The organism is Acinetobacter sp. ANC 3832 (assembly GCF_002135415.1).
Classification (GTDB): Bacteria; Pseudomonadota; Gammaproteobacteria; order Pseudomonadales; family Moraxellaceae; genus Acinetobacter.
Genome location: NZ_NEGJ01000005.1, coordinates 1 through 115343, shown reverse-complemented (window position 1 = coordinate 115343; position 115343 = coordinate 1). Strand labels below are relative to the sequence as shown.

At 36.3% G+C, this 115343-nt stretch carries 117 protein-coding genes, 2 tRNA genes and 1 pseudogene (1 of these 120 running past the window's edge); 55 read left to right on the top strand and 65 right to left on the bottom strand.

Features of this window, described 5'->3' with window-relative positions:
- The 3 genes from B9T35_RS08715 to B9T35_RS08705 all read left to right on the top strand — a co-directional run.
- Window positions 1–276, top strand: the end of a protein-coding gene (locus B9T35_RS08715; protein ID WP_086190735.1) for an enhanced serine sensitivity protein SseB C-terminal domain-containing protein. Its footprint begins 408 nt before the window's first position; the window shows 276 of its 684 coding nt (coding positions 409–684); its start codon lies off the left edge, out of view; its stop codon occupies window positions 274–276.
- A gap of 59 nt (window positions 277–335) precedes the next feature.
- Window positions 336–1229 (top strand): site-specific tyrosine recombinase/integron integrase, encoded by an 894-nt coding sequence (xerA, locus tag B9T35_RS08710; RefSeq protein ID WP_171264250.1) that lies wholly within the window; start codon window positions 336–338, stop codon window positions 1227–1229.
- A 243-nt stretch (window positions 1230–1472) separates the two neighbouring features.
- Window positions 1473–1853: a hypothetical protein gene (locus B9T35_RS08705; RefSeq protein ID WP_086190733.1), complete on the top strand. Its 381-nt coding sequence runs from the start codon at window positions 1473–1475 to the stop codon at window positions 1851–1853.
- A 98-nt stretch (window positions 1854–1951) separates the two neighbouring features.
- Here the strand turns inward: B9T35_RS08705 and B9T35_RS08700 are convergent, their stop codons facing one another.
- Entirely contained in the window at window positions 1952–2494 is a 543-nt protein-coding gene (locus B9T35_RS08700; protein WP_086190732.1) for a GNAT family N-acetyltransferase, read from the bottom strand.
- Window positions 2495–3117: 623 nt separating this feature from the next.
- On the opposite strand from B9T35_RS08700, the gene B9T35_RS08695 reads away from it, so the two are divergent.
- The 8 genes from B9T35_RS08695 (at window position 3118) to B9T35_RS08660 (ending at window position 12973) form a co-directional block, all read left to right on the top strand.
- Window positions 3118–3870 (top strand): electron transfer flavoprotein subunit beta/FixA family protein, encoded by a 753-nt coding sequence (locus B9T35_RS08695; RefSeq protein WP_086190731.1) that lies wholly within the window; start codon window positions 3118–3120, stop codon window positions 3868–3870.
- 18 nt (window positions 3871–3888) lie between these two features.
- Window positions 3889–4821, top strand: coding sequence for an FAD-binding protein (locus B9T35_RS08690; RefSeq protein WP_086190730.1), 933 nt, complete (start codon window positions 3889–3891; stop codon window positions 4819–4821).
- Between the two features lie 203 nt (window positions 4822–5024).
- Window positions 5025–5735, top strand: a complete 711-nt coding sequence (locus B9T35_RS08685) for a zinc ribbon domain-containing protein (protein ID WP_086190729.1) — start codon at window positions 5025–5027, stop codon at window positions 5733–5735.
- 109 nt (window positions 5736–5844) lie between these two features.
- Window positions 5845–6714, top strand: coding sequence for a zinc ribbon domain-containing protein (locus tag B9T35_RS08680; RefSeq protein WP_139842015.1), 870 nt, complete (start codon window positions 5845–5847; stop codon window positions 6712–6714).
- 576 nt (window positions 6715–7290) lie between these two features.
- Window positions 7291–10302, top strand: coding sequence for a DNA gyrase subunit A (gene gyrA, locus B9T35_RS08675; RefSeq protein ID WP_086190727.1), 3012 nt, complete (start codon window positions 7291–7293; stop codon window positions 10300–10302).
- 108 nt (window positions 10303–10410) lie between these two features.
- Entirely contained in the window at window positions 10411–10848 is a 438-nt protein-coding gene (locus B9T35_RS08670; protein WP_139842014.1) for a hypothetical protein, read from the top strand.
- Window positions 10849–11144: 296 nt separating this feature from the next.
- Entirely contained in the window at window positions 11145–12062 is a 918-nt protein-coding gene (locus B9T35_RS08665; RefSeq protein WP_086190725.1) for a metal-dependent hydrolase, read from the top strand.
- A 14-nt stretch (window positions 12063–12076) separates the two neighbouring features.
- The gene (locus tag B9T35_RS08660) at window positions 12077–12973 is read left to right on the top strand and encodes an alpha/beta fold hydrolase (RefSeq protein ID WP_086190724.1); all 897 of its coding nucleotides are present in this window, start codon (window positions 12077–12079) and stop codon (window positions 12971–12973) included.
- Window positions 12974–13029: 56 nt separating this feature from the next.
- Here B9T35_RS08660 and gltP read toward each other — a convergent pair whose 3' ends face one another.
- The 5 genes from gltP to B9T35_RS08635 form a co-directional block, all read right to left on the bottom strand.
- Window positions 13030–14325: a glutamate/aspartate:proton symporter GltP gene (gene gltP, locus B9T35_RS08655; protein WP_086190723.1), complete on the bottom strand. Its 1296-nt coding sequence runs from the start codon at window positions 14323–14325 to the stop codon at window positions 13030–13032.
- A 279-nt stretch (window positions 14326–14604) separates the two neighbouring features.
- Window positions 14605–15750, bottom strand: coding sequence for an ABC transporter permease (locus tag B9T35_RS08650; protein ID WP_086190722.1), 1146 nt, complete (start codon window positions 15748–15750; stop codon window positions 14605–14607).
- Window positions 15743–16888, bottom strand: coding sequence for an ABC transporter permease (locus B9T35_RS08645; protein WP_086190721.1), 1146 nt, complete (start codon window positions 16886–16888; stop codon window positions 15743–15745). The genes B9T35_RS08650 and B9T35_RS08645 overlap by 8 nt, the downstream gene beginning before the upstream one ends.
- Window positions 16888–18123, bottom strand: a complete 1236-nt coding sequence (locus B9T35_RS08640) for an HlyD family secretion protein (protein ID WP_416202430.1) — start codon at window positions 18121–18123, stop codon at window positions 16888–16890. The genes B9T35_RS08645 and B9T35_RS08640 overlap by 1 nt, the downstream gene beginning before the upstream one ends.
- 16 nt (window positions 18124–18139) lie before the next feature.
- The gene (locus B9T35_RS08635; protein WP_086190720.1) at window positions 18140–19633 is read right to left on the bottom strand and encodes a TolC family protein; all 1494 of its coding nucleotides are present in this window, start codon (window positions 19631–19633) and stop codon (window positions 18140–18142) included.
- Between the two features lie 506 nt (window positions 19634–20139).
- Here B9T35_RS08635 and serC point away from each other — a divergent pair.
- Window positions 20140–21219 (top strand): 3-phosphoserine/phosphohydroxythreonine transaminase, encoded by a 1080-nt coding sequence (serC, locus tag B9T35_RS08630; RefSeq protein ID WP_086190719.1) that lies wholly within the window; start codon window positions 20140–20142, stop codon window positions 21217–21219.
- A gap of 1015 nt (window positions 21220–22234) precedes the next feature.
- Here the strand turns inward: serC and B9T35_RS08625 are convergent.
- The 4 genes from B9T35_RS08625 to pyrC form a co-directional block, all read right to left on the bottom strand.
- A complete protein-coding gene (locus tag B9T35_RS08625; protein WP_086190718.1) occupies window positions 22235–23167 on the bottom strand; it encodes a hypothetical protein in 933 nt (310 codons plus the stop codon).
- Between the two features lie 284 nt (window positions 23168–23451).
- A tRNA-Glu gene (locus tag B9T35_RS08620) sits at window positions 23452–23527 on the bottom strand.
- Window positions 23528–23546: 19 nt separating this feature from the next.
- On the bottom strand, window positions 23547–24206 hold the full coding sequence (gene rnt, locus B9T35_RS08615; protein WP_086190717.1) for a ribonuclease T: 660 nt from the start codon (window positions 24204–24206) through the stop codon (window positions 23547–23549).
- Entirely contained in the window at window positions 24191–25225 is a 1035-nt protein-coding gene (gene pyrC, locus B9T35_RS08610) for a dihydroorotase (RefSeq protein WP_086190716.1), read from the bottom strand. The genes rnt and pyrC overlap by 16 nt, the downstream gene beginning before the upstream one ends.
- Window positions 25226–25843: 618 nt before the next feature.
- On the opposite strand from pyrC, the gene B9T35_RS08605 reads away from it, so the two are divergent.
- The 4 genes from B9T35_RS08605 to B9T35_RS08590 all read left to right on the top strand — a co-directional run bounded on the left by B9T35_RS08605 (window position 25844) and on the right by B9T35_RS08590 (window position 29791).
- On the top strand, window positions 25844–26833 hold the full coding sequence (locus B9T35_RS08605) for a L,D-transpeptidase family protein (RefSeq protein ID WP_416202432.1): 990 nt from the start codon (window positions 25844–25846) through the stop codon (window positions 26831–26833).
- A gap of 306 nt (window positions 26834–27139) precedes the next feature.
- Complete coding sequence (locus tag B9T35_RS08600; RefSeq protein ID WP_086190714.1) at window positions 27140–28237, top strand: 4-phosphoerythronate dehydrogenase; 1098 nt, start codon at window positions 27140–27142, stop codon at window positions 28235–28237.
- A gap of 23 nt (window positions 28238–28260) precedes the next feature.
- The gene (epmA, locus tag B9T35_RS08595; RefSeq protein WP_265733440.1) at window positions 28261–29238 is read left to right on the top strand and encodes an EF-P lysine aminoacylase EpmA; all 978 of its coding nucleotides are present in this window, start codon (window positions 28261–28263) and stop codon (window positions 29236–29238) included.
- Between the two features lie 82 nt (window positions 29239–29320).
- Entirely contained in the window at window positions 29321–29791 is a 471-nt protein-coding gene (locus B9T35_RS08590) for a hypothetical protein (RefSeq protein WP_086190712.1), read from the top strand.
- Between the two features lie 238 nt (window positions 29792–30029).
- Here B9T35_RS08590 and B9T35_RS08585 read toward each other — a convergent pair whose 3' ends face one another.
- The 6 genes from B9T35_RS08585 to ahcY all read right to left on the bottom strand — a co-directional run bounded on the left by B9T35_RS08585 (window position 30030) and on the right by ahcY (window position 40002).
- Window positions 30030–31271: a multifunctional CCA addition/repair protein gene (locus B9T35_RS08585; protein WP_086190711.1), complete on the bottom strand. Its 1242-nt coding sequence runs from the start codon at window positions 31269–31271 to the stop codon at window positions 30030–30032.
- A gap of 96 nt (window positions 31272–31367) precedes the next feature.
- Window positions 31368–33647, bottom strand: coding sequence for an NADP-dependent malic enzyme (locus B9T35_RS08580; protein WP_086190710.1), 2280 nt, complete (start codon window positions 33645–33647; stop codon window positions 31368–31370).
- A gap of 139 nt (window positions 33648–33786) precedes the next feature.
- On the bottom strand, window positions 33787–36114 hold the full coding sequence (locus tag B9T35_RS08575; protein WP_228147109.1) for an EAL domain-containing protein: 2328 nt from the start codon (window positions 36112–36114) through the stop codon (window positions 33787–33789).
- A 681-nt stretch (window positions 36115–36795) separates the two neighbouring features.
- Window positions 36796–37512: a 16S rRNA (uracil(1498)-N(3))-methyltransferase gene (locus tag B9T35_RS08570; RefSeq protein WP_086190708.1), complete on the bottom strand. Its 717-nt coding sequence runs from the start codon at window positions 37510–37512 to the stop codon at window positions 36796–36798.
- A gap of 81 nt (window positions 37513–37593) precedes the next feature.
- A complete protein-coding gene (metF, locus tag B9T35_RS08565; protein WP_086190707.1) occupies window positions 37594–38430 on the bottom strand; it encodes a methylenetetrahydrofolate reductase [NAD(P)H] in 837 nt (278 codons plus the stop codon).
- Between the two features lie 189 nt (window positions 38431–38619).
- Entirely contained in the window at window positions 38620–40002 is a 1383-nt protein-coding gene (ahcY, locus tag B9T35_RS08560) for an adenosylhomocysteinase (protein WP_086190706.1), read from the bottom strand.
- A gap of 221 nt (window positions 40003–40223) precedes the next feature.
- Between ahcY and B9T35_RS08555 the strand changes: the two genes are divergently transcribed.
- Together B9T35_RS08555 and B9T35_RS08545 are read left to right on the top strand one after the other, a co-directional pair.
- On the top strand, window positions 40224–40763 hold the full coding sequence (locus tag B9T35_RS08555; RefSeq protein ID WP_086190705.1) for a cysteine peptidase family C39 domain-containing protein: 540 nt from the start codon (window positions 40224–40226) through the stop codon (window positions 40761–40763).
- Window positions 40764–41281: 518 nt separating this feature from the next.
- Window positions 41282–42217 carry a DUF4424 family protein gene (locus B9T35_RS08545; RefSeq protein ID WP_086190703.1) on the top strand — a complete coding sequence of 312 codons (936 nt, stop codon included), beginning with the start codon at window positions 41282–41284 and terminating at the stop codon, window positions 42215–42217.
- 124 nt (window positions 42218–42341) lie between these two features.
- On the opposite strand, the gene B9T35_RS08540 is transcribed toward B9T35_RS08545, so the two are convergent.
- Entirely contained in the window at window positions 42342–42854 is a 513-nt protein-coding gene (locus B9T35_RS08540; RefSeq protein ID WP_086190702.1) for a tetratricopeptide repeat protein, read from the bottom strand.
- 197 nt (window positions 42855–43051) lie between these two features.
- Here B9T35_RS08540 and B9T35_RS08535 point away from each other — a divergent pair, with 197 nt between their 5' ends.
- Window positions 43052–43876 (top strand): hypothetical protein, encoded by an 825-nt coding sequence (locus B9T35_RS08535; RefSeq protein ID WP_086190701.1) that lies wholly within the window; start codon window positions 43052–43054, stop codon window positions 43874–43876.
- Window positions 43877–44166: 290 nt separating this feature from the next.
- Complete coding sequence (locus B9T35_RS08530) at window positions 44167–44427, top strand: hypothetical protein (RefSeq protein WP_086190700.1); 261 nt, start codon at window positions 44167–44169, stop codon at window positions 44425–44427.
- 87 nt (window positions 44428–44514) lie between these two features.
- Here the strand turns inward: B9T35_RS08530 and B9T35_RS08525 are convergent, their stop codons facing one another.
- On the bottom strand, window positions 44515–44901 hold the full coding sequence (locus B9T35_RS08525; protein ID WP_086190699.1) for a carboxymuconolactone decarboxylase family protein: 387 nt from the start codon (window positions 44899–44901) through the stop codon (window positions 44515–44517).
- Between the two features lie 302 nt (window positions 44902–45203).
- Window positions 45204–47684, bottom strand: a complete 2481-nt coding sequence (locus B9T35_RS08520; protein WP_086190698.1) for an acyl-CoA dehydrogenase — start codon at window positions 47682–47684, stop codon at window positions 45204–45206.
- A 494-nt stretch (window positions 47685–48178) separates the two neighbouring features.
- On the opposite strand from B9T35_RS08520, the gene B9T35_RS08515 reads away from it, so the two are divergent.
- The gene (locus B9T35_RS08515) at window positions 48179–48589 is read left to right on the top strand and encodes a hypothetical protein (RefSeq protein ID WP_086190860.1); all 411 of its coding nucleotides are present in this window, start codon (window positions 48179–48181) and stop codon (window positions 48587–48589) included.
- 63 nt (window positions 48590–48652) lie between these two features.
- Here B9T35_RS08515 and lipA read toward each other — a convergent pair whose 3' ends face one another.
- On the bottom strand, window positions 48653–49666 hold the full coding sequence (gene lipA, locus B9T35_RS08510) for a lipoyl synthase (RefSeq protein WP_086190697.1): 1014 nt from the start codon (window positions 49664–49666) through the stop codon (window positions 48653–48655).
- 191 nt (window positions 49667–49857) lie between these two features.
- Here lipA and sthA point away from each other — a divergent pair, with 191 nt between their 5' ends.
- The 3 genes from sthA to B9T35_RS08495 all read left to right on the top strand — a co-directional run bounded on the left by sthA (window position 49858) and on the right by B9T35_RS08495 (window position 53174).
- Entirely contained in the window at window positions 49858–51273 is a 1416-nt protein-coding gene (sthA, locus tag B9T35_RS08505; protein WP_086190696.1) for a Si-specific NAD(P)(+) transhydrogenase, read from the top strand.
- Between the two features lie 171 nt (window positions 51274–51444).
- A complete protein-coding gene (locus B9T35_RS08500; RefSeq protein ID WP_086190695.1) occupies window positions 51445–52596 on the top strand; it encodes a winged helix-turn-helix domain-containing protein in 1152 nt (383 codons plus the stop codon).
- Window positions 52597–52688: 92 nt separating this feature from the next.
- Window positions 52689–53174 (top strand): hypothetical protein, encoded by a 486-nt coding sequence (locus B9T35_RS08495; protein ID WP_086190694.1) that lies wholly within the window; start codon window positions 52689–52691, stop codon window positions 53172–53174.
- A gap of 75 nt (window positions 53175–53249) precedes the next feature.
- On the opposite strand, the gene B9T35_RS08490 is transcribed toward B9T35_RS08495, so the two are convergent.
- Window positions 53250–54110 carry a pirin family protein gene (locus B9T35_RS08490; RefSeq protein WP_086190693.1) on the bottom strand — a complete coding sequence of 287 codons (861 nt, stop codon included), beginning with the start codon at window positions 54108–54110 and terminating at the stop codon, window positions 53250–53252.
- 121 nt (window positions 54111–54231) lie between these two features.
- On the opposite strand from B9T35_RS08490, the gene B9T35_RS08485 reads away from it, so the two are divergent.
- The 10 genes from B9T35_RS08485 to actP all read left to right on the top strand — a co-directional run bounded on the left by B9T35_RS08485 (window position 54232) and on the right by actP (window position 65173).
- Window positions 54232–55155 carry a LysR substrate-binding domain-containing protein gene (locus B9T35_RS08485; protein WP_086190692.1) on the top strand — a complete coding sequence of 308 codons (924 nt, stop codon included), beginning with the start codon at window positions 54232–54234 and terminating at the stop codon, window positions 55153–55155.
- Between the two features lie 326 nt (window positions 55156–55481).
- Entirely contained in the window at window positions 55482–56486 is a 1005-nt protein-coding gene (locus B9T35_RS08480) for a phosphotransferase family protein (protein WP_086190691.1), read from the top strand.
- A complete protein-coding gene (locus B9T35_RS08475; RefSeq protein ID WP_086190690.1) occupies window positions 56483–56809 on the top strand; it encodes a hypothetical protein in 327 nt (108 codons plus the stop codon). The genes B9T35_RS08480 and B9T35_RS08475 overlap by 4 nt, the downstream gene beginning before the upstream one ends.
- A gap of 6 nt (window positions 56810–56815) precedes the next feature.
- A complete protein-coding gene (locus B9T35_RS08470) occupies window positions 56816–57526 on the top strand; it encodes a histidine phosphatase family protein (protein WP_086190689.1) in 711 nt (236 codons plus the stop codon).
- An 8-nt stretch (window positions 57527–57534) separates the two neighbouring features.
- A complete protein-coding gene (locus B9T35_RS08465; protein ID WP_086190688.1) occupies window positions 57535–58698 on the top strand; it encodes an acyl-CoA dehydrogenase family protein in 1164 nt (387 codons plus the stop codon).
- Between the two features lie 44 nt (window positions 58699–58742).
- Window positions 58743–59513 carry an SDR family NAD(P)-dependent oxidoreductase gene (locus B9T35_RS08460; protein WP_086190687.1) on the top strand — a complete coding sequence of 257 codons (771 nt, stop codon included), beginning with the start codon at window positions 58743–58745 and terminating at the stop codon, window positions 59511–59513.
- 12 nt (window positions 59514–59525) lie between these two features.
- Complete coding sequence (locus B9T35_RS08455) at window positions 59526–61403, top strand: sigma 54-interacting transcriptional regulator (RefSeq protein WP_086190686.1); 1878 nt, start codon at window positions 59526–59528, stop codon at window positions 61401–61403.
- Window positions 61404–61566: 163 nt separating this feature from the next.
- A complete protein-coding gene (locus B9T35_RS08450) occupies window positions 61567–63180 on the top strand; it encodes an AMP-binding protein (protein ID WP_086190859.1) in 1614 nt (537 codons plus the stop codon).
- Window positions 63181–63213: 33 nt separating this feature from the next.
- Window positions 63214–63525 (top strand): DUF485 domain-containing protein, encoded by a 312-nt coding sequence (locus B9T35_RS08445; protein ID WP_086190685.1) that lies wholly within the window; start codon window positions 63214–63216, stop codon window positions 63523–63525.
- The gene (gene actP / locus B9T35_RS08440; RefSeq protein WP_086190684.1) at window positions 63518–65173 is read left to right on the top strand and encodes a cation/acetate symporter ActP; all 1656 of its coding nucleotides are present in this window, start codon (window positions 63518–63520) and stop codon (window positions 65171–65173) included. The genes B9T35_RS08445 and actP overlap by 8 nt, the downstream gene beginning before the upstream one ends.
- A 174-nt stretch (window positions 65174–65347) precedes the next feature.
- On the opposite strand, the gene B9T35_RS18770 is transcribed toward actP, so the two are convergent.
- Together B9T35_RS18770 and B9T35_RS08435 are read right to left on the bottom strand one after the other, a co-directional pair.
- The gene (locus tag B9T35_RS18770; protein ID WP_265733439.1) at window positions 65348–65482 is read right to left on the bottom strand and encodes a hypothetical protein; all 135 of its coding nucleotides are present in this window, start codon (window positions 65480–65482) and stop codon (window positions 65348–65350) included.
- Window positions 65475–66698, bottom strand: coding sequence for an MFS transporter (locus B9T35_RS08435; RefSeq protein ID WP_086190683.1), 1224 nt, complete (start codon window positions 66696–66698; stop codon window positions 65475–65477). The genes B9T35_RS18770 and B9T35_RS08435 overlap by 8 nt, the downstream gene beginning before the upstream one ends.
- 304 nt (window positions 66699–67002) lie before the next feature.
- Here B9T35_RS08435 and B9T35_RS08430 point away from each other — a divergent pair, with 304 nt between their 5' ends.
- A complete protein-coding gene (locus B9T35_RS08430; RefSeq protein WP_086190682.1) occupies window positions 67003–67605 on the top strand; it encodes a TetR/AcrR family transcriptional regulator in 603 nt (200 codons plus the stop codon).
- Window positions 67606–67718: 113 nt separating this feature from the next.
- Here the strand turns inward: B9T35_RS08430 and B9T35_RS08425 are convergent, their stop codons facing one another.
- Window positions 67719–68837, bottom strand: coding sequence for an OmpW/AlkL family protein (locus B9T35_RS08425; RefSeq protein ID WP_086190681.1), 1119 nt, complete (start codon window positions 68835–68837; stop codon window positions 67719–67721).
- Between the two features lie 333 nt (window positions 68838–69170).
- Window positions 69171–69998, bottom strand: a complete 828-nt coding sequence (gene map / locus B9T35_RS08420; protein WP_086190680.1) for a type I methionyl aminopeptidase — start codon at window positions 69996–69998, stop codon at window positions 69171–69173.
- A 221-nt stretch (window positions 69999–70219) separates the two neighbouring features.
- Between map and rpsB the strand changes: the two genes are divergently transcribed.
- The 6 genes from rpsB to B9T35_RS08390 all read left to right on the top strand — a co-directional run bounded on the left by rpsB (window position 70220) and on the right by B9T35_RS08390 (window position 74807).
- Entirely contained in the window at window positions 70220–70975 is a 756-nt protein-coding gene (rpsB, locus tag B9T35_RS08415; RefSeq protein WP_086190679.1) for a 30S ribosomal protein S2, read from the top strand.
- Window positions 70976–71115: 140 nt separating this feature from the next.
- Window positions 71116–71991 (top strand): translation elongation factor Ts, encoded by an 876-nt coding sequence (gene tsf / locus B9T35_RS08410; RefSeq protein ID WP_086190678.1) that lies wholly within the window; start codon window positions 71116–71118, stop codon window positions 71989–71991.
- A 245-nt stretch (window positions 71992–72236) separates the two neighbouring features.
- Window positions 72237–72749 (top strand): DUF3465 domain-containing protein, encoded by a 513-nt coding sequence (locus B9T35_RS08405; RefSeq protein ID WP_086190677.1) that lies wholly within the window; start codon window positions 72237–72239, stop codon window positions 72747–72749.
- A 117-nt stretch (window positions 72750–72866) separates the two neighbouring features.
- Complete coding sequence (locus tag B9T35_RS08400; RefSeq protein ID WP_086190676.1) at window positions 72867–73694, top strand: AraC family transcriptional regulator; 828 nt, start codon at window positions 72867–72869, stop codon at window positions 73692–73694.
- A gap of 70 nt (window positions 73695–73764) precedes the next feature.
- Complete coding sequence (locus tag B9T35_RS08395) at window positions 73765–74496, top strand: AzlC family ABC transporter permease (RefSeq protein WP_086190675.1); 732 nt, start codon at window positions 73765–73767, stop codon at window positions 74494–74496.
- Window positions 74493–74807 carry an AzlD domain-containing protein gene (locus tag B9T35_RS08390; protein ID WP_086190674.1) on the top strand — a complete coding sequence of 105 codons (315 nt, stop codon included), beginning with the start codon at window positions 74493–74495 and terminating at the stop codon, window positions 74805–74807. Before B9T35_RS08395 ends, B9T35_RS08390 begins: the two co-directional genes overlap by 4 nt.
- Before the next feature lie 50 nt (window positions 74808–74857).
- Here the strand turns inward: B9T35_RS08390 and B9T35_RS08385 are convergent, their stop codons facing one another.
- The 12 genes and pseudogenes from B9T35_RS08385 to B9T35_RS08335 all read right to left on the bottom strand — a co-directional run bounded on the left by B9T35_RS08385 (window position 74858) and on the right by B9T35_RS08335 (window position 86267).
- Entirely contained in the window at window positions 74858–75304 is a 447-nt protein-coding gene (locus B9T35_RS08385) for a DUF962 domain-containing protein (protein WP_086190673.1), read from the bottom strand.
- A gap of 174 nt (window positions 75305–75478) precedes the next feature.
- A complete protein-coding gene (locus B9T35_RS08380) occupies window positions 75479–76213 on the bottom strand; it encodes a DUF4850 domain-containing protein (protein ID WP_228147107.1) in 735 nt (244 codons plus the stop codon).
- 36 nt (window positions 76214–76249) lie between these two features.
- Complete coding sequence (locus tag B9T35_RS08375) at window positions 76250–77017, bottom strand: DUF4850 domain-containing protein (protein WP_086190672.1); 768 nt, start codon at window positions 77015–77017, stop codon at window positions 76250–76252.
- On the bottom strand, window positions 77018–78802 hold the full coding sequence (locus B9T35_RS08370) for an amidohydrolase (protein WP_086190671.1): 1785 nt from the start codon (window positions 78800–78802) through the stop codon (window positions 77018–77020).
- Between the two features lie 206 nt (window positions 78803–79008).
- Window positions 79009–79506: pseudogene (locus B9T35_RS18825) on the bottom strand (MFS transporter); the annotation flags it as partial.
- A 264-nt stretch (window positions 79507–79770) separates the two neighbouring features.
- A complete protein-coding gene (locus B9T35_RS08365) occupies window positions 79771–80382 on the bottom strand; it encodes a septal ring lytic transglycosylase RlpA family protein (protein WP_086190670.1) in 612 nt (203 codons plus the stop codon).
- 284 nt (window positions 80383–80666) lie between these two features.
- Entirely contained in the window at window positions 80667–81668 is a 1002-nt protein-coding gene (mltB, locus tag B9T35_RS08360) for a lytic murein transglycosylase B (protein WP_086190669.1), read from the bottom strand.
- 132 nt (window positions 81669–81800) lie between these two features.
- Window positions 81801–82943, bottom strand: a complete 1143-nt coding sequence (gene rodA / locus B9T35_RS08355; protein ID WP_086190668.1) for a rod shape-determining protein RodA — start codon at window positions 82941–82943, stop codon at window positions 81801–81803.
- Between the two features lie 127 nt (window positions 82944–83070).
- Window positions 83071–83721, bottom strand: coding sequence for a hypothetical protein (locus tag B9T35_RS08350; RefSeq protein WP_086190667.1), 651 nt, complete (start codon window positions 83719–83721; stop codon window positions 83071–83073).
- 16 nt (window positions 83722–83737) lie between these two features.
- Window positions 83738–84562 carry an NADPH-dependent 7-cyano-7-deazaguanine reductase QueF gene (queF, locus tag B9T35_RS08345; RefSeq protein ID WP_086190666.1) on the bottom strand — a complete coding sequence of 275 codons (825 nt, stop codon included), beginning with the start codon at window positions 84560–84562 and terminating at the stop codon, window positions 83738–83740.
- On the bottom strand, window positions 84562–85335 hold the full coding sequence (locus B9T35_RS08340; protein WP_086190665.1) for an ABC transporter permease: 774 nt from the start codon (window positions 85333–85335) through the stop codon (window positions 84562–84564). The genes queF and B9T35_RS08340 overlap by 1 nt, the downstream gene beginning before the upstream one ends.
- Window positions 85332–86267 carry an ABC transporter ATP-binding protein gene (locus B9T35_RS08335; RefSeq protein WP_086190664.1) on the bottom strand — a complete coding sequence of 312 codons (936 nt, stop codon included), beginning with the start codon at window positions 86265–86267 and terminating at the stop codon, window positions 85332–85334. Before B9T35_RS08335 ends, B9T35_RS08340 begins: the two co-directional genes overlap by 4 nt.
- 186 nt (window positions 86268–86453) lie before the next feature.
- Between B9T35_RS08335 and B9T35_RS08330 the strand changes: the two genes are divergently transcribed.
- Window positions 86454–86529, top strand: a tRNA-Arg gene (locus B9T35_RS08330).
- Window positions 86530–87061: 532 nt separating this feature from the next.
- On the opposite strand, the gene B9T35_RS08325 is transcribed toward B9T35_RS08330, so the two are convergent.
- From B9T35_RS08325 to B9T35_RS08315, 3 genes are all read right to left on the bottom strand, one after another.
- Window positions 87062–87418 carry a hypothetical protein gene (locus B9T35_RS08325; protein ID WP_086190663.1) on the bottom strand — a complete coding sequence of 119 codons (357 nt, stop codon included), beginning with the start codon at window positions 87416–87418 and terminating at the stop codon, window positions 87062–87064.
- Window positions 87419–87627: 209 nt separating this feature from the next.
- Entirely contained in the window at window positions 87628–88221 is a 594-nt protein-coding gene (locus B9T35_RS08320; protein ID WP_086190662.1) for a hypothetical protein, read from the bottom strand.
- A gap of 86 nt (window positions 88222–88307) precedes the next feature.
- Entirely contained in the window at window positions 88308–89009 is a 702-nt protein-coding gene (locus tag B9T35_RS08315; protein WP_086190661.1) for a putative quorum-sensing-regulated virulence factor, read from the bottom strand.
- A gap of 402 nt (window positions 89010–89411) precedes the next feature.
- Between B9T35_RS08315 and B9T35_RS08305 the strand changes: the two genes are divergently transcribed.
- The 3 genes from B9T35_RS08305 (at window position 89412) to rnk (ending at window position 92614) form a co-directional block, all read left to right on the top strand.
- Window positions 89412–90638, top strand: a complete 1227-nt coding sequence (locus B9T35_RS08305; RefSeq protein ID WP_086190659.1) for an alpha/beta hydrolase — start codon at window positions 89412–89414, stop codon at window positions 90636–90638.
- A 154-nt stretch (window positions 90639–90792) separates the two neighbouring features.
- Window positions 90793–92046, top strand: a complete 1254-nt coding sequence (glyA, locus tag B9T35_RS08300; protein WP_086190658.1) for a serine hydroxymethyltransferase — start codon at window positions 90793–90795, stop codon at window positions 92044–92046.
- A gap of 163 nt (window positions 92047–92209) precedes the next feature.
- Complete coding sequence (rnk, locus tag B9T35_RS08295; RefSeq protein WP_086190657.1) at window positions 92210–92614, top strand: nucleoside diphosphate kinase regulator; 405 nt, start codon at window positions 92210–92212, stop codon at window positions 92612–92614.
- A 54-nt stretch (window positions 92615–92668) separates the two neighbouring features.
- Here the strand turns inward: rnk and B9T35_RS08290 are convergent, their stop codons facing one another.
- The 6 genes from B9T35_RS08290 to B9T35_RS08260 all read right to left on the bottom strand — a co-directional run bounded on the left by B9T35_RS08290 (window position 92669) and on the right by B9T35_RS08260 (window position 97679).
- Entirely contained in the window at window positions 92669–94210 is a 1542-nt protein-coding gene (locus B9T35_RS08290) for a DUF4139 domain-containing protein (RefSeq protein ID WP_086190656.1), read from the bottom strand.
- A gap of 116 nt (window positions 94211–94326) precedes the next feature.
- A complete protein-coding gene (locus B9T35_RS08285) occupies window positions 94327–94737 on the bottom strand; it encodes a DUF3106 domain-containing protein (protein WP_086190655.1) in 411 nt (136 codons plus the stop codon).
- Window positions 94727–95050, bottom strand: coding sequence for a hypothetical protein (locus B9T35_RS08280; RefSeq protein ID WP_086190654.1), 324 nt, complete (start codon window positions 95048–95050; stop codon window positions 94727–94729). The genes B9T35_RS08285 and B9T35_RS08280 overlap by 11 nt, the downstream gene beginning before the upstream one ends.
- A complete protein-coding gene (locus B9T35_RS08275; protein WP_171264248.1) occupies window positions 95040–95660 on the bottom strand; it encodes an RNA polymerase sigma factor in 621 nt (206 codons plus the stop codon). Before B9T35_RS08275 ends, B9T35_RS08280 begins: the two co-directional genes overlap by 11 nt.
- A 161-nt stretch (window positions 95661–95821) precedes the next feature.
- Window positions 95822–96598, bottom strand: a complete 777-nt coding sequence (locus tag B9T35_RS08265; protein ID WP_086190651.1) for a TrmH family RNA methyltransferase — start codon at window positions 96596–96598, stop codon at window positions 95822–95824.
- A 106-nt stretch (window positions 96599–96704) separates the two neighbouring features.
- Window positions 96705–97679: a class 1 fructose-bisphosphatase gene (locus B9T35_RS08260; protein ID WP_086190650.1), complete on the bottom strand. Its 975-nt coding sequence runs from the start codon at window positions 97677–97679 to the stop codon at window positions 96705–96707.
- Between the two features lie 179 nt (window positions 97680–97858).
- On the opposite strand from B9T35_RS08260, the gene B9T35_RS08255 reads away from it, so the two are divergent.
- The gene (locus B9T35_RS08255) at window positions 97859–98050 is read left to right on the top strand and encodes an NF038105 family protein (RefSeq protein ID WP_086190649.1); all 192 of its coding nucleotides are present in this window, start codon (window positions 97859–97861) and stop codon (window positions 98048–98050) included.
- Window positions 98051–98328: 278 nt separating this feature from the next.
- Here B9T35_RS08255 and pal read toward each other — a convergent pair whose 3' ends face one another.
- The 7 genes from pal to ybgC all read right to left on the bottom strand — a co-directional run bounded on the left by pal (window position 98329) and on the right by ybgC (window position 103958).
- Complete coding sequence (gene pal / locus B9T35_RS08250) at window positions 98329–98898, bottom strand: peptidoglycan-associated lipoprotein Pal (RefSeq protein ID WP_086190648.1); 570 nt, start codon at window positions 98896–98898, stop codon at window positions 98329–98331.
- A gap of 39 nt (window positions 98899–98937) precedes the next feature.
- Window positions 98938–100221, bottom strand: a complete 1284-nt coding sequence (gene tolB, locus B9T35_RS08245) for a Tol-Pal system beta propeller repeat protein TolB (protein ID WP_086190647.1) — start codon at window positions 100219–100221, stop codon at window positions 98938–98940.
- Between the two features lie 102 nt (window positions 100222–100323).
- On the bottom strand, window positions 100324–100815 hold the full coding sequence (locus B9T35_RS08240; RefSeq protein WP_086190646.1) for a hypothetical protein: 492 nt from the start codon (window positions 100813–100815) through the stop codon (window positions 100324–100326).
- Window positions 100816–100898: 83 nt separating this feature from the next.
- On the bottom strand, window positions 100899–102374 hold the full coding sequence (gene tolA / locus B9T35_RS08235) for a cell envelope integrity protein TolA (protein ID WP_086190645.1): 1476 nt from the start codon (window positions 102372–102374) through the stop codon (window positions 100899–100901).
- A gap of 3 nt (window positions 102375–102377) precedes the next feature.
- Window positions 102378–102827 carry a protein TolR gene (tolR, locus tag B9T35_RS08230; RefSeq protein WP_086190644.1) on the bottom strand — a complete coding sequence of 150 codons (450 nt, stop codon included), beginning with the start codon at window positions 102825–102827 and terminating at the stop codon, window positions 102378–102380.
- Window positions 102827–103525 (bottom strand): protein TolQ, encoded by a 699-nt coding sequence (tolQ, locus tag B9T35_RS08225; RefSeq protein ID WP_086190643.1) that lies wholly within the window; start codon window positions 103523–103525, stop codon window positions 102827–102829. Before tolQ ends, tolR begins: the two co-directional genes overlap by 1 nt.
- Window positions 103526–103550: 25 nt before the next feature.
- On the bottom strand, window positions 103551–103958 hold the full coding sequence (gene ybgC / locus B9T35_RS08220) for a tol-pal system-associated acyl-CoA thioesterase (RefSeq protein WP_086190642.1): 408 nt from the start codon (window positions 103956–103958) through the stop codon (window positions 103551–103553).
- 169 nt (window positions 103959–104127) lie between these two features.
- Here ybgC and B9T35_RS08215 point away from each other — a divergent pair, with 169 nt between their 5' ends.
- Window positions 104128–105354: a tyrosine-type recombinase/integrase gene (locus B9T35_RS08215; RefSeq protein WP_086190641.1), complete on the top strand. Its 1227-nt coding sequence runs from the start codon at window positions 104128–104130 to the stop codon at window positions 105352–105354.
- A gap of 6 nt (window positions 105355–105360) precedes the next feature.
- Here the strand turns inward: B9T35_RS08215 and B9T35_RS08210 are convergent, their stop codons facing one another.
- From B9T35_RS08210 to B9T35_RS08165, 10 genes are all read right to left on the bottom strand, one after another.
- On the bottom strand, window positions 105361–105627 hold the full coding sequence (locus B9T35_RS08210) for a DNA-binding protein (protein ID WP_086190640.1): 267 nt from the start codon (window positions 105625–105627) through the stop codon (window positions 105361–105363).
- Window positions 105627–105860, bottom strand: coding sequence for a hypothetical protein (locus B9T35_RS08205; RefSeq protein WP_086190639.1), 234 nt, complete (start codon window positions 105858–105860; stop codon window positions 105627–105629). The genes B9T35_RS08210 and B9T35_RS08205 overlap by 1 nt, the downstream gene beginning before the upstream one ends.
- The gene (locus B9T35_RS18645) at window positions 105853–106278 is read right to left on the bottom strand and encodes a hypothetical protein (RefSeq protein WP_228147106.1); all 426 of its coding nucleotides are present in this window, start codon (window positions 106276–106278) and stop codon (window positions 105853–105855) included. The genes B9T35_RS08205 and B9T35_RS18645 overlap by 8 nt, the downstream gene beginning before the upstream one ends.
- A 246-nt stretch (window positions 106279–106524) precedes the next feature.
- Entirely contained in the window at window positions 106525–107292 is a 768-nt protein-coding gene (locus B9T35_RS08195; RefSeq protein ID WP_086190638.1) for an ERF family protein, read from the bottom strand.
- Window positions 107293–107303: 11 nt separating this feature from the next.
- Entirely contained in the window at window positions 107304–107846 is a 543-nt protein-coding gene (locus B9T35_RS08190) for a hypothetical protein (RefSeq protein ID WP_086190637.1), read from the bottom strand.
- On the bottom strand, window positions 107843–108046 hold the full coding sequence (locus B9T35_RS08185; protein WP_086190636.1) for a hypothetical protein: 204 nt from the start codon (window positions 108044–108046) through the stop codon (window positions 107843–107845). The genes B9T35_RS08190 and B9T35_RS08185 overlap by 4 nt, the downstream gene beginning before the upstream one ends.
- Window positions 108047–108259: 213 nt before the next feature.
- On the bottom strand, window positions 108260–108631 hold the full coding sequence (locus tag B9T35_RS08180) for an ASCH domain-containing protein (protein WP_086190635.1): 372 nt from the start codon (window positions 108629–108631) through the stop codon (window positions 108260–108262).
- Window positions 108603–109655 carry a hypothetical protein gene (locus tag B9T35_RS08175; RefSeq protein WP_086190857.1) on the bottom strand — a complete coding sequence of 351 codons (1053 nt, stop codon included), beginning with the start codon at window positions 109653–109655 and terminating at the stop codon, window positions 108603–108605. Before B9T35_RS08175 ends, B9T35_RS08180 begins: the two co-directional genes overlap by 29 nt.
- 54 nt (window positions 109656–109709) lie before the next feature.
- Window positions 109710–110012, bottom strand: a complete 303-nt coding sequence (locus tag B9T35_RS08170) for a hypothetical protein (RefSeq protein ID WP_086190634.1) — start codon at window positions 110010–110012, stop codon at window positions 109710–109712.
- A gap of 26 nt (window positions 110013–110038) precedes the next feature.
- Window positions 110039–110710 carry an XRE family transcriptional regulator gene (locus B9T35_RS08165; protein ID WP_086190633.1) on the bottom strand — a complete coding sequence of 224 codons (672 nt, stop codon included), beginning with the start codon at window positions 110708–110710 and terminating at the stop codon, window positions 110039–110041.
- A gap of 122 nt (window positions 110711–110832) precedes the next feature.
- Here B9T35_RS08165 and B9T35_RS08160 point away from each other — a divergent pair, with 122 nt between their 5' ends.
- Genes B9T35_RS08160 through B9T35_RS08125 form a run of 8 tightly spaced genes read left to right on the top strand, consistent with a single transcriptional unit; the run spans window position 110833 to window position 114122 of the window.
- Window positions 110833–111066, top strand: a complete 234-nt coding sequence (locus B9T35_RS08160) for a Cro/CI family transcriptional regulator (protein WP_086190632.1) — start codon at window positions 110833–110835, stop codon at window positions 111064–111066.
- 8 nt (window positions 111067–111074) lie between these two features.
- Window positions 111075–111398, top strand: coding sequence for a transcriptional regulator (locus B9T35_RS08155; RefSeq protein WP_086190631.1), 324 nt, complete (start codon window positions 111075–111077; stop codon window positions 111396–111398).
- Between the two features lie 58 nt (window positions 111399–111456).
- Window positions 111457–111723 carry a hypothetical protein gene (locus tag B9T35_RS08150; RefSeq protein ID WP_086190630.1) on the top strand — a complete coding sequence of 89 codons (267 nt, stop codon included), beginning with the start codon at window positions 111457–111459 and terminating at the stop codon, window positions 111721–111723.
- The gene (locus B9T35_RS08145; RefSeq protein ID WP_086190629.1) at window positions 111720–112022 is read left to right on the top strand and encodes a hypothetical protein; all 303 of its coding nucleotides are present in this window, start codon (window positions 111720–111722) and stop codon (window positions 112020–112022) included. Before B9T35_RS08150 ends, B9T35_RS08145 begins: the two co-directional genes overlap by 4 nt.
- Complete coding sequence (locus B9T35_RS08140; protein ID WP_086190628.1) at window positions 112019–112972, top strand: helix-turn-helix domain-containing protein; 954 nt, start codon at window positions 112019–112021, stop codon at window positions 112970–112972. The genes B9T35_RS08145 and B9T35_RS08140 overlap by 4 nt, the downstream gene beginning before the upstream one ends.
- Window positions 112969–113211, top strand: a complete 243-nt coding sequence (locus B9T35_RS08135; RefSeq protein ID WP_086190627.1) for a hypothetical protein — start codon at window positions 112969–112971, stop codon at window positions 113209–113211. The genes B9T35_RS08140 and B9T35_RS08135 overlap by 4 nt, the downstream gene beginning before the upstream one ends.
- A 3-nt stretch (window positions 113212–113214) precedes the next feature.
- Window positions 113215–113622, top strand: a complete 408-nt coding sequence (locus tag B9T35_RS08130) for a hypothetical protein (protein WP_086190626.1) — start codon at window positions 113215–113217, stop codon at window positions 113620–113622.
- A gap of 2 nt (window positions 113623–113624) precedes the next feature.
- Window positions 113625–114122 (top strand): hypothetical protein, encoded by a 498-nt coding sequence (locus B9T35_RS08125; RefSeq protein WP_086190625.1) that lies wholly within the window; start codon window positions 113625–113627, stop codon window positions 114120–114122.
- A gap of 32 nt (window positions 114123–114154) precedes the next feature.
- Here the strand turns inward: B9T35_RS08125 and B9T35_RS08120 are convergent, their stop codons facing one another.
- Both B9T35_RS08120 and xseB read right to left on the bottom strand, forming a co-directional pair.
- Window positions 114155–115084, bottom strand: a complete 930-nt coding sequence (locus tag B9T35_RS08120) for a hypothetical protein (RefSeq protein WP_086190624.1) — start codon at window positions 115082–115084, stop codon at window positions 114155–114157.
- A gap of 47 nt (window positions 115085–115131) precedes the next feature.
- A complete protein-coding gene (gene xseB, locus B9T35_RS08115; RefSeq protein WP_086190856.1) occupies window positions 115132–115326 on the bottom strand; it encodes an exodeoxyribonuclease VII small subunit in 195 nt (64 codons plus the stop codon).
- Between the last annotated feature and the right edge of the window lie 17 nt (window positions 115327–115343).

Genomic DNA, 115343 nt, shown 5'->3' with positions numbered 1-115343 from the left:
GCAAAAATACATGATACCCAAAGAGATCCTGAGCCAACGCTAGTCATCGGATTGTTAATTGATCAATATTTAGAAGATAAGCAATTACAAGCATTAAAAGGCAAAGTTGGAAATGTGGCTATAGACAGTCTGGAAAATAAAAAGCCAATCGATTTCTTTATTATTGATAGCAATGATAAAGAGGGGCTGAGTCATTATTTATTGATGGAAACAAAACCGTTCTATGTTCGGCAAGAAGAGAAAAAGAAAGGATTCTTTGCTAGACTGTTTTCTTGATGTTGAGTAATGAGAAATAGGAGAGTTAAATGCAATATGGTGCAATGCAATTGCTCTCAATGTGGTTAAAGGAACGCGAAATTCAAAATCAATCAGAACATACTTTAGATGCTTATTTTAGAGATGTCTCAGGTTTTATTGATTTTTGTTATGAGAAAAAAATAGAATTGAAACAAGTTGAAGCTTCCGATTTACGGGAGTATTTAGCACAAAAAGTAGAAAAAGATCAATTGGTATCCAGTAGTTTACAACGTCACCTCACGTCTATTCGACAATTTATGAAATGGGCGGAACAGGGCAATTATCTCGCAATGAATCCTGCCGATGATATGCAACTGAAAAGACAGCCTAGACCTTTACCCGGCATGATTGATATTGAAACAGTTAACCAAATTTTAGATCAAATTTCACCTGAAAAACCAAATGAAAATCAGCTTTGGTTGAGAGATAAAGCAATCTTAGAGTTACTTTATTCGAGTGGACTACGTTTAGCTGAAATTCAAGGCTTGAAGATACGTGATATTGATTTTGGTCGGCATCTTTTAAGGATTACAGGTAAAGGTAATAAAACTCGTATTGTGCCTTTTGGCTCTAAAGCAAAAGACAGTTTGATTGAATGGTTGAAAGTCTATCGAATTTGGCAAGGTGTATTGAGTGCGGAGTCTTCGGTATTTATTACCCAACGTGGCAATTCAATTACACCCCGTCAGATTGAAAATCGTGTGAAATATCAAGCTCAGCGAGCAGGGGTCAATGTGGATTTGCATCCACATCTACTTCGGCATTGTTTTGCAAGTCATATGCTGTCGAACAGTCGTGATTTACGTGCGGTACAAGAGATGTTGGGGCACAGTAATTTAACCACTACTCAAATTTATACTCATATTGATTTTGATCAACTTGCAAAAGTTTACGATCAGGCACATCCCAGAGCGGTTAAAAATAAAGATTAAGATATATCCAAAATTTATTTAGGAAATGATGGTTCTTATTATTTTGTTAATCATTTGATTCATAAATATAAATTTTAAATCGCATTATTTTTATGACATGTAGTCTTGAGAAAACCATCAAAAGGATAATTGTTTTTATATGTTGGCTACTGTATATGTTTTAAACATCAGTTAGGTCTTTAAAAATGATGGACTTGGCATCGTGATATTGAAATTTGATTGCAAATATATTGGGTAAAAGCAATGATTCCTGAACTTGAGCAGAAATATCTGCAACTTTCTGAACCACAAAAAGATATTTTCCGTGGTTATGGATTACGTCAAATTAAACATTTTGTCGAATTGAGCTTACCGAAGATTGAGGCTTCATTACCTGAAAATGCACAAGTGATTGGGGTAAATTCTGAAGGGAAAGTACAAGCAGTTCATGGCGATACACAACAAATCTATTTATGGATTTCTGACCAGCAATGGCAACCTAGTCAAAAACCATCACAGCATGTAGATTTGAAAGAGGATTTCTTTCAAATTTGGCGAATTTTTAATTTAGAACAGTATGACTTAATTGACTTGAGTCATATTCATCGTGATTTTTTAGAGCATTTAGAAAGTCATACAGATTAAATAGATCGTTTCTAAAAGCTCTTTCGTACAGTATTTTTATTGTCCCTTAGTTAGGCGAGTAAATAAAAAGGTATTAATATCCTGCGAAGATGTTTATTTTAAAAATGATGATTTTTAATGTGATACAAGATATGCCGTGCTAATGGATCGTCTTGATTTAATGCAGGATGATTAAATTCTTGCATGGCTTGCATACCTAAGCGTTGCATGACTTGAGCTGACTGTTGATTTTGTACTGCGGTGAATGATACGACTTCATCTAATTTCAATTCTTGAAAAGCAAATTTTAAACAAGCTTGTGCTGCTTCAGTGGCATAGCCTTGATGCCAAAAATCTTTGGCTAAACGCCAACCAATTTCTACACATGGTGAAAAAGTGAATTGTGAGGGTTGTGCATGAAGTCCGACAAAACCGATGAATTGGTGGGTATCCTTTAATTCTACAGCCCAAAATCCCCAACCATTTTCTGTAATGATAGTTTTAAATTTAACAGCTAAAAGATTACTTTCTGCCGTATTTAAAAGTTTTGGAAAATAACGCATCACTTCTTGATCAGCATTCATAAGCGCAAAATCAAGGTAATCACTGTCTTTCCATTGTCTTAATTTTAGGCGAGATGTTTCTAGTTCGGCATTTCGCATGTATTCAATTACCCATTTCAAAAGAAAATGTTGAGTGATTACTATATTAGAATATTGCGAATTTTTATCAATGCAAGGGTTTGCTTCTGAATATAAAGTATAGCTGTTTATAGCAAAGCAATTTTTATCATTTATATTCATTATTACGGGCAATAAATTGAATTTTTATTTAAGATGTCATATTAAATCGTTACGATACGTATCAAAAGATATTCTAAATATACAAAATAGAGCAAATACACCATCAAATTAAGTTGATTTTATCTTAATTGACAATTTTAAATATTTTTATCTCGTTAAACAATTGCTTGATTAAGAATATTCTAGTTATTTATTTTAAGTCTTAAATAAGAAGTTTTGATACACTTAATAAGTTAAAAAAATAATATAAATCAAAGCTTAAAAATTAACTAAATACTGGTTTATTTTATCTAAGACTAATGTTACATTTTTTTAATGAACTGTCCGTTCAACGATTTTTATGCTTTTTTACCACTCTTTTTTGAATTGTGACTTGACCGAAATGCCAAACACATTGCAAGATAGGGCACCTAAAAATTTTAAATGAAGCGTTATCATAATGCTTCTCAACATTTACTTTTGCTAAAACAGCCGAGGATTACATGAAGGCTCTTGTTGCTGTAAAACGTGTGGTTGATGCCAACGTTAAAGTTCGCGTTAAACCGGACAATAGTGGGGTAGACCTTACTAACGTTAAGATGTCAATTAACCCATTCGATGAAATCGCAGTGGAAGAAGCGGTTCGCTTAAAAGAAAAAGGAACTGTTTCAGAAATCGTTGTTGTTTCTATTGGTCCTAAAGAAGCCCAAGAACAAATTCGTTCTGCAATGGCGCTTGGTGCAGACCGCGGTATTTTGGTTGAAGCTGATGATAATCAACTGGGTGCTTTAGAAGTTGCTAAAATCTTAAAAGGGATTGTTGAACAAGAACAACCACAACTGATCCTTTTAGGTAAACAAGCAATTGATGATGATTCTAACCAAGTTGGTCAGATGCTCGGTGCTTTACTTGGCGCTGGTCAAGGTACATTTGCTTCTGTTGTAAATGTTACTGGTGACAAAGTTCAAGTAACTCGTGAAGTTGATGGTGGTTTGCAAACTGTTGAATTAAACACGCCTGCAATCATTACTACTGATTTACGTTTGAATGAACCACGTTATGCTGCATTGCCTAACATCATGAAAGCTCGTAAAAAACCGCTTGATACTAAAACTCCTGCAGATTTTGGTGTAACGACGACAACTAAACTGAAAACAGTGAAGGTTGAGCCACCTGCTGAACGTAAAGCTGGTGTACAAGTGAAGTCTGTTGATGAGTTAGTCGACAAACTTAAAAATGAAGCTAAAGTGATCTAATAAGCAGGAATATAAATCATGAGTATTTTAGTTCTCGCTGAGCACGACAATAAGACACTTAACGGTGCAACTTTAAACGTTGTTGCTGCAGCTCAAAAAATTGGTGGCGACATCACAATATTAGTTGCTGGTTCTGGTGCACAAGCTGTAGCTGATGCTGCTGCTAAAGTGGCTGGTGTGAGCAAAGTTTTACTTGCTGATAATGCAGTATATGCACAGCAATTGGCTGAAAATGTAGCGGGCCTTATTGCTGATTTAGCAAAAGGTTATACGCATATTCTTGGTGCTTCTACGTCAAATGGTAAAAACATTTTGCCACGTGCTGCTGCACTTTTAGACGTAAGCATGATTACTGACATTATCGCTGTTGAAGGCCCTAAAACTTTCAAACGTCCGATTTATGCAGGTAATGCAATTGCAACTGTTCAGTCTGAGGAATCAATCGTTGTTGCGACTGTTCGTGGTACTGCATTTGATCCAGTTGCTGCCGAAGGTGGCTCTGCAACTGTTGAAGCGGTTGCTGAAGTTAAAGATGCTGCTATTTCTAAGTTTATTTCTGAAGAAATCGTTAAATCTGAACGCCCTGAATTAACAGCTGCACGTATTGTTGTATCTGGTGGTCGTGGTGTAGGTTCAGGTGAAAACTACCATAAAGTACTTGATCCACTTGCTGATAAGCTTGGTGCTGCTCAAGGTGCTTCACGTGCTGCGGTAGATGCTGGTTTCGTTCCTAACGATATGCAAGTTGGTCAAACAGGTAAAATTGTTGCACCTGACCTATATATCGCTGTTGGTATTTCTGGTGCCATTCAGCATTTGGCTGGTATGAAAGATTCTAAAGTGATCGTTGCGATCAACAAAGATGAAGAAGCACCAATCAATGCTGTAGCTGACTACTGGTTAGTGGGTGATTTGAATACAGTTGTTCCAGAATTGGTTTCTAAACTTTAATTCTGTAGCAAAATTTTAAAAAATGCTCCTGTATAGGGGCATTTTTTTATGATAAAAATAATGAATATAAAAGGACAAGTACCGATATTTTGCATATTGCCTCTAAAAATTTTCTTTAAGATGAAAAATAAATAATTTGTGAATATTGATGTGAAAGAGATTTAATCACTTAGGTGTGTATTTAAAATTAAAAGATTAGAACAATGAAATGTCAAAAATGCGGAAATGAAAATATAAAAGAAGCTGTTAGCTGCTCGAATTGTGGCAGTAAGTTGAAAATACTGCCAATGCAAAAGATTCAAGCACAAAATCAGCAGAGATCAGCACAATTTGGATTCAAATCATGGCTGATTCAATTCATTCAACATCTGATTAAGCCAAAAGGTTTCAAGCTTTGGATTATTGTCGGCTCATTTGTGTGTTTTGCCCTTATTCCTTTGATTATTACATTGGGGCTTTATATTGCGATGCCTTATATCCAACAATGGCAAAGAGATAGAATAATGGCTCATCAAAAGGTTTCTCCTCAAGAACAAGTTCAGCTCAAAGTTGACCTCGATTTAGTAATGAAAACTAAAGCGAAGCTAAAGGATATTCAGGATCGGGTTCAAGTTTTTGATACAGAGACGGGGTATTACCCTAAAAGTTTAAGTGCCTTGAAAGGCATAAATTTGGACTTGTATCCCACGATCAAGATGCAAGAAAATGGATATCTGGTCACAGTAATAAACCCCTCAAGAAACATCAAAATGTATCTCGTACCTTTTGTCGTAAATCAAAAATTACATTGGGATTGTTATTTATCAGGTATTGATTTAAGTCAAATTTCTACTGGATGTATTGAGGTTTCAATCGCTAATGATATTCCACAAAACAATATTTCTATTGATCAAGGTGCAATTTTGAAAGAATAGGTACTTTTAAAAGCGATATAAAATCAGTGGTTTAAGTTTTAAAAATTAAATTGAGTATGCGAGTGTGTTATAAGCAATTCAAATGATATATAAAAAAATGAGCATTGGTATGAAATGTCAAAAATGTAATACTGAAAATATTAATGAAGCCGTTAAGTGTGGAATATGTAGTGCTCGATTAACACATAGGTCAGTGATCAATAATTCTACGAGTATTCAAAATGTAGAATCTTCTGTCAGAAGAGAGGGCGTTGTTCAAAAGCATAGTGAGCAAAATAAACATCAAAAAAGCAAACCAACAATGACCACTCAAGCGAATAGTAAAGATGGTTCTATTCAGGGCAAAGCTCATATTTTATTAAAAAATTGGCAAGATCAGGCTAAAAAAACATTTGATAAACAGCCTAAAAAGAAAAGTCTAAAATGGGTCTGGATCATTATTGCAGTATTTATATTTGGACCTACTATAATCGGTGTTTTTACACGTGCGATTATTCCAGAAATTGTTTATCAATTTAAGCAACATCAACGATCTGCCGCAGTCGCTGCAGGAGAAAATAAGGATGAAGCTGAATCGGCAGAGACAACCGCTTATGCTGAAGCGACAGCCGTGGATGCTGTAGGTTCAACAGGTTATACAAATATCGCTGAGGTTGTTCAACCACGTTATATGGATATACAGTCGTTCCAAGCCATTATTCAAAAATATTATGCTGAAAAAAAGATCATGCCTAAAACTATTCATGATGTCGAAAAATTTGAAGACAGTGTTTATAGCGACTATGTTTATGATGATATTGAAATAAAAGATGGCACTATTATTGGTAAATTTAAGTTAGATCCTGATAAAAGAATCTATTCATTTCCTCAAATAGATCGAAATAAAATGGTGAAATGGGATTGTTATAGTATTGGCGTGAAAGATCCAATATTTAAAGGATGTCAATATTTAGAGAAAGACCCCTTTACTGCAAATTAGTGGAAGGGAATTTTACTCGAGGTATCAGTCCAAAATTGTATAAGTGGAAATGACATTTGATTAATATTAAATGTCCCTTGTCTTTCTGGGGGAAGATTAGGAAGAGGGGAGATCGTAAAATAATCCTCTTCTTTAAAAGGAGAGGAGGATATTCATTATAAAATGACTGTTGATTAAAAGCTGACTGATGCAAGAGACTTGTTAATGTCAAATCAATGATTTCTTCAAGTAAATTTTTCATTAGTAAATGATCGAATATGCTAACTTTTATAAGCGATCTAAGACTAAACTTTAGGTGCTTATTTTATTCATTTCATTGCTGGATTGATGATCTTATTTAAAATGATGCGACCTAAATCATGTGTTATTTAAAATTTAAAATATGTGTGAAAAATAATCATTAAATTGTAGAAAATTAACAAGATTAAGCTGATGGATAAAACACAAAATTGAGTTGTTTTATGCTATAATTTACGGCTGTATTTTAGATTTTAGCTCAGTCATTTTGAGCTAATTTTTTTGCAAGATCGATTATATAAATCAAGCAAGCCACATTGCTTGTTATAAGGAGTATGCATGAGCGTATCGGAAATTAGACCGATTGCCATTGAGGATGAACTTAAAAGCTCATATCTCGATTATGCCATGAGTGTTATTGTATCTCGTGCATTACCAGACGTGAGAGATGGTTTAAAACCTGTTCATCGTCGTGTACTTTTTGCGATGCACGAATTGGGCAATGATTATAACAAAGCGTATAAAAAATCTGCTCGTGTTGTCGGTGACGTGATCGGTAAATATCACCCACATGGTGATTCTGCGGTATACGAAACAATTGTTCGTATGGCTCAAGATTTTAGCTTGCGTTATCAATTGGTTGATGGTCAAGGTAACTTCGGTTCTGTCGATGGTGACAGTGCCGCAGCAATGCGTTATACCGAAGTCCGTATGCGCAAATTGACTCACGAAATGCTGGCAGATCTTGAAAAAGATACAGTTGAGTGGGAAGACAACTACGATGGCTCTGAGCGTATTCCTCAGGTGATGCCAACGCGTATTCCAAACTTATTGATTAATGGTGTGACGGGTATTGCCGTTGGTATGGCGACCAATATGGCGCCACACAACATGACCGAAGTTGTCAATGCTTGTTTGGCTTATGCAAATAATCCACAGATCAGCATTGAAGGATTGATGGAGCATATTTCTGGCCCAGATTTCCCTACAGGCGGTATCATTTATGGTAAATCGGGTATTGTAGATGCTTACCGCACAGGTAAAGGTCGTTTACATATTCGTGGTAAATATCACTTCGAAGAAGATCCGAAGAATGGTCGTACCACCATCGTATTTACTGAAATTCCTTATCAAGTCAACAAAGCGAGAACAATTGAGCGTATTGCTGAATTGGTCAAAGAGAAGAAACTTGAAGGTATTTCAGAACTTCGTGATGAGTCTGATAAAGATGGGATGCGTATTGCAATTGACTTAAAGCGTGGCGAAAACGCTGAAGTGATTGTCAATAACCTATTCCAAAATACACAACTTGAAAACTCTTTCAGCATCAATATGGTTTGCCTAGACAATGGTCAGCCTAAATTAATGAATTTGAAAGATATTATTGCTGCATTTATTCGTCATCGCCAAGAAGTTGTGACACGTCGTACCATGTACGAATTACGCAAAGCGCGTGAACGTGGTCATATCTTAGAAGGTTTAACGGTTGCATTAGCGAATATTGATTCGATTATTGAAACTATCAAAACTTCTGCAAATCCTGCTGAAGCACGTGAGCGTTTACAAGCAGGCGAATGGGCTGCGGGTGGCGTTGTTGCTTTGTTGGAAAAAGCGGGTTCGGTTTCTGTACGTCCAGAAATTATTGATGGTGAAGATCTCTCTAAACCGTATGGTTTTGATGGTGGTATTTACCGTCTTTCACCTACGCAAGTAGGCGCAATTCTTGAACTTCGTTTGCATCGTTTAACAGGTCTTGAACAAGACAAGTTACATGCTGAATATTCTGAAATTTTAGGTCAAATTGCTGAACTTACAGCCATTTTAAATGACTTTACATTGTTGATGAATGTGATTCGTGAAGAGCTTGCATTGGTTCTGCAACAATATGGTGATGCACGTAAAACATCGATTGTTGAATCACGTATTGATTTTTCACGTGAAGATTTGATCCCAGAAGAACAAATGGTTCTGACGGTTTCTAAAACAGGTTATGCAAAAACTCAACCATTGTCAGATTATGCCGCACAGCGTCGTGGTGGTCGTGGTAAGTCTGCAACATCAATGAAAGAAGATGATTACATTCAACATTTGATTGTGACATCGAACCATGCAACAGTTCTTTGCTTTACCAATGTCGGTAAAGTATATCGTCTGAAAGTCTATGAAGTGCCACAAGCATCTCGTGGAGCAAAAGGTCGCCCAATGGTGAACTTACTTCCTTTAGATGCAGATGAAACGATTACAGCGATTCTTCCTGTGATTGATGCACCGAAGAAATTTAAAGATCGATTGGTAGCTTTCCAAGCATTTGTTAAAGCCAATGCTGTGAAACTTCAAGAAAATGAAGTGATTAATGCACATTTTGCTGAACTTGAAGCTGCACTAGCAGAGCTTGAAGATGGCGCTGATGATATTTCTGATGCATTACGTAAGCAATTGAAAGAATTGGGTGTAGAACTTTCTACGACTGATTTAGATGATGAAATCATCAATGAATTTGCTCAACAAGTTGAAAGTGTTCGTAAAAACTTCTATGTCTTTATGGCAACAGCTTCAGGTACGATTAAACGTGTTGAATTAGAACAATTTAGTAATGTTCGTTCAAATGGTTTACGTGCGATTGAGTTGAAAGAAGAAGATACATTAATCGGTGTAGCAATTACTGATGGCGAGCAACAAATTATGTTGTTCTCGAATGAAGGTAAAGCGATTCGTTTTGCAGAAACAGATGTACGTTCTATGGGACGTTCAGCTAAAGGTGTACGCGGTATGCGTGTTGCTTTAGCTGTTACAGCTTCTGAAGATGATGCTGAAGTTGTAGATACAGATGCTGATGATGAAGATTCTTCTGACACGAATGTTGTTAGCCGTATCGTTTCATTGGTGGTGGTACCTGAAACAGGCGAAGTGCTGTGTGCATGTGCCAATGGTTATGGTAAACGTACGCCAGTAGGTGACTTCCCAACCAAGAAACGTGGTGGTAAAGGTGTAATTGCAATTAAAACATCTGAGCGTAACGGTGAATTGGTCGGTGCTGTTTCTATTGATGAAAGCAAAGAGCTGATGCTTATTTCAGATGGTGGTACTTTAGTCCGTACTCGTGCATCTGAAGTTGCAACGACAGGTCGTAATGCACAAGGTGTTCGCTTGATTCGTTTAGGTCAAGATGAAGTCTTGGTGGGTGTTGTTGCGGTTGAAGCTGTTGAGGAAGATGAATTCGTTGAAGTGATTGATGGTGAAGAAGTAGTCACTACAGATGCTTCAATTGATTCTGAAACTTTGGTGGATGATGAAACAATTATAGATCAAACTGAAAATGAATCAGACTTAAATGAGCCTGAAGAAGATTAAGTTTTAATCTAAAGAAAAAGAGCGCTGAGGCGCTCTTTTTTTGCATTATTTATCAGTTGCGTTAGAATAAAATTAATTAAAAATTGAAATAAAAATAACGAGATTAAAATGAAAAAACTCATAATATTACTGCTATTAATTATGCCATTATCTGCATGTGAAAAAATTAAAGATACAATATTGAATAAATTGGAAGCACAAATTCCTGAAAGTAGTACCGCACAAAATGAAAAAGCGGAACAGTTATATCATGCTGTTATACAACGTGATATAGGAAATATTCATACTTTAGTTGGCCCGAATATAAGAGTTGAACTTGATCAGAAACCAGATGTATTAAAAGCAGTATTTGAAATTTTACCTAATTATGAAGCGAAAAATCCATCCATTGTAATGACAATGAAAGCAATCGAACCTCCCTTAGGGAAAGTTACAAAAATTGGATATAAATATGATTATCCTAATCAGCCTATTTTATTTTCGGTTGTATATAAGGGTCATGATGGAGGTGATGAGATTGTAGGCTTCTGGGTGCAACCACTTTAAATTGAATCTAACAGAGTATTTTACAGTCACCGCAGAGAAGCATAAGCTTCCTTTTTTACATTTTTAATGTGTCGGATAAAGCGATATCACTGTCATTTTAGGACAACATTTTCATTGTTAGACAGGATGAATTGACACGTTTCAGTCTCATGGATATCTTGTTTTTAGCGAGTTCTATTTTGGAACTAGTTGTTTAAAATAGCTTCCCAAATAAGCTTCAACCTCGCATCAATGGTTTTCTAAAATGAAAGCGTGGGCTTCACATCGCTGAAATAGAAAAAATAAGAGATGAAAATATGAATATTAATTTTAATCAAGCTTCTACTGCAAATTGGTCATTAATTCCACGAAAGGTCAAATTCGATTGGAAGACATCAGCTCTGCATTGGATTCCACAGGATCCATTTGCGAGTCATGCTGTGAATCATTTTAGTTTTACATTGGTACGCGGAGAGTATTTTTTCTGCCGTATGTTTAATAAGGCATTGCCTTATATCTACGATGAAAAGCTTTATCAGGATGTAAAAACGTTTATTCAACAAGAAGCCAATCATTCACAAGCGCATAAAGTATCGATTGAAGAATATTTGCAGAATTATGGGATAAAAGTTGAAGATCAATATCAACGCGTTGTTTATCTTTTTGATCAATTACTTGCAGATAAGCCCATGGGAATAAAGCTACCTAAATTTTTAGATAAATTATGGCTAGATGCACGTGTTGGTTTGGTTGCAGCTGCAGAGCATTTTACCGCAGGTTTAGGGCAATATACTTTAGAACGTTCCCGTTGGGGCGAGCGCGGATGTGATTCTGTAGTCAGTGATTTATTCTTATGGCATGGTGCAGAAGAGGTGGAACATCGCACAGTTGCTTATGATTTATATCAACATATCAATGGAAGTTATGCATTACGAGCTGGCGTCATGATGATTACAGCACCTGTTTTTGTCTATTTAATGGCGATTGGAACGGCTCAATTGGCAAAGACAGATTCCAGTATTCCTAAATCTAAAACCAATATTTTAAAATGGGAATTTTGGAAGGCTTGGCATCATTCAGATCAAAATGGCTATATGCCTGGTCCAGTTTGGTTTTTGAAAACATCTTTACGATTTTTTAAACCGAATTATCATCCTTATTACGAAGCATCTACGGAACTGGCTCAAGATTATCTGAATCAATCACCTGCGGTCTTAGCCGCTCAAATACATTGAGTTGGATATCAATAATGAATAGTATCAATATAGTAAAAACCACAACCTATGTGAACTCAAAAGATATTTGCCTTGCTGTATATCATTGGGGTGAAATTGATCATGAGCGAGAAACGATTGTATTGATTCATGGTTACCCTGATTCTGCTGAGGTATGGGAAGCGATTGCTCAATTCCTCAAAGATGATTTTAATGTAGTGGCTTATGATGTGAGAGGGACAGGGTTATCTGATATTCCTGTAGATAAAAAAGAGTACGCATTTAGCTATTTGGTTGAAGATTTAAGCAGTGTGATTAATTCAGTCAGTCCAAATAAAGCTGTACATCTTGTGGGTCATGATTGGGGAGCATTACAGGCTTGGGAAGCTGTGTTGGATGATCCGCTTAAAATTCAAATTAAGTCTTATACGGCAATGACACCAAGTATAGATCATGTCGGTTGGTGGTTTAAGCGCCAGTGGCAAAGTGGAACATTACAAGGTTATCGCAATGTAATTCAGCGATTAGCAGGTTCGAGTTATATGGCCATATTACAAATTCCCGTTTTACCTGAACTGACTTGGTTTGCTGGTTTATCTTATATTTGGCCGAAATTTGTGGGGAAAATGGAGAAAGTCACTGTCCAAGCCAATGCTAAGCAATTGCGTAATGCCACCGGTGGCTTAGGATTGTATCGACAGAATTTACAAAAGGGTTTACTTCATCCGAGTACCCGAAAAACAACTATTCCTGTGAATATGTTGATGATGACCAAGGATCCTTTTGTACCTGCTTATTTATGTGAAGGAATGCAGGAATGGGCAAGCGATCTTAGTTATAGTGAGGTCAAAGCAGGGCATTGGGGGATTCTAAGTCAACCGAATAAGATTGCTAAAAATATTAAGCAGTATGTTGAACAGCAAAGCAAATGAATTAAAAAAGGAAGCACTATGCTTCCTTTTTTATTCGGCTATTTTGAGATTATGTATTACAAAGCATTGTGCGCTTTAATATCATAATTTTTTTGCTTTTCAGTATCGAATTTACCTTCCCATTTACTGATCACAAGCACCGCCAAAGCATTACCAATAACATTTAATACAGTACGTGCCATATCTAAAATACGGTCAATACCAGCAATAAATGCAAGTCCTTCTAATGGAATACCCACGCTACCTAAGGTTGCTAACAAAACAACAAAAGAAACGCCAGGCACACCCGCAATCCCTTTAGAGGTAATCATTAAGGTTAAAACCAAAACAATTTGCTGCGTAATACTCAAATCAATGCCATATAACTGTGCAATGAAAATTGCAGCAATACTTTGGTACAACGTAGATCCATCAAGATTGAATGAATAACCAATTGGAATTACGAAACTGGTAATGGATTTAGGCGCGCCATAAGCTTCCATTTTTTCCATCATACGTGGTAATACAGTTTCTGAGCTTGCCGTTGAATAGGCTAAAATCAATTCATCTTTTAAGATTTTGATAATTGTCCAAATGCTGAAACCACAGAATTTGGCAACACAACCCAGTACGATAAAAATAAAGAACAGAATTGTGCCGTAAACCAATAAAGCCAGTTTAAGCAATGGAAGCAATGAACTGAATCCGAAATTTGCGACAGTTGCAGCGATTAAACCAAATACACCAAAAGGTGCAAACATCATAATCATGTGTGTCACTTTAAACATGGTTTCAGAAACAGCTTTTAACACATCAATCAGTGGCTGTTTAGTTTCTTTCGCAAGTGAACCTAAACCAACACCAAAAATTACGGCAAAGAAAATAATGGGTAACATATGCCCATCATTCATTGCAGAAAAAATATTCGATGGAATAAGTGACAGTATGGTATTCACCAAACCATGCGCTTGGTGACTGACTTCTTGCGAAGTTTGTTGGTATTGTGAAATATCAGAAGTGGTTAACTTTGACATGTCAATTCCAGCACCAGGCTGGAATACATTGGCAGCAACTAGACCAACAATAATGGCGATTGTGGTAATAATTTCAAAATAAACAATGGTTTTAAAACCAAGTTTACCGACACTTTTACTGTCACCTGCATTAGCAATACCTAAAATTAGCATTGAAAGTACAAGTGGAATCACAATCATCTTAATAAGATTGATAAAAATCTTACCGAGGGGTTGGAGGAAGTTGTGAACAATATCATCACGGAATTCAGGAGAGTTGTGTAGAAATGCTCCGACCAGAATACCTAAAAAAAGCGCAATTACAATTTGCCATGCTAGGCTAATTTTGATTTTCTTCATGCTAAGCCTTTTGAATTCAGATTTTGGCGAAATAAGGTTTTTTCAATTTTCGATACACGCTAAGTCGTAACATTCATTCAAATGTGGGAGACATGAGAATGTTACTTAATGTATTGAGGGTTTAGAACGGCGATGATTTTGCATCTATTTAAGTGAAGTCAGCTAACTTTTTTATGTAATCTATGTTTGATTGGTTAAAGTTATTTCAGTTTAAGTTAATTATTCGATGGCGATATTAAGATTAATTTATTATTTGAATAAAAGTTATAGATTTATCAACTATTTTTTATATGAGTATTTTAAACGGAAATATCCCCAAACCAATAAAATACTCGCCAAAGTGGCTAAATAAATTAATTTTGGAATAATGAGGTCTGTAGGTACACCCATTTGATTGAGCTGAATAAATAGATTAATTCCCTGTGTAGATGGGAAAATTTCAGCGAAATATTGCATCCATGTTGGCATTGCTTGAATAGGCCAAGCTGTACCTGAAAGTAAAAATAAGGGAATAGAGGTAAATACAATCAGATGTCCAGCACGTTCTGAAATATCTAAATAGCTGGCTAAGACCATCGCCATACTAATCACACAACTGATATAGATGGGAACTGCAATCAACATCCCCCAAAAGTTTCCACCCCGTGGATAATCATTCAACCAATAGGTAAAGCCAAAAAGGTAATAACAGCCTAAACAACCAATGGTTAAAGCTGCAAAAAATATTCCCCAAAATTCAGCAGTTTTAGCTCGCCAAGGTTGTCCATCATTGTGTTGTTCACGATAACCGGCAAGCAGCATGCATAAACCTAAAACAATGGTTTGATGAATAATTAAAGGTGCAATCGCAGGAAAAATATAACTGCCATATCCTGAAAGGGTATTGAATAAAGGAATTTGATGAATGGGAATCGAAGGGTGAAAATGCGAAATTTTTCCAAAACGTGCAGCTTGTTCAGCAATCGAGTTTTCAACTGAGGTTGTGATACCTAAACCGATTTGTTTGGTTTTAAGAAAATAGGCTGCACTTAAATACAAACCAATCCCGCCCGTTTCACCTCGTGCAATACTATTCGATAAGTTTTCGGGGAGGAAAAGAATGCCGTCTGCTTTTTGTTCTTGAACCATTCGCTTGGCATCTTCAAAATTGCCAGTGACTTGCTGAATTCTGACGTTGGGGCTTTTTGCGACTTGGGTAATAATGTTATTGCTGAGAAGACTTTGTTCTTCATCGACAATCACAATGGGCAAGGCTTCAGCTTGTTGTGCTTTATACGCAGTTGGATAAAAAAAACTATAGAAAAATACCGACAATACCATTGTGGTCAAAATTGAAGAATTTGATGCAATATTTTTAAAAGTTTGGAAATAGTATTTTATTAAATCTGTTAAAAATATTTTTGATCGTTTAAAAAAATCAGACATGGATGTCTCCTTGAACTGATTGCATCCATCGTTTTTTGAGTAATAAGGAAGATACGCAATAATAAAAAATACAGTACATCAATAATATGCCAAGTGGAATCAGTGAAATATAGGCAGGGCTTCCAACCACCCATTGTTCCGTTTGTAATTTAGCATAAGGTGTATAAGGAATGATATTCGCCCAAAATTTGGTAAAAATAGGCGCATTATTCAAGGGCAAAGTGACCCCTGCAAAACTTAGTGATGAACCGCCATAGACGGCAATAAAACCAAATGTTTTAGATAAATTTTGTGTGGCTAAAACAACGGTGCTACTGATAAAGGCATAAGCTGAATATAAAAAGAATTGTCCAAGTAGAATCATCCACAAACTACCGGCAACAAACCATCCACGAGTGATAATCAACCAGAACATCCAAGCCCATGTCCAAAAACAAAAGATTAAGATATAAACAAGATTTTTTGCGAGTAAGGCTTTAGAGGCAGATTCGCCATCTACCCAATTTTGTACAGAACCATATTTGATTTCTTGACCAACAGCAAAGGCGACACAGCAACAGAGTAATAAGTGCAAAATTGCAGGAATCATAAAAGGCTCTAAATAGAACTCATAACTTAAATTCGGATTATAGAGTGGCGAAATTTTGACATTTGCAGTGGATAGATCGAGATAAGGAATCGTATTTTCAAAATAGGAGTTTTTTGCAAAATCAGCAATACCTTCTAAGGTGGAAACCATCATGGCAGAAGATATACTATTGCCAATACTGAAATATGACTGATTAAAGGCAATACTGATTTGAGCATCTTTGGCTTGAACCAAGCGTTGTTCTGCACCATTTGGAATGAGTACATAACCCCAAATTTTGGTTTGATTGAGTAATTTTTCGACCTCATCCTGACTTTCAGAAACCGTGTAAATACTGACTGTTGTGTTATGGCTTAAGTATTTTTCAATATTTTGACTCAACTCGCTTTGGTCTTGATCAATAATGGCAATGGGTAAATGTTCTGCTTTACCTGAATAAAACATGCTGCTAAAAAGAACGATAATAAAGAGAGGGGCAAGTGTGACTAAGCACAAATCCCATTTATGTGTAAGTAAATATCGAAGTTCTCGTAACATGCAGGCAAGCATTATTCTTTGCTCTCTTGCAGTTTAAAAATCACACTCATACCGACTTTTAAATCTTTCAACTCGTCAGCAGGGGCGAGTTTGACTTTAAAGCTACGAATGTCATAGCCACCCGTTTGTCGAGTTGTTTTGATGGTTGCAAAATCACCTTCAGCATCAATGTTTTTAATGTTAAATGGTACTATTTTATTGAGCGCAGGAATAAATCCATCTAATGCCTTAGCTTGATAAACTTGAGCATATTGATCTTCTCGAACATTCAAACTGATCCACATTTCATCATCTTGGATTAAGCTGACAACAGGTACTCCAGTGACAACAAGTTCAGAAGGTTTCCCATATATTTTAGAAACAGTACCATTAATTGGTGAGACCAGTTTTGTTTCAGTTTCTAAAGCATTGGCTTCTGCTACGGCTGCCTTAGCAATGGTCACTTGCGCATCCGCCGTAGATTTTTGTTCTGTGGTGCTACCACGTTTGGCACGCGCATATTGTTGATAGGCAGCTTCAGTCAGTTGGCTTGCAGATTGTGCGGCTGCATGCATTTCATCACGTCTTTGTCGTGAAATAACACCCTGATTAAATAACGTAGCCCCACGTTGATAGGTTATATTGGCTAAATTTTCTTGTGCTTTCATACTTTGCCAATTTGCATAAAGCGTAGCAATATTTTCTTGTTGTGACCCTCTGTCTGCTGTGGACTGTAACGCAAGTGCCGATTGAAGCATGGCTAAAGCTTGTTGTTTTTTCGCCTCAATTTCGGGACTGCTTAAACGTACCAAAGCTTGTCCTTTTTTTACTTTCTGGCCATCTTGTACAAAGATTTCTTCAATGCGACTAGGCACTTTGGTACTGATGTGAATCGTTTCTGCTTCGACACGTCCTTGAACATCCACAGTTTTAGGTTGATAACTTTTCCATAAACCAAAAGCAATGAGCCCTAAAAGAGCAATCAAAATGATCAGCCCAATTACAATAAATGCTTTTTTCTTAGCTTTGGATTGATTGGATGATGTATCGGTAGCAGTATTTTTTTCTTGGTTTTTTAAAGAGAGTGGCTCATCAGCTTTAGGTTGCTCCGAATTTTGCATATCTACTGATGGTTGGGTTTCATTTTGATTTGCAGAAATACTGGTCTGTTTCAAGTCAGTATTATTCACAGAATTACTTTGATCATCCTGTGGACTGTCGTTTTGCTCATCCGTTTGTTGAGGCATTTGATCTTTATCTTGATTCATTTCATTTCCCCATCCATTAACGAATAAAGTCGGTATTATTTTGACTGACATAGTTTTTAAACTGATCGATAGAACCATGGCTTTGTAATAATGTTGCCAATGACATGACATATTTGTAGGCATTCATCGCCATTTCAGTTTTTAAAGCATTCATTTGATTTTGAGCATCAATCACTTGCGTTGCTGTGCCCATATCTTCTTTAAAAGAAAGTTGTTGGATTCTTAAATTTTCCTGTGCTGCTTTCTCATTTTGACGTAAAAGTTGTTGATTGTTTTGTGCAGAATGCATTTCACTATACGATTTATAGATTAAATTTTCGATTTCCTGCTGCGTTCGTGCAGTGATAAGCTCTGTTGCATAGCGCTGTAATTCAGCCGCTTGTATGTTTTTGTTTTTATCAATGCCTGAAAATAAGTTATACCGAGCAACCACCCCAACAATCCAATTTTGCTTATCATCTAAACTATATTCACCAAAGGCAAAAAGATTCGGTTTTTTTGCTGCATTTTGAATTTTGATATTTTCATCGGCTAAGCGTGTATCCATTCGCATTTTACGAATGAGGCTGGATGTTTCTGGGTAGGATGCCAATAAATCATTGATCGATTGGCTTTGTTGATTATTCACAAACAAAGGTGTTGTGAGCTGATCAACCGATTGTTTATGGAGTAGATTTTGTAGTTGAAATTGACTAGCTTGCAAATTAACTTCAGAGCTTTGAGAGGCACGTTGTGCATTATTTCGAACCACCTCAAATTGCATACGTTGTCCTTTACTGATGAATCCTTGTCGTTCCAATTTTAGGGCATTGTCATAATGTTGTTGCATTGCAGATAAGTTAAAATTACTCGCATTTAATAATTGTTTTTGCAGTTGTACATTAAAATAAGCTTGAATGATTTCAAAGCGTTGTATATCTTGTTGTTGTTTACTGTCCAATTGGCTGCGTTCAGATTTGATATTGGCCAGTTGTTTGGTTGAAGTGGTAACACCCCCTGTATAAAGTGGCATCAGAACAGAAATAGTCGGAGTGATGACTTCATCTTCCAATACCACATTGGCTGTGTCTGGAAATAAACCAATGCCACTATGAATAGTTTGAGTCAAACCTTGTTTTAAGGGATCAGCAATACCTGATGGAATATTCTGTTCAGATTGCCATTGATTGACTTTATCATTGACACCTTGTGACAGTGTCTTTTCTAAATTACCTTTAAAAGAATCCAGTGGAATATCTGTTTCACTATGAAATTTATAAGCACGGACATTGAGATCAACACGTGGTAAACCAATGCCTTTAACAGCTTCGGCTTGTAGTTTTGAGGCTTGATTTAAAGCCTGACTGGCTTGTGAGCTATATGAGTTTTGTAGAATATATTGTTCAGCTTCAGCATAACTGAGATTTTCAGCAAATATACCTTGTGTAAAGCATGACAAAAAACTCATGAAAGTGATGAGTTGGATAGAATGAGGCAATGCTTTTCGCGTGTTATTGGTTTTAAATTTCATCTGCAAAATCATCAGCATTTGTCTAAATTTAAAACCATTCTAACCTTGATTCACTAGAATAAATAATCTAATCATAAAGTTACACTGTGTGGTTTTTGTAGCTTAGTTTTTTTATTTTTTATTTTTTCTTTAGTTGTAAATACGGAATATAGAAAAGTATGGAGGAAAAACTATTAAACTGTGTGAATATTTTTCTTTGAAAATAAGGCAACATTCTTAATAGTGTAAATTCACCTGAAAGAAGGATAGCATATAAATTTTATAGCAATTTTAGTGATGAGCCAGAATCCACAGAGTTCCGTAAATGATTAAATTGCGAAAATGAGTTAAATTGTAATGAATAATCAAATAGAAAAATATTGAAACATTCAACTTTTGTTATTGAAAACTCAGCTCTAAACCTATAATCACATTGAAAGTTTGACTGACAAAGCTACTGCAAGAACCATCAAATTGTGGTTAAATGCGCCTATTTCATTCGTTTCACTTTCATAAAGGGAAAACTCATGCGCGCGTACAATTTCTGTGCTGGTCCTGCTGCATTACCTACTGCCGTTTTAGAAAAAGCTCAACAAGAGATGTTGGATTGGCATGGTAAAGGTTTATCCATTATGGAAATGAGTCATCGTAGTAAAGACTATGTGGCTGTGGCTGAAAAAGCGGAAGCAGATTTGCGTCAGTTAATGAACATTCCAGAAAACTACAAAGTACTGTTTTTACAAGGCGGTGCTTCACTTCAGTTTTCTGCAATTCCATTAAACCTTTTGGGTAAAAATAACAAAGCTGATTATATCCATACAGGAATTTGGTCAGAAAAATCGACCAAAGAAGCACAACGCTACGGTGATATTAATATCATTGAAGCAGGTACAAAAATTGATGGCAAACTTGCGATCAGTGCGCAAAGTGAATGGAATTTATCTAAAGATGCTGCTTATGTGCATTATGCAGATAACGAAACCATTGGTGGTATTCAATTTGCAGGTATTCCACAAGTTGAAGCACCTTTAGTCTCAGATTTATCATCAAGTATTTTATCTGCACCATTAGATGTATCTAAATTTGGTTTAATTTATGCAGGTGCGCAAAAAAATATTGGTCCTGCAGGGTTAACGCTAGTGATTGTTCGTGATGATTTATTAGATCAAGCGAAACCTGAAATTCCAAGTTTATTACAATATGGCTCACAAGCTAAAAATGAATCAATGGTAAATACACCAGCAACGTATGCCTGGTATTTATCAGGTCTTGTGTTTGAATGGTTACTTGAACAGGGGGGTGTAGAAGTCATGCATCAGCGTAACTTAGAAAAAGCAAAATTGCTTTATGGTTATATTGATTCAAGTGACTTTTATGCAAATCCAATATTTGAAGCAAACCGTTCGATCATGAATGTGCCATTTACTTTGGCTGATGATAATTTAGACAAATTATTCTTGAAAGAAGCTGAAGAAAATCATTTGCTTAATCTTGCAGGTCACCGTTCAGTCGGTGGTATGCGTGCAAGTATTTACAATGCTGTCCCATTAGAAGGTGTACAAGCGCTTGTAAACTTTATGGACGATTTTGCAAATAATCATGGTTAAGCCATTTATTTGAATGTAAAAAAATCCTCGAAAGAGGATTTTTTTTGGATTTAATTTTAAAATGACATGGGTTTTATTAAGACGAAATTAAACTGTTGGGAATATTCCCAAATAATGAAAAATCATAGCGGTTAGAAACATACCTAAGAAAAAAAAGCAAAACGCTCCTTTATCTAAACGTAAGCGAAAACCACGATCTTCATTTATCAGACTGGTTGATTGTTCAGGTATAATTTTCATTACTGAGCCTGGATTTTAAAATTATTGTTAAATCCTATAAGGTTTCTATTTTTAACATAATCGATTGGTTAAATAAAGCACTAATTTACATTAATATAAAATTTATCATTGAGTGAGTGATTTTACCCACTTGTATTTTTGAATTCAAAAAAGATAAATTAATATAAAGCTGTGGATAAAATATAGGCATATATAATATAATAAAAATATGATTTATTCATTCATTTTGATTATCTAAAAGAAAAACAATGAATTAGTACTTTTATTGTGCTATTTACTTTTTAAATATAAATCAATTTTTAACCTAAAGACTTATTTTGAATTTAAAAAATAAAAATGAGACGATTAAAAATGTTCATAATAATATCGAAATTAGATACAGAATAAATCTAAATGAATGAGAATTAAACTAGATAAATAGGCAATGAATCAAGTAGATCAATTTCCGTTATAAGTTTTTTTAGTTTCATTGGATAAAAAATATGCTTCAACTTATAGCGTAATAATGTTTAGTTTAAGATTAAAATCTTAAAAAAATTCTGAGATAAAACTTTTAATATGCCTATCTAAGGAAAGAGGTAATGAATTTTTTATGCGTATGTAGAACATCGAATGAAGTGAAAACTTTATAGATCAAAAAAAAGTATGATAAAAATCAAGTATTGAGTTTTTATAGCTCGTAAAATAACATCAAAAAAAGACATCTTAGATAAATGAGTTAGACTCACTCTATCTAAGATGCTGAAGGATTGAATATAAATTTAATTAAAAATAATCATTTATCTTGGCAATAAACATTGGCTTGAATCCAGATGTTGCCACGAATATATTGACCAATTTCAAAGTTTTTGAAAGCTTCATTTTTTGTGGTAATACGAATAAGTGTTGCAGGTTGATTTTCTTCTAAGATCAGTGTTACATCATAAACAGTATAATCTTGTTGCATAAACTGCATTTGAGTTTTACCTACCACCTTACCTTGGAACCATGCTTCGTCTTCTTGTCCAATGGTTTCACCATAAAGGTAAGCAACCATTTTAGAAAAATCGACAGTGACTGGCGCTTTATCATCTTCTGACTTTGGTTCCCAAGCTTCAATTAATTCTTGAAGATTGTCAGGTGTAACGCCGTTATGCTCAAAGAGAATATCGTTTAATGCGCGATGGTGTTTGATTGATGCAGGATCATCAACAATAATTTGCTCTTGATCTGAAACTTTTTCAAGTTCATAAGCCCAAGCACTAAATTGTACTTTATAAGTTTGATCTTTTTGATATTGGGTGTGATTCACCGCATAAAGGCTATCAAAAGCATAGACAGTACTGTTCGGGCTTAATTGTAGTGCTAAAACGGCTTGTGTGTTTGATTCACAGGTAATAATACGTTCAATGGTTGCATTGACTGAATAAGGACTATCAAAAATTGGAAAGGCCGTTTTTACTGCTTTAGGTTTGCCATCTTCTACAGCAATGACTTGAGCAAGTTTAATGGCTGAATTCTCAGGACCTTGAATGAGCCAAACTTTCTCATCCATATCACATTCTTGTTCGCATAAGCCCATAGGCATAACAGGAGCATCTAAAGCCTGACCTAACCATTTCGGGACTTCAGTTGTAGGATTGTCAGTCAGTAGACTCCAATGTTCTACATGGCTACCAAAGTTCTGATCATCGATGGTCATTATTTCAGGTTTATTTTGATTGTTCATATGCTCAGTTATAAATTAGGTTCATTCAATATATTAAATCGAGGATGATTGTGATATTTCAAGTCCCGAAATGTAAATTAACCATTTAAAGCAAATATTTATCATTAAATGCTCAAAGTTAGCGCCACATGATGCAGTAAAGCAGAAAATATCGGCTGATTAAGTGAGCAAATAGGAACGGTGAGTGATGATATAAATAGATAATGGGGGTATGAGTAGAGAAAAAATAATTCTAGATGAAAAATGAATATTTTTATTTTAGATTTAAACAGCAGAAAAGAATATGGCGACCCTACGGGGATTCGAACCCCGGTTACCGCCGTGAAAGGGCGATGTCCTAGGCCTCTAGACGATAGGGTCGTTAGAAGATGGCGGTATCTTATTGATCCGCCAGCAAAGTGTCAAGTAGGTGAGGTGCGAGTTTGTTCAAAATATAGCAAAACAGTTCCGCAGTCTTTTGAGTATCGTATAAAGCAGAGTGTGCTTCTTTACCATCAAACTCAATTCCAGCCTGAATACATGATTTTGCTAATACAGTTTGTCCAAACATCACAGCACTTAAAGTCACGGTATCAAACACTGAAAAGCTATGAAAAGGATTCTGATTTTTCGTGCCTGTACGTGCAATCGCTGCTTTTACAAAACCGAGATCAAAATGCGCATTATGTCCCACCAATACAGCATGTGTGCATTGTTGTTGCTTACGGACTTCATTGACAGCTTTAAACATCCGTTTTAATGCAGACTTCTCATCTTCAGCCATTGCAACACGCATCGGATTAAACGGATCGATCCCAATGAAATCTAAAGATCGTCTATCTAAATTCGCACCCGGAAAAGGATTGATATGCGCATGATGTGCTTCACCAGGAACAAATTTCCCTTCAGCATCATAGATAATTGGAATGCATGCTATTTCGAGCAAAGCATCCGTATCTGCATTAAAACCTGCTGTTTCAACATCAACAACGACGGGTAAAAAACCACGAAAGCGTTGACTGATGACAGGTTGTATTTCAGTTGTCACACTTTTCTCCAATGAATGGTTTTTCCAGCATACAGTGGGATAATTTTTTCACCATTCAAATAATCTAGACTTTCAGGAATCACCTGATCTTCTTTCACTAAAGTAATGGTATTGGTATTTCGTGGTAAACCATAGAAGTCTGCACCAAAATGGCTTGCAAAGCCTTCTAAGCGCTCAATACGATTGGCTTGATCAAATGCTTGGGCATACAGTTCAATCGCTGTAGGAGCACTATAGCAACCTGCACAGCCACATGCATTTTCTTTTGCATCTTTAGAGTGTGGCGCACTGTCTGTCCCTAAGAAAAATTTAGGGCTTCCACTGGTTGCAACTTCTAAAAGTGTCTGTTGATGCGTTTGACGTTTTAAAATAGGCAAGCAGTAAAAATGCGGCTTGATTCCACCCACCAACATGTCATTGCGATTAAACAATAAATGTTGCGGTGTAATCGTTGCTGCAACATTACGATCTTGTTCTAACACAAAATGAGCAGCTTCACTGGTGGTAATATGTTCTAAAACCAATTTAAGTTTCGGAAATTGTCTTAACAGTGGTGCAAGTACTTCATCAAGGAAGCGCTTTTCACGATCAAAAATATCAACATGATTATGTGTTACTTCACCATGTAGTAAAAGTGGAACTTGGTGTTCTTCCAATTGCTCAATCACAGCATAAACTTTACGAATGTCACTGACACCATTATCCGAGTTGGTTGTTGCACCAGCAGGATAAAGTTTAATGGCATTAACATGTTCAGAAGCTTTAATTTTACGCACTTCATCTGGTGAAGTTTGATCGGTAAAATAAAGTACCATACGTGGGTCGAAAGCAACGCCTTCAGGAACGTGCGAAAGAATGCGTTCACGGTATGCATTTGCTTCTTCAACTGTTTTAACAGGAGGAACAAGATTTGGCATACAGATTGCGCGAGCAAATTGATTTGCTAAATCTGGAACAGTACGTTGAAGTGCGAGTCCATCACGGAGATGCGCGTGCCAGTCATCAGGCTGAAGCAAAGTAATCGTATTCAAGGCAATTCTGACTAAAAAATAAAGTAGATAATAATCGATTAAGCAGAAAAATGATAACCGCTATTTTAAATAAAGAATTTTAATTAAATGAAGAAAAACAAACAATAAGTACGAATTTTCATCATTTTGTAGAGCTTCTGATGATAATACTAGATAATTCATAACCTTAATTTTTAAATATTTGTTTTATAAGAAATATATATGGCTCTATTGTTCAATAATATTTGTCTGATAAAATTTTATAGAACATTTATTCTGTTTTTAAATAAATATAATTTGAACTATTGCACATTTAGTATTAAAAATGTTAAAAGAAGCGAATTGATCATGTAGTATCTCAGACTGAATTATTTTATTGTTTTTGATGTAATTTTAGTCGGTTGGTGTTTTTAATATTAAATAAAAATTATTTTAAGATATTTAATTCATTTCAACACGGTTCAGCATTCAATTTTATTGGGTAAATGAAAATTATGACTATAAAATCAAAATGATGCTTTTAATATGCTAAAATTTTGTTTTTTATCATTAATTTTATAAAGAAAACTAAATTTAGAGATATTCAGAGAGTTTTGTATGGGTCAAGTTTTACCAAAAGCTATTTTTGCCATCTGTGTTATGTTCGCAAGTTTACAGATTCAGGCACAGTCAAATTCAGTTACTCCAGCAGAAAAAAAAGAAAATGTTGCAGCACAACCAATAAAGCAAAATTGGACGCTTGAAAGTTTAAATAAAGCCAATTGGACTGTGAATCTTGGGCGAGGGCAATTTCCTGTTTATGCTCGTGCACAAGTTATGTTGAATAATTTACATGCTTCACCTGGTCCTATCGATGCAAAAAGTGGTAAGAATTTTTTAAAAGCACTTTCTGCATATCAACAAATGCATGGTTTTGTACCAACAGGAGAGTTGACTCAGCAGACATGGAACAGTTTGCTGTCTCAACAAAAAGCAGATGCATTTGGTACATATAGTATTACAGCTCAAGATATTAAAGGACCGTATGCGAAAAGCATTCCACGTAATTATGCTTTGCAAGCCAAAATGCCTGGTTTGTATTACACGCGTATCACAGAAATGTTAGGTGAAAAATTTCATATTGATGAAGAGTTTTTACGTCAATTAAATCCGAAAGTGAATTTTCAAAAAGTCGGTGAAAAAATTATTGTACCCATTGTGCGTAATGAATTACCTGAAGATGTTGCATTGATCATTGCACATAAGAGTGCAAGACAATTATATTTATTCAATTCACAAAATCATTTAATTGCTTCTTTCCCTGCAACGATTGGTGGCTCTGATACACCTTCTCCAAAGGGCACACATAAAGTGGTTAAGGTTGCGCCAAATCCATATTATGGTTATTCGCCAAAGAACTTTGTACAAGGTGGGAATAAGAAACCGTTGGTTTTACCGCCGGGACCAAATGGCCCAGTAGGTAATATCTGGATTGCACTGAGTAAACCATCATTTGGTATTCATGGAACTCCAAATCCGTCTTTAATCTCTAAAACGGCATCACATGGTTGTATTCGTCTAACCAATTGGGATGCAAATGATTTAGGAAGAAAAGTAAAACAGGGTGTTGTAGTTAAATTTATTGAATAATCGGTGCTTTAGGTAATGCTTTTTTATTTTTAGTGTTAGTAGAGTAAAAGGGTTTTAAGTAGTCATGCAAGATGTCTGATTTTCAAATGTATTAAAAATTGGAAGCTTTATTAAATTTAAACAAAATTTTTTAAAGTTTAGAGGATGACTTCTTTTTATTTTCACTTATTTGAATCATTTTTCATTGAGCAATTGATAAATTAAATGTGTTGATTGATGCCTTTAAAATATCCAATAAATTGATCATGCATAGTTATCATTCTGGCAAAGCGTTATCATAGTTTAATCACAGTATGGGATTGAGTTATGAAAATCGTCGCAGATGAAAATCTGGCATTTACAGATTATTTCTTTTCAGCATTTGGAGAAATATATCATGCAGCAGGGCGGACATTAACTAATGCAGATGTTCAAGATGCAGAGGCATTACTGATCAGATCAGTTACTCAAATCAATGAACAACTCATTCAAAATACCTCGCTTAAATTTGTAGGCAGTGCAACCATTGGTACAGATCATTTAGATATTCCAGCTTTAGAAAAACATAATATTGCGTGGTCAAATGCGGCGGGTTGTAATGCACAGGCAGTCGCTGAATATGTGATTACTGCATTATTACATCTCAATCCAAAACTGATTAATCAAAGCTCAGATCAGCAATTCACTTTAGGTATTATTGGTTTAGGGAATGTAGGTTCTCGCTTAGCGTATATGGCAAAGCTTCTGGGCTGGAATGTGATTGGCTATGATCCATTTGTACAACGTGAAAATATTCAGCAAGTTGAATTAGAACAATTATTATCAACGGCTGATGCAATTAGCATACATGTTCCATTGACTAAAATAGATAAAGATTCAAACAGCGATTCAGCCAATCAGCCAACGTATCATCTGGTTAATGCCCAAGCTTTAGCAATGATGAAACCTGAAGCAATTTTGATTAATTCTGCGCGTGGTGCTGTGGTAGAAGAAGCTGCTTTAATTGCAGATATTCAAAAAACACACCGCAAAGTGGTCTTGGATGTCTTTGAACATGAGCCTGAGATTTCAGAAGAACTACTGAATTTAATCAGTTTAGTCACACCACATATCGCAGGCTATAGTTTGGAAGGTAAAGCACGTGGTACACAAATGATTTACGATGCTTTTTGCAAAACCTTTGATTTTGAAGCGGATAAAAAATTTGAAACACAATTACCTGTGTGCGAACAGTATTTTGAAAATAAAGCATTAAAACTGGTTTTACAGCAATATCTTACTCAGATTTATAATATTGCACAGGATGATGCCAATTTACGTGCTTGTTTAAAAGACGGAAAAGTTGATCAAAAAGCCTTTGATTACTTACGTAAAACATATCCTCTACGTCGTGAATGGGCCGCACATGGAGGTCCAAAAGCGTGAGTATAGATCAGAATATTCAGACTATTCAGACTATAAATTATCAACCTACGTGTGATATTTCAGCTTTAAAAGCACGTGCGAAAATGTATGCACAAATCCGTCAATTTTTTGCAGAGCGTGATGTTCTGGAAGTTGAAACACCTGTGCTTTCTCAGGCGGGTGTGACCGATGTACATCTGGCTTCTGTGCAAGCTTTACGGCATATGGGTGGAAAGCAACGAACACATTATTTACAAACATCGCCTGAATTTCCCATGAAGCGTTTATTGGCAAGTGGGAGTGGTGCGATTTATCAAATCTGTAAAGTTTTTCGGGATAATGAACATGGTCGTAAACACAATAGCGAATTTACCATGTTGGAATGGTATCAACCTGACCTAAGCCTGAAAGATTTAATGCTTGAAGTCACTGATTTGTTGAATATTGTTTTAGCAACAAGATTTGGTGAAGTTCGCCCAACGATTTATAGTTATAAGCAGGCTTTTCAGGATCGTCTGGATATTAATCCACTGCAAGCGACACTTAAGGAGTTGAAAGATACATCACATCGTGTTGGATTAAATATTGATCTAGGTAATGATCGTTTAGCTTATATGGATTTACTATTTTCACATATGGTTGAGCCCAGTCTAGGTTTTGATACCCCAGTGTTTTTAACAGATTTCCCACCTGAAATGGCTTCTTTGGCTAAAACTCGAATAGATGAAGATGGAGAATTAGTTGCAGCTCGTTTTGAACTTTATATAGAAGGTTTAGAGCTTGCCAATGCCTATGATGAATTGATCGATGCTGAAGTGCTTCGTGGGCGTTTTGAAGCAGATAACGCAGAGCGTGAAAAGCTTGGCTTACATGTGATGCCGATTGACGAGTATTTACTTGCTGCTATGCCAAATATGCCTGAATGTTCGGGAATTGCTTTAGGTATTGATCGTTTGTTGATGGTTGTTCAAAACCAAATGAAGTTGGAAAAAGTGCTGAGTTTTACAGCAGATGTGTCGTGATTTAATGAATGAAAACATGTCTGATTGATGAAATCGGGCATGTTTATTTAAAATAATAATGATGATGTGTAGGATAAAAAGAATGAAACCTTATTTTATTCAAGATGATGATGGAAATTACCTGAACCCGAATTATTTGTTTCATATTCAAGTTATTCGATATTGCAATTTAGGTTCATTGCTTGCATTTCATGCGATCAAAAAAGCAAAAACCTATGAAGATTTAGGAAGTACAAAATATATTGATACACCTGATGTTTATCAGTGGATGAAAAATTTTCATAAAAAAAATCCACATTTTGAAGAAGAGCACAATAGCTATGATTGTGAAAATTTAAATGTAAGAAGTTTTAAAATATCTGATCTACTGCATGCAGAAATACATACATCATTAGATATTGATAAAATTTCGCACATTAACTCTATTTATGAAAACGATATATTTCAGTATTTTGAAATTGTGTATATTGATTTCGATCAACCTGTAATAAAAGGATTTAAGTCAGAAGAGTTAGCACAGGCTTGGATTGAAGAAAACTTTACAATTATTTAAAAATGAATTTTGAATAAAAATAAGTGGTCTATATAAATTAAACATTGTAATAAACTCCCTATACTTTACATAAAGCAGGTTTTGTAAGATTTTTATTATATGTTTACTTCAATTGCAGCAGTTAGCACTGAGGGTATTTTCAAAAGTTGATATTGTTTTACTCTTTGAATCTAATGGTTTTAATTATGAAAATGGAGATTTATAGTTAGAATCCTCCCATTTCTGAGAGGAATTATAATTAAGTGATTTGCTCAGGCTGAGTATATTTCTGTTTAAAGTCAGCAATCGCTTCAATCCGTTTCTGAATTAGCATTTCACCAATATCAGGTCCAGTGATTTCAGGTGGTAAGTCAGAGGCTTTAATATTCCGAACGGTTTGCATGACATCTAAAAGATACTGTGCTTGAGGATATTCACGATCTTCCAATCCTAAACGTCCGCGAGCATCACATTCACAAGCTTGTACAAAAGCTTCAACTCGTTCAGGACGACGCAATACATCTAAGCGTTGTAGTAAACGCCATACAGTGCCTGCTTTTAAGGTAAAGGCTTGATGGCATTTTAGATGTTCTTTACATACAGCCAATGCTAGTTGCTTGGTTTGAGTTGGAACTTTTAGACGGTCACATACTTCAGTTACAGGCGCAATACCACGTTCTTCATGCATGATATGACGGGGTAATTCATCTTTCGGAGTCAGTGCCTTACCTAAGTCATGTACCAATACTGCAAAACGTACATCTAAAGAGTAATTGGCCTTACACGCTTGTTGCAATGACATTAAAGTATGAATACCACAATCAATTTCAGGATGATATTCAGGGCGTTGTGGTACACCAAAAAGCGCATCAATTTCAGGGAATAGAATTTTTAACGCATGACATTGACGTAAAACATCAAAGTAAACATCTGCACGATCTTCCATTAAAGCACGAGAAGTTTCCTTCCACACACGTTCAGGTGTGAGTGCTTGCAATTCACCTGATTCAGCTAATTTTTGCATCAAAGCAAGGGTTTCATCTGCAATTGTAAAACCATATTGATGGTAGCGTGCTGCAAAACGAGCCACGCGAAGTACACGTAAAGGATCTTCAGCAAAAGCATCTGAAACATGACGTAGTAATTTTTTTTCTAGGTCTTTTTGTCCATGGTAAGGATCATAAACTTGACCTGAATCATCCATTGCCATCGCATTAATGGTCAAGTCACGACGAATGAGATCTTCTTCTAAGCTGACATTTGGATCAGTAAAAAACTCAAAACCATGATAGCCATGTCCTGACTTACGTTCAGTACGGGCAAGTGCATATTCTTCTTTTGTTTTGGGATGCAAAAAAACAGGAAAATCTTTACCCACAGGTTGATAACCTTGAGCAAGGAGTTGTTCTGGTGTTGCACCGACAACAACATAATCTTTTTCGTGATAGGGGTGTCCGAGTAAATGATCTCTGACAGCACCGCCTACTAAATAAACTTGCATGAAAAAACCTCTATTCTTCAAGCAATCATGCTACAGAATAGAGGTTTTCTCAAGTAAAGAACTTTAGCTTTTACTAAAGATTTTTACATTTGCATATTACATTGCGTCTTGTTCATCTTGCTGAATTTCAGCAACGGTTAAAGCAGTCATATTGACCACACGACGAGTTGTTGCCGTAGGCGTTAAAATATGAACAGGTTTAGCAGCACCGAGTAAAATAGGACCAATCGTCACATTATTACCAGATGTTGATTTCAACAAGTTAAATGAAATATTAGCAGCATCCAAATTCGGCATAATCAATAGATTTGCAGAACCTTTGAAACGTGAGTTTGGGAATGCAAAATGACGAATATTTTCATCAAGTGCAGCATCACCATGCATTTCACCTTCAACTTCTAATTCAGGTGCAATTTCACTTAATATCTCAAAGACTTTGCGCATTTTTTGTGCGCTAGGATCATTTTGATCTGAACCAAAACTAGAATGTGAAAGTAATGCAACACGTGGTGTCATACCAAAACGACGAACTTCTTCAGCAGCCAAAATAGTCATTTCCGCCAATTGTTCAGCAGTTGGATTGGTATTTACATATGTGTCCGCAATAAATAAATTGCGATCTTCTAGCATTAAAGCATTCAATGTAAAGAAGTTGTTACGACCTTCTTTTAAGCCAATCACATTACGAACAAAGTCTAAATGAATGTCATAGCTTGCATAAGTACCGCATAACATACCATCTGCTTTACCGAATTTAACCAACATCGCGGCAATTAAAGTAGAACGACGGCGTGTTTCACGTTGTGCATACTCAGGTGTTACACCTTTACGCTGCATCGTATTGTAGTAATCATCTGCAAACATTTCATAATCAGGGTTATTTTCTTGATCTACGATGGTGATATTGACACCATGTTCAAGGCGTAAGCCTAATTTTTTAATGTTAGATTCAATAACTGCAGTACGACCCACCAAGATCGGAAGTGCTAAACCTTCATCAACAGCAATTTGAACACCACGAAGTACACGTAAATCTTCACCTTCAGCGTAGGCAATACGTTTAGGGTTCGATTTTGCTTGAGCAAAAATAGGCTTCATCATTAATGCCGAGTTATAAACAAACTCAGACAAGCGTTGACGATATACAGAGAAGTCTTCAATTGGACGTGTTGCTACACCTGAATCCATAGCAGCTTGTGCAACAGCAGGTGCGATTTCAAGGATTAAGCGTTGATCTAATGGACGTGGAATTAAATAGTCACGACCAAATGAGGCAGATTTTTCACCATAAGTCGCTGCATCTGCTTCAATATGTGCCATACGTGCAATTGCATGTACACAAGCAATTTTCATATCTTCATTGATTGTTGTTGCACCGACATCAAGTGCGCCACGGAAGATATAAGGGAAGCAAAGTGCATTATTCACTTGGTTTGGATAATCCGAACGACCTGTCGCCATGATGACATCAGGGCGAACTTCATGTGCATGTTCAGGTAAAATTTCAGGATCTGGATTTGCCAAAGCGAAAATAATCGGATCAGTTGCCATCACCTTAACCATTTCTTTGGTTAAAATACCTGCGGCAGAAAGACCCAAGAACATATCAGCATCTGCGATTACATCAGCAAGTTGCGAACCTTCAATATCTTGCACATAACGTTTTTTAGACTCATCTAAGCCTTCACGTTTAGTTGTTAATAAACCACGTGAGTCAGCAACGATAATATTCTCTTTTTTGGCACCAATTGCACAGAGTAAATCTAAACAAGAAAGAGCAGCCGCACCCGCACCTGAAGCGACAATTTTGATTTCATCAATTTTTTTGCCGTTTAATTGCAAAGCATTTAATAATGCTGAGCCAACAATGATCGAAGTACCATGTTGATCATCATGGAACACAGGAATATTCATGCGTTCACGAAGTTTTTGTTCAATATAAAAACATTCTGGCGCTTTGATATCTTCTAAGTTGATCCCACCAAAAGTAGGTTCAAGTGCAGCAATAATATCAACAATTTTATCTGGATCATTTTCAGCAATTTCGATGTCAAATACATCAACGCCTGCGAACTTTTTAAATAGAACGCCTTTACCTTCCATCACAGGTTTAGACGCCAATGGACCAATATTACCTAAACCTAAAACGGCTGTACCATTGGTAATGACTGCAACTAAGTTACCACGTGCAGTATAAAGCGCGGCTTTTGAAGGGTCTTTTTCTATTTCTAAACAAGGGGCTGCAACACCAGGTGAGTAAGCAAGTGCTAAATCATGTTGATTGACCAGTTGCTTACTTGGAGTAACACTGATTTTCCCTGGGGTTGGAAATTCGTGGTAGTAGAGGGCTTGCTGTTTTAAAGATTGATCATCCATCTGAATCTCGATTGTTACAATGTGCCAATGAGCTTGGCAGTTTTGGCTAAATTTTCTTGAATATATCATTTGTTGAGCAATACGGACAGTCAAAAAGTCGTTTTTTGAACAAACTTAATAGAGAAAAATGAAGCGTAGACTAAATATCGACAGGTTTATATTTATTTAAGTAAGCTGTACTTTCTAGTGCTGTAAGGGGTTTAGAAAAATAGAAACCTTGGATCAGATAACAACCACGATTTTCTAAAAAATGAATTTGCTCTAAAGTTTCTACACCTTCAGCAACCAGTGTTAGCCCAATGGCTTTACCCAGTGCAATAATGGCATGAACAATGGCTTCATCTTTTTCTTGACCAATTTTAGAGATAAATGCTTTATCAATTTTCAAAGTATCAATCGGATAACTGGTTAAATAGGCGAGAGATGAATAGCCTGTACCAAAATCATCCAATGAGATTAAAATATTACGTTGTTTAATTTGCTCTAAAAGATCAAGAACATAGTCTGTTTTATCTAGTAAAGATGATTCAGTCAATTCGAGTTCTAACATGTGTCCTGAAACATCATTCTGTGACAAGGCAGCATCAATATCCTCTAACAGTTGACCACGATAAATTTGTTGAGCAACGATATTGACAGAAACACGAATATGATTAAATCCTAACTCTTGCCAAATTTTGATTTGTTTGCAGGTTTCAAACAGTACAAATTGACCAATGTCTGTAATTAAACTGGTTTCTTCAGCCAAAGGGATAAACATATCCGGTGCAATGAGGCCAAGTTCAGGATGATTCCATCGAATCAATGCTTCAAATCCATACACTCTTCTGGCTTTTAAGCATATTTTAGGTTGGTAAAAAACTACTAACTCATTATTTTTAATTGCTTTTCTGAGATCACTTTCTAAGTTAATGCCACGATTGAGCAATTGTGTTGAATGGTCACTATAAAAGTGAAAAGTATTTCCACCTAAGTTTTTTGCTTCTGCAAGTGCAAGTTCAGCTAGACTATTTAAGCTTTCAATTTGTCTGCCATGTTCTGGAAATACGGCAATACCAATCGATATAGCAATGGTTTGCTCTTGCCCATTAATGGTAAATGGCATTTTAAATGCTTTAAGGATTTTTTTTGCATGTAAATGCGCTGTAAAACTACTATTATTTAAATTATAGATAATGGCAAAGTCATCATTATTTAAATATGAAATTAATAAAGCATCTGCGCAACTTTGACGTAATCTAAGTGAAACCTGTTTTAAAAGTTCATCACCTGCATGACTACTTAAAAATTCATTAAATGAACGAAATCTGTCTATATTAATTCTAAAAATAGCAAAATGTTTTAAGGCATGTGCTGTGTTTGTAATATAATGATGTAGTTGTAAATTAAAATAAAAACGATTTGGTAAGTCAGTAAGTGCATCATAATTTTCTAAATAAGACAAACGTTGTTCTTGTTTAATACGTTCCGTTAAATCCGTTAATATACCAACATAGTTAATAATTTTATTCTTATCATCGGTAATGGCATTAATGTGTGCCCAAAAAGTCAGTTTTTTACCTGACAAAAACTCTTCATATACTTCTCCTTCATATTCACCATTCAAAATTAACTGTTGTGCCACATTCACTTGTGTTTGATTAATTTCATTTTGATGGCTTACTGTAATATCAAATAAATGCTTACCAATGAGTTGATCCTGAGTAAAACCAATAAGCTCTTCAAAAAAAGGATTCACTTCTAAATAACATAAGTTTTTATCTAAGATAAAGACACCTTGAGCAACTTGATCAAAGACTGTTGCTGCAAGTTTAAGTTGTTCTTCATCATTTTTTTCTTTATGAATATCTCGGTGAATACCGACCATGCGGAGTGGTTTTTTGCTATGCGGATGTCGTGCAATCACTCTACCGATATCTTGAATCCAAAGCCATTCACCATCTTGTTTAATTCGATACGTTGCTTCAAAACGATCGGTGAAGCCACGAAGATGTTTACGCATCAAATCTTTGTAAATATTCAAATCATCTGGGTGAATGTAAGAGCTGAAATGGACTTCTTTTTCATCAAATTGTTTTGAATCTTGTTCTGATTGCTCATTTGAAAAAACAACTGTTCTTTTTTCAATATTCCATAACCAAGAATGTATACCTGCTGTTTCATGTGCAAAAGCTAAATTGGCTTGATGGTTTTCTAGGCGATCATTAATTTGTTTAATATCAAAAGTGCGTTCTTTGACTTTTTGTTCTAACAATTGGTTATTTAACTGTAATTCATTTCTAATCTCTTGAGTTTTTCCTATTTCTTCTTGTAGTTTTAATTGTAATGTACTTGATGCCACTAAATGTGACTGAGATTGTTGTAATAATTGTGCATTTTTAAAATTGAGTAAATCGAGATTGTTATAGATTTTATGTGAAGCATAAGCACTAAAAAATAATAAAGAAAACCAAACAATAAATAACATACTATAAATTTCATTGGTATTTTGTGGAAATAAAAATGAAATAGCAAATATAGGAAATGAAGAGGGTAAAAAAATAAAAATATAATAAGAGAATTTTTGGCTTAAATGGCTAATTGCCATGACATAACAAAAACTTAATAGAAGGCTTGAAAGTAAAAAAGAATAGAAAGGGGTTGGTATATTTTTCATTATGCTGAGTTCATAATTCAGAATATATACACCTATTGCCAATAAGCAACCAAGCGTTAAGCAAAAGAACTGAAATATTTTATTAAAATCATACGCAAGATGTTCTTTATAATGATTAATAATCCACGTAATGATAAAACAAGAGCTAATTAGAAATAAACTTGTAGCGACAAACCATAAGTTAAAAAGATGTGAGGTGGTATTAAATAAATAAAAATAAAGGATAACATCACAAAAGCATGTAAATAAAGCCCATACTAAAAACATGCGCAAATGGTATGCGACATTTTTTATTTGTAATCCGGATACGCCATGATAAAGAGGCTCTTCCTGAACATCAATCATAGAGAGTGGCACCCATACCAAATGTTATAAGTTATTAGAATAATTGATTGAAATCTACTTTAAATCGGGTGTAAAAACTATCGATTCAGCATCTTTGTAAGGTACTTTTTTTTAAAGATTAAATCAATATATGTTACACAATTATCATTATTTTTGATTAATGTGATTTAATATGGACAAGGCAACCACGGGTGCAGTTTCTGTTCTCAAAACACGATGACCAATACACCAATTAATAAAACCGACTTTGTTTGCATCATGAATTTCAGTGTCACTTAATCCACCTTCTGGACCAATCAATAGTACAAAGTCAGTACTTGCATGTTCAAATATATTCACTTGTTCTTTATTGGGCGCAAGAACCAGTTTCGTGGTCGGTAATTCGGTGGCTAACCAATCTTGTAGTGAAATGGGTGGCAGTATTTTGGGTACTTTATTCATCCCACATTGTTCACACGCCGCAATAGCAATTCCTTGCCAATGGTCAATTTTCTTTTGGTCACGATCATACTTTAAACGCATTTCACAGCGTTCTGAAGTTAAAAGTTGAATGTTGGATACACCGAGTTCCACCGCTTTTTGAATTGCATAATCCATACGGTCACCTTTACTCATTACTTGACCGAGTAATGTGCTAAAAGCAGGGGTACGGTTATCAGCATTAAAATTTTGGATGGCAACCATTGCAGACTTTTTATTGACTACTGTGAGTTTCGCTTGGTATTCACCACCTTGTCCATTAAATAAAGTTGCACTTTCCCCGACTTGAGCACGTAATACTTTCACCCAATGATGAAATACGGTTTCAGTTAATTCTACATGCGTATCAACAGCTAAATCAGCTTCAATAAAAAAACGTGGCATGTGGTATTACTCTCAAAAATCGATAAAAAGGGAAGTGTATTTGGCTCAATTATCATTAAGCCAAATAAGATATTTTTTAAATTAAGCTAAGCCTAAATCCAAGACCAATTGACGGTTTGGTTCAGTATGATTCATTGAATAGAAATGAAGGCTTGGTGCACCGCCTGCAATCAGACGTTCACACAATTTCACCACAACTTCATGACCAAAAGCTTTAATACTTGCTGAGTCATCACCGTAAGTTGCCAGTTGCTTACGAATCCAACGTGGAATTTCAGCGCCTGTACCATCAGCAAAGCGAATTAAGTTGCTTGCATTGGTAATTGGCATAATACCAGGTGCGACAGGAATATTAATCCCTTCTTTTTGCAGACGATCTACAAAGTAGAAATAGGCATCTGGATTAAAGAAAAATTGAGTAATCGCTGCATCAGCACCAGCACGCACTTTATTGATAAAGTTTTGAATATCTTTATCAAAGCTGTCTGCTTGAGGATGCATTTCAGGATAAGCCGCAACTTCAATATGGAAATGATCACCTGAATGTTGACGAATAAATGCCACAAGATCAGAAGCGTATGGGAGTTCACCTAAGCCGACTTGACCTGAAGGTAAATCACCACGCAATGCAACAATACGGTTAATGCCTTGCGATTTATATAAATCCAGTAATTCAGCAATACGTGCTTTGCTATCACCAATACAAGACAGGTGAGGTGCAACAGGTGTACCTTTGCCATTAAAATCATTGATTGCAGCAAGTGTACGTTCACGCGTTGAACCACCTGCACCATAAGTTACAGAGAAGAACTCAGGGTTTAGTAATTGTAATTCTTGATGAACAACACGTAGTTTTTCCGCACCAACATCAGTTTTGGTCGGAAAAAATTCAAACGAAATTGGGACACGTTTGGTCATTTTTCAAATCCTTTTATAAATATTTATGATTTTTATTTACCCTTACCTTGACCCCATCTGAGAGAAATAACACCCTCAGTTTGAATTAAAGAAAAGTCCTCTCTTTACGAGGGGACTTTTCTTCCATTAATCCTGAAAAGGATTTCCCTCTCTAGTTAAGAAAGGGTTAGGGAGAGGTATAGATAAAACTTAGTATTTATAAGTCTCAGATTTGAATGGACCTTCAACTGCAACGCCCAAGTAATCTGCTTGAACTTGCGTTAATTGAGTCAACACACCACCGAAACCAAGAACCATCGCTGCCGCAACTTCTTCATCCAATTTCTTAGGAATAAGTTCTACACGGATTTGAGCCGCTTTTTCAGATTCTGGAAGATCAGCAAATTTTTCAGCAAATAAATGCATTTGACCCAATACTTGGTTGGCAAATGAACCATCCATAATACGTGATGGGTGACCCGTCGCATTACCAAGGTTAACTAAACGACCTTCAGAAAGAAGGATTAAATAGTTATTTTCGTCTTCTGAACGATAGACTTGGTGTACTTGAGGTTTAACTTCAACCCATTTGTAACCACGTAAATAGTTAGTATCAATTTCGGTGTCAAAGTGACCGATATTACAAACAACTGAACCCGCTTTTAATGAATCTAACATTGCAGAATCACATACGTGATAGTTACCCGTTGTTGTTACGATCAAGTCAGTATTTTGAAGAAGGTCTAAGTTAACGTCTTCTTTTTTACCTGTTTGTACCCCATTTTTGTATGGAGATACAACTTCGTAACCATCCATACATGCTTGCATTGCACAGATTGGATCAACTTCAGTGACACGTACAATCATGCCTTCTTGACGAAGTGATTGAGCAGAACCTTTACCTACGTCACCATAACCAATGACTAGCGCACGACGACCAGATAAAAGCATATCTGTACCACGTTTGATCGCATCATTGAGTGAGTGACGGCAACCGTATTTGTTGTCGTTTTTAGATTTTGTTACAGAGTCATTTACGTTGATTGCAGGAACTTTCAACGTGCCGTCACGAAGCATTTCATACAGACGTTGAACACCCGTCGTCGTTTCTTCAGTCACACCGTGAATTTTTGCAATCACTTGTGGGTATTTTTCATGAACGAGTAATGTTAAATCACCACCATCATCCAAGATCATGTTGGCATCCCAAGGCGTACCATTTACATTCACTTGTTGGTCTAAACACCAGTTGTATTCTTCTTCAGTTTCACCTTTCCAAGCAAAAACAGGAATACCCGCAGCAGCAATTGCAGCAGCAGCATGGTCTTGAGTAGAGAAGATGTTACAAGACGTCCAACGAACTTCAGCGCCTAATTCAACGAGGGTTTCAATTAAAACCGCAGTTTGAATGGTCATATGAATACAACCAAGAATTTTTGCGCCAGCAAGTGGTTTTGCAGCCGCATAGCGTTTACGCAAACCCATAAGGGCAGGCATTTCAGCTTCAGCAAGTTTGATTTCTTTACGGCCGTAATCTGCAAGTGAAATATCGGCAACTTTATAATCTGTAAATGAAGCATTAACCGCGTTCATCAGGATCTCCTAGGAAAAAAATAGATTGGATCGTTATGTTCGCGGATGCCGTTGTTGATCAAATTGAAGATTTGATCGATGGTCGAGCCTAGCGCTTTTACATTTAGAGCCTGTAAAACGTCGCAGCATCCCTCGACTTGCGGAATATTGTACTTGGAAATGCGTGGAGTTCCAATCTTGTTTTGCTTATTATCAGTGCAATTGTATTTTGGAATGAAGTTATGACCTTAAAGATCCCTGAAACCTTGTTAGCGCTTGAGTCAAATTGTGGTGTTTTTGCGTTATGGATGCTATTTCAACATCATGGTATTGATAAAAATATAAATGAACTCATCGATATCTCTGGACATGATAGTGAAGAGGGTACATTTACCATTACTTTGGTTGTTGCATTACAAAAATTAGGTTTTGATGTGACTTTTTATACTGATGTAGATCCAAATGTTGATCCAAGAGAAGTCATTTATTACGAAAAATGCAACATATTAGGTATCTCAATTGAATCGGCTTTAAGTTACCAACAGCTTCAAGATGCTGTGAATGATGGTAAGTTTGTGATTGTGTATTACGATACTTTAGATGGTGTGGGTAATCAGTCGTTGGTATATTCAATAGATAATGACGAAATTTGTTTTTTTGATTCATTTGATCCAATGTCTAAAGTTATATTTGAACAACAACGTAAAGTTGATGGTATTTGCAGGCAAGCGATTGTGATTGATGATCTTAGTTTTGATTTATATTCAACACAATTGAATTAAGTTGATGATTTTTTTGCTGAGGATCTGTTTTATTTTGATGATAGGATTATCATCAATTACGAGACAGTCTATTTGATTCATTCAAATTGATTTTGACTCAATATCAAATTTGACATTGTTATTTGTCTAAATGAATTAAAAATTTATAAGAAGAATGATAAATGAGGTTTAATTTTACACTTGATCAGCTGTTTATTTTTACAGTGATACTTTTCTTAAGCCAAATAAGTCATGCGAGAAGAAACGATGTTGAATTATTCAAAGACCCTCAAATGCTATGTATCTTATTTTTCACGATGATTGGTGGAGTTGTTATTTGTTGGGTTTCATTGAAAGTTTCAAAATTCACTCAAAAAAAGGGAATATGGCAATCTTTGGTGATTTATTTAATCGGATTAATAGGTATTGTCACTATTCTTTATACACTCATTTCATTATTTATTTTTATTTCTGAGCATGTCAGCTCAACTTGGTGATTTTTCATAAATTATAAATTTACTTAGATTGGACCAAACAATATGCTAAAAAAAATCGGTATTCTTATGTTTATTAGTGTTCAGACACTTGCAAATGACAGTACAGGCTATGTCGGTACAGGAGGGATTCAATATTTAAAAAATTCAAATATTACAATGCAGAGTGAAGATTTATTTATTAGTAAAAAGCAAATTCGAGTAGATTATCAATTTAAAAACTTAAGCAATAAGAACATCACGGAAACAGTTTTATTTCCTTTACCAAAATTAGATAATTTTTTTGATGGAGGTGATTTTGCACATACGGATAAACTATTAAAAAGTTTTAAAATTATTGTGGATGGTCGAAGTATTCAACCTGAAATGCACGTACGCACCTTTATTCAAAAAGATGAAAAATCTCCTTCGATTGATACAACTGACTTATTCAGAAAATGTGGTTTTACTGATGCTGAAATGTTAAATCCGTGGAGTAGAAAAAGTGATGAATACGAAGCTTTTGAAACTAAATTAAAACAATGTAAAAACCCTGAATTGCAAAAGTTATTACCAAAAAGTGAGACAGATATAGTTCCATGGTCTTCGCAAGTGATTTATAGTTGGAAACAAACTTTTAAAGCCAATTCATTGACACGAGTACAACATCAGTATGTACCTTTAGTCGGTGGTTCAGTCGCTGTATATCCAGAAGAAGATATAAAAGAATATTGTATGGATCAAAGTTTTAAAGCAGGTTTGAAAAAAGCAAATTCAGAGCAAGCACCTTACTCTGCATTGGGATATATTTTAAAAACAGGAGCAAATTGGGCAAAGCCAATTCAAGATTTTAAATTGATAATTGAGCGAGATTCGAATGAATTGGTTTCATTTTGTTGGAATGGGAAAGTTAAAAAAATAAGTCCAACACAATTTCAAATTGTTGAGAAAAATTTTATACCTCAACAAGATTTAAATATTATTTTTGTAGGCAAGCGTTAGTTAAAAAGCCAATTTTTAATTGGCTTTTTTAGAGACTTCTTGCAAAAGGACTGTTTATTTTACTTTTAAAGAGAAAATTAAAGAACTTATGCAATATGTCTGATTATGAGATGAATCATTTAAATCATTCGGCTGATTTTGCTTTTTCAGACCACTCATCTGCCTTTGCTTCATCTACATCTATGCCTAAGCCATGCTCATAGATACACGCTAAATCACGCATTGCTTGAACTTCACCTAATTCCGCTGCTTGCTGAACCATTGCAATTGATTTAGCAACATCTTTTTCAACAACATCACCGCGACGGTAAAATGTAGCCAATTCTAAAATGGCAGAGGGATGTTTAAATTTACTGGCTTGTTCTAACCAACGGAAGGCATGTTCAAAATAGGTTTTTGCTTCTGTTGGATCTTCTTCACGTAAATCCTTTGCATAAACTGCATAACCTTCACCAAGCCAATACATTGCTTCAACATGACCTAGTTGAGCCGCTTTTAATGCCCATTCTTCAGCATGTTCATTATCATCCTCATCTTCGCTTTGCATATAAATTTCAGCTAAAGCAAATTGCGCATCGGCTTGACCTGCAGTAGCACGATTCAAAAGTTCGGTTGGAATTGAGAGAGGTTTTGACATACAACATCCAAAGGAAAAATTTTGTATAGCTTAAAGATTTGGTGGGAAAAAGCGAAGCTTAAATTTTAATTTAAAAATTTTATATTTTGCTTAACTCTAAAATATTACTTCACTTACATAATCATAAAATCTCTATAGAAAGAATAAAGTTATTCTTCAAAAACAATCAAACATCATTCCGTAGAAATTGAGATTTAATGGATCAAAATAATTCGAAAATAAAACAAATTTTAGGATGGATCATTGCTGTTCCAATGCTTTTGCTTGGTGTGTATCTGTGCTTATTTGAACATGAAAATCTACGTGTTATCGTGTATGCAAGCCTAAGTTACGTACTTTATTTTATTTGCATAGGGCGTAAGCAATATATAAAGTCAGATTATCTCATTCATTTTTTAGGTTTATTTATCTGCTATATCGTTTTACAAATTATTTTAAGAGCTTCACCATTTTTACAACTACATGAATTTAAATTAACATATCCAACATGGCAAAAAGCTTCGCAGGTACAAATTGTTGACCAAGAAGAACATACACATCATGTCAGCAAGGGGATTAACTATGCGTATATGAATGTGATTTATCAATATGAGTTTGATCATAAAAAATATTCTACGGAGCAAGCTGATATTGCTCGTCAGTACCACTTATGGCTTTGGGAAGACAATCAAAAATTATTAGACTTAACAAAAATGAAATTTAATCAGGCATTAAATCAGAATGAACAAGAAGTTTATGTGAATGTTCAACAGCCAAGTGAATCGATTTATTTTTATAGTCAACATTGGTTAGATATACGGGGTTCATGGATTGCTCATATCTTATTTTTACTGCAAATTTTTTCAATTTTAGCCTTAGTCGGCGTTTTAGGTATTGTTGTCAAGAAAGTGATTAATCCGAATAATACGATTCAAACATGGTCTAAGTCGAAAAAGATGATTTTTGCCATTATTTTCTTTACCGCTGCTTGGACATTTTTAATGGGATGCTGGATTTTATTGATGTATTTGACACATCCTTAATTCATACATGACAAAACTGTTTGCTGTATTTTTAAATTTTTATAGTCTAGAAATTATAGTGCTAATGTAAAGGCAGTAGCCGAAACGATAAGATAAGATGACAAAGCAATATCATTTTTACTCTTTATTTCATGCTATACCCTAAAATAAAAGTGAGCCTGATGATTAAGTTGAAAATAGCTCAATAGGGTCAAAGGTATTACAAAATAAAAACAATGCATTGAAGATGAGCGTTGTACTTTTAAATTGAATTTTGAAAATGAGTTATCTATTCAATTTGGAGAATAAAAATGACACAGTTTTTACATGCAGATCAAGCCAAAGAAATTTCTCATAATGTAAATTTGAATATCGAATTATATAAAAATCGTTTAGCTAATTTGATTGAAGAAAGTGCCAAGCAGGGAAGTACTGCTGTATTTACCGTACTACCGAAACATTTACCTCTAGAAGAGATTCGAGCTTTGTCTGCGGAGCTCACGCAATTGGGTTATCAAGTTCGTTTTGAAGTAGATGAGTTCTTTTATAGTTTGAATGTGTATTGGATTTAATTTATTTATTATTTTTTAAATAAGAGCTTAAGCCTAAAACTTAAGCTCTTTCATTATTAGGATGTCTATAAATTTAAATTCAAAAAATTATTCGCTTTTTTGATATTCATTAATCACTTCAAGTGCAGCACGAAATGCTTCTTGCGTTGCAGGTGCGCCACAATATGGAAGACTGTGTAAAAGTACTTCCTGAATTTCCTCAACGGTTGCACCATTATTTAAGGCACCACGAACATGACCTTTTAGTTCTGTTGGGCTTTTTTGTGCAGTGAGGAATGCAATGGTAATTAATGAACGATATTTACGAGGAAGAACGCCTTCACGTTGCCAAGTCGAGCCCCAAGCATGTTCATTAATCCAGTCTTGTAGCGGTTGAGTAAAAGGCACAGTATTGTCTTGTGCACGTTTTACAAATGACTCACCCATAACTTCTGTGCGAACTTTTAAACCATTTTCATAATCTTGTTGTGACATCGTTTTACCCTAAGATCAAACATTTATTTTGTAGATTCGACTTTTGCATAAAGCTTTTACATTTTTCTTTAAAGCAGAAGATAATGTGCTTTATCCTATTTGTGCAAGCTGTCTACTATACCGACTACGAATGAAAATGATTAGTAAATTGTCTTCATGGTTCACCCAACTTTTTTTCATAAAACAACGCAGAACATGAAGCAAACAGTGTTTGAATATTTTGAATTGTATTTTATAAAAGCACTCTATCTCCCTAAGTAAGGGGAAATAGAGTGCTGATAAAAAGTTAAGAAATCGATCATTTAATGCAATGGCGATAAGTGCGGATTGTCTAAAGGTAGAACCTGCTCAAGATTTTCATCAAAAATATCAGTCAACATGCTGTCATAGCGCATTGCATTATATTCAAGTAATTGCTCTGCTTCATTTTGTTGAATAAACTGAATTGCAAGCGCATCTTGAATATGCTCTTCAAAGGTTAAACCTTTAAATTGACCTTTTGATTCAGCCTTTTTAAATTTATTCCAAAGCTCTTCAACTTTAAGCAACATTTGGAAGGTGACTTCCATACGTCCTGTCGCAGAGTTTGGATCCATACTGTAATAGACATGTTGCTTTAATAGATCACGGAAAGCATTTTCTTCCATAATCAAATCACCTGCTTGTTGTTTCAATTTATCACTTGGTTGCGCAAGAGGGCGACCAAATGGGAAGCAAATAAATTTCACTAAGTTTGATGCAAGTGGAACAGGGAAATTATCAAATAAACCCATAAATGCTTCTTGTGCTTGATACAACACTTTTTCTAAAGCAAGTTTTGCATGGATCTGTTCTTGCTCAGTTTTTTGACCATGTTCATAAAATTTTAAAATCGCAGTCGCAATAAACATTGAGGCATGCATATCAGATAATCGTCCTGAAAGCATTTCTTTACGTTTAATATCACCTGCCAATAAACCTAAGCACATATCCGCGGTTAAAGCGAAATTTGCACTTAAGCGGTTGATGGTTTTGTAATATGGGCGAGTAAAATGATCTGCACTTTCAGGTGCGTGACTGGAACCGCCTGTAAAGCCGTAGGTAAATGCACGGGCAGTACGGTTAAAGGTATAACCTAAATGCTTAAACAGCATTTCATTAAATGCTTTTAAAGCGGAATCTTTATCTTCGGCTTGTAAAAGTTGTAATTCTTCAAATAAATAAGGATGACAACGCATTGAACCTTGACCGAAAATCATCAAAGAACGACTTAAAATATTGGCACCTTCCACGGTAATGGAAACAGGAATGGCTTGATACATTTGGGCTAAAAAGTTACGAGGACCTTGCTGAATTGCACGACCACCAACGACATCCATACCGTGATTGACCAATTTACGCATGGTTTCAGTGGCATAATATTTTGCCATTGCAGTCATCACAGCAGGTTTACCTCCTTGGTTTAATCCACATGTGACTAAATAACGAAAGGCTTCCAACATATAAGTTTGGCTTGCAATATCACTGGTGACTTCCTGAACGCCCTCAAATTTACCCACGGAAATTTTAAATTGCTGACGCACTTTGGCAAATGCACCGACGGTTAAATAGGTCATTTCACCTGCAGCAGTGGAAAGAGCGGGCAATGAAATTCCACGGCCAACGGCTAGGCATTCCATCAGCATGCGCCAACCTTTACCTGCATTTTTTGGACCGCCAATAATCCAGTCGATTGGAATAAAGACGTCCTTACCTTCAACTGTGCCATTCATAAAGGGTGAACCACCTGGATGATGACGTGGTCCGACATGAATGCCTTCATGTGATGATGGAATTAAGGCACAGGTAATACCATATTCTTTCTTCTGCGGATCTCCAAGCAAGTCACCGATTAGACCATCAGGGTCATACAGTTTAAATGCAAGCCCAACCACTGTTGCGACAGGGGCTAAAGTAATCCAGCGTTTGGAGAAGTTCATTTTTAAACCCAGAACTTGTTTACCTTCAAACTCACCCTGACAAACCACGCCAGTATCTGGAATAGCACCAGCATCTGAACCTGCTTCAGGACTGGTTAAGCCGAAACAAGGAATTTCAGTCCCTTTGGCTAAACCGGGTAAATAACGATCTTTTTGTTCATCTGTTCCATAATTTAATAGAAGCTCACCTGGACCAAGTGAGTTTGGCACCATACAGGTTACGGCAGCCGTTAAAGAGCGAGACGCTATTTTGCTCATGATTCTGCTTTGGGCAAAAGAACTGAATTCACGACCACCATAAGATTTTGGAATGATGAGACCAAAGAAACCATTGTCTTTAATAAATTGCCATGCTTCTGGCGGTAAATCATTATGGGTATGAATTTCCCATTCATTTAGCATTGCACAGAGTTGTTCAACTTCATGATCAATAAAAGATTGTTCTTCTTCCGATAATTCAGGGTATGGATAAGCATCAAATTTAGACCAATCAGGTGCACCCATAAATAATTCTTTTTCCCACCAACTGGTTCCTGCATCTAAGGCTTCACGCTCAGTAGTACTCATGGTTGGCATTGCATTGGCTAATGTTTTATACGCAGGTTTGGTGATGAGCGCCATTCTTAATGGATTAATCATGACAATTAAGCTGATGAGGATCAGTGGAATGCCTAGAATGAGCGACCAAGGCGTGATCAATGCACATAAAACAGCAATGATGATAATACTGATTGCCCCAGTCATCCTAGAAAATGCGAAAAAGAAAATGATCCATAGTGCAATAAATTGAATCAGCAAGCTAAGTAAAAACAATAAAAAGGTCATAAAAATTGAACTCCTATGGATGCTTCTTTTTGAGTTTTGCTGAATGTAAATAAATAGAAATCGGGCTTTATATATTGAATTAATTCTATTTGTTTACGTTGAAATTGAATTTTTTGAAATGATTAATTGAATAAAAAACATTCATGTTTATCTAGTTTTTAACTTTTTTTTGACCTGTTGTTCAAGTGTGAAAGCATTATGTTTTGTCACGAAGCGTTAACATCTCATCTGTAATTATTTAATTTATCTACAAAATGGATGCGTGATTATAAAAGTTGAATATTTTTTACAGGCTAAAATTTAACGAAGTTATGACCAGTATTAGAGCGTCCATATTTAGAAATAACTTAATTGTTGTATGTGTATTTAGCCTTAGTCTTTATTGAATAAAGCAAATTTTAAATATGACAACAATGCAGTGGAATTTAATTCAAAAGGAACTAAAAATGAAAAGCTTAATCCATGTAACTTTGCAGAAAGTTTTTAAGAAAAGCATGATTCAGAAAGTTAGTTTAGTCGCGACAGTTTTACTAAGCTCTGGAATGAGTTATGCAGCAGTCTGTAATAAAACAATCAATAACAATGCGGTTGGTAGTCTAACTATACCTTCAGGAGCAACTTGTATCCTGAATGGCACTTCTGTTGATGGCAATGTGAGTGTGCAGAAAAATGGGACATTTATTTTAAATAATTCATCGGTGAGCGGCAGTGTACAAGCGGATACAGCCAAAGCAATCAAACTGATTAATTCAAGTGTGGAAGGGGATGTCAAAGCAACTCAAGTTGCCACTTCACTGAGTTTGGATAAATCGATGATTTCAGGAAATTTGTACTGTTCATCACTGGTGAAACTTTCAGCCAATATGAGCAGTATTGAAGGTAAAACGATTGGGAAATGTAAGTAAATCAGCTTGTAGTCTTTGAATTAAAAAAGCCCTCAATCAATGAGGGCTTTTTGTATCTATGATTTAAGCTTCAATCGTTTGAACGGCAATTTTTTTCGCAGGATCCGCTTTACGACGTACAGCAGGAACAGGTTCACCATAATATTGACGGTCTGCAAAATAACTTGAACGAACCATTGGAGCTGCCCAAATATTTTTAAAACCTAATTTTTGACCATGTGCTGTGTAGCGCTCAAATTCTTCAGGCGTTACAAAACGGTCAAGCGGTGCATGTTGTTTAGACGGTTGTAGATACTGACCAATGGTAATGTAATCCACATCATGAGCACGAAGATCATCAAGCAGAGCAAGAACCTCTTCTTCAGTTTCACCCAATCCAACCATCAAACCACATTTGGTTGGAACATCTGGACAGTATTCTTTAAACATTTTTAATAAGGTTAAAGAGTGCTGATAATCTGAACCTGGACGCATCGCTTTATATAAACGAGGTACGGTTTCAATATTGTGGTTAAACACATCAGGTGGACATTCAGTCATGATGCGTAAGGCAATATCCATACGACCACGGAAATCTGGCACTAAAATTTCTAAGAGTGTTTTAGGGCTTAAAGCACGCGCTTCTTTAATGCAATCGACAAAATGCTGTGCACCACCATCCAATAAATCATCACGGTCTACAGAGGTGATCACTGCATATTTCAAACCAAGATTAGAAATAGTTTCAGCCATGTGACGCGGTTCATCAGCATCTAAAGCATTCGGACGACCATGTGCAACATCACAGAAAGGGCAACGACGGGTACAAATATCGCCCATGATCATAAAGGTTGCTGTACCACCACCGAAACATTCAGGTAGGTTAGGACAAGCGGCTTCTTCACAAACGGTATGGAGCTTTTGCGCACGTAATGTTGTTTTAATACGTTGAACTTCATCAGGCGCAGCCATTTTCACCCGAATCCAATCAGGCTTTCGAGGCGTTTCAACCGTTGGTATAACTTTTACAGGAATACGCGCAACTTTTTCTGCACCACGTAACTTCACACCCTGTTCAGGTTTACGGTTCTCTGACATATTCAACTTTTCCACTGTTTTTTGACGGGGGATATTTATCTATATTATAGCGGAATTGCAAAATGATAGGGTAAAAACACTATTCATTTACTAAATGTGGTCATCACGCAATATATGCTAGGTAAATACAGAAAAGTGGTGAAGATTAGGTCATAATAGACAGAAGATGAAACAGCATTAAGGAGCTTTGAATGCCACGTAAGAAAGAAGTCGTTAGTGGGAACTTTGCAAAATACGATGCAGTCGTACTTGGATCAGGACCTGCTGGTGAAGGCGCGGCAATGAAGCTGGCGAAATCTGGTAAGCGAGTTGCAATTGTGGATATACGTGAACAATTGGGCGGGAACTGTACCCATGTGGGTACCATTCCAAGCAAAGCATTGCGTCAGACCGTTTCAAGTATTATTCGTTATCAACGTGATCCAATGTTTAAAAAAGTGGGGGATTGGAAACAATTCACCATGAAACAAGTATTGCGCAATGCACATAAAGTAATTCAACAACAAGTAGACACGCATTCACGTTTTTATGATCGGAATAATATTGATGTATTTCATGGTCGTGCGTATATCCAAGACAAAAATACAGTTTTAATTTTTAGTGATGATGGCATTAAAGAAACGCTCAGTTTTCAGCAAATGGTGATTGCGACAGGTAGTCGGCCATATCATCCTCAAGGTTTAGATTTTAATCATTCACGTGTATTTGATTCAGACAAAATTTTAGATTTGGATTATCCAATTCATAAAATCATTATTTATGGTGCGGGTGTAATTGGTTGTGAATATGCATCTATCTTCATTGGTTTAGACCATAAAGTTGATTTGATTAATACTCAACATCAATTGCTCAGCTATTTAGATGATGAAATTGCTGATGCTTTGTCATATCACTTACGTGAACAAGGTGTATTGATTCGTCATAACGAACAAATTGATCGTTTAGAAACATTTGATGATCACGTGGTGATGCATTTACTCAGCGGTAAAAAGATTAAAGCTGATGCAATTTTATGGTGTAACGGACGTTCTGGTAATACTGATGGTCTAGGCTTAGAAAATGTTGGAATTAAGCCAAATAGCCGTGGTCAGCTTGCAGTGAATGAACAATATCAAACTGAAGTTGATAATATTTATGCGGCAGGTGATGTGATTGGTTGGCCTTCGCTTGCTTCGGCTGCTTATGACCAAGGTCGCTGTGCTGGTTCGAATATGAGTGGTGAAATCGGTGTTAAACCTGTAACTGATATTCCTACAGGTATTTATACCATTCCTGAGATTTCTTTCTTTGGTAAAACTGAAAGTCAGTTGACTGAAGAGAAAATTCCGTACGAAGTCGGTCAAGCATCTTTCCGTCATTTGGCACGTGCGCAAATTACAGGGGATACGGTTGGTGAACTTAAATTGTTATTCCATCGTGATACTTTAGAGCTATTGGGTGTGCATTGTTTTGGTAATAATGCTGCTGAAATTGTGCATATTGGACAAGCTGTGATGCAAGGTGGTAGAAATACCATTAAGTATTTTGTTGAAACAACCTTTAACTATCCAACGATGGCAGAAGCCTATCGTGTGGCAACTTTAAATGGTATGAACCGTTTGTTCTAAAATTTATAGTTGCTTTAAAGTGATATGAAGATGAAACCCGTAAATTAAGATTTGCGGGTTTTTTTATCGGTTAGATAAATGAATGATGAAGAAAGTATTCATGATGTACTAAGATTGGATTGTTTGCCCAAAGTCTATTTAAGAACATAAACAATAACAGTGAATATATGAATGACTGAATTATTAAGGTATTTGGCTTTGTTTAAACAAGGTCTAGGACAGCAAGCTATTTTTGGTGAGGGCTTGGTTGGAACACGCCGTGCGATTGAATATCTTGGCTATGTCCAGATTGATACCATATCTGTGGTAGAACGTGCACATCATCATATCTTGTGGAATCGTGTACCGAATTATCAACAAGAGCATTTAAATCATTTAGTTCGAGAAAAGCAGATTTTTGAATATTGGTATCATGCTGCATCTTATCTGCCGATGCAGGATTATCGTTATGCTTTGCCACAGATAGAAGCGATTCGAAAAGGTGAACATCGTTACTTTAAAAATGGCGATCAACATTTGATGAATGAAATTTTGGCGAAAATAAAAGCCGAAGGAAAAATACGTTTAAGAGATATTGATAAAAAAAATAAAGCAAGCTCGGGAGGTTGGTGGAATTCAAGTGCAGGGCGTCGTGCTGTAAATCAATTATTCATGCAGGGTGATGTGATGATTTGTGAGCGCAATGGCATGGAAAAAGCCTTTGATCTCACAGAAAATTGTTTACCGAATAATATTGATTTAACAGTGCCAACATTGAATGAATATGCAGAATATTTATTTCATACCACGCTTAGGGCACATGGTGCATTTACATGGAAGCAATTGTTGCATTTAAAAACAGGACAACACATGCGTGATGCGATGCGTAAAGTGGTTGATGTACAGTTAGATATGGGAATTATTCAGCAATTTAATACTGCGGATGGAGACATTATATATGCCGATATTACAGCATTAGAGCAGCTTCCAAAGCTTGAAGCTACGGTGAAGATTCTTTCGCCGTTTGATAATTTGGTGATTCACCGCGATCGTTTGAGTTCACTGTTTGAATTTGATTATCGAATGGAATGTTATGTCACACCATCCAAACGAGTATTTGGTTATTTTTGCTTACCGATTTTATATACTGATCGGCTTGTGGGTAGAATAGATTGTAAGGCACATCGTGCTGAGAAAAGATTACAAGTGTTAAGTGTACATATTGAAGATCAAATACTGGATCGAGATTTATTTTTATCCTTATTGAAAAGTGAGTTACAACGCTTTGCTGAATTTAATCAATGCCCAATCTTGGATGATGGGGTGTTGGATAAAATACACTAAACTTTATACAATACAGATATTGAATACTCATTAAATTTTGTTTGAGTATTCGAGATAATTAAACCTAATAAATAAGAGTGAAATAACGAACAATGAAATTAATTTTAAAAACTAAAATGCTGAAAATAGCACTATTGAGTTTATCTATTTTGATCTCTGTTACAGCATTGGCGGCTGTAGAAAAAATCGGTAGTTTTGACATTATCATGAGTCCTACACAGGTTTTCCAAAATAATGGTATTGCCTTGAAACCAATTCAAGATCAAGACGATTTTGTTTTTAATCATGAGAATGAAAGTTATGCAGTTGTCGCAAAACGTGCCGATGGAACAGTTGCAACTGTGGTTCGTCAGCCGAGTGATATGAATCCAGGTAAGTATTTTTATATGGGCTATTTTTTCAACTGTAAGCAAAAAACGGATATTCCGATGATTTTTGAAGATGAAAAAGAATTAACGGATATTTTAAAATCTGCTCCATCGACATTCACTGCGCAAATTAAACAAGATCAATCTGCTCAGAATTTTGATGACAGTATGGGTGTTCATGATTTATATTTATTGTCTTGTCAGAAATAAATTCCTACTTTCTGATTGACATAAAAAAACCCATCTTTCGATGGGTTTTTATTTTTCATTCTACAATCTGAATATTTAAGCAAAATGACCATTTTGAAAATCAACAAATGCTTGCTGAATTTCAGCTTCAGTGTTCATCACAAATGGACCATGTGCAACAATTGGCTCATTAATGGGTTCACCACTCATGATCAGTAGTTTCGCGTCTTCACTACATTCAATATCTAAAACAGATACGTCATGAGTTAAATACACGGTTTGCAGATTATGAAACTCTTGACCATCAATTTTAACTTTACCGCTTAAAACAAAGACAATATTGTTCCAAGTCGGGTTAAAGTCAAAACTTTCCTGTGCGCCAGCATTTAAGCGAACATCGAGTAAATTGATTGGGCTAAATGTTTTCGCTGGACCTTTAGCGATGCGATTCTCATGACGATATTGCCCTGAAAGTACACGAACAATCCCATTTTTTCCAAGATCAACTTCAGGAATATTGGTTTCAGTAAGCTCCTGATAACGTGGTTCAGTCATTTTGGTATGATTAGGTAGATTCACCCAAAGTTGAATCATATCCAAGTTACCGCCAGATTTGGCAAAAGCCTCAGAATGATGCTCTGCATGCATAATGCCGCTGCCTGCGGTCATCCATTGCACTTCATTTTTGCCAATTTTACCGTGATTGCCTTTTGAATCGCGATGCTCCAATTCTCCATCATAAACAATAGTCACTGTTTCAAAACCACGGTGTGGATGCATGCCTACACCACGTTGGTGCGATGTCGGTTCAAACGCATATTTTTCAGTATAGCCCATCACAATGAGTGGACTGGTTGCAGGACTGATTTCATGCATAGGCAACATTGAATTGGTTGGGAAGCCATCACCGACCCAAGTGCTACGGTTACTGGTATGTACTTTTTCAATGGTTTTCATTTTATATTCCTCAAATTTGTTTTTTGCTAACTGTTATTATTGAGGTATAAATTGAGTATTACAGACTGTAAAAAACAACAGTTAATTCTAAAAATAGGACAACCCTATGCATGGAACAAGAATGCAGAATCTAAACGATTATTACTTTTTTGCCCAAGTCGTAAAATATCAGGGTTTTACCAAAGCCAGTGAAACTCTAGGCATCACCAAGTCTAAATTATCCAGACGAATTACAGATCTCGAAAGTCGTTTAGGTGTGCGCTTAATTCAGCGAAATACACGTAAGTTTACAGTAACGGAAACTGGGCAACAGTTTTATGAATATTGTCAAAAAATCTTAGAAGATGTGAATGCGGCGGAATGTTTTATCCATAGTTCATTAACTGATGAGCCTTCTGGATTGATTAAAATTTCCTGTCCTGTCGCATTGATACAAATGCCTGTGGGAGAAATGATTGCAGATTTTATGCAGAAATTTTCTGAAGTTCAAGTCCATCTTATTGCCACAAACCGCCGAGTTAATTTGATTGAAGAAGGTATTGATTTAGCCATTCGAGTGCGTAATACACCTCTTGAAAATAGTGAATTGATCGTACGTGAATTGGATGCTTGGGAACATGTATTGGTCGCCGTACCTGAACTGTTTAAGCACTATCCAAAGCCAGAAAAGTTAGAAGACTTAGCTTTATTACCGAGTATTGGTTTTCAAGGTCCAAAACAAACATGGATGTTTCAACAATGCGGTGCTGATGATGTTTTTCAAGAGGTTGAGTTTCACCCTCGTTTAAAAACAGATAATTTTTCAGCAATGAAATCCGCATTGTTAAAAGGTGTTGGAATAGCTTCATTACCGAAAGTTTTTGTTCGAGAAGAATTAAAGACAGGGCAAGTCATAGAACTTGTACCTGAATGGCATTTACCTAAAGGTATGATTCATGTGGCGTATACATCTCGTTTAGGTATGCTGCCATCAGTAAGATTATTATTAGATCATTTGATTGAGCAGTTTAAAATGCTTGATTTAAAAGATTCTCATCATGATTAGATCTCTTGTAAAAGTCAAAAAGCGAATTTTTTTTTATAAATGAGTTGGGATAAAACGCTTTATCTGTTTCTACTTCAAAACTTGATCTTTTCCTCTTCCTGTTTTGCTGATGTGAAAGGCGAATGAAAGCATCCTATATTTGATCTGATGATTATGGATTTTTCTATAAGCATTCGTATTATATTTGAACTTAAGAATTAAAATTTTTCAAAATTGAAATGAAATTTCAAAAATGATAAAGATGGATATTGTTTAAATGTTTGAATTTAATTAATAAAGTTAAATGGCATGCTCTTTGCAATATTTGCATTAAAGGAGATTTGTTTATGGATAGCGTACAACAGCAAGATTTAAAAAAGTTATTGGTTGATCATTTAAATTTCAATCCAGCTTCTGATCTTCATATTAAAAAATTAAGTGGCGGCGCAATTCAAGAAAATTGGGCGATTTCAGGTCAAAGTAACGATTCAAAATGTGAAATTGTATTGCGTAAGAATGCTGCAACCGTTGTAGAAGCAAGTTCAGATCGTCAACAAGAATATGAATTATTAGATCGTCTGTATGAACTCAATATACATGTTCCTCAACCGCTTTTTTTTGCAAAAAAAGATAATTTTTTAAATAGTGATTTTTTCATTATGGATAAAATTACTGGGATTGCAGAAGGGCACAAACTTGTGCGTCTAAACAATGCCGAATTGCAAACTAAAATTTTGCAAGATATTGGTCAGCAGTTGGCAAATATTCATAAGATTGAGTCTGACCCTCAACTTGAAAAAATTATTCAAAAACCATCAAAAGAACATTATTTACAGAATCTTATCGATGATTCCTTGTTACAGCTTGATAAATTAAAACGCCATCGCCCTGTGCTTGAGTTCGCTTTAAGTTGGATGCAACACAATCAACCTGAAATTGATGATCTTGTCCTAATTCACGGTGATTTTCGCACTGGAAATATCATGATTGATCAGGATCATGTATCAGGGATTTTAGACTGGGAGTTTACTCATTGGGGAGATCGCAGAGAAGATATTGGTTGGTTTACAGCCAAATGTTGGCGCTTTGGTCAAAATCAGAATATTGCAGGTGGAATTGGTGCGTATAAAGATTTAATGCAGGCATATGCTCAAATCTCTGATGTTTATATTCCAGAATTTGAATTGAAGTTTTGGCATGTTTTATCACATGTACGTTGGGCAATTATTGCGATGCAACAATCCAATCGTAATGTCAATAATGATTTGCCATCACTCGAATTAGCTTTAACTGAATTTATGCTACCGCAACTTGAAAAAAATATTCTGGATATTTTAGGAGACAAAGAATGAATCAACAAAAAATATTAGAGCTGATTCATGCCAGTCAATCCACCTTGAAACATGAGTTGTTGGCAAAATATCCAGAGGCAAAATACGATGTTTTAATGCTGTTAAAGAGCATAAGTATTATTGAAAAATATATGGTTCAAGCGCAGTCTCAAGAGCAAGAAAAACTTGAGTTACTTAAAAACTATTTTAAATTTCCAGTAGAAAATCTCGATCAAAGTATGCAACAACTCTGTGCAGAAATACGAACAGATTTTGATTTTAATACACTAGAAGTATTGCAACAGTTGAATCAACTTGATTTAAAAATTACGCAAACAGGATGATGTGCTATGTCAGAACGTATTCGAATTTATTTAGTCAGACATGGACATGTTCAGTATTTTAATGATGATCAACAACCGATTAATCCTAAATATGCGCCTTTATCAAAAATGGGCGAAGAGCAGATAGGATTGCTTGCTGAGCAGTTAACAAGTATCAACATGGATGGTGTTTTTTCATCAACAATGCCACGTTCAATTCAAACAGCGGAAATATTGGCTAAGTTGCAAACGAAGCAACAGATTGAATCTTTTGATGAAATCTGTGAAATAAAATCAGGGCGTTTAAAAGATATTGATGCCGAAAATGCTGAAATAGTTATTAAAAAAGCATATTGCCATCGTCAATATTCACTTGGGAATTTTCTACAAGGAGAAAGCTGGCAGGCTTTTGAGCAACGTGTAGTTTCATGGATGGAGAAGATGCTTCTTCAACAAGTAGCGCTCAAGCATCAGCATATTTTAGTTTCATCACATGATGCCGTAAATCGTGTTCTTTTAAATTGGGCATATGGTCGAAAAAATGATGATGTTCAGGTGCAAGAACAGAATTATGGGTGTTTGAATATCATTGATTTTTTTATTGAAAATGATCAAGTGATTGAAGCTCGAATTCTGCTCCAGAACTTTACCGCACATAATATTTTAAAAATAAATGAAACACACAATGCTTTAGATGATGTGTATCACATGTATGTCAAAACAAATGGATTTAAGTGAGAAGTACTATGAAAACATTAAGTCAGGATCTCATTGATCTACAACAGAAAGTACGTAACTTTATTCAAAACATTATTATTCCTTACGAGAAAGACCCACGTCAGGACAGTCATGGACCAAGTGCGGAATTACGTGCGGAACTGATTGAGCAAGCGCGTCAGTATGATTTACTGACATCACATGCCAGTATCGAAATGGGTGGCAAAGCTTGGTCACATCTACAGAAAGCTGTGGCATTTGAAGAAGCTGGATATTCTCCGTTGGGTCCAATTGCAATGAATATTCACGCACCTGATGAAGGTAATATTCATTTAATGGACATCGTTGCCAGTGAAATGCAAAAACAGCGTTGGTTAAAGCCTTTGGTAAATGGTGAAATTCGCTCTTGTTTTGCAATGACTGAACCCGCGCCTGGAGCAGGTTCTGATCCTTCAATGCTCGTAACTACAGCCGTGCAAGAGGGTGATGACTATATTATTAATGGGCGTAAATGGTTAATTACAGGTGCTGATGGTGCAGGTTTCGCCATTATCATGGCAAAAATGGAAGATGGTTCTGCATCTATGTTTTTAAGTGATACTCATGTTGATGGTTTTATCCTTGAAAAGAATATGAATGCAATGGATTCTTGTTTTTCTGGTGGTCACGGCATATTGCGGTTTGAAAATTTAAGAGTGCCTAAAGAAAATGTGTTGGGAGAAATCGGCAAAGGTTTTCAATATGCACAAGTACGTCTTGCCCCTGCAAGATTGACGCATTGTATGCGTTGGCTTGGACAAGCACGTCGTGCACATGATATTGCAACTCAATATGCACGAGAGCGCCAATCTTTTGGGAAACGCTTAGGAGATCATCAAGGGGTTGGGTTTATGCTGGCAGACAATGAAATGGATATTCTTACCACGCGTCTTGCTGTGCATTATTGTGCGCAAGTTTTAGATGCCAATGAAAAAGGCAATTATGAATCGAGTCTTGTTAAAGTCATCAGCTCTGAAAATATTTGGAAAATCATTGATCGAAGCGTGCAAGTACTCGGTGGGCAGGCGATGACGGATGAAAGTTTAGTTTGCAAAATTTTCCAAGATGCCCGTGGTTTCCGAATTTATGATGGTGCAAATGAAGTGCATCGCATGAGTATTTCTAAAAAGCTTCTTAATCAAAAAAATCATTGAATTTTAAAAGCATCAAAATCAGAACAAGGATAGAAGGTATATAAATGAAATTATTTGATTTAAAAGGAAAAAATATCATCGTTACAGGTGCTTCTAGTGGACTTGGACAACACATTGCAGAATTGTATGCATCACAAGGTGCCAATGTGGTGATTTGTGCACGACGAAAAGATCGATTAGAGCAACTTCAAGAGAAAATTCAGCAACAATATAATGTAAAAACATATATTTATGTTTTAGATATTAATGATCGAAACGCTGTAAAAAATATGTTGAAAGATTTGGAACGTTTAAACGTTGCGATTGATGTTTTAGTCAACAATGCAGGCGTAAGTGGGAGCCAGCGCTTTCTAGATTATAAGGATGAGGATTGGGACGTTGTACTCAATACTAATTTAAAAGCACCATGGATGTGTACTCAGGAAGTGGTTCAACATATGATTGCACATCAAACTGTGGGGTCAATTATTAATATTACCTCTATATTGTCGGAATCTATTAATTTAGGTGTATCGCCTTATTGTGCATCGAAAGCAGGATTAAAACATTTAACAGAAGTGATGGCTGTTGAACTTGCACGGTTTAATATTAAAGTGAATGCAATTGCACCAGGGTACATGGTCACAGAAATTAATGAAGATTATTTAACAAGCGATGCAGGACAAGCTATTTTGAAAAAAGTGCCCATGCGAAGATTTGTTGAATTTTCCGATTTAAATGGAGCATTACTACTGTTAGCATCAGAAGCAGGTAAAGGAATGACTGGTGTCGAAATTAAAGTTGACTGTGGGCACAGTTGCGCATCAATTTCATAGGATGATTATTAAATGTTGAACCAAAAGCCGATTAATATTCTGGTCAGCTATATTAAAACACCGGGTATTAATGGCTTTCGGGAACTTGCCGAGCAGACGTTAGAGCAATTGAATTCCGATAAAATAGGTTATGTTGAATGTCATATTTCGGATGTACTTGACGTTGCTCAAAAACTGGTACAAAACGGCAGTGAAATTTTATTGTGCACAGGTGCAACAGCGCACTATTTACAGATGAAATTGGCGATTGAATTACATCCTATTCGTACTGGTGCTTTTGATGTTATTCAAGCAATTTCAAACCTAAAAAAACATCAAAAAATTGCTTTATTAGGTAATGCCACCAGTGTCAATTTAACCCAATACTCAGATGTATTTGCACTCGATATTCAGCAGTTTAGTTATGACTCTTATTTATCCGCAAAAAAAACAGTGGAACAGATTAAACTGCAAAAATTTGATGCAGTGATTGGTTCTCCCGTTGCAGTTGAGCTTGCTTTAAGTATGCAAATGGCAGGGCAATTGGCAATTAGTCAGAACTCTTTGCAAGATCATTTACTGAGCGCATTGCAACGTTTGGAGAAAATTCAACAAGAAAAGCATCATAATCAAAAGCTCACCGATATTTTTAATCATTTAAATGATGGTATTTGTTTTATCTCTGTACATGGAAATATTAGTTTCGCCAATCAATCGATGATTGCTTTACTGGGATTAAACATTACTCAAATATTAAATAAACCTGTTCATACCCTATTTAAGCACCTAGATTTAAATTTAGAGAATAGTCATCAGGTTTTATCATTGGGTTCGCGTAAACTTGCCATTCATTTAGCCAAAATGAAGAATGATCATATTGATGGTTTTATTCTGAGTGCTCAAGATTTAGATGCATTTGAACAAGTGAGTAGTGAATTTCGAAAGGTTGCATCTCGAAAATTTAATACACGCTATAACTTTTCAGATTTAGTTACGCAAGATCCGCATTTAAAGCAAAGTATTGAGCTTGCGAAGCAATATGCAAAAACTGAGACAACAATCTTAATTACAGGTGAGAGTGGTACAGGTAAAGAACTAATTGCTCAAAGTATTCATCATTATAGCTCTAGAGCCAAAGCACCTTTTGTTGCAATTAACTGTGCTTCATTTCCAGAAAGCATTTTAGAAAGTGAGTTGTTTGGTTATGAGGAAGGTGCATTTACAGGTGCGAAGAAAAATGGAAAAGTGGGTCTTATTGAAGCTGCACATAATGGTACTTTGTTTCTAGATGAAATTGGCGATATGCCCTTACATTTACAAACACGTTTCTTACGTGTTTTACAAGAAAGACAAATTAATCGTTTAGGTTCAATCGTGAGCCACCATGTAAATATTCGAGTGTTAGCTGCAACGCATTGTGATTTAGAAGAGCAAGTTAAAGCAGGTCAATTTAGAGCAGATTTATATTATCGTTTAAACATTCTTCGGGTTTTTGTTCCCGCATTAAAACAACGCCGTGTTGATATTTTACTATTGGCTGAATCTTTTCTAGCCAAGCATCAAATTCAAGTCAAAAATTTACCTGACTATCTAATCAAAGCATTAGAAAAATATTATTGGCCGGGTAATATTCGTGAACTTGAAAATATTATTGAGCGCATTGCCGTGATGTATCAGCTTGAAAATAACATATTCAATCAATCGTTTATTGAAATGCAAATTCCTGAACTTTTCCAAACGATGACCTCTATTGAACAATTAAGTCCATTAAAAGTGCTCAAAATAAATCAAGAATTGCAACTGATTGAGCAGACAATACAAGCAGCAGATGGAAATTTAGATATTGCAGCGCAGAATTTGAATATTAGTCGTACGACTTTATGGCGCAAGATGAAATTGCTTAAAGTCTAATCTATTCTAAAGCTTTAAATCCTATTTCAAAGTTGAAATTGGTTTCAGTTTTGGAATAGGATTTTTATTTATATCATGCTGAAATATAACAATAAAAATATTGGCACTATAGTTGCACAGCTTACATGATAACTCAAAAATGAAATTGTGTAAGGATAGAATAATCATGAATGGATTTATGATGAACTGTAATTTAAATATTACTTCCATTATGCGACATGCCTTGATGCTGCATGCAGATCAAAAAATTGTATCATTTAAATCAGATGGTCAAAGCTTACATCAATATACCTATAAACAAGCCTTTAAGCGTGTTTCACAGTTTGCACATGTACTTGATGTACTGCATGTTGAACAATTTGCCAAAGTAGGGACGCTGGCTTGGAATACTTATCAACACATGGAATTACATTATTCAATTCCATGTTCAGGGCGTATTTATCACACGATTAATCCGAAGTTACTGCCTGAACAAATTAAGCAGATTATTTGTGATGCGCGTAATGAAGTCTTGCTCATCGAACCTGAGAATATTGTATTAGTAGAAAGTTTTTATGATGAAATTTCAGCATTCGTAAAACACTTTATTATTTTAGGAGATATTCAACCTGAGCTTAAGGCAACATTTTCTTTTCAGTTTTATGAAGAACTGATTCAAGTACAACCCGATACTTATGATTGGCAAGACATTCCAGAGCAACAAGCAAGTGGACTTTGCTATACATCAGGAACGACAGGGCAGCCTAAAGGTGTGCTGTATTCACACCGTAGTACAGTCTTACATGCACTGATTATGAGTATGGTTGAAGTGGTTGGTTTGCATTCGGCAAGTGTGATGATGCCAATGGTGCCGTTATACCATATCAGCGCATGGGATATGCCATTCAATGCCATGCTCTGTGGGGCGAAATTGGTTTGGCCCAATCAGTTTGTAGGGCAAGCAGACAAAATGGTGGCTTTAATGCAATCACAGGATGTTGATATTTCTATGGCTGTACCAACCATTTGGACATCAATCAAAGATTATTTACAACAGAATCCAAATATTCAACTTAAATTAAAACGTGCGATTTCAGGTGGTTCTTCTGCTGCTTTATCTCTCATAAAAAGTATGCAAGAACTTGGAATTCAACTTGAAAATGGTTGGGGAATGACTGAAACGAGTTCTTTAGGTGCCATTAATCAAACTCAGTTAATTCAAGAAAATTTTGATGAGCAATCTATTAAATGTGGCCGTCCAGTTTTTGGGATGCAAATGCAATTACGCCATCATGATGGTTCTTTGGTTGAACATGATGGTATTCGTGAAGGTGTATTGGAGATCAGAGGTCATACCGTAGTTCAGCAATATATTAATACACCAATAGAAGATAAGCAGACTCAAAATCAATGGTTAGATACTGGAGATATCGCAACAATTGATTCAAAGGGTTATATGCATATCACAGACCGTGCGAAAGACATGATTAAGTCTGGTGGTGAGTGGATCAGTAGTGTTGAAGTTGAAAATGCTGCGATGGGGAATCAAAAAGTACAAGAAGCTGCGGTGATTGCAATTGCTCATCCCAAATGGGGTGAGCGTCCATTACTTGTCTTAGTTGCCAAAGATAATCAAATCGTGAGTCATGAAGAAATGACCGATTATTTATCAGATCATTTACATAAGTGGGCGTTGCCATCTGCAACGATGATAGTGAAGGAAATACCACATACACCTACAGGGAAAATAAGTAAGAAACAATTGCGAGAACAATATCAAAATTATTTCAGCAATTAGATACACATAAAATTATAGAAAAAGGACTTCAAAATGGATAGAAAAGCAGAAGCAACCATTATGGGTGATTTAAATTTTAGGACGATGGTTCGTGCTAGAAATCGATTTGCACTCATCTTAAGTATTCTAGTCTTGGTGATTTATTTTATTTTTATTGGTATTGCAAGTTTCAATCCGCAGTTACTTGCTCAGACCGTGGGTAATAGTGCAATCACCATCGGCATGCCGATAGCCGCTTTGGTGATTATCGTAAGTTGGCTCATCACAGGTGTATATATCTATGTGACTAACCGCCATTTTGATCAATTAAAAGAAAAAATTAAAAAGGAGCATCATTATGAATAAGTCCTTTTTAGCATTGAGTTTTTTACTCTTTAGCGGTCAAAGTTATGCTGCGCAAAATGGTACTGCAATGAATTGGACAGCAATTGCAATGTTTAGTGTGGTTGTTTTAATTACCCTATTTATTACTTGGAGAGCTGCGAGAAGAACACACTCAAAAGAAGATTTTTATACGGCTGGAAACTCAATTTCTGCTAAGCAAAATGGATTGGCAATTGCAGGGGACTATATGTCTGCATCCACTTTGCTTGGTGCTTCGAGTATGGTTTTCTTTAAAGGTTATGATGGATTTATTTATATTGCAGGATTTTTTGTTTGTTGGCCTATTTTGACTTTTTTGATGGCAGAGCGTCTGCGAAATTTAGGTAAGTTTACGTTTGCAGATATTGTATCGTATCGGCTTGAACCTGTACAAACGCGTATTCTTGCAACTTGCGGTTCACTTATTGTGGTGTGTTGTTATTTACTGCTGCAAATGGTTGGTGCAGGGCAATTGGTCAAGCTTTTATTTGGTATTGATTATAAAGTTGCAGTGATGCTTGTCGGTTGTCTAATGTTGGTTTATGTCATGTTTGGGGGAATGTTGGCAACAACATGGATCCAAATTGTGAAAGCTATTTTATTATTATTTGGTGGAACAGTATTACTCATTTTATCATTAAGATATTTTGGTTTTAACCTCGGTAATTTATTGGTATCCGCAGCAAAAAATCATCATTTAGGGCAAAAAGTACTTGAACCTGGTTCTATGTTGTCGAATCCCATTAATGCTTTATCGACATCAATTGGCTTAATTTTTGGTTTGGCGGGTTTACCTCATATCTTAATGCGCTTCTTTACTGTACCAAATGCAGCAGATGCACGCCGTTCAGTTTTTTATGCTTCAGGTTATATTGGATATTTCTTTATTATTGTCGTTGTATTTGGTTTTGCAGCAATTTCAATCATCGGAACGAATCCTAATTTCTATGTTGGCGGCAACCTCGGTGGAGATCTTATTGGTGGTTCAAATATGGTTGCGATTCACTTAGCAGGTGCACTAGGTGGAAATATATTATTAGGTTTTTTATCGGCTGTGGCTTTTGCAACTATTTTAGCCGTTGTTGCAGGTTTAACTTTGGCAGGTGCTTCTGCTATTGCACATGACTTATTTCAAAAAGTTATTAAAAAAGGTAAGGCGACCGATAAACAAGAAATGTTGGTGTCACGATTTGCAGTTGTTGGGCTTGGAATCGTAGCAATTTCCTGTGGTATTTTATTTGAAAAAATGAATATTACATTTTTAATGGGATTAACTTTTGGAATAGCCGCTTCTGCTAATTTCCCTGCCCTGTTTTTATCGATGTATTGGAAAGATCTAACCACCAAGGGTGCTGTTTGGGGTGGCTATGTTGGAATTATTTCAGCGGTACTTCTTGTTGTTTTATCACCAACGGTATGGATAGGCGTCTTTGGTTTTGAAACGGCTATTTTCCCTTATGATAATCCTGCATTATTCTCTATGCCTTTGGCATTTATTGTGAGTTGTACGGTATCTTTAATGGATCGTAGCGAACGTGCTGCAATTGATAGAGCTGGTTTTGAACAACAAGTCGTGAGATCTGAATTAGGTGCAAAACAAGAAGATTTAGAGAAAGTACCAATGCATTAAAAATATGTGCTTAGAATAAGAGACTTTTTGCATAGCTCTTTTATTGATAAAGAGCTTATCTAAGATGTCTAATAGCGAGTAATAAATTCCAGATTGTGAAATTTATTACTCGCTATATTGATTCAGTTTTTGATTGGAGATTTTGTATCAATAGAAAGGTCTTATCTCAAAGGTTTAATGCGCACAAAAAGCCATATTGAAATATTCAAATAATTCAGGCGTATTCATCCAGAGTAGAATAGAGAGTCCTAGGAAGACGATTATGCCAATCCAAATACTAAGTTTTAACCATCCTAAGGTATCAGTCATCGACCACCGCCTTCTCATTCACAAAGAAATGTACAATTACGCCAAAAAAGCTAAGCACGATCGAACATGCCCAAATCATATTGTAATTACCCGTTATATCATGGTTTAGCCCACCGAGCCATCCACCAAAAAATGAACCGACTTGATGGGTGAAAAATACAATTCCACTGAGCATTGTTAAATATTTTACACCAAACATATTGGCAACAATACCATTGGTGAGTGGAACAGTAGATAACCATAAAAGTCCCATCACCGTACCAAAAGCATAGACTGACCAAATGGTTAAAGGTAATGCTAAGAAAGTAATAATCGCGATACCACGTAAGCCATAAAGCCACATCAGTAAATGCGGTTTAGAAAATTTATCACCTAAATAACCTGCACCATAAGTTCCAATAATATTAAATAAACCCACCAAGGCTAAAAATATGGTTCCAGTCGATGCATCAAAGCCATGATCAATTAAATAACCTGGTAAGTGAATACCAAGAAAAACCACTTGAAAGCCACAGACAAGAAAGCCTAAACCTAACCATAAAAATGGTTTGTGCTTAAAGGCGATATTTAAAATTTGTTTAAATGTTAAAGCAGGTTTGGTCGTTGCCTTCGCATTCGGGTCAATATACATCGGTGCTTTTAATGTCCATGCCAATGGAATAATTAAAGCAACCAATATGGCACTGATGACTAACGCGGAAGACCAACCCATATTTTTAATCAAAAGTAGGGTAGTAGGTAGCATGATGAACTGACCAAATGAACCTGCAGCACTTGCAATACCCATCGCCATACTCCGTCTGGAGGGATGTGCTGCACGCCCAACAGCAGACAGCAAAACAGAGAATGAGGTCGCAGAAAGTGCCATACCAATGATGAGCCCAGCACTTAGATCAAGTAGCCAAGCACTAGAACTGATAGACATGAGCAATAAGCCGATGACATAAAGTACACCACCAATCGCGACAACTTTTTTACTGCCATATTTATCTGCTAAAGCGCCAGTAAACGGCTGAACTGCTCCCCAAAATAAGTTTTGCATCGCAATTGCTAAGCTAAAGACTTGATGGCTCCATCCAAATTCATGGCTCATTGGAACAAGATATAAACCAAAACCATGTCTAATGCCTAAAGAGAGCGCTAGAATAAATGCGCTACCAATCAACATGATAATTAAAGTTTTGGAAAATTTATTCGCTTGTACATCTGCTTCCATACATCATCCTTTTTGAACGGGTATACAATTATCTTCTGCTTAGAAAGTAATTTTTATCAGTTAATATCTTGAATAAATTCTTTTAATTTTTCTTCAAGAAGAAAAATTAAGTTTGTAAAAACTGATGCAAGATATTGAGTCAACCTAAATTCAGTAACTTATTGCCCTATTGAATAGATCAATGTAATTTTCTGATCAAAAAATGTTAAAGCACACATTAAAAATAGATTATATTCATAATCTATAATAAAATGAAGATATATTATTTCAAATTTAATGATTTATTTAATTGGGAATTAGGTCTATGCCACGTGTTTCAAAGCAACTCGCTGCTGAAAATAAAAAAAATATTGAAAAAATGAGTTCGCATTTACTCAGAGATAAAGGTTTTGGGGTAAGTGTGACTGATTTAATGCATGCAGTTGGGCTTACGCATGGTGGTTTTTATAAACATTTTCAAAATAAAGATGAGCTGATAGACATCGCATGCAAGAACACATTTGATCAATCAACTGCTAAATGGAAAAAAATTATTCAAGAGTCAGATACAGAAAAAATGGCTTTAGATACCATTGTTGAACGCTATTTGAGTGAAAAAAATCTTGAAAACCCAAGTCAAAGTTGCCCCTTATCAACACTCACCATTGATGTTGCTAGAGAAGAAAATGATAAACCTGTTAAACAATCATTTGATGATGGAATACAGTCTTTACTTAAGATTTTAACGCAACTTGAAAATGCTGATGATCAGAATCAAATCAGTGAGGAGGCGATTGTGAAACTCAGTTTACTTTCTGGTGCGCTTATCCTTGCGCGTTCAGTGAATCATGATTTGGCTTTAAATATTTTAGATTCAGTTAAACAATTTTTATTTAATCAAAATGCGACCATCAATGATCGCACGTAATAATTTTCAAGGAAAGTTGATTAGCAATCGTATCTAGCTTTTCATTTTCCGTGAAGGATAAAAAGCTAGATGCTTCTTATATGAGTGATCTAGTCTAAATATGGTCTCTATTTTTAAAAACGATAACCAACACCCATATACGTCAAAATAGGGTCAATATCAATTTTCGTGGTTGCATGAATAAGTTGATTTCCCGTGTGATTATCGACAACATCAATGTTGGTATTGTTATTCAACTTGGCATAAGAAACTGAGGCAACAGCAAACCAATTGGGTTTAAAGTCATAGGTAAAACCTGCTGTGACGATGGGTGCCCATGCATCTTCTGCATCAAGTTTAACCTTTGGGTCAGCTGATGAATTTACTTTATCTAAGGCTTGTCCTGCTTTGCCATCATTAATATTCTGAATCATATGGCCTGCTGCAACTAAGTCTGATTCTATACTTGGATTTACTTTAAGGTCATTAAAATAAGCGTACATGACACCGACCCCTAAATAAGGTCGAAACTTATTAACTCCAGACTTGCCGAATTGGTAATGGAGTTCAACAGCAGGTGTCCAAGCTCGTGCTGATGCTGCCGAACTTTGAGAGGATAGATCGGTAATTGGAATATCTTGCTTTAAAGGTAATTCACCAATAATGGCGCCTAGACCCCCAGGTTTGGCTGATCCACTCAGATGCGCTGTAATCTCACCTTTGCCTTTAATATCGACTTTTGGTGGAATGCCTGCTTTTACTTCTAATGAAACATGATCTGTGAAATGATAGTTAGAAATGATACCTAAAGTATCGACATTGTCTGCTTCTAAACCAGTACCTTCTGCTGTCCATTGTGAGAGACCATTCAGCGTGGCTTGTCCTGCAACTTCGGGTTTTAAATAACGCACCCCATTTTCATCTTTATCTGAAATCGTCCCTGCCAATATTGAATTTAAAACTCCTTCGAGTACTTTCTTTTTCTCAGCACCAGTTTCAGTTGAAGTATCAATTGCATTGAGGACAGAATCTGCTTTGACTCGACCTACAGCACTTTGTTTTCCTTCTGGGATTGTCGTACTGATATTAAATGGATTGGCTTTGCCTTGAGGCATCACATGCAGCCAACCTGCTGAAACTGAAAAACGCTTAAAATCATCACCATCTTTAAAACTAAAATAAGGTGAATCAGCATGGCTTAAAATGGGTAAGGCAAGGCAAGAAGCAGTTAACCAACAGATAGATTTTTTCATAGTAGTGGACTCCATGTCCTTTTATTGATGCTCATTTTTATGCGTATTTATTATTAAAATATTCATGCAATTATTTATGTTGATTTTGATAGGACTTTTTTAAGAAGATGTTAATTTCTTATATTTTTATCAGCTAAATCGTAAGAAAAATGCCAAATTTGTAAGCAAGTTACTTTTGAATTACATGAATATGATCGTTATATAGGTTGATTGTTTTTATTAAAATCAGAAATTTAATCCCTTATAGCTATGCTCAAAAATGCTAAAAGCAAAAAAAGGGTCACTTGACGTGACCCTTAAAATATTTTTCTAGGTTAATTCAGCCTATGATTTTTACTGATTAAAACGAGATAAATCTTCTTCCGGACGTGCAGTCAGAACTTCAACACCTGTTTTAGTGACCAGTAAAGTATGCTCATATTGTGCCGATAAAGTATGGTCTTTCGTCACAACAGTCCATTTATCACCGAGCAATTTGGTTTTCCAATCACCACCATTGACCATCGGCTCAATGGTAAAAGTCATGCCTTCTTCTAAAATCATGCCTGAGTTTGATTGACCGTAGTGCAACACTTGTGGTTCATCATGAAATACAGTACCAATCCCATGACCACAGTATTCACGTACAACACCAAAGCGTTCAGACTCAACATATTTTTGAATCGCATGACCGATATCACCAATGGTTGAACCTGGTTTCACTGTTTCCATACCACGATACATGGCTTCTTGAGCAACTTTACATAAACGCTCTGCAAGAATAGATGTTTCACCACCAACGATGTACATCATATTGGTATCGCCGTGATAACCATCTTTAATAACAGTAACGTCAATGTTTAGGATGTCACCTTTTTTCAGAATTTTACTTTCAGATGGAATGCCATGACAGACGACGTGATTAACAGAAGTACAGATTGAATGTTGGAAAGGAGCACGACCTGGTGCACCGCCATAGCCTAAACAAGCAGGAATCGCTTCTTGTACATTCACAATATAATCATGACAAATCGTATCTAATTCTAGTGTTGAAACACCTGGTTTAATATGCGGTTTGATCATATCTAGAATGTCTGCCGCCAGTCGTCCTGCTGTACGCATTTTTTCAATTTCATCTGGAGTTTTAATTAAACGACGTGGTGCTTCATAAGTACTATTCATGATCTTTAAAAACTTTTGGAAATTTATATGTGACTATGGTATAAATAGCCGCCCAATTTATCAAATGCTTTTTCGTGACATTCGTTAAGAATGTTCTATGGAAGACATTGATCGGGGTATTTTTTAAAATCCGCACATATGTCGTCACATTTCTCTGGGTGCCTGAAAGGGTGGAGGATGCGGACATATGGAGGCCTAACCCAAACTTTAAGGTAAAGAAAATGGCAGATTACAACGTAAGCATGCGTGACCTTCTTCAAGCAGGCGCGCACTTTGGTCACCAAACACGTTTTTGGAACCCAAAAATGCGTCAATATATTTTTGGTGCACGTAACCGAATTCACATCATTAACCTTGAGCACACTGTTCCTGCGTTAAATGATGCTTTGAATTTTGTTAACAACCTTGCTAGCAAAAAGAACAAAGTATTGTTCGTTGGTACTAAACGCGCTGCTTCTAATATCATCCGTGAACAAGCTCAACGCGCTGGTCAACCATATGTAGATCACCGTTGGTTAGGTGGTATGTTGACGAACTGGAAAACTCTTCGTCAATCAATCAACCGTTTAAAAGACCTTCAAACTCAATCTCAAGATGGTACTTTCCTTAAGCTTACTAAACGTGAAGCTTTAGAGCGTACTCGTGAGATGGAAAAACTTGAACGTGGTTTAGGCGGCGTTAAAAACATGGGTGGTTTACCTGACGCATTATTCATCATCGATGTTGATCATGAAGCGATTGCAATTAAAGAAGCTAAGAACCTTGGTATTCCTGTAATTGGTATCGTTGATACAAACTCTAACCCAGATAACGTAGATTACGTTATTCCAGGTAACGATGATGCGATCCGTGCCGTAACTCTTTATGCTTCTGCTATGGCTGATGCGATTATTGCTGGTAAAGAATATGCGCAAACTCAAGCAAATGCACAAGCTAAAGGCGAAGAAGCTGCTAAAGAAGCAGCTCCTGAGGCTTAATGCGTTTTGACGTGATTTTGTCATTTTTGCGACATGTAATGGTGGCAAATTAAGCGTCAAGCAAGCAAAACGGCCCAGAGAAGACTTTGGGCCGTTTTTGTTGATCAGATTCATTTTTCTACCGAATTTAGGAGAACAACATGACTGCAGTTACTGCGAGCATGGTAAAAGAATTACGTGACCGTACTGGTCTTGCAATGATGGAATGCAAAAAAGCTTTGACAGAAGCTGATGGTGACATCGAATTAGCGATTGATAACCTTCGTAAATCCGGTCAAGCTAAAGCTGCTAAAAAAGCAGGCAACATTGCAGCTGACGGTGCGATCACAATCGTTCAAGAAGGTAATAAAGCGATTTTAGTTGAAATTAACAGCCAAACTGACTTCGTTGCTAAAGATGAAAACTTTGCTGGTTTCTCAGCTAAAGTTGCTGCTGCTGCATTGGCTGCAAATGAAACTGATGTTGCTAAAATTGCTGAATTAAAACTTGAAGATGGCACTACTGTTGAAGAAGCGCGTATTGCTCTTGTTCAAAAAATCGGTGAAAACATCCAAGTTCGTCGTGCAAAAATTGTGACTGGCGATAACTTAGCTGTTTACAAACACGGTTTAAAAATTGGTGTTGTTGTATCTTACACTGGTGATGCTGCTACTGGTAAAGGTATTGCAATGCACGTTGCTGCATTCAACCCAGTTGCTGTATCTGCTGAAGGTGTTTCTGCAGATCTTATCGCTAAAGAAAAAGAAATTGCTGAAGCGAAAGCGATCGAATCTGGTAAACCAGCAAATATCGTTGAAAAAATGGTGACTGGTTCAGTTGAGAAATACTTGAATGAAGTTGCACTTGATCGTCAAATGTACGTGATTGACAACGACAAGAAAGTTGCTGATGTATTGAAATCTACGGGTACAACTGTTGTTGAATTCGTTCGTTTCGAAGTAGGCGAAGGCATTGAGAAAAAAGCAGAAATGAGCTTCGCTGAAGAAGTTGCTGCTGCTCAAGCTGCTGCAAAATAATTTGTACTGAATCAGTATGAATGATAAGAAGCCCTCGATTTAGAGGGCTTTTTTTTGTATTAAGATATTGAATAAAAATAGATATTTTGCTTAGTTGTTATTAAATACTTTATTTTTTGCTTTAAAAAAAAGCAAAAGTCTTTATGCAAGAAGCTTTATGTACGGAGTGTTTTTTAATAACATTGAGGGTATTTTATTGAGTAGAATAAAATATAATTTCAGTGTAATTAAATAGAATTATTCTTATGGCAAATAAAACAAATTTAGGGATCAGTGCTGTTATCGGCTTACTTTTAGCTGCATATTTAGGTTTTGATGCTAATCAACATAAAACTGATGCATCTTCACAGCAAGCCAATATCAGTCAACCAAATTCAGCCAATACTCAAACTGTCGATGTGGGGCAGAGCAGTCAAAGTCAGCACGGTTTAGAGGTTATTCGTAAAGCCTATGATAGTAAGTTAAGCAATGTTCAAGTGCAATCTTTTGGTCATGTGAAAGCTGTTTTACGAGATGATAATGAAGGTTCGCGCCATCAAAAATTTATTCTAAACTTAGACAATGGTTTAACTGTATTGGTTGCACATAATATTGATTTAGCACCTAAAATTGAAAATTTACGTAAAGGTGATTTAGTCGAATTTTTGGGTGAATATGAATATAGCAATCAAGGTGGTGTAATTCATTGGACGCATCGTGATCCGCAAAAAAGACATCCAGCTGGATGGTTAAAGCATAATGGAAAAACCTATCAATAATTTCAACTCAGCTTTTAGCTGACAAAAACAGATTCCCTCTGAGCATAGCAATTTTGTTCTATACGTTTTTTTGAATCATGTTATTTTAAAATATGTTGAATCAATTTGAATATGAAAATGCTGGAGCAAGCTAACTTTCTACATGTGAAAGAATTGGGTGGTTTGGAATTACTCAAAGCGCGTTATCATCAAAAGCAATTTTCTAAGCATGTCCATGAAGGCTATTGCATTGGGGTGATTGAGGAAGGTGCTCAAAGTTTTTTTCGTACAGGTCAGCTACACACCGCACCGAAGGGCGACATTATTTTGGTGAATGCAGATGAAATTCATACAGGATCATCTGCTGTGGAGTCGGGTTGGGGTTATCGTGCGATTTATCCAACACCTGAAATGCTGTTTGATATTAGTCAGGATTTTTTTACCCTTAAAAATAGTGTGCCTTGGTTTCCCACTGCGGTTGTTCGTGATTTAGGTTTGGCTCAACAACTTTGCTTACTTTTTGATTTATTAGAACAAAAAGAAAATTCATTATTAAAAGAAAGTATGTATTTATCCACCATCGCGCGTTTAATCAGTCGTTATGGCAAAGCTAAATTGACACCTACAGAGTTACCCGAAGCTCAGAGAAAAATAGAAGTTATTAAAGACTTACTGAGCAGTTCACCTGAGCATGATTATTCTTTATCAGAATTAGCCGCTTATGTGGGCTTAAGCCCTTGGCATTTTTTACGAGAATTTAAAAAATATACAGGGTTACCACCGCATAGTTGGTTGGTGCAATTGAGATTGCAAAAAGCACGACAATTATTAAAGCAAGGTCATAACATTGCAATTACAGCCCAAAATAGTGGTTTTTCAGATCAAAGCCATTTTAATCGGCACTTCAAAAAAGCAATGGGAGTAACACCTTCGCAATATATGCTGAATTTTAAATTGATCACATAGCAATTTTATTCAAGCCATCTGATAAAAAAATGATGACACTGATGCTTATCTTAAAAAGTATGTATATGTCATGGAACTACAGACCAAAGCCTTGGATGATTGTCCTTTACCCAATAAAGCAACCCATTTAAAAGTATTTTACCAAGGTGCTTTTGATATTTTACCGCTTTCAATTGCAGTTTTACCTTGGGGGATATTGGCTGGCTCAATGGCAGTCAATGCAGGTCTAAGTTTTGCCCAAGCTTTTGCAATGTCCGCAGTTATTTTTGCTGGAGCTGCACAGCTGGTCAGCTTGGGGTTAGTGATGTCTGGGGCTTCATTTTTTACCATTGTTATTACGGTCTTTTTTATTAGTGCTCAACATTTTATTTATGCCTTAAATTTTCGACAGGACGTAATGTATCTACCTTTAAAAAAACGTTTAGTACTTGGTTTTTTACTTACAGATGAATTATTTGCCGTGGGCATTGCACAGAAAGCACAGCGTTCTTTTGCCTATTTATTGGGTGCAGGTTTATGTTTTTATTTGGCTTGGTGCTTATTTAGTTTACTTGGGATTTTTCTCGCAAATGTGATTCCTGATTTAGAGCGCTTACATTTGGATTTCTCAATTGTTGCAGTTTTTATTTGCATTATTGTTCCTATGATTAAGAACCGAGCCACTTTAATGGGAGTGATGACCACCCTTATTTCGGCTTTGGTCTTTCATCATCTACATATAGAAGCAGGCACTGTGTTTGCAGGATTGTTGGGAATGTTTACGGCAATGTGTACAGCAAAATTATTGGAGCGTAAAGAATGACTTGGATACTTTTACTGACTTTAGCTTGTGTTGTATTTTTCAATCGTTATTTTTTTCTAGAACCGAATATCTCTGTTCGTTTGGCAAAATTTGCACAACAGATGTTGAACTATTCAGCACCATGTTTGCTTACCGCTATTTGCACACCGATTATCTTTTTTAATGGAGAGCAATTACGTTCATTACCTTTAGATCCCTATTTTTTAACCGCCATTTTATCTGTTATTTTTGCTGTGCTTTTTAAGAAAATATTGTTGAATCTAGGGCTAAGTTTATTGAGTTTTTACCTGTTGAATTACTTTATTCACTGAATAAAATGAGGCTAAGTATCCTAAAAATATTTAGCCTATTCAAAATAGCTTTAAACAGCCACTAGTTGGCGTCTTTTCCATTTAGGTAGGATTTTAGCTAAATAGGCATTCATGCACCATACAGGGCCAATAAGGAGAAATTGGAGGTCTTTAAAGAATGAAGGCTTTTTACCTTCTACTTTGTGACCATAGAATTGTCCAATCCATGACACCACAAAAACACCAATATAAAAGCCGACGCCGACTGGAAGTAAGATGATTAACCAAGCCATCACAAATAGTAGAGCAGCCATTGCAACAGCAAGCACAATGTCTAAACGGGCATAGAAAACCAAGGTTAATACAATCAGCAATGCAGTTAGCATGGCATTAAAGTGCGCCAAAATACCAATGATTGAAAAAAGAATGGCGGGTACACAGACCCAATGGATTGCTTTATTGGTTGGGTTTTGATGGCTTTCACTATATTCATCTAGCCATTCACTGATTGTTCTCATTTTGGCTCTCCATGCGGTTGGCTATTTTATTCATTATGTTTTGAAATATAACTGAGAAAATTTACGCGGTCAAAATTAAAACTGACTGCTGTGTTGAACAGATATTTTGCGCCAAGCTTTGCACGCTCCTTATTTTTTCTTTTAAGTAGAAATGACGAAGGTTTGTTGGAAAATCTAATGAGTGCTTTGATAAAAATTCAAAATGTAACGGGTCAATTCTTTATGCTCAGGTTTTAAAGAGACTTCAATTTTTTGAAAGTTGGTATAAGCATTTCCATCATCTTCATCCGCATAGTAGGCAATGCCATGTGTTTTATTCGGATAATGTGGAATTTGATAGCTAAAATAGACTTTATGTTTATTCACTTTTACTAAGTTTAGAAATTTATTTTTATCTTGAATAGCACCGAATTCATATTTTAAACTTTTTTTGAGTATTTCAGGAAAATACAAAGTCGCTTGATGCATACCACATCCTGCGCAAGAAGCAGTATTGTCAATCGTAATGACCTCTTGCTGATCAGGGCTAAAAAGTTGTGCCGATGCAACACCTGAGGCCCCCATACTGCTTCGAATGATGTTCCAGTCTTGAGGAACCAAAACAGGGCCGATGCCTGAGAGTAATAAAATTTTGAATTGTGTTTCATATGCTTTTGGCAAGTTGAAGTTAAATTGACAAGTTTTTGCTGTAGTACACGGTGCAATATCGTTAAAAAGACCATCACCACTAAATGGGTTATCGATTGAAACAACATAGGTGGGTATTTTAACTTGAGCATTTAATGTAGCGAAGCCTAAGTATTCAACTTTTGTTGTTTGAGTGTTTTGTTGAGTGTGATCAAATTTAGGAAATTCAGGTTTAAATGTTTCAACATTAGCAAAACACATGCTTGGAAGTAGGATAGACATCAAGAGAGTTGTTTTTATGATGGTGGGATTCATTTGTTATTCAATTGGATTGGTCAGTAAATAAAAATTTAAAATGTATTTGGCAAGTTGCTTGTGTTCAGGCTTTAAGGTCAGATTAATTTCCTTGTAATTGAAATCACCCGCGGTATAGCTTGCAACACCATGTGTTTTATTCGGATAGTTTGGAATTTGATAGCTAAAATAAGCAATATTCTTTTTCGGTTTTACAATAGTTAAAAATTTATTTGGATCTTTATAAGCACCATAATCATTGCCCAAACTTTGTTTTATCAACTCTGGAAAATAGAGTGTGGCAGGAGGTAAGCCACAACCTAAACAAGCGGATGAGTTATATAAAGTCATGGCTTCATCTTGTTTTGGGCTCATCAACAGTGTGGATGCTGTGCCATTGACGCCCATGGCGGATTGCATGATCTTCCAATCAGCAGGAACTAAAATTGTGCCAAATCCTGCGAGTGAAATCGCTTTTAATTGTTTGACAATTGCAGGCTCGATCTTAAACTTGAATTGACAATTTTGCTGGTTTTGGCAAGACGAATAATTTTTATAAAACTCGTCATCATCTGCTGTTGGGTCTGCAACAGCTACACCCAATGCAAGAATAGAAATATTATTGAGTTTTGCAGTCCCAATATTTTCAACTTTAAATGCTGAATGATATTGTCTATTTTGATCATATTTCGGAAATGAAGGTTCAAAATTTTTAATCTCGGCATGTGTACTTAAAGTACCCATACCGATGATTAATAGACTGGTCTGTCTGATGATTAGACCAAAATCCATTTAAGGATTCGCCTGATAAATCAATTTTCCTTCTTTATAGACAGAAACAATATTGATATTTTTTAGCTGATTTGTCGGCACTTTTAATGGATCATGATCTAAAACCACAAAATCTGCTAACTTTCCTGCCTCAAGTGTTCCTTTGTTTTTATCTTCAAAATATTGATAAGCCGCCCAGTCTGTGACTGATTTGAGTGCAACATAAGGGCTAACTTTCTGATCTTCGCCTAAAACTTCACCTGAACGGGTGACACGATTGACTGTTGCATCAATCACCATCATGTTACGAGGTGGAATAACAGGCGCATCATGATGCTCTGTGAAAATCATACCCCTGCGTAAAGCCGATCCTGTTGGGGAAATGCGATTTGCGCGTTCAGGTCCTAAAGTTTCATGCTTATGCCAATCTCCCCAATAATAGGTATGTAGTGAGAAGAAAGAGGGGATAAGACCTAATTCTTTCGCACGATCAAGTTGATCTTCACGCATAGTTTGTGCATGGATGATGACATTACGACGATCTTTGAGACCATATTTTTTTGTTGCTACAGCGATGGTATCAAGATATTGATCAATTGCTGCATCACCATTGGCATGTGCAAGAATTTGCCAATGATGTTCAAAAGCTAAGTTAATCGCATCTTGAACAGTTTGTTGTGAATATGCAGGATAACCACGATAGTTTTTATCCTTACCTTCAGGTGGAACAAGATAGGGTTTGGTCAACCATGCGGTTTTGCCTTGTGGAGAACCATCTAAGCTGATTTTTACCCCGCCAATACGGAAATGATTTTGATATTCGAGACTTGTACCATTTTTAAGCATGTAGTCTTTTTCATTCATGGCATCTGGATAAACAACCACATCAATATTTAACTGATTCATGGCAGCGAAACTTCGCCATAATTCAGATGTGCCATGGTCTGCACGACCTTCTTGAACGGTGGTATAACCATTTTTAACATAGGTTTGCAGTGCAGTTTTCGCCATATTTTGCATAATTTCTGGTGGAACTTTACTAAATGCGGCTCCCATTGCAGAAAACACCACTGATTCTTCCAATACTCCATTCGGTTCTTGTGAACCTTTTACTCTTCGAATAATGCCACCTTCAGGATTTGGTGTATTTTTATTAATATTTAAAAGTTCAAGCGCTTTATGATTGACCGTTGCTAAGTGACCAGATTGATGCAGAATAATTATGGGATTGGTTGTTGAAATTAAATCAAGTTCATTTGCAGTCGGATGTCTTTTTTCATTCAGTTGCGCATCATCATAACCATTGCCAATAATCCAACCAGATGTGGCTTTTATAAACTCAGGATTTTTAGCTTGCCAGTCTTTCACGGCTTGAATCAGCGAAGGAATGTCAGAAACATGACCATCAGGTTCTGGATAGAGGTTAGCAACAGTTTGTTGTAAGCCAACACTGTTGAGATGACTATGCGCATCGATAAAACCTGGGAGCATGGTTTGGTTTTTGAGGTCGACAGATAGGGTATTTTTTTGTTTTAACTTTTCGGCTTGATTTAAATCACCTGCAAATTTGATACGTCCATCTTCAACCACAAGTGCTTCAACATAATGTGGCGATGCACCTTGCATGGTGAGAATTGGACCACCATAGATAAACAATGAATTTTGAGATGATATATTTTGAGATGATAGATTCTCAGATGTTACATCTTTAGATTGTGTTGGATTGCTTGAACATCCTAAGAAAAATTGTGTAAGGATGAGAGGGAAAACTATTTTTGATATTTTGGATGGTTGTGTAAATGACATGATGACCCCCAATAATGAAAAAATAGACATCTTGCATACAACTTTTTAACTTCTCTTTCGAAGAGAACAATTAAAAGATTGTGAATATTGATGCAATGTATCTAAGTATGAAATTGAATTAATTAAATAGAATATCGCCTTTAAAATCATGTGAGAAGTAAAGTTTTGTATAAAAATATCAGATGTATTGGTGCAATTAAAATCTTATTTATTATGGTTGATGTTTTTACTTTAAATAACCATTGTGTAGATAAACTAGAGATTAGTATGGTGATAGCTAATACATAAGGCAGTTGTTGCGCCGAAAGCTGTGGCGATAGCAGCAGACATGATTAGTGCACGAAGAAAGGCTGCTACGACCTAACTTTTGCTCAATAATGACCGCATGCATATTTAATGCAGCATCCAAGCAACCTAAGCCAATTCCATAAATGATAAAGCTGAAAACCATCATATAAAGATGATGACTAAACGTCGCATTGAGCATTCCAATCGCTTCAAATATAAAACCAATGATAATGGCAAGACGCGAGCCAAATTTGACAGCAAGCCGATCTGCAAGTAATGAGTCTAATACAGAGGCAATACATCCCCCCTAAAATAATAATAGACAGTTGATCATCTAAGAGTTTGAATTTACTTTTGATGGAGGGTAGAGCAGTCATGACCGTGGCATAACCTAAACCTTGGGCTACAAAACCGATAGATACTGCTCATTTGGCATGATCCATAATTTTATCATTTGCGGATTGAACATGATCTTCCATGTGGTTCTCTAATTTTTGTTTTTGATCTTGAAAATTATTTGGTTTTATTTCAACTACATCCTGTCAGATTGAATCATCTATTTGATGATCATATACTTTTAGAAATTTTTTACAAAGAATGTAGATATAGTTTTATCAACAAATAAAAAACCACTCATGCTGAGTGGTTTTTAGCGTTAAGTGTTGTTGCTAGAAATGAGATTAAGAGTTAGGTCCGTCAACTCGTTCTATGCTTACACGACCCGTACCTGAACTGGTCATACCTAAGCGTTTTGCAGCACCGTAAGATAAGTCAAGAACACGGTTGCCATGGAATGGACCACGATCGTTAACTTTTACGACTACACTTTTGCCATTATCTTTGTTTGTTACACGGATATAACAGTTCAAAGGTAGGCTACGGTGCGCTGCTGTAAGCTCATTCATATCGAATGTATCGCCACTTGCGGTTTTACGACCGTGGAATTGACGACCATACCATGAAGCAACACCAGTCTGGCTGAATTTACGAACAGTGTTTGAAGCAACAGTATTCAATTTATCAATAACTGAAGGTTCATCTTCCGGTACTGCAATTTTAGCTGCAATAGTCTGGCGACGAATTTTATCACCTGTACTTTCAGTGATTGCTAAACTGTTCAAATTTGAAAAGTGAGCATTAAAATTGTTTGAATCTTTACTAATCACGCGAGAAGCGAGACTTGAACTGTCTGAATCATTGTTTAAGTATGATGACTGAACCATTTCAGCATTAAGCTGAGTCATACCTAAACCGATGGTCAGGGCAGTAATATATTTAAGCGAAGCATGCATCGTTTAACTCCTTGGAACCTCGATTTAACTTTCTAAGTCGCTGAAAATTAACCTGAGAGGTCTGTAAATTCACTTGTGCAACCACATTTAACGGTAGGGGATAATATTCATGCAGCAATAAAACTGTCTACTAATATTTGATAAACAGTTACAAAAAGGACAAAAACTTACGAGATATGATTAAAAAATAATCAATATTGTAACATAATATAAAAAAAGTGTGTTTTGTGATCAGAATCTCAAAAATATTTCTTGATTTATTGTTTTAAAAAGAAATTGGAGTCTTATCGACTCGCAATTTCCGTACCTAAAAGCCATAACGCAGTTGCGTACATTCGGCTTTTATTATAAGTCGTAATGACTTGAAAATTAGGGTAAGTAATATAGTAAGCAGGGCCATAATCTTCTTGTAATTGAATAACATTGACCAAATCAAAGTCATCAATTTTTACAATAGGATTCAATGGCGAAATGCCTTGTGATTTGAGTACACCATAGGGTGTCGGTTGCGTTAAATCTTTTGCAATGATTGCATCAGGATTATTGCCACTATATCGAGCAAGAAAAGCGATCGGTTGATTGCGTTGCCATCCATGCTGTGCAAGATAGTTAGCAATCGATCCAATGGCATCTACTGCTGAATTTCTTAAATCAATATGTCCATTACCATCATAATCGACACCATATTTAGGAATATTACTTGGCATGAACTGTGGGTAACCGACGGCACCTGCATATGAACCTACAATTGAATTGGTCGGTACACCATCTTTATATGACCATGCGATTAATGCCGCTAATTCATCTTGGAAATATTGTGCACGACGTTCGTAACCGAACCCTAACGTCGCTAGCGCATCTCGAGTGATAAAAGAGCCCTTATTTGAGCCAAAACCCGTTTCTACGCCTAAGATCCCTAATATGATCGACTGAGGTACACCATATTGCTGTTCAGCACGATTGAGAGCATCTGCATATTGGTTTTTAAAACGTACACCTTTTTGGATGGTTCCTTCAGTTACAAACATCGACTTATAGGAATACCATGGCTTACTTTCACCTGGACGTTCCATAATGCTGATAATGCTTGGCAAGTTTTTTGAACCATTCATTGCCCAATCAACTTGTTCACTGCTCAAACCATAGGTTTGCATGGTCTTCATTTTGAAGTTGTTATAATTAGGATCATTGGCAAAACTATTTGCCTGACAAAAACTTGAAACTGAAAATGCAGCTGCACAAAAAGTTAAATTTCTTACTTTTTGAATAAGCCCAGACTTTAACATGTGTTATATATTCCTGATTATTAGACATCTTACATAGCGATGCATAATCTCTTTATTTTTCTCATATGAGGGCAAATAAAGAGATGCTATTTAAGAGGTCTATATTTATGTGTATAAAACGATGTGTGTAAATTAACGATGTGTATGAATTGACATCACGATGCCAAAAGTTGCCATCAAAGTAATAATTGCAGTTCCTCCATAACTCATAAAAGGTAGAGGAACACCTACTACAGGTAAAATACCACTGACCATGCCTGCATTTACAAATACATAAACAAAAAACGACATTCCGAAAGCGCCTGCAACCAAACGTCCATAGTTATGGAAGCACTGTAAGCTGATTTGGAATGTTCTAAAAATAATGGCAAAATAAAGAGTTATAAGAATCACGATGCCAATAAGACCAAATTCTTCTGAGAAAGCGGCAATAATAAAGTCAGTATGACCTTCTGGTAAAAAGTGTAAATGGGACTGTGTGCCTTCTAAGAAACCTTTGCCAGCAAATCCACCTGAACCAATCGCAGTTTTAGATTGAATAATATTCCAACCTGTCCCCAAAGCATCGGCTTCGGGATTTAATAGGGTTAATACACGTTGACGTTGATAGTCATGTAATAGAAATTCCCAAGCAATTGGAATCACAACAGCAGCAGCAGCGAAAGCTGCCATAATCATTTTCCAAGACAAGCCACTTAAGAACAGTACAAAAATACCGCTGGCAAGAATGAGGAGAGATGTACCTAAGTCGGGCTGTTCTGCAATCAGTAAAAAAGGGACGCCAATTAAGACCAAGGAAATCAAAACGTTTTTAAAACTAGGTGGTAATGCATTGCGTGATAAAAACCATGCAATCATTAATGGCATTCCGACTTTCATAAATTCACTGGGCTGCACACTACCGAAGCCAGGAATATCAATCCAACGTTTTGCACCGAGTCGTATTTCACCAAAGGCAATGACCGCCAATAAGCATAAGATTCCAAAGCTATAAAAGTATGGCGAAAAGGCTTGATAAACTTTGGGTGGAATTTGCGCTAAGGTGAACATGACAAAACAGCCAATACCAAAACTCATGGCTTGTTTTGAAACGAGTCCGACATCTTGTGCAGAAGCGCTATAAAGGACCACCAAGCCCAGCATTGCATTTAGAAATAAAAATAAACATAACCAAGGGTCTATATGTAGACGTTGCCACTTTGAGGGCAACATGGCAGTGCTTAATCCATCTCGTGGTGCTTGGCGTAGAAATTTATATTGTGAACTTGGTGCCATTAGACTTATTGATTACTGTTGAAGGGCTTTGCGAATGCTATCACAAACTTTATTTAAGGCAATGTATATCAATATTTAGCAATAAAAAAACCTAGTCTAGACTAGGTTTTCGATCACATATTTTAGATCAATTGAAAAATAGGCTGTCGTGGTATTCAGCCATCGCTTTCAATTCATCTTTGGTTAAATTCGGGATCAGTTTATCAATCGCAATATGGACTGCTTTACCTACTGCTGCCGCTGCGATATCTGATGCTTTACGCTTAATCATCCCCAAATCTAAAGTCTTGTTAAAATCCTTCATGAAATGAGTAATCGTTGCGTCTGCAAACTGTTTATACAGTTCAGACAATCCTGCACGATTAATATCAGTCCCTGCTTGAATTTCAGCAAAAGTACTTTTTAAATTGGTCACTAAATTTGCATTTAATGCTGTCCCAACACGGAATTGTCCTTGTGGGTCTTTAAATAAGCTACGTTCAGAAAACTCAATAGATTGGCGAACAACATCGTTATCCGCTTTACTGAGTAATTGTTTAAGCAATACTGCCACAGTTGATTTTACATAACCTGCTAGTTTTTCAGCAGTATCACGTTTATCACTAGCAGGAAAGCGACGAACAAGCTCTGTTAATAGTGCATCAATAATTTCTTCATTAATGAGCAGGGCAGTTTGATCTCGCAAAGGATACAGTGGTTCGTTGGAATTTTTTTTCTCAATACCAGTCTGAATATTTTTCAATAAATTTTCAGACGGTACAAAACCAAAAAAAGGCATGTTGAAAACCTCAATGTTATTGTCGCGCCAATCGAATTGGGCTTGGCATCCATGATTCATCAGATACACGGCAAGGATTAATATCCAGTCCTCCACGACGTGTATAAGTTGCATATACCATCAGCTTTTCTGGCTTTAAGATTTGCCAAATATCAGCAAAAATTTGCTCCACACATTGTTCGTGGAAACCGTTGTGCTGACGATAGGAGATAATATAAGCTAAAATACTGCGATAACAAGGTTTTTTACCCTGATAACGAATAAAAACTGTGCCCCAATCTGGCTGTCCAGTCACTGGACAATTACTTCTCAGCAAGTGAGAAAAGAGTTGTACTTCAATATTTTTAGCTTGAGTCTCTACACTTTCATCTAAGCTTAATAATGATGCATCAGGATGATTGACTAAATTGGTCGGTTCTTGATCATCAATGCAAATGCCTTGAGGTTGGCTGATGGCTAAATCATCGACCTGAAACAAGTCTAGTTTGACTTCAGCTTCGGCAGCTTTAGATAAATCTTGCTCGACTGTCGTAATAAATGCTTCTTTTGAGTCAAACTGAGTGAAGTTCATACTATTAAAGTATAACTTCAGCGATTTTGACTCAATAAGGTTTGGCGATGATGCAGGAAGGATCATGCGACCAATGGCAACTTGAGGAATACCTTTAGCATTTAGCCAAGAAATTTCAAAAATATGCCACCAATCCTTTCCCTTATATATGCCCTCAATATGAGCATAGTTTTCACGTGCTTGAGCACGTGAAATTGGAAACAGAATTTCAGGTTGGTAGGTCGTTGGATACTGAGTATCTTTACCCAATAAAGAGAGTTCTACAGACATTATTCACGCATTCCTTCACCGCGAGACAATAAATAGTAGGCAATGCCATACAGTGCCACACAACACAGTGTCACAATGATTAAAGAGAATGACACATTCACATCACTATGACCTAAGATGCCGAAACGGAAGGCATTGACCATATATACAATTGGGTTAACCAAAGAGAGATTTTGCCAAAAAGGACTTAACGAGCTAATCGCATAAAACACACCCCCTAAATAGGTAAGTGGAGTTAATACGAATGTTGGGATAATTGAAATATCATCAAAGGATTTTGCATAAACTGCATTAATTAATCCGCCCAATGAAAACAATAAAGAAGTGACGATCACGGTATAGATCGTGACAAAAATATTATGAATGGCTAAGTCTGTAAAAAAGAGACTCATCACCGTGACAATTGCACCGACTAATACACCACGGCACACACCACCAATCACATATCCCCAAAGCACTAAATGTAGTGGAACAGGGCTCATGATCAATTCTTCAATACTTTTTTGAAATTTAGCACTAAAAAAGCTAGAAGATACGTTGGCATAACTGTTGGTAATCACAGCCATCATAATTAAGCCAGGCACAATAAACTGCATATAGCTAAAGCCACCCATTTGCCCAATGCGTGAACCGACTAAATTACCAAAGATCACAAAGTATAAACTCATGGTAATCGCAGGTGGGAGCAACGTTTGTGGCCAAATTCGCATAAAGCGACGGACTTCTTTAAGAACTAAAGTAAACAACGCAACTTTCATTTGAGTAAAATTCATTGCGCTGCTCCTTCAAGGTTTTTCTCAACCATTTTAACGAACAGTTCTTCTAGACGATTCGATTTATTACGCATACTGGTGACACGAATTCCGTGAGCTTCTAAAAGTTGGAACAGATCATTTAAGGTATGACCTTTATCTAAAGTCACTTCTAATGTCACAGGATCAATCAAGTTAAATTTCACACCAATAATATCGATATGCAGCGGTTCAATCGGATGTTCTAAATCAAAGATAAATGACTCTTCATTCAATTGATTTAAGAAAGATTTCATCGTGGTGTCTTCTTTAATCAGACCACGGTCAATAATTGCAATACGACGACAAAGCATTTCTGCTTCTTCTAAGTAATGAGTGGTTAAAATAATCGATGTACCATTGTCATTCATTTCAGTTAGGAAATCCCACATTGAACGACGTAGTTCAATATCTACACCTGCTGTAGGTTCATCCAGAATTAATAATTTAGGTTCATGCATCATTGCGCGAGCAATCATTAAACGACGTTTCATACCACCAGAAAGCATGCGTCCCTGAGTATTACGTTTATCCCATAAACCAAGTTTTTCTAAATAGTGCTCAGCACGTTGTTCAGCAATTTTTCTTGGAATACCGTAATAACCTGCTTGGGTCACTAAAATATCAAAAGTTTTTTCAAACTGACCAAAATTAAACTCTTGCGGTACAACGCCAAGACATTGTTTAGCATGTGAGGGATGGGTATCTAAGTTATGACCAAAAATTTCAACTGTACCTGAAGTTTTACGTGTCAAAGAACTGATAATACTAATCGTTGTGGATTTGCCTGCACCATTTGGACCTAAAAGGGCATAGAATTCGCCTTCTGGAACAGTTAGATCTATTCCTTTGAGTGCTTGAAAGCCATTTCGATATGTCTTGGACAAATCTCTTAACGTCAATGCATCAGCCATGAAATACTCACTTGGTTTTATGAGTGTGTATTGTGAGCGATCTCGGTGAATAAACCAAGCATCAGACGAGCAATTATGTGTTGCATTTATGGAACGTTGTATAAAGCATGATCAGCAGTGCACTTAAACATTTGATATATGCTTTACCTTATGTTTTTTTTTGATATGATGTGCGCAATCTAAAATGCGCTCATAGCTCAACTGGATAGAGTACAGGTCTCCGAAGCCTGTGGCGTGGGTTCGAGTCCCGCTGAGCGCACCATTTATATGTGTTTTTAAAATAATGACAATCAACAATAACTTTTTATTCTAATTTTAAAATCTAGCACGTTATAAATTTGATCAGCCTATAGCCCACAATTTTGTTCTGTGAACAAATTTTAAAGATATATCGTTAGATTTAAGAAGCGTAATATCTTACAAATTTCTTGATTTGATCTCAATATACTTTTTATGGTCTAAACGTATTGAAATGTTGCTAGGTCTTGTGGGGAAAATCACTTAGAGCTATATTCTAAAAACAGTAGATCAGGTTAGATTCTACTTTTAAGTTGGACGGATCAATGACAGCTTATTGAGTTTGAAGTATGTTTTTAACGGACTTTAAATAACAAATCAGCACTAGCCATCCAACATAGAAAACTCGCAGAAATGCGAGTTTTCCTATTTATGGGATTTGAATATTTAATCAAATAGGTTATTTTGAATAAATATCTTTTAATTTTTTCGCACCAAGCTCTTATAAGTAGGCTGTAAGATATTTAAGAATAAATCATTGATAAAAGAACAGGTCATTAAGCATCAATAATTGCTAATTCAACATCATAACGTTGAAATTCTATAATCATACTTTCAATGATTTGTTTAAATAAATCATCTTCATCATTAACTTCATATTCTAAAGCTTGAGCGCTATCAAAACATTCAATACGATCAATGTTCCAAATGGTAGGGTCATCCATCTGGCTAATGTATATACGACGCGGTTGAATGTCATTCATCATTTGAATGGGTAATACCGAGCTAATCGCCAGTTGATTTTTCTCTAGTTGTTCTTGAGGGCTGATAAAAGTAATCACCCAATTGCCAACTTTACTTAAATGCATGGGGTTATCAAATAAAGCAAACTGTATCAATAAGGGAAAAGCCATAGAAAGATACTTCCCAAAAGAAACAGTTATAAGTGAGTGAATCATCAATGTAGATAGGGCTTAAGTTGTATGAATAATGCTAAAAGTAGATGTTAATTTAGCCTCAAAAACTAACATCATGATTTTAATATAATTATAGTAGGTGGCTTACTAAGCGTTTCAATTTTTAAGATAAAAAAACACTTATGTATGACAGATAAACGCTAAATTTACGTCGCTTGCATATGTTGAAATGATAAATTGATTTGATGCAGCGTTTGATTTAATGCTAATGGCGGAATGCGAGTTTCTTGTAGAGCAGTAATCCATTGCATTTGGCAAAGTTTAAGTTCACGAATATTTTCAGCATTTTGAATTTGGATAACCAGTCTTTTTGCCATTAAGCCACAATATTGTGTCAATAAGTCAATCATGCATTGTTTCAGTTCATTAAAATTGAGCATTGGTAATGCGACGTGTGCCAGTTCTTCTATTTCTGTAGATGCTTTTTGTTGAAGATCATTCGAGTGATTTTCACTTTCATGAATAATCATTGGGCTTTCTTTAAGCAAAATTTCACTAACATCTTTCTGGATCGAATGTGAGTGTTGCTCAATAGGTTTTTGTGAGGAAAAAATGAGACCTTTTTCTTCAAGTTCGCTTAATAACGTAGGTGTTGCTATTTTTTCTTTCAGTTTAGGATTTAAAATTTGAAAGTCTTCAGAGCCAATAAGAACAAGTAAACGACGCTGACGAGCATTTAAATCTAAACTACGATGTTTTAAGGCATTTATGCCCAATTCAGTTTTTAAATAGTGATTCATACTCTAATTTATCCCCACAATAAATTAGAGTAATTGTAATGAGTGAAAATTACACTAATATGACTTTTATATTACAAATCAAACGTTTAAAGTGTGATTAATTTTGCATTTTCTAATGCTTTTTTTAAGTAAGGGTCAAGCTCGTCTTGGCGGAGTAACCAGCTCATATAGTCAGAAGGTAAGTCTGCAATGGCTGTGCCACGATGTTTACCAAAATTAATTGTACGTGGAATTCGCGCATCTTCAGAAACATCAAATAATTCTTCAATATTTTGAATATTCAACTTATGAATAATATGCATTAAAATATTGGCGGTTAGAATGATATCAGCATCAGCTCTATGCGCCCCTTTTAACATTTCACGTGCTTTTGCACTGCCTTTACTAATCATATAAATAAGTGCTGATATATTATGAGCTTCAGCATCTGGCCAAACCAAACGTGCTAAAGCAAGTGTACAAATTGCTTTAATGTGAGACGTATCCACACCGCATTGCTGAATCGCTCGAATATCATAGTCAATATTATGACCAATGATATAAACCGTTTCAGGCGGTAAGCTGAATGTGCCGAAATTCGGTTGATCAATAATTTCTGATTCTAAAATATGATGAACAGCCATTGATGCAAACGAAATTTTTTCATCGCCAATGCTATACAGTTGATCAAAAATTTGATTGCGATCTAAACTTAATTTACCTTCTTGGATTTGAATCGGTGCATATGCAATCTCGATAGGTAAGCCATTGAGTGTATGTGTTTCAGTATCGAGGATGATGGCTTGCATGACCTGCTCCAAAGCAAGATTTAAGTGATTCAAATGTACCGCTCACATGCGAATGTTTCAAATAAAAATCCAATTTTTATCGAATTTACTTCATTTTTTATAAGAAAGCTGAATAAAACATCTATTTTAAGTGAAACTCAGATTATTTTTACCTTGAATTTCTGTGAGCAAAAAGTATTGGTTTGGTTATTTCAAATGATCTTTTTTAAATAGTAAATATTGGTATAAATAGATGAAGGTTATTTGATCAAGATTGTGTGTTGTTCCAAGTATGCTAATTAGATTTGAGTTGCTTGAAAGTTGTTCAATAAATTACTTGCTATGCAGGATATATTGGCGTAATTATTAAAGCTAATCAAAGTAAAAATATGCATTAAAAAAACTGGTTTAAGGATAAATCTTATGAAAAAAACGTTACTCACAGTTCTGTTACTCAGTTCAGGTTTAATATTAACGGCATGTAATGATAGCAATGATGATTATGTTTTAGGCGGTGGGGATGGTAATACATCATCGGATGTTAATACGATTAAAGAGCCCGTGGTTGGAACACCTTCGACCTATGCATTAACTGATATGTCGAGTGTCGCTGGTAGTAGTGTTGTAATGACTTATAAAATGAAAGGGGTTAGCGGAGCCGAAGTTTTAGCTACAGCATTAGTCTTTACACCCAAAACAGCAGCGCCCGTAGGCGGTTGGCCAATTGTTGCTTGGGCGCATGGCACAACAGGTGTAGCAGATGTATGTGCGCCGAGTCAGAATGTAATGAATCCTGCTATTCAGGGGATGATCGCTCAATTGTTGGCACAGGGTTATGTTGTTGTTGCGCCTGATTATGAAGGTTTAGGTAATGGTGGCAAAGAACCACATCCATTCTTAAATGTAAAAAGTGAAGCTTATTCAATTACAGATGCTGTTGTTGCTGCGCGTAGTTGGTTAGGTGCTAAAGTGTCTGATAAATGGGTAACGGTAGGACATTCACAAGGCGGGCAAGCAGCATTAGGTGCAGCACAATATGCTTCACGTGCAAATATAAAATATATGGGAACCGTTGCCGTTGCTCCTGCATCCAATTTAAAAACGATTTTTAATACTGGGCAACAAGCTGTAGCGAACTTACCGCTTAAAGATCAAATCTCTACATTGGCTTCGTTAAATACCTATGCGGCTTTGATTACTGCTGGAATGCAGGGACAATCTTCATCCGCTACATATTCGCAAGTATTTCAAACGAATGCAGTACCAATCGCCATGCAGGCAGAGACAGTATGCGCAGATCCACTGGGGGAAACTTTTGGTGTCAAAATGGCAACAGCTTTGGCGACAACTAATACATTATCAGGTTATTTAACACAAGATAATTTTATGCAAGTTCCTGCAATCACAACATTTTTAGGTACAACTTCTCAACCTTTATCGGTAAAAGTAACGACTCCAGTGAAAATTTACCAAGGTGGAATTGATACAACTGTTCCTGCAAATGCAACAGCTCAACTTATAACAGATGCAACGAAACTTGGAACCAAAATCGATTTGAAATATGACGTCACTTGGAGCCACACAACAGCATACACTGCAAATATTGCAAATATTGTCACAGATGTAAAAGGTATGCTTAGCGCTCAATAAGTTAATTTGAATTAAATCGCTCATGTTGCATCGAAACATGAGCGATTTTTATATGAAACTGAGTAAACTTCATTCTTCTTAATCATAAAGTTCATGTTACAATGCGCACAATCTTAGCACGGCTTAAAAGCCCTACTTATATAGGACCTCGCTAATGTTTGCCAATATATCAGTTGCAGAATTTGATCCAGAAATCGCTCAAGCAATCACAAAGGAAGATGCTCGCCAAGAAGCGCACATCGAGCTGATTGCTTCTGAAAACTATTGCTCGCCAGCAGTAATGGAAGCTCAAGGATCAAAACTTACAAACAAATATGCGGAAGGCTATCCAGGCAAACGCTATTATGGCGGTTGTGAATATGTAGATGTCATTGAACAATTAGCGATTGACCGTGCTAAAGCGTTGTTTGGTGCAGATTATGCAAACGTTCAACCACATGCAGGTTCACAAGCAAATTCTGCAGTTTACTTGGCGCTTCTTAATCCGGGTGATACCGTTTTAGGCATGAGCCTTGCTCACGGTGGTCACTTGACTCACGGTGCAAAAGTAAGCTTCTCAGGTAAAACATATAATGCAATTCAGTATGGTTTAAATACTGAAACTGGCGAAATTGATTACGAAGAAGTAGAACGTTTAGCAGTAGAACATAAGCCACGGATGATCGTTGCGGGTTTCTCTGCATATAGCCAAATTGTAGATTGGCAACGTTTCCGTGATATCGCGGATAAAGTTGGCGCTTACTTATTTGTAGATATGGCTCACGTTGCTGGTTTAGTTGCTGCGGGTGTATACCCAAGCCCAGTACAAATTGCGGATGTAACAACAACGACGACACATAAAACACTTCGTGGTCCACGTTCAGGTTTAATCCTTGCAAAAGCGAATGAAGAGATTGAGAAAAAACTTCAATCTGCTGTATTCCCTGGTAACCAAGGTGGTCCATTGGTTCATGCTGTTGCTGCTAAAGCAATTTGCTTTAAAGAAGCAATGACACCAGAATATAAAGAATATCAAAAACAAGTTGTGGTGAATGCTAAAGCAATGGCTGAAGTATTGATTGCACGTGGTTATGACATCGTATCTGGTGGTACTGAAAATCACTTATTCTTATTGTCTTTAATTAAACAAGACGTAACGGGTAAAGAAGCAGATGCATGGTTAGGTGCTGCGCACATTACTGTGAACAAAAATGCTGTACCCAATGACCCACGTTCTCCATTTGTAACGTCTGGTATTCGTATTGGTACACCTGCTGTAACAACACGTGGTTTTGGCGAAGCTGAAGTTCGTGAACTTGCAGGTTGGATTGCTGACGTTCTAGATAGCAAAGGTGACGAAGCGGTGATTAATACGATAAAAGAGAAAGTATCGACTCTTTGCGCTAAATTCCCAGTTTACGTAAACTAAGTTTAGACTTGAGAAAAAGCTCCCTCAAGGGGGCTTTTTTTATCACAGTGAAAAATACAAAGTAGGGTACACAAAAAGATATTTTCTGTTATAAAAGAATGAGAGATAACGACAAAATATTAATGTATCCCTTAAGATATATTGAATTCAAGGAATTAGGTACATGGCTAAACCGAATATTATTATTTCATCACAAGATTTACATCGTTTAGAAACGATGCTTGAGCACCAAGATAAATTGACGCCAACGATGCAACATTTGGAAGATGAACTTGCACGTGCTGAAGTGGTTGAGCCGAAAGATGTTCCTGCCAATGTCGTGAGCATGAATGCGAAAGTATTAATCACGATTGCACCTGCAAAAGAAGCAACAGAAATTACCTTGGTTTACCCACATGACTTTAAGGGTGATAAAGGGCAGGTGAATGTTGTTGCACCGATTGGGACTGCAATTTTAGGTTTGGCAGAAGGGCAAGAAATTGAATGGCCACAACCAGATGGTCATATTATGAAAGTCAAAATTGAAAAAGTGCTTTATCAGCCTGAACGCGAAGGGAATTATTTGTAATCAGTATGATTGTTGAATGATAAAAAGCCCAGAGATTGATCTGGGCTTTAATTTCTAGAATCCTGAAATACGTCCTTTATTAGGATATTTAAATTGATGTTGAACATCGAGTTTAAATATTTGTTTGGGGTTCAATTCTAAATTCCATTGATTAATATTTGGCTGATCATGCCATGTTGTCGCCGTTGGTGTTTGACTATAGGTTGACTGAGTGGTGAGTTTACTATTACGACTTTGTGGTACAGCGTCAAAGAGTTGCACTTGGATTGGGTATGAGTGCAAATTTTGAATACTATATTGTTGTTTTTGAATAGTTTCAGATTGTGCGCCTCGTACAGCATTCTTTTGATCTGTTAAGTCGATGACTTTGACTTGAATTTGCTCATCTGTACCAAAGCTCATGGATACTGATTCATCTGAACTATTGTCCCAGTTTCTTTGTCCAATATAATCGCCATCACGATAAAGTTTGACTAAGCCAGATGGCCAATTACGATCGAGCTTTGTAATTTCTGCATTCAGTGTTGCTTGAGTGCTTTGTTTCGGGATAACCCATGCAGAAATTTTTGCTGGATATTGTTCGGTACTCAGTGGTAAATAAATTTGTTGTTGGCTACTTGAAATAGAAGCTTTAGTTTCTGAGCGAAATTCTGTACTAAAATTTAAGTCATTGCTTTCAAACTGTGGAAATTGAGGTGCATTCCCGCCTTTTCCTTTACTTACCATTTTTGCAGACGAATCCATCATTGCAACTTCTGCCATTGGGGCAGGGGCATACAGTGGACGAACAGGTTGCGGTTCATAATAATCGACCCACCATACCTCAGGGCTTTGCTGACGGACAATGCTTTGCGGTGATGAGGTTGATAAAGTGAGATTTATATTATTCCAATCTTCACCCGTTTTTTGCGCAATCATTGCCATTCGAGTCAGTTTGACTTGCTTAGTATTGGTATCTAACTCGGCTTTATATACAGGTTGCCAACGTGCGTAGGGCACCATATAACTGAGTTTAATCATACCTTTTTGCGGTGCATTGACATAAAATTTAATGCTACGTTGTTTAAACTCATGATCACCAATTGCATTCAAATCTTGTTGTAGCTCTTCTAAGCGTTGTTCTAATTTTTCTTTTTCAAGTTTAGCTTTATCAATGGCAACGAAAGCGTCATAAGCTTGTTTACGAACCTTATCAGCTGAGCCTTCGGTGACATTTCCTAAAAATTTATTTTGTAACTCAGCTGCTTGTATAATTGAGTTTTGTTCAGAAATTTTAGTTTGAACTTGATCAATTTGATTGCTAATTTTTTGTGATTCTTGCCCAGAAGGCTTATTTAAGGCACTGTCATTATGAGACACTGCATTTACATCAATATTCACTGTTTGATACTGCAATTGTGACATATCAAAGTTAGCTGCAAGTCCATCTAAAGTGATAAGTTGCTCACCAGATTGAACAGGAATATTGCGTTCTATTTTTGCGGAAGTTGGGTAAAGTGTGACATGCTGAATTGGTGCTTCATTAATATTGAAAGCAAAGCAAGCAGAAAAGGGAAAGCCGATTAAACTGATCGATAAAGCGAGATTTCTTTTCATTCTTAATACCAATGCTATTTAAGCAACATTATGCAAGAAGAATGGTGAGATTAAAATCGATTCATGCGATGATTTGGAACTTCATCGATATGAAAAGGCTCATGCAGAGCCTTAAATTAATGATTCGTGGTATTTGTAGCTTGTAGATATTTTTGGAAATAGTGTTCACGAATTTCTGTACGTTGTTCTGTCGTTGTCGCTTTTTCCATTTTTTTACGCATAGCACTACGTTCACTGGTACTCATTTGTTGCCAAGCTTCACGCATTTTCTCTTTTTCTGGTTCAGGAAGTTGAGTGAACCAATCCATACGTTGTTGCAGTGCAACACTCTGATTTTCAGGAATCTCTTTGAGATTCTGATAGCGTTTAATCAGCGCACGTTGTTCATCATCAGAGAGTGCATCCCATGTTTCATTGGCTTGACTTTTTGTATCTTTAGAAAAAATCCAAAAACGTTCAAATCCTGCAAAACTGGTTTGTAAAAAACCGATTGCACAAAAAGCCAAAACTAATTTTCTAGCTGCCATGGGAAGCTTTACTCTCACCAAATACAGATAACATTTCTAAATCTTCCATCATTTGCGGTGAAAGTTTAGGGCTGACAATGACTTGTTGATTTTGTGGTTGATCCTTAAAATCAAATGCATTTGGAATTACCACAAAACCAGTAATGGCAGCAGCAAGCGCAAAACCAGTCATTTTCCATGAGTGGAAACGAGACACAGGTTTGGCATGTATATTTTCCAATACTTTATGCATCACCACAGCTTTATTTCTGTGATTGCTTGCAAGACCATCTAACTTCGCGGTGACTTGCTTTGTGAAATCATCATGATTCATCTGATGACCCTCCCATAAAAGGATTTAAATGAGATAGCGACGCTTTTAAACCTTGAATTGCACGGTGATAATGTGTTTTCACGCTTCCCTCTGTACAGTTCATGATTTGTGCTGTCGTTTGTGTATCAAAGCCTTCCCAAGCACGGAGCATGAAAGCTTGCTGTTGTCGCAATGGAAGTTTTGTAATCGCTTCATGAATTTCTTCAATCGCAACTTCTTGGGCTAAAAAATGTAATGGATTAGGCGTTGATTCGTCTACAATGTCCATCATCTCATCATCGTCAGAATCTAAATTAAGTTTTCTGAACAGTGAAAAAGGTGATGCTCTGCGTGCTTCTTTACGACGCCAATCCTGTAATTTGTTATTTAAAATTGTATAAAAAAGTGGATACCATTCTTCAATGGCTTTGTTTGCATAAGATTTATGTAAGGAAATAAAGGCTTCCTGTACCAAATCCATTGCAATGCCATTTTGCCCTTGTGTCGCACTTTCCATCATAACCAAGGCACGACCCGTCACATCCTGCATAAAAAACTTCAGGCGTTGCTCAACCGTACCCGTTTGAGCACTACTTTCTTCAGACTGTGACTGTTTTGGTGCTAAGTCCATAGAGATGGAAAATCCCGTCATTGGGGCACCCACCATTATTGTTTAAATCATTACTTCTATAACGTTTAAAAACAATGGTAGGTTGACAACCGAAGCAATTATTTTTGTCAGTGTAAATGATTTTGCTTGAGCGAAGGGCTTTAGTAAAATTATTTAACGATTTATAGGCGTTGACGCACCATTTCAAAGAAACATACAGAACCTGCAATGGCAACATTCAGTGACTCTTGACCACCCGGTTGAGGGATTGAAACTGCTTCAGCATGCGCTAGAGCATAATCTGAAGCGCCTTGACCTTCATTGCCTAGAATCCAAACACATTGTTTTCTTAAGCTTTTAGAGTAAAGGCTTTCAGATTCATGAGAGCTTGTAACATAAACAGGGATTTTAAATTCTTTTAAAATATCTTCAAGTTCAATGTTTTCATAAGTGTACAGTGAAAAATGAGCACCCATGCCAGCACGCAATACACGTGGTGACCATAATGATGCCGAACCTTTGGTACAAACAATTTGTTCAATACCTGCTGCTGCTGCAGAACGCAATAGTGTACCGACATTACCTGGATCTTGAATATTTTCCAAAATCAGTGTGTCTTCAGTGAAATTAAGCGCTTGTCTAGAATTTGGTAAATCAATAACAGCAAGACATGCAATGCTGGTTCCCAATGTACTTAAGTCTTTATATAAAGACTCACTTAAAACAAAAATAATACCTGTATATTGATCCGTAATTTTTTCAAAATCTGGATGTGAAAGGGCATGTTCAGTGGTGAAAATAGATTTGATCTGACGGTTTTTTTCTAACCAAGCTAAGGTTAAATGCGTACCTTCAAGGACGGTTTGACCTTGTTTTTTACGGTAAGTGTTTTGTTCAATTAAACCGCGTAAGTGCTTAAGCTTAGGGTTGTCTCTAGATTCTAAAAATATTGTTGGCATGGGAGTGCATCCACGGAAGTAAGTAGGGTCTGTTGGCAATTCATCGCTGATGATATGGCAACAGACCCTTAAATGTGCTTACTCCCATTATTGAGAGAAAGAAAAATTAGTTATGGTAACTGGTAACAAGTTCAACTTCATTTTTAGAACCAATCACAACGGGTACACGTTGATGTAGTTCAGTCGGTTGGATTTCCATAATGCGGACACGACCTGTTGTCGATGCGCCACCAGCTTGCTCCATGAGCATGCTCATTGGATTTGCTTCATACATTAAACGTAGGCGACCTGCTTTTTTCGGGTCTTTAGTGTCGTAAGGATATAAGAAAATACCACTACGGCAAAGAATACGGTGAATATCACCCACCATACATGCAACCCAACGCATATTAAAGTCTTTTTCACGAACTGAAGTTATGCCTGCTTGTAATTCATCAATATAACGTTTTACTGGAGCTTCCCAGTGGCGTTGATTTGATGCATTAATCGCATATTCTTTAGTTTCTGTGGCAACTTGAATGTTTTCAGACGTTAGTAAAAATTGTTGAGTTTCAGGATCAAAAGTAAAGAATACCGTGCCTGCCCCAACAGTCAGCGCCATCATGGTAGATGGACCATACAATACATAACCAGCGGCTGCTTGTTCAGTACCTGCTTGCATGAAGTCTTCTGCTTTAGTCACTGCATTTTTAGCAGGAAGAATAGAAAAGATTGTACCGACGCACATATTGATGTCGATGTTGCTTGAACCATCTAATGGGTCAAATAAAACCAGATATTGACCATTGTTTTGAGCAGATGTGAAATCATCCAATTCTTCAGAGGCTAATCCACCGACATTTTTATTGATTTTAAGCGCATCAATTAAATAGTCATTTGAAATAACATCTAGTTTCTTTTGCGTTTCACCTTGGACATTTTCATGTTCAGCACTGCCTAAAACACCAGCCAAAGCACCTTTTTGTAATGCAAGATCAATGGTTTTACAGGTATTTGCGATGGTTTCAATCACATCAGCAAGTTCAGGCGTCAGGTTCCCTTGTTGTAGTTCTAAGTACTGGGATAATGTGCGATATGACATATCAAGGTTGCTCCAATAAAGCGATGAATTTCTAGCAAATTAAACAATCGCACTATTTTAGATGAGTTCGACACAAAATAGAAATTATCCTGTGTTATTTGTCGTGAAATTGCTCTTGAAAGTATTTTATAAAGTGCTATGTTGAAGAGACGGAATATGAGAATCCAAGGAGCACTAAGATGACAACGACGAAGTTTGAAGCGACTCCATCTGCAAATGAAGGCATTGATTTAGATGATATTAGTGTCGAAAATGTAAAAGATGCATGGAAAGAATACGAAGCAAAACCTGAGTATAAAACATTCAATAAACATGACATGATTGAATCTATGCAAAACCATAGTCCCATGCCAGATTCAAAAAATCCTTAATATATAAAAAGCGCACATAAGATATGAGCGCTTTTTTATGCCTAAATATTTATACAATGAGAAGAATTACTGTTAGAAAATAATATTTAAGGGATAACTCTTATTTTACTTACTCATATTAGTGCTGAGAAATAAGAAATTAATGCACAAAAAATTATTGAGTCTTTAATAGGTTATCTTAATAATGAATCTAGTATTTTTGATTCCATAAAAAATGCCCATCTTTAATGAGCATTTTTTTTAATAAACTTTTGATTTAGGAAAGTAAATTCAAAAGTTTATTTTAATAGTGGTGGAACAGCTTCGTAGTTGAGTTCTACACGACGGTTTTCTTTCCATGCAGATTCATCATGACCTGGATTAATTGGCATTTCTTTACCATAGCTGACAGCTTCTAATTGAGTTGCATTCACGCCATTGGTAATTAAGTAGCTTTGCACTGCTTTCGCACGACGCTCACCTAAAGCCATATTGTATTCACGTGTACCACGTTCATCCGTATGACCTGTTAATGCAATTTTAGAATTTGCATTGGCAATTAAAAACTGTGCATGTGCTTGCAATGTTTGGTAATCATCATTAGAAAGATCACTGCTGTCATAATCAAAATGAACAACACGTTTTGCTAAGAATGCTTTGTTTGCAGCAGTCACACCTTTTGAAGATGCGCCATTTAAGTTTTGAGCATTTAGCGCAGCATCTTCACTTAAACCATCCGTGCTAACTGTGGTTGAACCCGTTGGCGTATTTCCTGTAGTAATTTCAGCAGCAGGTTTACGGCTTGCACAACCTGTCATGATTAAGCTTACAGCAAGTAGTGGTAAGGCTAAGTATTTAATCGTATTCATCTTCATCTCCATGACGGTTTCTTAAAACTGATTCTATGCTTATTTCGGTGCCCAAGCAGGTTCACGAACTTCACCTTGTTCACTTGGTAAATTCATGCGGAAACGACCATCGGTTGACATAATTGCCAACAAGCCACGGTTACCTTCACGTGTCGCATATACCACCATCTGTCCATTAGGAGAGAAGCTTGGTGATTCATCTAAACTTGTTGGGGTTAATATATTGGTAATACCTGTCGAAATTTCTTGAATCGCGACTTTGTAATTACTGCCAGACGGACGATGTACCAATGCAACATATTTGCCGTCTGCACTTAAAGTACCACGGGCATTGAATGCGCCACGGAAAGTGAGACGTTTGGTTGAGCCATCAGCAAACGTATAGCGATAAATTTGTGCAGAGCCGCCACGATCAGAAGTAAAGATAAACGATTTACCATCTGGAGCATAACGAGCTTCTGTGTCAATCGCGCTGTCATTGGTCATACGTTTTAATTGACGTGTATCTAGATCCATTTGGTAAATTTCAGGATTACCATTCATGGATGCAGTAAATAACATGCTCTTACCATCTGGTGAAAAACTTGGCGCACCATTCAATCCTACAAATTTTGCTAAGACTTCACGTTGTCCTGTAGATAGGTCTTGAACGTAGATTGCAGGGCGTTTGGTTTCAAAAGAAACATAAGCGATTTTCTTTGCATCAGGTGTCCAAGCAGGTGACAAAATTGGGTCACGTGAACTTAAAACAGTTTTGGGTTGTTCACCATCTGTATCTGCAATTTGTAAGGTGTAGCGTGTTGCAGGTGTCGTAGGATTACGTAGTACATAAGCAATACGACCGCTAAAATCACCTGCAATGCCTGTAAGTGCTTGGTAGATTGCATCACTAATTAAATGTGAAGCAGAGCGTACACGAGAAGCAGGTACAGTTAATAATTCGTTAAGTAAAAACTTCTGTTTTTCGACATCATACAGTTGGTATTGAACAGCTAAGCTACCATCAGCATTGGTTTTAACATCGCCTAAAACAACATAAGGAACGCCTGCTGCTTTCCAAGCCTCAGCATTGACATTATTTAAGCTTGCTGTTGCAGGCAAATTTTTAGATGCGCTGGTAAAACGGCCTGAACGATTTAAATCCTGTTCAACAATAGGATAAATAGATTGGTCATTTCCAAAAGGGATGATCGCAATTTTAGGCGCGGATTCAGGAGCTTTCGCAATTTCTAAATGTAATTGTGCATAAGCAGTTGTCATTAGTGCAGGACTGAAAGCTGCAATAAATGCCAATCCTAACAGATGTTTAGTCATCATTTTCATTGGTCGTCATGTACTCAAATATTGGTTTTTTATCTATGCTTAGCTTTGTAGCATAAAGACATGATTTTAATCTATATAAAGCATGTAATTATGAACAAAAGATTAATTAGTCTGAAATGTAATACGATTTTCTTTCACTCTTTGTCTAAGTGATACATTACTTGGCATTTTAAATGGAGAGGTTTTCATAATTGCATCTTTAATGGAGGTTTTAAAAGCTTCACTAAATTGACCATTCAAATCAACACGATTGATTGAGCCATCATCATTTAAATATATGAAAACATGCGCAATTTCAAATGTAGAAGACTTTGGGGTATGCCAATGTTTAAAAATGGCTTGACTATGTTCTTTTTGAATCAAAAGCACTTGTTGATCTTGGGTAAGAGCTTCTTCTGTTGTGGGACGATGAGAAACAGTATTTGGTAATCCATTTGGTGGAAGAGAGCGTTTAACAATTTCATCAGAAATATCAAGGGGGATTGGGTTCAGAACCTGATTTGTAATAACAAGATGATTGGTTAGAACTTCAATGGGTTCAGCATAGACCAATGGTACGTTTAAAATTAACAATAAATAAGTGAAATACTTCATTCGCAACCCTTATAAATACCCTATCCCTTATTTCAATCTCTCTAAATATAAACAACCCTGCCGAAGCAGGGGTATTGATTAAGTTACTTAACGATAAATGTTGAGGTAAAGCTTTTAGCTTCCCGACGTGCATCTGGATCGGAAGGCATTGGATAAGGTGCAGCTGAACGAACTGCTTGTTCAACACTGGCTTTTACATCTGGATCCGATGCCGTTACGATCACAGAAGCGACACCACCACTATCTGTTAATGTAACTCGTGCTGTTGCTTTTTGACCTGATGAGTCTAAAGGCATACGCCAAGCACCCCGAATTTTTCCTTCAAAATCACGCTTAGCTGTTGAAGCAACTTTTTTGGCATCTGCTTTTTTAGTTGCAGCCCCTTCTTTGGCTTTTTGAGCGGAAGAAGCCTTTTCTTCTTCAAGTTCACGGGCTAAATCAGCTTTACGTTTATCCGAAGCAGCCTTGGCTTTTGCATCAGCATCGGCTTTTGCTTTTTCATTTGCTTCTTGTTTGGCTTTCGCTGCGGCATCAGCTTTCGCTTGATGTGCTTTTTCTGCAGCATCTTGTTTGGCTTTTGCTGCGGTATCAGCTTTCGCTTGACGTGCTTTTTCTGCAGCATCTTGTTTGGCTTTTGCTGCGGTATCAGCTTTCGCTTGACGTGCTTTTTCTGCAGCATCTTGTTTGGCTTTTGCTGCTGCATCAGCTTTCGCTTGATGAGCTTTCTCGGCAGCATCTTGCTTGGCTTTTGCTGCTGCATCGGCTTTCGCTTGACGTGCTTTCTCGGCAGCATCTTGCTTGGCTTTTGCTGCTGCATCGGCTTTCGCTTGATGAGCTTTCTCGGCAGCATCTTGCTTGGCTTTTGCTGCTGCATCAGCTTTTTCAGCGGCAAGTTGTTTTGCTTTGGTATCTGCTTTCGCTTGACGGACTTTTTCAGCCATTTCTGCTTTTGCTTTTTCAGTTGCTGCTGCTCTTGCTTCAGCCTCTGCCTTCGACTTTTCAGCTGCCGTTTTTGCTTGGCGAGCTTTTTCATTGGCTTCAGTACGAGCTTTTTCAGCTGCTTCTAATTTACGTTTAGATTCAGTGGCTTCTTTTGCTTGTTTCGCCTTTTCATTGGCTTCAGCCTTTGCCTGCGCCATTTCTACTGCTTTATCTTTAACAGCTTGAGCAGCCAATAGGGCAGCAGTGGCTTCAGCCATTTCTTTTGCTGCAGCTTTGGCATCTTCAGCTGCTTTGCGTTGATCTATTTTCGGTGGAGACTGTGGCTGAGCTTCAGTGGGGATCTTCGGTGCTGTGACAACAGGTTCAGCTGTTTGTTGAATGTCAGGTGCAATTTGAGTATCTGTGGTTTCAGTCGATTCAGTTTGTTCCAGCGGTTTTGGTTCTGGTGGAGGCAAATCTTCAGGCTTTATTAGTACTGTTTTTAATCGTTTGGGTGGTTCAGGTGGTTTACTCATGCCTAAAAAAAGTAAGCCGACAATCGCCACCACATGGACACCAAGGGTGAACCCAAGCGCAATCGCTTTTTCTTTGGATTGTGGTTGCTTAAAATCTTTCATAACTTACTTTAACGGCTCTGTCAGTAATCCAACTTGGCTTAAACCTGCATCTTGTAAAGCTGCCATGAGACTCATGACATCACCATATGGTCGCTCTTTATCCCCATTCACTAAAACACTGAATTTCTGTTTTTGTGTTTCAGAATCAGTTTGTGCTTTATTGAGTGCATCTTTAAGCTGTTCAAGTGTTAAAGCTTCATCTTTATGGTCATTATCTTTCAGCAAATAACGACCTTGTTTATCTAAAGTTACAATCGCGAGATTTTCTTTAGATTCGATAGGCGTGCTATTTGCTTGTGGTAAATCCACATCAACACCTGTGGTAATCATAGGGGCTGTCACCATAAAGATGACCAATAAAACCAACATCACGTCAATATAAGGTACGACGTTCATATCACTTTTTAATGGTTTTTTAATACGCTCAAAGCGTCCAGAACGTTGAATCGCCATTATTCAGTTTCCTGTGTAGTTCCCACAGACTGACGTTGTAATAGCGCCACCATTTCTTCTGAAAATAATGCGCGGTCAGAATAAACTTCTTCGCCTTTAGATGTGTAATGGTTAAATGCCAATACAGCAGGAATTGCAGCAAATAAACCAATTGCGGTTGCAATTAATGCTTCTGCAATACCAGGGGCAACCGTTGCTAAAGTAACTTGGTCAACCTGAGCTAAACCAATAAAGGCATTCATAATGCCCCAAACGGTACCAAATAAACCGATATAAGGTGCAACTGAACCAATACTGGCAAGGGCGCTTAATCCTTGCTCTAGACGGCTTTGGTCACGACTTAAACCGACACGTAAAATACGTTCTGTACCTTCAACCATTTGCGCAGTATCGGCATGACATTTTTTAAGTTTAAAAAATTCACCTAAACCTTGATAAAAGATATCTTCCAATCCTTCACGCTTAGAGTTTAGTTGCGCATTGTTAAATAAAGTATTGAGTTCTGCGCCTGACCAAAAGATTTTTTGGAAGTGCTCATCACCCTGTTGGGCTTTTTTATAACCCATATGTAACTTGGCAATCAGATACCAACTAAATAGGGATGCTAAGACCAGAACAAGCATGACCAGTTGTACCACTGGACTTGCTTGTAAAATTAAATCTGAGATGTGAAGCGATGATTCTAGTTGTGTTGCCATAGGTTACATGTGCCAATAATATTTTTTATTCGTGAGCTAATTCTCTTTGAATTAAATCACGGATTTCGTCAGGAATTCTACGAGGTTTCATTTCTGCACTAATGCATGCCAATTCAACCTCGCCAGAAGCAAGCATGATTTCACCACGATAAATATTTTGTTGCAATACAAAAGACGTAGCTTTACATGAAACTACACGAGCAGTAACAGTAATTAAGTCATCCATGAGTATAGGGCGCGAATATTTCAGTGAGATTTTATGCACCACGAAATTATAATCTTTTTGATGCCAATAGTGGTCAATTCCTGAAGCACGTAACCATTCTGTGCGGGCACGTTCCATAAAGCGAATATGGTTCGCATGGTAAACAATTCCACCTGCATCTGTATCTTCAATATATACACGGATTTGGAATTCAAATTTGTTCGCCATTTTTTAGTACCGTCATAAAATTAAATAGTAATATATTTCAATATCTTAATTGATATTTATCAAACGTAATTAAGAGCTAAAATGTAGACTTTTTAAATTTGTAGACCCATGGTAGACGCTAAAATAATAAGGTATATTATTGCGAATTATTGCTTAACTTAATTCTACTATGGCTAACACAAGAATAAAACTCACAAAAACATATATAGATAATCTCAGTGAGCCTGGTATCTATCGTGATAGTGAGTTAATTGGTTTTGCTATTCGTGTTAACACAACTTGTAAAACTTATGTTGTTGAGAAAAAAGTTAATGGCAAGGCTATTAGGTCTACGATTGGTCTACATGGAAATCTAACATTAGCTCAGGCACGAATTTTAGCACAGGGCTTACTTTCACAAATGGCGCAAGGTTACAATCCGAACCAAATTAAAAAAGAAAAAAGAGAACAATTAATCATCAATGATAAGGTGTCAAAACAACAACCTACTTTAACTATTGCATATGATGAATATCTAAAACATCGAAAATTAAAAAGTAGAAGTCTTGAAGATTACAACAGGGCAGTGAACCAATACTTATCTGAATGGAAAAATTTAAAGCTTATTGATATAACCAGAACCCATGTACATGAGAAATATGCAGAACTCACTGAAAATAGCCCGGCACAAGCAAATATTGCAATGGCTGTATTTAGAGCAATATTTAACTTTTCTGTAGAGCACTTTCTTGATGAGCAAGATAATTCACTAATAAATACAACCAATCCAGTTGCGACCCTTAAAGCAAAGCGAACATGGAATAAAATAAAACGTAGAAAAGGTTACGTTAAACAAGAGCAAATAGGTGATTGGGTCAATGCTGTTATGAATTTCACAGCTTTACGTCAAGAACGAAATACTGTTAGAGACTTTTTATTAACATTAGTTTTGACAGGTTTTAGACGTAAAGAATGTGAAACGTTAACTTGGGATGCAATCGACTTAAAGTATGGATGGATTACTTCGTTAGATCCTAAAAATGATGACCCTCATACTTTACCTATGGGTGATAGGCTTTGGGAAATAATGAAAAGTCGTAAAGAACAACAATATAACGATTATGTATTTGCTTCACCACGTTCAAAATTGAAAGGCTATACGACACACTTATATGAAGCTAAAGCAAAAGTAATAGAGGCGAGTGGAGTGGAGTTTACTTTTCATGATTTACGCAGAACATTTAGCTCTATTGCTGAAAATTTAGATTATGGCCAATACACAATAAAACGACTTTTAAATCACACAGTTTCATCTGATGTGACTGAAGGTTATGTTCAAATTAGCGATAAAAAACTAAGAATGGCAATGCAAGAAATTGAAGATATTGTTTTTTCAGGGTATGAAAAAGGGGAATAAATCCCCCTATGCTGTGTGTTTTAATTTTTTACTGTGGAAAAAATCAATTACATCTGCTTTTTTATATAAAACCTTTCTTGTACCTTCTGGTTTCATAAAAGGAATACCACCACCATCACAACGTTTTAATTGCAACCATGGTAAAGAAACCTCAAAAGTAATTGCAATTGTTTCAGGAGGAAATGCAGCATCAACAGGTGAGGCCCAAAACTTAATTGCTTCTGCAGTTCTTTGTTCAATAGACATTTTATCTAGTTTAGTTAATCGCCCCATCATGACACCTCCTTTAAGCTTTCCAAAACTGAATTTGGCATCATGGCCACATTGTTCACTTCCAAAATCTCATCAAGACTTACAAAAAATGGGTGACGACTTACAGCATCATTTCCAACAATGTTTTCTGACCCATCGATCCGTCGTACAATGCCTTCCACTACAATAATTTGACCTAGAAAATTTTCAAACTGAGCTTTGATCTTGTCACCAACTTGGATTTTCTCAATCATGACTTTGCTCCTGTACTTCGATCATGATCTTGTAGTTTTCTTGAAACTCCCTGGCTTTATTTGTGCACCATCGCAATCGAATTTGTTCACGGTGTGTGGCTGTTGATCCTCTGTGCTCATAATCAAACATGCTTTGAATATTATTAAATGCGTCACTTGCCAACTCATCTGCTAGCTCATCACTCAATAATTTCGGCACAAGCACAAAACCTTCAGGTACCACCTTTCTCTTTGCACAAGCTAACCATGCGTACCAACGTTGATTCATGATGCTAATGTATTCAACCTCAGTGTCGCTAACATTGTATTTACGCCACATGAATTGCTCTGTTTCCTCATCGAATTGGATTTTTCGAGAATCATCTTTGTAGTTCACATAGATATTAAGAAACGCAGTTTTTTCTTTATTAATTTCCATCACCAACTCCACATTTCAAAATTGATATAAACAGACCCACTTACCGCAATAGAAAACTCAAGCCACAAAATAAGAATTTCCATCCTTGGACCTCCAGTTCGCTTCTTTAAATTTTGCATCCGTGACTAGTTCTTCAATTTCACCCACACCGACGTTGCTAAACACGTGGGTCATCTTTACCCCGAACACAGTGAGTGTTCGGGTCGCCGTAGAATATGTAAATTTCATTGCTTCTCCTCGAGCACATCAATGGTGCATTTGATTGTTTTGTTGAGTATTACTTTGTGTTGGCCATCCCATTTGATCTGCTCGAGCACGACAAGCATTGGTAATACCTGCTTCATAGGTCGTACCTTTAAATCTATTTGCAGCCGCTTTAAGAACACCTTTGTCCGATGTGCTTTTAATGGCATTCAAAGCATCATTAAAGAGTTGGGATTGGCTACGTTTAGGCTTTTGTTGGCTATTTGATTGTTGATTATTTTGATTCTGCGTTTGGTTACGTTGAGCGTTATTTTGAGCAGGAGCAGACTGCTGTGTCTGTCTATTTTGCTGATTATTATTTCGGGCAGAGCCATTATTGACTTGGTTGTGATACTCATCAGAGTCATAGTCTTTGGTATCATCAATTAAGAACAAACCATTGAGTGCATATTTACGAGCATAAGAACTCGATGCACCAAAGGTCTGAGCTACATCCATACCTTTCTTGCTAATCTCTACACCTGCATGGGCTTTGACTACCGTTTCTTTACCATTGGCATCAGTTAGGATCACTTTTGCTGTGACTACGACAACAGGTCCAATCTCTTGAACTTCATCAGTGATGATGAGTGTTGCATTGTATTTTTGAAGAAGTGGCTTAACTGCTTCAAGAATGTCTTCGCAGTTACGATAGTTATAATTACCAAATGTATTTCTTTTACTTTTCGGTGCTTTTAATTCAAGTTGAATTTGTTGAAGCACATTAATGTTTTGTTCAGCAGGTATTTGGTTTTGAGTATTTGTAGACATGATAATTCTCCTTAAACCGAACGATGGCTTTTAGACCATTTCTTATATTCTGGTGTTTGAAAGTGGCCAATATTTTCTAAGACTTGGTTGTACTCAGCATTGCGCTTAGCTTTACGTGCAACCAGTAATGCTTTAATTAGCCATTCAGGAGCAGTGGCTTTGTCTAGAAGAATGAGACTGCCTAGAGATTCTTTATAAATATCGAAACCATCTAGGTTGATTCCACTTCGACCAATAGGCTTAAGAACATAAAAGCTAGGGCGATCTTTACCTACACGATAGCGCTCATTTTTATCACCATCTAAATTAAGAAACTCAGAGAAGTATTGAGCTGCTTTATCTTTTAGATCCCGTTGAATGCCGTTATCTAAACCTTGAGAGAAGCGAAATTTAATGAAGCCACCAAAGAAGTCTGCAAAACCTAAACGTGCTTGAGGAGTTAAAAGCTCCCAATCGTTAGTTTCTACTTCGGCATAGTCGATATTTAAACCTCTAGCTAAAGCTTCAAAGACTTGAGCAGGTGCGAGGGTTTGTTTAATGGTTTGAGTATTCATGCTTGAGCACTCCCAATCTTTGCAACAGCGTTTTGATGAGCTGTGCAACTAAAGAGACCCCCAACGCACATCACAATGATAATTATTGAAGCTAAGACCAAACCTGATTTAGATTTGTACTTTACTGTGTTGGTAGAGGTTGGGCTTTGGTACAGCGTACCTTGTGGAGTTGTTTGACTTTGAATAGGGTTTTGTTTCATACTTACCTCGTTGTTAGCAAAAGCGCATTTGATTTGAGAGTCGGTGCGTTTTTTGTTTGTTTGTGAGATAAATATAACTATAGTTATTTTAATAGTCAAGAATATATCAAAGATAATATTACTTTAATTATAATTTAAATAACTGTAATTGTTATTTATGCTTTAATAAGCAAAAGAAAACCCACACTGGGTGGGTTGTTTGGAGTTTTTAATTCATATGTATACATATGACTGAGGAGCTTTGAGTCCTACTTTTATGTCTTCTAGAGCTTGTGGATTTAAATATTCCCTAACATGCTTAACCTTAATTGCATAGGCCATCTTTCTATTTTCAAAATAATCATCAAAAAAAGATTTTGATATACCTGAAAACTCACTGGTTTCATTCCAAATTTCTTGAGGTGAGTTCGAAATGATATGCTCTATATCAAATTCACCTATAACCTTGCCTATTGGCATAGTTGCATAAATAAGAACAGTTTTAATTCCATCACGTTTGAAAAGTGATTTTCGAAATTCAAACTTTTTCTCACCATTTAGAATTTTATTAGCAAATTCAGGCTTGATTGATAATAATACTTTCATTTGTTTGACTCACTTTAAATACGTCAAGTAGCTGTTCATAATCCAATAATCCAAACCCAGAATATGAAGAGTTTGACATTATACGCATATCAATTAAATGTTTTCTTATAATTCTTTTCGTTAATGCTACATTATAAGACATCTTAATAATAAATGGATACTTTTTATTTTTGTAAATAGTCAGTAACTCATCATCACTAAAAATACTATATTTTTTACAATATTGGTAAAATGAGTCATAGTCCGTGAATTCAAAAATACTCTTGGTTTCTTCAATAACACAAATCGAAGTAAATACGGCTGAATATAAAGCTAGCTGATTATCTTCTTTCGTTCTGTAAATGATAATTATATCGTCTTTCTTTAATTGATCCATACCTCGCATACCAGCAATATATATTTTATGGATACTATTTGTATATGAAATATCTTTTACAATACTGCTGCTACTCTCGGTTTTTAAAATAGAATCTGGAAATAATCTTGAATGGTATACAGGATAAATACTTAAAAAATAAATATTATTTTTTTTATTATTATATTTTATAAAAGGATATTCTGCTATTACAGTCCCAGACATGGCTCTAGAAAAAACACTCTCACTACCATTACTAGAATGCTTTAAACCTATTATATTGAAATTATATCTTTGAAATAACTCTATAAGAGATCTGTGTTTATCAAAAATCGTAACATATATTTCTGTAACATTCTTAAGCAATGCATAATCAAATATTTTTTTAATAAACCTTTCGCCAAGCCGAGTACCATGAGCATCAATTTTCATGGTTCCAACTTTTAATCTTAATGCTTTATTTTTAGGGGGGTCGATATCCAATATTTCATCTTCTAATTTTAGATATAGAAACCCATTCAACTGTCCTGTTTTATCAAAATGTATAATTGCCCCATTTCCAGATTTTTTTTCAAACCAATCCGAAAACTCTGCATAATCAGTTTTTAGTGAATCAAAAAATTTATCATTTAAATCAATATCTTTAAACTTTCTAATTTCAAAGCCCATTTTATTCCCCTCCCGATCATTTATAAAGGACTGCGTCGAGTTCGCAATTATCATTTACACATCCGAATACTTTTCTAAAAATTCATCTATCCACCCTTGAGCCACTTCAAGATTGGTTATATCAGTTAGCTTTAGATTGGTTTCTTCTGCTTCGTTAAAGCCTTCAATAATTGCTTCAAAGATATTTGCTTCACTAATGACCTCGCTTGCTATTTCCGCAGTATCGTAGTTTTGCTTGGCTTTTTTAAGCGAGGTTATTTGTTTATCAATTCCTGCACTAATTTTATCTAGAGCCAATTTAAATTCTTGACGATTAATCGTTAGCGCAGTTTTGGATTTATTTAGTGTTGCGATCATTACGTTCTCTTTTTAAGAAATTTTAATTATCCTGCACGCCAAATCTGACGACCCATCACTTTGAAATTTTTACCATTCTCTTCAGTAACCAATTTATCTCTATATTTTTCATTAAGACTATGAAGTATTAGTGATCCATCAGCTTCTTTGAATATTTGTTTTATCATGCCTTCACCAGCCAGATAAACTGCATAGATTTCACCATCTATCACATCAGTTTGGGCTAAATTTATACCAACTAAATCACCATCTTTAATAAAGTCCGACATACTGTCGCCTTTAGCTTTAATGATCTTCATTGTTTTTTCAGTGACATTCCTTTCTTTTAAAAAAGAAGGTGGGAAAGGTATTTTTCCATTGATTGCATCAAAGTGAAACTCAATAGACTCGCCAGATCCACATGAGAAGTTAGCCTCAACAACATCTATCCAGACAAATTCATTATCAGATCCATATTCAACAATTGTTGGTTTATGAACTTCTTTCTCTTGAAAAGAATCACCTTCACCGCCTGTGGTAAGCCAGTAAGGATCAACACCTAAGTACTGTGCAATCATTGGGAGAAATGCTGATTTTTGATTTCTGCCAGATTCAAGTGCTTGATATGCAGGTTGGGAAATTTTGACAGCTTCAGCAACTTCTGCTTGCGTCTTGCCTGCTTTCTTTCTGGATTCTTTTAAACGGTCTCGGAGAGTCATAACAAACACCAAATAGCTTTATGTAAATATATAACCTTAGTTATAAGTAATCAAATAACTATAGTTATTGACTATTGATAACTACAGTTATAATATTGGTTATATTTTATGGAGATATAACCATGGTTGAATCAAACGATAATAAATTCCAGAAGCTAGTAGCTCACTTTGGTGGTCAGGAAAACACCGCCAAAGCCCTCAATGTAAAACAACCCGCAGTATCTGGTTGGGTTTGTGGTACCAAAAAAATGTCTGAACTAGTAGCTATTCGAGCGCAGGTTGCCACTAAAGGTGAATTTAAAGCAGTCGAGCTATGCCCATCTTTAAAAGAAAGTTTTGAGCAATTAACCGCCTAGGAATCATCATGAGCAAAGTATCAATTGAATTATCTGCAAGCGCTCGCAATAACGAGTCGCTCATATTGCATTGCCTTGATTCTCAAAATCAAAAAGAGATTGCGGAATTGGTGGGAGTTGATGCAAGCACTATCACAAGAATGAAAACCGATAAAAAAGACAGCAACAATTTGACTCAAGTCGAATTCATAAGTGCTTTTGTTGATTCTTTAGGATTGAAGCTTGTGAGAAAAGGGGATGTGTATTGCTCGGTTGAGGTTGCAGAAGCGACACGAGTCTATTTAGCAAACGCATTTAACTCGCCTGAATATATGCGGATCTTATTCAAATAAAAAAGCCTGATCTTGGGGATCAGGCTTTTGATTCATCAATAAATAGGAATAAAAACCAATGAATATGAAATCAAATTTAGCACAAGCAGCCACACCTTACAACGACAGTAACTTTCTAGCTGAGGATGTTGTGGTTTTAAAAAAACTAGATCTGTTATGTGTAAAGGAACTCATCACCCTTAAAAGCTTCGATGGCCAATATTGGGAAACAGATCACCACATTGGACGTGTCTCTGAAAAAGCGATTCGTTCAGCAACACCATCAGAGTTATTTCACAAACGACGTTTGGATGAAATTGAACTTTCAATCGCGGAGGTTTCATGAATACTCAATTCCAAAGACAGCCCGATTTTAAACATCAGCAAAGCGTGCAGTCATTCTATGAACCTGCAATACGTGTGTTGAACGAAGTTTATGAAATCAAAAAAGCCAACCTCAAACGTCGTGGTTATAACGAAGACAATGCTGCAGTAACCAAAGAAGAACTAGCTCAAAAGATGGCATACAGATTCAAAATTACGATTTGGTTGGCTCATGAAGTAATTACGAGTCTGATTAAAGCAGACAAAGTTAAAACATTCGGTGGCTATGTTCAGCCCAAAATAGTTGAGGCCCAAGAATGAGTTTAGATGCGAGTATTTGGGCGTGGAAAGTACGTCAAAAGCAAAAACCTAAGGGCAGTATAAAACCACTTAAAAAGCTCGTTTTACTCTCACTTGCCGATCGTGCAAGTGAGGATCATTGCGCGTATCCAAGTGTAGCGAGATTGGTCGAAGATACAGAAATGGATCGTAAAACAGTTCTAAAAATAATCGATGAGCTCATTGAGGATGGTCTAATTGTAGATACTGGTGAGAGAAAAGGACGCACAAAACAGGTTAAAGTTTATCAATTGGTGGGTGTAAATGGACGTGAAACAGTCCCAACAACGGTACTCTTAAATACTGAAAATGATGATTTAAACAGTCCCAACAGTGGAACAGTTCCAACAACGGAACAGTTCCAACAATTCCATGAAAGAGTCCCAACAATTCCGTTAAACAGTCCCAACGTTGGGACACGGAATCTTTCAAAGAACCTCTCATTAGAATCTAAAAATATAAAAGCGTGGCTTTGTTTTAAAAAACTTCGAGAAGAAATGCATTTGGCCGATGAGAGCATCGACTTCGAAACCATCATGAAATCAAATTGGGCAAATCGAGAAAAACGGGCATTTGAAATTTATAACGCTGAAAAAAATCTTTGTGATGACCTGATGATTTACCACTTTGCAGATTGGCTGATCAACGCATACCGAAATAAATATTCAAATACACATCATTCAAATGCTGCTAAACCGAACGGATCAAGCGCACAAGCCAGACACCTGAGCGAAAAACAGATTCAGATGTTTGCTCAAAAACTTTCTCATCACTCCGATTTCATTAGCCGTTTCTCAGAACCAGGTGAATCCTACGACAAACTTGCAACGCGTATCGCTGTGAAACTTGAAGATCCAGCTCAAGCGAAGAAGTGGGAGTCTTATTTGAAACAGGTTGGCTTTGAGGGTGTGATATTGGGAGATATGGCATGAGAAATGGCTCAATACAAATGTTTGAAGATTATTTAGATATCTTGATTTACGTGGCACATGCAGATCATGAAGTTGGAGCTAAAGAACTAGAGGAAGAAGTTACAGAGTTTTCACGAGGTCAATTAAATGTACATCTGAAGCGCCTAGCAAAAGCTGATTATCTTGTATCAAACAACAAGAAAAATAATAGAGCTTATACGGCTACTGATAAAACCAAGCAATTATTTGGGGTGAAGTAATCAGTGTCTAGTATTTCCCTCGCTGAATACAAAAAACTGTACGGCAAGAAACGTAACACTGCCGTTAAGCGCAAAAAAAGGACACAGGGTGTAAAGGTTGAAAGCATTGGTGAGATTACATTGGCCAACCAATTGCGATTACTGAAAATCAGCTTTGAACAAGAATTTAAGTTTCATCCAAAACGAAAATGGCGAGCTGATTTCCACCTGGTAGAAAAAATGATTTTAGTTGAGGTGGAGGGAGGGATTTGGAGTAATGGAAGACATACAAGAGGGAAGGGTTATCTAGGTGATTTAGAGAAGTATAACGCGGCAACAATGTTGGGTTATCAGTTATTACGGTTTAGTACAGAGCAAGTGAAGTCAGGTTTAGCGGTTCAGCAGATTGAAAAGATGGTAGGGGATATATAACGATGAATACTGCAGTAGTAAAGCAACATATTTTACAATCAGTTGATTGGTCACGTTTTGATTTAGAAGGATGGTTACAGCAATTTGGGGCATGGTTATATACTAACACTGGTTCAAGCGGTCGTACGGTGAATCCTATTGCAGTTGCGATGGATAATGCAGTGAAAGTCAAGAAAAGTAAAAAGCTTAATGCTGATCAACAACTGCAGGTGATTGTGGATTACTTGGCAGGTGATTATGAGCCACCAAAACCGCGTAAGTCTAAGACGGTCTGTGAAATTGATGATAATGAAGCTCGCGCCGTTCAGCGTTTAGTTTTGGATCTACAGGGGCAGTCTGAAATATTAGACGATTGGATGGATGCCATCATTAGTCGCTATTTCTATACGAATTCATGGTCTGAAATGGTAAGAGAAGATCGTACACAGAATGATGCACGATCTGATGTGAAGTGCGGATTGGCTGCTTTGCATAGTCGGTATGGGTTTATTGAGTATTAGGTTGGAAGCACCAATAGGGTGCTTGTAGCATACTAAAATACTGAATAGTTATAATTGTCAATCGTAGTGTATAAGTATGATTTTATAGTAATTAAATTTTGTTGAGTATAAGATATTTTATAAGGTACCTTTACAGCAATTAGACATTTAACTTTACCACAGATTAAAATTTTAACCTCTTTAGTAGAAGGCTCTTTAATCTTGTTTTCACTATACCATTGGTTTATTTTTTCATCTTTAATGATTAAGCTAATTGATTGACTATCTTTAATTCTTTTTTGTGCATCATTATGTCCGTCCTTTTCGATATTGATAAGGTAATAAATCGCCAAAAAAAATAGCAAATAAATAACCAGAGAGCTTAGATAGTGAGTTATAAGCTCTTTAAAACCCTCATCAACATTTGGCGTATCAACAGCGCTATCCCAATTTGACTCAGTTTTGGCTATATTATGTGTTAATACAACTGTAGGTTTTATTAAGTTAATAATTTCTATTAGTAATTTTATTAATAACAAAATTGGCGATAAAATTATCATTAAAGTAAATAAAATAACTGCTTCTAAATATGTAGATAATTTATTGAATTTATAGATAAAATTTGATATTTTTTCTACTGGGTAATAGAATATTTTAAATATACATACAATTATTTTAACTATAAAAAGTATGATGGTTATTATTATATAAGAAAAAACTTTAGATAAAGTTTTACTAATATTCTTTTTAATTAAATTATTTATTAAAGACAATGTGATAGGTATTAAAATTCCTAAAATTATCACTTGGCTGCCCTGTAGACCACCATAAATTAAATAGTTTTGAAAATCGAAGCCTAAGGACTCATGTGTATATTCAAAATATTCAGTATAACTTTTGATGTAAAAATACCCACAAGAATACAAAACAATTGATAAACATGTAAAAAAAAGAGCCAAATCAAGGCTAAAGTTAGTTTTCAAGATAATTACTCTGAATTTTAAATTTTATGAAAATATTTTAAATTTAATTATTCTTTAAAAGTCTCATTTAAAGCCTGTTGTACAGCATCCACACGTGACTTACAGGCTTTGTATGCAGTCATCGACTCTTCTACAATCTTCATCAAATTATCAATATCAGGCTCTTCTTGAGATTCTAGCAAATCAGCATTCTTCTTAAGAACTTCATAGCCTTCTTTAAATGTTAATTCTTTCTTAGTCATTGCTTGATACCTGTGTC

Bases quoted from the DNA above. Each gene is read 5' to 3' on its own strand.
- xerA (WP_171264250.1), top strand. From the start codon at position 336: ATGTGGTTAAAGGAACGCGAAATTCAAAATCAATCAGAACATACTTTA.
- B9T35_RS08705 (WP_086190733.1), top strand. From the start codon at position 1,473: ATGATTCCTGAACTTGAGCAGAAATATCTGCAACTTTCTGAACCACAA.
- B9T35_RS08700 (WP_086190732.1), bottom strand. From the start codon at position 2,494: ATGCGAAATGCCGAACTAGAAACATCTCGCCTAAAATTAAGACAATGG.
- B9T35_RS08695 (WP_086190731.1), top strand. From the start codon at position 3,118: ATGAAGGCTCTTGTTGCTGTAAAACGTGTGGTTGATGCCAACGTTAAA.
- B9T35_RS08690 (WP_086190730.1), top strand. From the start codon at position 3,889: ATGAGTATTTTAGTTCTCGCTGAGCACGACAATAAGACACTTAACGGT.
- B9T35_RS08685 (WP_086190729.1), top strand. From the start codon at position 5,025: ATGAAATGTCAAAAATGCGGAAATGAAAATATAAAAGAAGCTGTTAGC.
- B9T35_RS08680 (WP_139842015.1), top strand. From the start codon at position 5,845: ATGAAATGTCAAAAATGTAATACTGAAAATATTAATGAAGCCGTTAAG.
- gyrA (WP_086190727.1), top strand. From the start codon at position 7,291: ATGAGCGTATCGGAAATTAGACCGATTGCCATTGAGGATGAACTTAAA.
- B9T35_RS08670 (WP_139842014.1), top strand. From the start codon at position 10,411: ATGAAAAAACTCATAATATTACTGCTATTAATTATGCCATTATCTGCA.
- B9T35_RS08665 (WP_086190725.1), top strand. From the start codon at position 11,145: ATGAATATTAATTTTAATCAAGCTTCTACTGCAAATTGGTCATTAATT.
- B9T35_RS08660 (WP_086190724.1), top strand. From the start codon at position 12,077: ATGAATAGTATCAATATAGTAAAAACCACAACCTATGTGAACTCAAAA.
- gltP (WP_086190723.1), bottom strand. From the start codon at position 14,325: ATGAAGAAAATCAAAATTAGCCTAGCATGGCAAATTGTAATTGCGCTT.
- B9T35_RS08650 (WP_086190722.1), bottom strand. From the start codon at position 15,750: ATGTCTGATTTTTTTAAACGATCAAAAATATTTTTAACAGATTTAATA.
- B9T35_RS08645 (WP_086190721.1), bottom strand. From the start codon at position 16,888: ATGCTTGCCTGCATGTTACGAGAACTTCGATATTTACTTACACATAAA.
- B9T35_RS08640 (WP_416202430.1), bottom strand. From the start codon at position 18,123: ATGAATCAAGATAAAGATCAAATGCCTCAACAAACGGATGAGCAAAAC.
- B9T35_RS08635 (WP_086190720.1), bottom strand. From the start codon at position 19,633: ATGAAATTTAAAACCAATAACACGCGAAAAGCATTGCCTCATTCTATC.
- serC (WP_086190719.1), top strand. From the start codon at position 20,140: ATGCGCGCGTACAATTTCTGTGCTGGTCCTGCTGCATTACCTACTGCC.
- B9T35_RS08625 (WP_086190718.1), bottom strand. From the start codon at position 23,167: ATGAACAATCAAAATAAACCTGAAATAATGACCATCGATGATCAGAAC.
- B9T35_RS08605 (WP_416202432.1), top strand. From the start codon at position 25,844: ATGTTCGCAAGTTTACAGATTCAGGCACAGTCAAATTCAGTTACTCCA.
- B9T35_RS08600 (WP_086190714.1), top strand. From the start codon at position 27,140: ATGAAAATCGTCGCAGATGAAAATCTGGCATTTACAGATTATTTCTTT.
- B9T35_RS08590 (WP_086190712.1), top strand. From the start codon at position 29,321: ATGAAACCTTATTTTATTCAAGATGATGATGGAAATTACCTGAACCCG.
- B9T35_RS08585 (WP_086190711.1), bottom strand. From the start codon at position 31,271: ATGCAAGTTTATTTAGTAGGCGGTGCTGTCAGAGATCATTTACTCGGA.
- B9T35_RS08580 (WP_086190710.1), bottom strand. From the start codon at position 33,647: ATGGATGATCAATCTTTAAAACAGCAAGCCCTCTACTACCACGAATTT.
- B9T35_RS08575 (WP_228147109.1), bottom strand. From the start codon at position 36,114: ATGTTATTTATTGTTTGGTTTTCTTTATTATTTTTTAGTGCTTATGCT.
- B9T35_RS08570 (WP_086190708.1), bottom strand. From the start codon at position 37,512: ATGCCACGTTTTTTTATTGAAGCTGATTTAGCTGTTGATACGCATGTA.
- metF (WP_086190707.1), bottom strand. From the start codon at position 38,430: ATGACCAAACGTGTCCCAATTTCGTTTGAATTTTTTCCGACCAAAACT.
- ahcY (WP_086190706.1), bottom strand. From the start codon at position 40,002: ATGAACGCGGTTAATGCTTCATTTACAGATTATAAAGTTGCCGATATT.
- B9T35_RS08555 (WP_086190705.1), top strand. From the start codon at position 40,224: ATGACCTTAAAGATCCCTGAAACCTTGTTAGCGCTTGAGTCAAATTGT.
- B9T35_RS08545 (WP_086190703.1), top strand. From the start codon at position 41,282: ATGCTAAAAAAAATCGGTATTCTTATGTTTATTAGTGTTCAGACACTT.
- B9T35_RS08540 (WP_086190702.1), bottom strand. From the start codon at position 42,854: ATGTCAAAACCTCTCTCAATTCCAACCGAACTTTTGAATCGTGCTACT.
- B9T35_RS08535 (WP_086190701.1), top strand. From the start codon at position 43,052: ATGGATCAAAATAATTCGAAAATAAAACAAATTTTAGGATGGATCATT.
- B9T35_RS08530 (WP_086190700.1), top strand. From the start codon at position 44,167: ATGACACAGTTTTTACATGCAGATCAAGCCAAAGAAATTTCTCATAAT.
- B9T35_RS08525 (WP_086190699.1), bottom strand. From the start codon at position 44,901: ATGTCACAACAAGATTATGAAAATGGTTTAAAAGTTCGCACAGAAGTT.
- B9T35_RS08520 (WP_086190698.1), bottom strand. From the start codon at position 47,684: ATGACCTTTTTATTGTTTTTACTTAGCTTGCTGATTCAATTTATTGCA.
- B9T35_RS08515 (WP_086190860.1), top strand. From the start codon at position 48,179: ATGATTCAGAAAGTTAGTTTAGTCGCGACAGTTTTACTAAGCTCTGGA.
- lipA (WP_086190697.1), bottom strand. From the start codon at position 49,666: ATGTCAGAGAACCGTAAACCTGAACAGGGTGTGAAGTTACGTGGTGCA.
- sthA (WP_086190696.1), top strand. From the start codon at position 49,858: ATGCCACGTAAGAAAGAAGTCGTTAGTGGGAACTTTGCAAAATACGAT.
- B9T35_RS08500 (WP_086190695.1), top strand. From the start codon at position 51,445: ATGACTGAATTATTAAGGTATTTGGCTTTGTTTAAACAAGGTCTAGGA.
- B9T35_RS08495 (WP_086190694.1), top strand. From the start codon at position 52,689: ATGAAATTAATTTTAAAAACTAAAATGCTGAAAATAGCACTATTGAGT.
- B9T35_RS08490 (WP_086190693.1), bottom strand. From the start codon at position 54,110: ATGAAAACCATTGAAAAAGTACATACCAGTAACCGTAGCACTTGGGTC.
- B9T35_RS08485 (WP_086190692.1), top strand. From the start codon at position 54,232: ATGCAGAATCTAAACGATTATTACTTTTTTGCCCAAGTCGTAAAATAT.
- B9T35_RS08480 (WP_086190691.1), top strand. From the start codon at position 55,482: ATGGATAGCGTACAACAGCAAGATTTAAAAAAGTTATTGGTTGATCAT.
- B9T35_RS08475 (WP_086190690.1), top strand. From the start codon at position 56,483: ATGAATCAACAAAAAATATTAGAGCTGATTCATGCCAGTCAATCCACC.
- B9T35_RS08470 (WP_086190689.1), top strand. From the start codon at position 56,816: ATGTCAGAACGTATTCGAATTTATTTAGTCAGACATGGACATGTTCAG.
- B9T35_RS08465 (WP_086190688.1), top strand. From the start codon at position 57,535: ATGAAAACATTAAGTCAGGATCTCATTGATCTACAACAGAAAGTACGT.
- B9T35_RS08460 (WP_086190687.1), top strand. From the start codon at position 58,743: ATGAAATTATTTGATTTAAAAGGAAAAAATATCATCGTTACAGGTGCT.
- B9T35_RS08455 (WP_086190686.1), top strand. From the start codon at position 59,526: ATGTTGAACCAAAAGCCGATTAATATTCTGGTCAGCTATATTAAAACA.
- B9T35_RS08445 (WP_086190685.1), top strand. From the start codon at position 63,214: ATGGATAGAAAAGCAGAAGCAACCATTATGGGTGATTTAAATTTTAGG.
- actP (WP_086190684.1), top strand. From the start codon at position 63,518: ATGAATAAGTCCTTTTTAGCATTGAGTTTTTTACTCTTTAGCGGTCAA.
- B9T35_RS18770 (WP_265733439.1), bottom strand. From the start codon at position 65,482: ATGACTGATACCTTAGGATGGTTAAAACTTAGTATTTGGATTGGCATA.
- B9T35_RS08435 (WP_086190683.1), bottom strand. From the start codon at position 66,698: ATGGAAGCAGATGTACAAGCGAATAAATTTTCCAAAACTTTAATTATC.
- B9T35_RS08430 (WP_086190682.1), top strand. From the start codon at position 67,003: ATGCCACGTGTTTCAAAGCAACTCGCTGCTGAAAATAAAAAAAATATT.
- B9T35_RS08425 (WP_086190681.1), bottom strand. From the start codon at position 68,837: ATGAAAAAATCTATCTGTTGGTTAACTGCTTCTTGCCTTGCCTTACCC.
- map (WP_086190680.1), bottom strand. From the start codon at position 69,998: ATGAATAGTACTTATGAAGCACCACGTCGTTTAATTAAAACTCCAGAT.
- rpsB (WP_086190679.1), top strand. From the start codon at position 70,220: ATGGCAGATTACAACGTAAGCATGCGTGACCTTCTTCAAGCAGGCGCG.
- tsf (WP_086190678.1), top strand. From the start codon at position 71,116: ATGACTGCAGTTACTGCGAGCATGGTAAAAGAATTACGTGACCGTACT.
- B9T35_RS08405 (WP_086190677.1), top strand. From the start codon at position 72,237: ATGGCAAATAAAACAAATTTAGGGATCAGTGCTGTTATCGGCTTACTT.
- B9T35_RS08400 (WP_086190676.1), top strand. From the start codon at position 72,867: ATGCTGGAGCAAGCTAACTTTCTACATGTGAAAGAATTGGGTGGTTTG.
- B9T35_RS08395 (WP_086190675.1), top strand. From the start codon at position 73,765: ATGGAACTACAGACCAAAGCCTTGGATGATTGTCCTTTACCCAATAAA.
- B9T35_RS08390 (WP_086190674.1), top strand. From the start codon at position 74,493: ATGACTTGGATACTTTTACTGACTTTAGCTTGTGTTGTATTTTTCAAT.
- B9T35_RS08385 (WP_086190673.1), bottom strand. From the start codon at position 75,304: ATGAGAACAATCAGTGAATGGCTAGATGAATATAGTGAAAGCCATCAA.
- B9T35_RS08380 (WP_228147107.1), bottom strand. From the start codon at position 76,213: ATGTCTATCCTACTTCCAAGCATGTGTTTTGCTAATGTTGAAACATTT.
- B9T35_RS08375 (WP_086190672.1), bottom strand. From the start codon at position 77,017: ATGGATTTTGGTCTAATCATCAGACAGACCAGTCTATTAATCATCGGT.
- B9T35_RS08370 (WP_086190671.1), bottom strand. From the start codon at position 78,802: ATGTCATTTACACAACCATCCAAAATATCAAAAATAGTTTTCCCTCTC.
- B9T35_RS08365 (WP_086190670.1), bottom strand. From the start codon at position 80,382: ATGCATGCTTCGCTTAAATATATTACTGCCCTGACCATCGGTTTAGGT.
- mltB (WP_086190669.1), bottom strand. From the start codon at position 81,668: ATGTTAAAGTCTGGGCTTATTCAAAAAGTAAGAAATTTAACTTTTTGT.
- rodA (WP_086190668.1), bottom strand. From the start codon at position 82,943: ATGGCACCAAGTTCACAATATAAATTTCTACGCCAAGCACCACGAGAT.
- B9T35_RS08350 (WP_086190667.1), bottom strand. From the start codon at position 83,721: ATGCCTTTTTTTGGTTTTGTACCGTCTGAAAATTTATTGAAAAATATT.
- queF (WP_086190666.1), bottom strand. From the start codon at position 84,562: ATGTCTGTAGAACTCTCTTTATTGGGTAAAGATACTCAGTATCCAACG.
- B9T35_RS08340 (WP_086190665.1), bottom strand. From the start codon at position 85,335: ATGAATTTTACTCAAATGAAAGTTGCGTTGTTTACTTTAGTTCTTAAA.
- B9T35_RS08335 (WP_086190664.1), bottom strand. From the start codon at position 86,267: ATGGCTGATGCATTGACGTTAAGAGATTTGTCCAAGACATATCGAAAT.
- B9T35_RS08325 (WP_086190663.1), bottom strand. From the start codon at position 87,418: ATGGCTTTTCCCTTATTGATACAGTTTGCTTTATTTGATAACCCCATG.
- B9T35_RS08320 (WP_086190662.1), bottom strand. From the start codon at position 88,221: ATGAATCACTATTTAAAAACTGAATTGGGCATAAATGCCTTAAAACAT.
- B9T35_RS08315 (WP_086190661.1), bottom strand. From the start codon at position 89,009: ATGCAAGCCATCATCCTCGATACTGAAACACATACACTCAATGGCTTA.
- B9T35_RS08305 (WP_086190659.1), top strand. From the start codon at position 89,412: ATGAAAAAAACGTTACTCACAGTTCTGTTACTCAGTTCAGGTTTAATA.
- glyA (WP_086190658.1), top strand. From the start codon at position 90,793: ATGTTTGCCAATATATCAGTTGCAGAATTTGATCCAGAAATCGCTCAA.
- rnk (WP_086190657.1), top strand. From the start codon at position 92,210: ATGGCTAAACCGAATATTATTATTTCATCACAAGATTTACATCGTTTA.
- B9T35_RS08290 (WP_086190656.1), bottom strand. From the start codon at position 94,210: ATGAAAAGAAATCTCGCTTTATCGATCAGTTTAATCGGCTTTCCCTTT.
- B9T35_RS08285 (WP_086190655.1), bottom strand. From the start codon at position 94,737: ATGGCAGCTAGAAAATTAGTTTTGGCTTTTTGTGCAATCGGTTTTTTA.
- B9T35_RS08280 (WP_086190654.1), bottom strand. From the start codon at position 95,050: ATGAATCATGATGATTTCACAAAGCAAGTCACCGCGAAGTTAGATGGT.
- B9T35_RS08275 (WP_171264248.1), bottom strand. From the start codon at position 95,660: ATGGACTTAGCACCAAAACAGTCACAGTCTGAAGAAAGTAGTGCTCAA.
- B9T35_RS08265 (WP_086190651.1), bottom strand. From the start codon at position 96,598: ATGCCAACAATATTTTTAGAATCTAGAGACAACCCTAAGCTTAAGCAC.
- B9T35_RS08260 (WP_086190650.1), bottom strand. From the start codon at position 97,679: ATGTCATATCGCACATTATCCCAGTACTTAGAACTACAACAAGGGAAC.
- B9T35_RS08255 (WP_086190649.1), top strand. From the start codon at position 97,859: ATGACAACGACGAAGTTTGAAGCGACTCCATCTGCAAATGAAGGCATT.
- pal (WP_086190648.1), bottom strand. From the start codon at position 98,898: ATGAATACGATTAAATACTTAGCCTTACCACTACTTGCTGTAAGCTTA.
- tolB (WP_086190647.1), bottom strand. From the start codon at position 100,221: ATGAAAATGATGACTAAACATCTGTTAGGATTGGCATTTATTGCAGCT.
- B9T35_RS08240 (WP_086190646.1), bottom strand. From the start codon at position 100,815: ATGAAGTATTTCACTTATTTATTGTTAATTTTAAACGTACCATTGGTC.
- tolA (WP_086190645.1), bottom strand. From the start codon at position 102,374: ATGAAAGATTTTAAGCAACCACAATCCAAAGAAAAAGCGATTGCGCTT.
- tolR (WP_086190644.1), bottom strand. From the start codon at position 102,827: ATGGCGATTCAACGTTCTGGACGCTTTGAGCGTATTAAAAAACCATTA.
- tolQ (WP_086190643.1), bottom strand. From the start codon at position 103,525: ATGGCAACACAACTAGAATCATCGCTTCACATCTCAGATTTAATTTTA.
- ybgC (WP_086190642.1), bottom strand. From the start codon at position 103,958: ATGGCGAACAAATTTGAATTCCAAATCCGTGTATATATTGAAGATACA.
- B9T35_RS08215 (WP_086190641.1), top strand. From the start codon at position 104,128: ATGGCTAACACAAGAATAAAACTCACAAAAACATATATAGATAATCTC.
- B9T35_RS08210 (WP_086190640.1), bottom strand. From the start codon at position 105,627: ATGGGGCGATTAACTAAACTAGATAAAATGTCTATTGAACAAAGAACT.
- B9T35_RS08205 (WP_086190639.1), bottom strand. From the start codon at position 105,860: ATGATTGAGAAAATCCAAGTTGGTGACAAGATCAAAGCTCAGTTTGAA.
- B9T35_RS18645 (WP_228147106.1), bottom strand. From the start codon at position 106,278: ATGGAAATTAATAAAGAAAAAACTGCGTTTCTTAATATCTATGTGAAC.
- B9T35_RS08195 (WP_086190638.1), bottom strand. From the start codon at position 107,292: ATGTCTACAAATACTCAAAACCAAATACCTGCTGAACAAAACATTAAT.
- B9T35_RS08190 (WP_086190637.1), bottom strand. From the start codon at position 107,846: ATGAATACTCAAACCATTAAACAAACCCTCGCACCTGCTCAAGTCTTT.
- B9T35_RS08185 (WP_086190636.1), bottom strand. From the start codon at position 108,046: ATGAAACAAAACCCTATTCAAAGTCAAACAACTCCACAAGGTACGCTG.
- B9T35_RS08180 (WP_086190635.1), bottom strand. From the start codon at position 108,631: ATGAAAGTATTATTATCAATCAAGCCTGAATTTGCTAATAAAATTCTA.
- B9T35_RS08175 (WP_086190857.1), bottom strand. From the start codon at position 109,655: ATGGGCTTTGAAATTAGAAAGTTTAAAGATATTGATTTAAATGATAAA.
- B9T35_RS08170 (WP_086190634.1), bottom strand. From the start codon at position 110,012: ATGATCGCAACACTAAATAAATCCAAAACTGCGCTAACGATTAATCGT.
- B9T35_RS08165 (WP_086190633.1), bottom strand. From the start codon at position 110,710: ATGACTCTCCGAGACCGTTTAAAAGAATCCAGAAAGAAAGCAGGCAAG.
- B9T35_RS08160 (WP_086190632.1), top strand. From the start codon at position 110,833: ATGGTTGAATCAAACGATAATAAATTCCAGAAGCTAGTAGCTCACTTT.
- B9T35_RS08155 (WP_086190631.1), top strand. From the start codon at position 111,075: ATGAGCAAAGTATCAATTGAATTATCTGCAAGCGCTCGCAATAACGAG.
- B9T35_RS08150 (WP_086190630.1), top strand. From the start codon at position 111,457: ATGAATATGAAATCAAATTTAGCACAAGCAGCCACACCTTACAACGAC.
- B9T35_RS08145 (WP_086190629.1), top strand. From the start codon at position 111,720: ATGAATACTCAATTCCAAAGACAGCCCGATTTTAAACATCAGCAAAGC.
- B9T35_RS08140 (WP_086190628.1), top strand. From the start codon at position 112,019: ATGAGTTTAGATGCGAGTATTTGGGCGTGGAAAGTACGTCAAAAGCAA.
- B9T35_RS08135 (WP_086190627.1), top strand. From the start codon at position 112,969: ATGAGAAATGGCTCAATACAAATGTTTGAAGATTATTTAGATATCTTG.
- B9T35_RS08125 (WP_086190625.1), top strand. From the start codon at position 113,625: ATGAATACTGCAGTAGTAAAGCAACATATTTTACAATCAGTTGATTGG.
- xseB (WP_086190856.1), bottom strand. From the start codon at position 115,326: ATGACTAAGAAAGAATTAACATTTAAAGAAGGCTATGAAGTTCTTAAG.